This is a genomic window from Sulfolobus sp. E5-1-F, from assembly GCF_009601705.1.
Lineage (GTDB): Archaea > Thermoproteota > Thermoprotei_A > Sulfolobales > Sulfolobaceae > Saccharolobus.
Window position 1 is genome coordinate 1,515,344 of record NZ_CP045687.1, and the last position, 110,554, is coordinate 1,625,897.

At 34.7% G+C, this 110,554-nt stretch carries 142 protein-coding genes, 10 tRNA genes and 4 pseudogenes (1 of these 156 only partly in view); 112 read left to right on the top strand and 44 right to left on the bottom strand.

What is annotated here, in order from left to right:
* Positions 1–723, bottom strand: the 5' portion of a protein-coding gene (locus tag GFS03_RS07485; RefSeq protein ID WP_153423232.1) for a UbiD family decarboxylase. The gene continues 723 nt to the left of window position 1, outside the view; 723 of the gene's 1,446 nt are visible here — the first part of the coding sequence; its start codon is at positions 721–723; the stop codon falls past the left edge of the window.
* A gap of 93 nt (positions 724–816) precedes the next feature.
* Here GFS03_RS07485 and thrC point away from each other — a divergent pair, with 93 nt between their 5' ends.
* The 5 genes from thrC to GFS03_RS07510 are packed head-to-tail and all read left to right on the top strand — an operon-like array spanning position 817 to position 6,227.
* Positions 817–2,007 (top strand): threonine synthase, encoded by a 1,191-nt coding sequence (gene thrC / locus GFS03_RS07490; RefSeq protein ID WP_153423233.1) that lies wholly within the window; start codon positions 817–819, stop codon positions 2,005–2,007.
* A complete protein-coding gene (locus GFS03_RS07495; RefSeq protein WP_153423234.1) occupies positions 1,991–3,331 on the top strand; it encodes an aspartate kinase in 1,341 nt (446 codons plus the stop codon). Before thrC ends, GFS03_RS07495 begins: the two co-directional genes overlap by 17 nt.
* A complete protein-coding gene (gene asd, locus GFS03_RS07500; protein WP_153423235.1) occupies positions 3,324–4,376 on the top strand; it encodes an aspartate-semialdehyde dehydrogenase in 1,053 nt (350 codons plus the stop codon). The genes GFS03_RS07495 and asd overlap by 8 nt, the downstream gene beginning before the upstream one ends.
* Positions 4,376–5,035, top strand: a complete 660-nt coding sequence (locus tag GFS03_RS07505) for a PHP-associated domain-containing protein (RefSeq protein ID WP_153423236.1) — start codon at positions 4,376–4,378, stop codon at positions 5,033–5,035. The genes asd and GFS03_RS07505 overlap by 1 nt, the downstream gene beginning before the upstream one ends.
* Positions 4,998–6,227 carry an Nre family DNA repair protein gene (locus GFS03_RS07510; protein ID WP_153423237.1) on the top strand — a complete coding sequence of 410 codons (1,230 nt, stop codon included), beginning with the start codon at positions 4,998–5,000 and terminating at the stop codon, positions 6,225–6,227. The genes GFS03_RS07505 and GFS03_RS07510 overlap by 38 nt, the downstream gene beginning before the upstream one ends.
* Here GFS03_RS07510 and argF read toward each other — a convergent pair.
* On the bottom strand, positions 6,220–7,143 hold the full coding sequence (argF, locus tag GFS03_RS07515; RefSeq protein WP_153423238.1) for an ornithine carbamoyltransferase: 924 nt from the start codon (positions 7,141–7,143) through the stop codon (positions 6,220–6,222). The genes GFS03_RS07510 and argF overlap by 8 nt on opposite strands.
* A 31-nt stretch (positions 7,144–7,174) precedes the next feature.
* Here argF and GFS03_RS07520 point away from each other — a divergent pair, with 31 nt between their 5' ends.
* The 5 genes from GFS03_RS07520 to GFS03_RS07540 all read left to right on the top strand — a co-directional run bounded on the left by GFS03_RS07520 (position 7,175) and on the right by GFS03_RS07540 (position 11,067).
* Positions 7,175–7,798, top strand: a complete 624-nt coding sequence (locus tag GFS03_RS07520) for a DUF4443 domain-containing protein (RefSeq protein WP_153423239.1) — start codon at positions 7,175–7,177, stop codon at positions 7,796–7,798.
* Positions 7,792–8,862 carry an ATP-NAD kinase family protein gene (locus tag GFS03_RS07525; protein WP_153423240.1) on the top strand — a complete coding sequence of 357 codons (1,071 nt, stop codon included), beginning with the start codon at positions 7,792–7,794 and terminating at the stop codon, positions 8,860–8,862. Before GFS03_RS07520 ends, GFS03_RS07525 begins: the two co-directional genes overlap by 7 nt.
* 84 nt (positions 8,863–8,946) lie before the next feature.
* Entirely contained in the window at positions 8,947–9,687 is a 741-nt protein-coding gene (locus tag GFS03_RS07530) for a replication initiator protein WhiP (protein ID WP_153423241.1), read from the top strand.
* Between the two features lie 189 nt (positions 9,688–9,876).
* Positions 9,877–10,203: a hypothetical protein gene (locus tag GFS03_RS07535; protein ID WP_153423242.1), complete on the top strand. Its 327-nt coding sequence runs from the start codon at positions 9,877–9,879 to the stop codon at positions 10,201–10,203.
* 36 nt (positions 10,204–10,239) lie between these two features.
* Entirely contained in the window at positions 10,240–11,067 is an 828-nt protein-coding gene (locus tag GFS03_RS07540) for a hypothetical protein (protein WP_153423243.1), read from the top strand.
* Here the strand turns inward: GFS03_RS07540 and GFS03_RS07545 are convergent.
* A complete protein-coding gene (locus GFS03_RS07545; RefSeq protein ID WP_153423244.1) occupies positions 11,006–11,743 on the bottom strand; it encodes a hypothetical protein in 738 nt (245 codons plus the stop codon). The two genes, GFS03_RS07540 and GFS03_RS07545, sit on opposite strands and share 62 nt — an antisense overlap.
* 112 nt (positions 11,744–11,855) lie before the next feature.
* Here GFS03_RS07545 and thsA point away from each other — a divergent pair, with 112 nt between their 5' ends.
* A complete protein-coding gene (gene thsA, locus GFS03_RS07550; protein WP_153423245.1) occupies positions 11,856–13,538 on the top strand; it encodes a thermosome subunit alpha in 1,683 nt (560 codons plus the stop codon).
* On the opposite strand, the gene GFS03_RS07555 is transcribed toward thsA, so the two are convergent.
* Entirely contained in the window at positions 13,527–13,898 is a 372-nt protein-coding gene (locus GFS03_RS07555) for a hypothetical protein (protein ID WP_153423246.1), read from the bottom strand. The two genes, thsA and GFS03_RS07555, sit on opposite strands and share 12 nt — an antisense overlap.
* A gap of 253 nt (positions 13,899–14,151) precedes the next feature.
* On the opposite strand from GFS03_RS07555, the gene GFS03_RS07560 reads away from it, so the two are divergent.
* Positions 14,152–14,460, top strand: coding sequence for a hypothetical protein (locus tag GFS03_RS07560; protein WP_153423247.1), 309 nt, complete (start codon positions 14,152–14,154; stop codon positions 14,458–14,460).
* Here GFS03_RS07560 and GFS03_RS07565 read toward each other — a convergent pair.
* Together GFS03_RS07565 and GFS03_RS07570 are read right to left on the bottom strand one after the other, a co-directional pair.
* Positions 14,446–14,838: a hypothetical protein gene (locus GFS03_RS07565; protein ID WP_153423248.1), complete on the bottom strand. Its 393-nt coding sequence runs from the start codon at positions 14,836–14,838 to the stop codon at positions 14,446–14,448. The genes GFS03_RS07560 and GFS03_RS07565 overlap by 15 nt on opposite strands.
* On the bottom strand, positions 14,825–15,028 hold the full coding sequence (locus tag GFS03_RS07570; RefSeq protein ID WP_153423249.1) for a hypothetical protein: 204 nt from the start codon (positions 15,026–15,028) through the stop codon (positions 14,825–14,827). Before GFS03_RS07570 ends, GFS03_RS07565 begins: the two co-directional genes overlap by 14 nt.
* Before the next feature lie 54 nt (positions 15,029–15,082).
* Between GFS03_RS07570 and GFS03_RS07575 the strand changes: the two genes are divergently transcribed.
* Together GFS03_RS07575 and GFS03_RS07580 are read left to right on the top strand one after the other, a co-directional pair.
* Positions 15,083–16,960: an arginine--tRNA ligase gene (locus GFS03_RS07575; RefSeq protein WP_153423250.1), complete on the top strand. Its 1,878-nt coding sequence runs from the start codon at positions 15,083–15,085 to the stop codon at positions 16,958–16,960.
* Positions 16,961–17,137: 177 nt separating this feature from the next.
* Positions 17,138–17,212: transfer RNA gene (locus tag GFS03_RS07580), tRNA-Arg, on the top strand.
* 584 nt (positions 17,213–17,796) lie between these two features.
* Here the strand turns inward: GFS03_RS07580 and GFS03_RS07590 are convergent.
* The 3 genes and pseudogenes from GFS03_RS07590 to GFS03_RS07600 all read right to left on the bottom strand — a co-directional run bounded on the left by GFS03_RS07590 (position 17,797) and on the right by GFS03_RS07600 (position 19,287).
* A pseudogene (locus GFS03_RS07590) lies at positions 17,797–18,498 on the bottom strand (IS6 family transposase).
* Between the two features lie 401 nt (positions 18,499–18,899).
* Positions 18,900–18,984 (bottom strand) — tRNA-Leu (locus GFS03_RS07595).
* A gap of 33 nt (positions 18,985–19,017) precedes the next feature.
* Positions 19,018–19,287, bottom strand: a complete 270-nt coding sequence (locus tag GFS03_RS07600; protein WP_010923074.1) for a UPF0147 family protein — start codon at positions 19,285–19,287, stop codon at positions 19,018–19,020.
* Between the two features lie 50 nt (positions 19,288–19,337).
* On the opposite strand from GFS03_RS07600, the gene GFS03_RS07605 reads away from it, so the two are divergent.
* Entirely contained in the window at positions 19,338–19,694 is a 357-nt protein-coding gene (locus GFS03_RS07605) for an Sjogren's syndrome/scleroderma autoantigen 1 family protein (RefSeq protein WP_153423251.1), read from the top strand.
* Here GFS03_RS07605 and tmk read toward each other — a convergent pair.
* The 3 genes from tmk to GFS03_RS07620 are packed head-to-tail and all read right to left on the bottom strand — an operon-like array spanning position 19,672 to position 21,844.
* Entirely contained in the window at positions 19,672–20,244 is a 573-nt protein-coding gene (gene tmk / locus GFS03_RS07610) for a dTMP kinase (RefSeq protein ID WP_153423252.1), read from the bottom strand. The two genes, GFS03_RS07605 and tmk, sit on opposite strands and share 23 nt — an antisense overlap.
* Positions 20,232–21,314, bottom strand: a complete 1,083-nt coding sequence (locus tag GFS03_RS07615) for a Clp1/GlmU family protein (protein WP_153423253.1) — start codon at positions 21,312–21,314, stop codon at positions 20,232–20,234. The genes tmk and GFS03_RS07615 overlap by 13 nt, the downstream gene beginning before the upstream one ends.
* Positions 21,311–21,844: a hypothetical protein gene (locus GFS03_RS07620; protein ID WP_153423254.1), complete on the bottom strand. Its 534-nt coding sequence runs from the start codon at positions 21,842–21,844 to the stop codon at positions 21,311–21,313. The genes GFS03_RS07615 and GFS03_RS07620 overlap by 4 nt, the downstream gene beginning before the upstream one ends.
* A gap of 32 nt (positions 21,845–21,876) precedes the next feature.
* On the opposite strand from GFS03_RS07620, the gene GFS03_RS07625 reads away from it, so the two are divergent.
* From GFS03_RS07625 to GFS03_RS07640, 4 genes are read left to right on the top strand one after another with little or no spacing between them, the layout of a single operon-like run.
* Positions 21,877–22,404 (top strand): AAA family ATPase, encoded by a 528-nt coding sequence (locus tag GFS03_RS07625; protein ID WP_153423255.1) that lies wholly within the window; start codon positions 21,877–21,879, stop codon positions 22,402–22,404.
* Positions 22,395–22,895, top strand: a complete 501-nt coding sequence (locus tag GFS03_RS07630) for a CDP-2,3-bis-(O-geranylgeranyl)-sn-glycerol synthase (RefSeq protein WP_153423256.1) — start codon at positions 22,395–22,397, stop codon at positions 22,893–22,895. Before GFS03_RS07625 ends, GFS03_RS07630 begins: the two co-directional genes overlap by 10 nt.
* Before the next feature lie 9 nt (positions 22,896–22,904).
* A complete protein-coding gene (locus GFS03_RS07635; RefSeq protein WP_010923067.1) occupies positions 22,905–23,234 on the top strand; it encodes a hypothetical protein in 330 nt (109 codons plus the stop codon).
* An 11-nt stretch (positions 23,235–23,245) separates the two neighbouring features.
* Positions 23,246–23,464, top strand: coding sequence for a hypothetical protein (locus GFS03_RS07640; RefSeq protein WP_153423257.1), 219 nt, complete (start codon positions 23,246–23,248; stop codon positions 23,462–23,464).
* Here GFS03_RS07640 and mcm read toward each other — a convergent pair.
* Positions 23,461–25,518, bottom strand: coding sequence for a minichromosome maintenance protein MCM (gene mcm / locus GFS03_RS07645; RefSeq protein ID WP_153423258.1), 2,058 nt, complete (start codon positions 25,516–25,518; stop codon positions 23,461–23,463). The genes GFS03_RS07640 and mcm overlap by 4 nt on opposite strands.
* Positions 25,505–26,044 carry a hypothetical protein gene (locus GFS03_RS07650; RefSeq protein WP_153423259.1) on the bottom strand — a complete coding sequence of 180 codons (540 nt, stop codon included), beginning with the start codon at positions 26,042–26,044 and terminating at the stop codon, positions 25,505–25,507. Before GFS03_RS07650 ends, mcm begins: the two co-directional genes overlap by 14 nt.
* A gap of 36 nt (positions 26,045–26,080) precedes the next feature.
* Here GFS03_RS07650 and GFS03_RS07655 point away from each other — a divergent pair, with 36 nt between their 5' ends.
* The 4 genes from GFS03_RS07655 to moaC are packed head-to-tail and all read left to right on the top strand — an operon-like array spanning position 26,081 to position 28,560.
* On the top strand, positions 26,081–26,596 hold the full coding sequence (locus GFS03_RS07655; RefSeq protein ID WP_153423260.1) for a THUMP domain-containing protein: 516 nt from the start codon (positions 26,081–26,083) through the stop codon (positions 26,594–26,596).
* A 35-nt stretch (positions 26,597–26,631) separates the two neighbouring features.
* On the top strand, positions 26,632–27,873 hold the full coding sequence (locus GFS03_RS07660) for an ORC1-type DNA replication protein (protein WP_153423261.1): 1,242 nt from the start codon (positions 26,632–26,634) through the stop codon (positions 27,871–27,873).
* 17 nt (positions 27,874–27,890) lie between these two features.
* Entirely contained in the window at positions 27,891–28,127 is a 237-nt protein-coding gene (locus GFS03_RS07665) for a hypothetical protein (RefSeq protein ID WP_153423262.1), read from the top strand.
* On the top strand, positions 28,111–28,560 hold the full coding sequence (moaC, locus tag GFS03_RS07670; protein WP_153423263.1) for a cyclic pyranopterin monophosphate synthase MoaC: 450 nt from the start codon (positions 28,111–28,113) through the stop codon (positions 28,558–28,560). The genes GFS03_RS07665 and moaC overlap by 17 nt, the downstream gene beginning before the upstream one ends.
* Here moaC and GFS03_RS07675 read toward each other — a convergent pair.
* Genes GFS03_RS07675 through GFS03_RS07695 form a run of 5 tightly spaced genes read right to left on the bottom strand, consistent with a single transcriptional unit; the run spans position 28,557 to position 33,156 of the window.
* Positions 28,557–29,774, bottom strand: a complete 1,218-nt coding sequence (locus tag GFS03_RS07675) for a replication factor C large subunit (protein WP_153423264.1) — start codon at positions 29,772–29,774, stop codon at positions 28,557–28,559. The two genes, moaC and GFS03_RS07675, sit on opposite strands and share 4 nt — an antisense overlap.
* Positions 29,771–30,763, bottom strand: a complete 993-nt coding sequence (locus GFS03_RS07680; RefSeq protein ID WP_153423265.1) for a replication factor C small subunit — start codon at positions 30,761–30,763, stop codon at positions 29,771–29,773. Before GFS03_RS07680 ends, GFS03_RS07675 begins: the two co-directional genes overlap by 4 nt.
* A 21-nt stretch (positions 30,764–30,784) precedes the next feature.
* A complete protein-coding gene (locus tag GFS03_RS07685; RefSeq protein WP_153423266.1) occupies positions 30,785–31,234 on the bottom strand; it encodes a YbhB/YbcL family Raf kinase inhibitor-like protein in 450 nt (149 codons plus the stop codon).
* Between the two features lie 37 nt (positions 31,235–31,271).
* The gene (gene psmB, locus GFS03_RS07690) at positions 31,272–31,907 is read right to left on the bottom strand and encodes an archaeal proteasome endopeptidase complex subunit beta (RefSeq protein WP_153423267.1); all 636 of its coding nucleotides are present in this window, start codon (positions 31,905–31,907) and stop codon (positions 31,272–31,274) included.
* A gap of 55 nt (positions 31,908–31,962) precedes the next feature.
* A complete protein-coding gene (locus tag GFS03_RS07695) occupies positions 31,963–33,156 on the bottom strand; it encodes an amidase (RefSeq protein WP_153423268.1) in 1,194 nt (397 codons plus the stop codon).
* 209 nt (positions 33,157–33,365) lie between these two features.
* On the opposite strand from GFS03_RS07695, the gene GFS03_RS07700 reads away from it, so the two are divergent.
* From GFS03_RS07700 to GFS03_RS07715, 4 genes are all read left to right on the top strand, one after another.
* Complete coding sequence (locus GFS03_RS07700) at positions 33,366–34,367, top strand: acryloyl-coenzyme A reductase (protein WP_153423269.1); 1,002 nt, start codon at positions 33,366–33,368, stop codon at positions 34,365–34,367.
* 26 nt (positions 34,368–34,393) lie between these two features.
* Entirely contained in the window at positions 34,394–35,008 is a 615-nt protein-coding gene (locus tag GFS03_RS07705; protein WP_153423270.1) for a hypothetical protein, read from the top strand.
* A gap of 10 nt (positions 35,009–35,018) precedes the next feature.
* A complete protein-coding gene (locus tag GFS03_RS07710) occupies positions 35,019–35,504 on the top strand; it encodes a hypothetical protein (RefSeq protein WP_153423271.1) in 486 nt (161 codons plus the stop codon).
* A gap of 32 nt (positions 35,505–35,536) precedes the next feature.
* Positions 35,537–35,626 (top strand) — tRNA-Glu (locus GFS03_RS07715).
* A gap of 852 nt (positions 35,627–36,478) precedes the next feature.
* Here the strand turns inward: GFS03_RS07715 and GFS03_RS07720 are convergent.
* Both GFS03_RS07720 and GFS03_RS07725 read right to left on the bottom strand, forming a co-directional pair.
* Positions 36,479–36,553, bottom strand: a tRNA-Val gene (locus GFS03_RS07720).
* Between the two features lie 45 nt (positions 36,554–36,598).
* Positions 36,599–38,515 carry a beta-CASP ribonuclease aCPSF1 gene (locus GFS03_RS07725; RefSeq protein WP_153424570.1) on the bottom strand — a complete coding sequence of 639 codons (1,917 nt, stop codon included), beginning with the start codon at positions 38,513–38,515 and terminating at the stop codon, positions 36,599–36,601.
* A 72-nt stretch (positions 38,516–38,587) separates the two neighbouring features.
* Here GFS03_RS07725 and GFS03_RS07730 point away from each other — a divergent pair, with 72 nt between their 5' ends.
* On the top strand, positions 38,588–39,643 hold the full coding sequence (locus GFS03_RS07730; protein ID WP_153423272.1) for an NAD(P)-dependent glycerol-1-phosphate dehydrogenase: 1,056 nt from the start codon (positions 38,588–38,590) through the stop codon (positions 39,641–39,643).
* On the opposite strand, the gene GFS03_RS07735 is transcribed toward GFS03_RS07730, so the two are convergent.
* Positions 39,640–40,347 (bottom strand): FKBP-type peptidyl-prolyl cis-trans isomerase, encoded by a 708-nt coding sequence (locus tag GFS03_RS07735; protein ID WP_153423273.1) that lies wholly within the window; start codon positions 40,345–40,347, stop codon positions 39,640–39,642. The genes GFS03_RS07730 and GFS03_RS07735 overlap by 4 nt on opposite strands.
* A 319-nt stretch (positions 40,348–40,666) precedes the next feature.
* Here GFS03_RS07735 and GFS03_RS07740 point away from each other — a divergent pair.
* From GFS03_RS07740 to GFS03_RS07760, 5 genes are all read left to right on the top strand, one after another.
* Positions 40,667–40,755 (top strand) — tRNA-Tyr (locus tag GFS03_RS07740).
* A 57-nt stretch (positions 40,756–40,812) separates the two neighbouring features.
* Positions 40,813–41,043: an LSM domain-containing protein gene (locus GFS03_RS07745; RefSeq protein ID WP_012711383.1), complete on the top strand. Its 231-nt coding sequence runs from the start codon at positions 40,813–40,815 to the stop codon at positions 41,041–41,043.
* A gap of 16 nt (positions 41,044–41,059) precedes the next feature.
* Entirely contained in the window at positions 41,060–41,245 is a 186-nt protein-coding gene (locus tag GFS03_RS07750; RefSeq protein WP_009991337.1) for a 50S ribosomal protein L37e, read from the top strand.
* Positions 41,245–42,150 carry a polyamine aminopropyltransferase gene (gene speE / locus GFS03_RS07755; RefSeq protein ID WP_153423274.1) on the top strand — a complete coding sequence of 302 codons (906 nt, stop codon included), beginning with the start codon at positions 41,245–41,247 and terminating at the stop codon, positions 42,148–42,150. The genes GFS03_RS07750 and speE overlap by 1 nt, the downstream gene beginning before the upstream one ends.
* A 33-nt stretch (positions 42,151–42,183) precedes the next feature.
* A tRNA-Ser gene (locus tag GFS03_RS07760) sits at positions 42,184–42,292 on the top strand.
* A gap of 207 nt (positions 42,293–42,499) precedes the next feature.
* On the opposite strand, the pseudogene GFS03_RS07765 reads toward GFS03_RS07760, so the two are convergent.
* A pseudogene (locus tag GFS03_RS07765) lies at positions 42,500–42,684 on the bottom strand (IS110 family transposase); the annotation flags it as partial.
* A gap of 817 nt (positions 42,685–43,501) precedes the next feature.
* Between GFS03_RS07765 and GFS03_RS07770 the strand changes: the two are divergent.
* The 5 genes and pseudogenes from GFS03_RS07770 to GFS03_RS13825 all read left to right on the top strand — a co-directional run.
* The gene (locus GFS03_RS07770; protein ID WP_153423275.1) at positions 43,502–43,813 is read left to right on the top strand and encodes a hypothetical protein; all 312 of its coding nucleotides are present in this window, start codon (positions 43,502–43,504) and stop codon (positions 43,811–43,813) included.
* A 12-nt stretch (positions 43,814–43,825) separates the two neighbouring features.
* Positions 43,826–45,286, top strand: coding sequence for a M48 family metalloprotease (locus GFS03_RS07775; RefSeq protein ID WP_153423276.1), 1,461 nt, complete (start codon positions 43,826–43,828; stop codon positions 45,284–45,286).
* 14 nt (positions 45,287–45,300) lie between these two features.
* The gene (locus tag GFS03_RS07780; protein WP_153423277.1) at positions 45,301–45,678 is read left to right on the top strand and encodes a hypothetical protein; all 378 of its coding nucleotides are present in this window, start codon (positions 45,301–45,303) and stop codon (positions 45,676–45,678) included.
* A 198-nt stretch (positions 45,679–45,876) separates the two neighbouring features.
* On the top strand, positions 45,877–46,929 hold the full coding sequence (locus tag GFS03_RS07785) for an ISNCY family transposase (RefSeq protein ID WP_153421985.1): 1,053 nt from the start codon (positions 45,877–45,879) through the stop codon (positions 46,927–46,929).
* 452 nt (positions 46,930–47,381) lie between these two features.
* Positions 47,382–47,450: pseudogene (locus GFS03_RS13825) on the top strand (hypothetical protein); the annotation flags it as partial.
* Positions 47,451–47,491: 41 nt separating this feature from the next.
* Here GFS03_RS13825 and GFS03_RS07795 read toward each other — a convergent pair.
* The 3 genes from GFS03_RS07795 to GFS03_RS07805 form a co-directional block, all read right to left on the bottom strand.
* A tRNA-Ile gene (locus GFS03_RS07795) sits at positions 47,492–47,565 on the bottom strand.
* A 48-nt stretch (positions 47,566–47,613) separates the two neighbouring features.
* Positions 47,614–48,867: an adenosylhomocysteinase gene (ahcY, locus tag GFS03_RS07800; RefSeq protein WP_153423278.1), complete on the bottom strand. Its 1,254-nt coding sequence runs from the start codon at positions 48,865–48,867 to the stop codon at positions 47,614–47,616.
* A 75-nt stretch (positions 48,868–48,942) separates the two neighbouring features.
* Positions 48,943–49,027: transfer RNA gene (locus GFS03_RS07805), tRNA-Leu, on the bottom strand.
* A gap of 872 nt (positions 49,028–49,899) precedes the next feature.
* Between GFS03_RS07805 and GFS03_RS07810 the strand changes: the two genes are divergently transcribed.
* Positions 49,900–50,079 (top strand): hypothetical protein, encoded by a 180-nt coding sequence (locus GFS03_RS07810; protein ID WP_153423279.1) that lies wholly within the window; start codon positions 49,900–49,902, stop codon positions 50,077–50,079.
* Between the two features lie 685 nt (positions 50,080–50,764).
* Here the strand turns inward: GFS03_RS07810 and GFS03_RS07815 are convergent.
* Positions 50,765–50,864: transfer RNA gene (locus tag GFS03_RS07815), tRNA-Leu, on the bottom strand.
* A gap of 89 nt (positions 50,865–50,953) precedes the next feature.
* On the opposite strand from GFS03_RS07815, the gene GFS03_RS07820 reads away from it, so the two are divergent.
* The 8 genes from GFS03_RS07820 to spn are packed head-to-tail and all read left to right on the top strand — an operon-like array spanning position 50,954 to position 56,000.
* Positions 50,954–51,259: a 50S ribosomal protein L21e gene (locus tag GFS03_RS07820; protein ID WP_153423280.1), complete on the top strand. Its 306-nt coding sequence runs from the start codon at positions 50,954–50,956 to the stop codon at positions 51,257–51,259.
* A gap of 7 nt (positions 51,260–51,266) precedes the next feature.
* Positions 51,267–51,608 (top strand): DNA-directed RNA polymerase subunit F, encoded by a 342-nt coding sequence (locus GFS03_RS07825; protein WP_153423281.1) that lies wholly within the window; start codon positions 51,267–51,269, stop codon positions 51,606–51,608.
* A 41-nt stretch (positions 51,609–51,649) separates the two neighbouring features.
* Complete coding sequence (locus tag GFS03_RS07830; RefSeq protein WP_153423282.1) at positions 51,650–52,276, top strand: DUF655 domain-containing protein; 627 nt, start codon at positions 51,650–51,652, stop codon at positions 52,274–52,276.
* Positions 52,277–52,323: 47 nt separating this feature from the next.
* Positions 52,324–52,929: a 16S ribosomal RNA methyltransferase A gene (locus GFS03_RS07835; protein WP_238699232.1), complete on the top strand. Its 606-nt coding sequence runs from the start codon at positions 52,324–52,326 to the stop codon at positions 52,927–52,929.
* The gene (locus GFS03_RS07840) at positions 52,881–53,498 is read left to right on the top strand and encodes a HemK2/MTQ2 family protein methyltransferase (protein ID WP_153423284.1); all 618 of its coding nucleotides are present in this window, start codon (positions 52,881–52,883) and stop codon (positions 53,496–53,498) included. Before GFS03_RS07835 ends, GFS03_RS07840 begins: the two co-directional genes overlap by 49 nt.
* Positions 53,476–54,189 (top strand): tRNA (cytidine-2'-O-)-methyltransferase TrmJ, encoded by a 714-nt coding sequence (trmJ, locus tag GFS03_RS07845; RefSeq protein ID WP_153423285.1) that lies wholly within the window; start codon positions 53,476–53,478, stop codon positions 54,187–54,189. The genes GFS03_RS07840 and trmJ overlap by 23 nt, the downstream gene beginning before the upstream one ends.
* The gene (locus GFS03_RS07850) at positions 54,179–54,805 is read left to right on the top strand and encodes a 30S ribosomal protein S3ae (protein WP_153423286.1); all 627 of its coding nucleotides are present in this window, start codon (positions 54,179–54,181) and stop codon (positions 54,803–54,805) included. The genes trmJ and GFS03_RS07850 overlap by 11 nt, the downstream gene beginning before the upstream one ends.
* Positions 54,777–56,000, top strand: coding sequence for a bifunctional sugar-1-phosphate nucleotidylyltransferase/acetyltransferase (spn, locus tag GFS03_RS07855; protein ID WP_153423287.1), 1,224 nt, complete (start codon positions 54,777–54,779; stop codon positions 55,998–56,000). The genes GFS03_RS07850 and spn overlap by 29 nt, the downstream gene beginning before the upstream one ends.
* Here spn and GFS03_RS07860 read toward each other — a convergent pair.
* Positions 55,977–57,182 (bottom strand): redox-regulated ATPase YchF, encoded by a 1,206-nt coding sequence (locus tag GFS03_RS07860; protein ID WP_153423288.1) that lies wholly within the window; start codon positions 57,180–57,182, stop codon positions 55,977–55,979. The genes spn and GFS03_RS07860 overlap by 24 nt on opposite strands.
* A 61-nt stretch (positions 57,183–57,243) precedes the next feature.
* Between GFS03_RS07860 and GFS03_RS07865 the strand changes: the two genes are divergently transcribed.
* The 15 genes from GFS03_RS07865 to GFS03_RS07940 all read left to right on the top strand — a co-directional run bounded on the left by GFS03_RS07865 (position 57,244) and on the right by GFS03_RS07940 (position 68,176).
* Positions 57,244–57,894: a 50S ribosomal protein L15e gene (locus GFS03_RS07865; RefSeq protein ID WP_153423289.1), complete on the top strand. Its 651-nt coding sequence runs from the start codon at positions 57,244–57,246 to the stop codon at positions 57,892–57,894.
* 2 nt (positions 57,895–57,896) lie between these two features.
* Entirely contained in the window at positions 57,897–58,346 is a 450-nt protein-coding gene (locus GFS03_RS07870; RefSeq protein WP_153423290.1) for an RNA-binding protein, read from the top strand.
* Complete coding sequence (locus GFS03_RS07875) at positions 58,312–58,872, top strand: RNase P subunit p30 (protein WP_153423291.1); 561 nt, start codon at positions 58,312–58,314, stop codon at positions 58,870–58,872. The genes GFS03_RS07870 and GFS03_RS07875 overlap by 35 nt, the downstream gene beginning before the upstream one ends.
* Positions 58,847–59,278, top strand: coding sequence for an Rpp14/Pop5 family protein (locus GFS03_RS07880; RefSeq protein WP_153423292.1), 432 nt, complete (start codon positions 58,847–58,849; stop codon positions 59,276–59,278). The genes GFS03_RS07875 and GFS03_RS07880 overlap by 26 nt, the downstream gene beginning before the upstream one ends.
* A gap of 98 nt (positions 59,279–59,376) precedes the next feature.
* Positions 59,377–60,102, top strand: coding sequence for an archaeal proteasome endopeptidase complex subunit alpha (psmA, locus tag GFS03_RS07885; protein ID WP_153423293.1), 726 nt, complete (start codon positions 59,377–59,379; stop codon positions 60,100–60,102).
* 17 nt (positions 60,103–60,119) lie between these two features.
* Positions 60,120–60,821 (top strand): ribosome assembly factor SBDS, encoded by a 702-nt coding sequence (locus tag GFS03_RS07890; protein ID WP_153423294.1) that lies wholly within the window; start codon positions 60,120–60,122, stop codon positions 60,819–60,821.
* A 2-nt stretch (positions 60,822–60,823) separates the two neighbouring features.
* A complete protein-coding gene (gene rrp4, locus GFS03_RS07895) occupies positions 60,824–61,567 on the top strand; it encodes an exosome complex RNA-binding protein Rrp4 (protein ID WP_153423295.1) in 744 nt (247 codons plus the stop codon).
* Positions 61,533–62,270 (top strand): exosome complex exonuclease Rrp41, encoded by a 738-nt coding sequence (gene rrp41 / locus GFS03_RS07900; protein ID WP_153423296.1) that lies wholly within the window; start codon positions 61,533–61,535, stop codon positions 62,268–62,270. Before rrp4 ends, rrp41 begins: the two co-directional genes overlap by 35 nt.
* Positions 62,271–62,272: 2 nt before the next feature.
* The gene (gene rrp42, locus GFS03_RS07905) at positions 62,273–63,100 is read left to right on the top strand and encodes an exosome complex protein Rrp42 (protein WP_153423297.1); all 828 of its coding nucleotides are present in this window, start codon (positions 62,273–62,275) and stop codon (positions 63,098–63,100) included.
* Positions 63,101–63,115: 15 nt separating this feature from the next.
* On the top strand, positions 63,116–63,328 hold the full coding sequence (locus tag GFS03_RS07910; RefSeq protein WP_153423298.1) for a 50S ribosomal protein L37ae: 213 nt from the start codon (positions 63,116–63,118) through the stop codon (positions 63,326–63,328).
* Positions 63,309–63,821, top strand: a complete 513-nt coding sequence (locus GFS03_RS07915; protein WP_153423299.1) for a Brix domain-containing protein — start codon at positions 63,309–63,311, stop codon at positions 63,819–63,821. The genes GFS03_RS07910 and GFS03_RS07915 overlap by 20 nt, the downstream gene beginning before the upstream one ends.
* A gap of 227 nt (positions 63,822–64,048) precedes the next feature.
* Positions 64,049–64,429: a prefoldin subunit beta gene (locus GFS03_RS07925; RefSeq protein WP_153423300.1), complete on the top strand. Its 381-nt coding sequence runs from the start codon at positions 64,049–64,051 to the stop codon at positions 64,427–64,429.
* Positions 64,430–64,450: 21 nt separating this feature from the next.
* The gene (xpf, locus tag GFS03_RS07930; protein WP_153423301.1) at positions 64,451–65,152 is read left to right on the top strand and encodes a 3'-flap repair endonuclease Xpf; all 702 of its coding nucleotides are present in this window, start codon (positions 64,451–64,453) and stop codon (positions 65,150–65,152) included.
* A gap of 78 nt (positions 65,153–65,230) precedes the next feature.
* Complete coding sequence (locus GFS03_RS07935) at positions 65,231–67,441, top strand: elongation factor EF-2 (RefSeq protein ID WP_153423302.1); 2,211 nt, start codon at positions 65,231–65,233, stop codon at positions 67,439–67,441.
* A 6-nt stretch (positions 67,442–67,447) separates the two neighbouring features.
* Positions 67,448–68,176 (top strand): HAD family hydrolase, encoded by a 729-nt coding sequence (locus GFS03_RS07940; protein WP_153423303.1) that lies wholly within the window; start codon positions 67,448–67,450, stop codon positions 68,174–68,176.
* On the opposite strand, the gene GFS03_RS07945 is transcribed toward GFS03_RS07940, so the two are convergent.
* Positions 68,159–69,628, bottom strand: a complete 1,470-nt coding sequence (locus GFS03_RS07945; protein WP_153423304.1) for a M28 family peptidase — start codon at positions 69,626–69,628, stop codon at positions 68,159–68,161. The two genes, GFS03_RS07940 and GFS03_RS07945, sit on opposite strands and share 18 nt — an antisense overlap.
* A gap of 9 nt (positions 69,629–69,637) precedes the next feature.
* On the opposite strand from GFS03_RS07945, the gene GFS03_RS07950 reads away from it, so the two are divergent.
* From GFS03_RS07950 to GFS03_RS08120, 35 genes are all read left to right on the top strand, one after another.
* Positions 69,638–70,225, top strand: a complete 588-nt coding sequence (locus GFS03_RS07950) for a DUF447 domain-containing protein (protein WP_153423305.1) — start codon at positions 69,638–69,640, stop codon at positions 70,223–70,225.
* 12 nt (positions 70,226–70,237) lie between these two features.
* On the top strand, positions 70,238–71,248 hold the full coding sequence (locus tag GFS03_RS07955; protein WP_153423306.1) for an isocitrate/isopropylmalate family dehydrogenase: 1,011 nt from the start codon (positions 70,238–70,240) through the stop codon (positions 71,246–71,248).
* 93 nt (positions 71,249–71,341) lie between these two features.
* Complete coding sequence (gene ileS / locus GFS03_RS07960; RefSeq protein WP_153423307.1) at positions 71,342–74,491, top strand: isoleucine--tRNA ligase; 3,150 nt, start codon at positions 71,342–71,344, stop codon at positions 74,489–74,491.
* A complete protein-coding gene (locus GFS03_RS07965) occupies positions 74,488–75,237 on the top strand; it encodes a putative RNA uridine N3 methyltransferase (RefSeq protein WP_153423308.1) in 750 nt (249 codons plus the stop codon). The genes ileS and GFS03_RS07965 overlap by 4 nt, the downstream gene beginning before the upstream one ends.
* 50 nt (positions 75,238–75,287) lie before the next feature.
* On the top strand, positions 75,288–76,343 hold the full coding sequence (locus GFS03_RS07970; RefSeq protein WP_153423309.1) for a 50S ribosomal protein L3: 1,056 nt from the start codon (positions 75,288–75,290) through the stop codon (positions 76,341–76,343).
* A 5-nt stretch (positions 76,344–76,348) separates the two neighbouring features.
* Positions 76,349–77,152 carry a 50S ribosomal protein L4 gene (rpl4p, locus tag GFS03_RS07975; RefSeq protein WP_153423310.1) on the top strand — a complete coding sequence of 268 codons (804 nt, stop codon included), beginning with the start codon at positions 76,349–76,351 and terminating at the stop codon, positions 77,150–77,152.
* 1 nt (position 77,153) lies between these two features.
* Positions 77,154–77,399: a 50S ribosomal protein L23 gene (locus tag GFS03_RS07980; protein WP_153423311.1), complete on the top strand. Its 246-nt coding sequence runs from the start codon at positions 77,154–77,156 to the stop codon at positions 77,397–77,399.
* An 11-nt stretch (positions 77,400–77,410) separates the two neighbouring features.
* Positions 77,411–78,127, top strand: coding sequence for a 50S ribosomal protein L2 (locus GFS03_RS07985; RefSeq protein ID WP_153423312.1), 717 nt, complete (start codon positions 77,411–77,413; stop codon positions 78,125–78,127).
* A gap of 35 nt (positions 78,128–78,162) precedes the next feature.
* A complete protein-coding gene (locus tag GFS03_RS07990; protein ID WP_153423313.1) occupies positions 78,163–78,585 on the top strand; it encodes a 30S ribosomal protein S19 in 423 nt (140 codons plus the stop codon).
* A 6-nt stretch (positions 78,586–78,591) separates the two neighbouring features.
* Complete coding sequence (locus tag GFS03_RS07995) at positions 78,592–79,065, top strand: 50S ribosomal protein L22 (RefSeq protein ID WP_153423314.1); 474 nt, start codon at positions 78,592–78,594, stop codon at positions 79,063–79,065.
* A 1-nt stretch (position 79,066) separates the two neighbouring features.
* Positions 79,067–79,756 (top strand): 30S ribosomal protein S3, encoded by a 690-nt coding sequence (locus GFS03_RS08000; RefSeq protein ID WP_153423315.1) that lies wholly within the window; start codon positions 79,067–79,069, stop codon positions 79,754–79,756.
* Positions 79,753–79,980, top strand: coding sequence for a 50S ribosomal protein L29 (gene rpmC / locus GFS03_RS08005; protein ID WP_153423316.1), 228 nt, complete (start codon positions 79,753–79,755; stop codon positions 79,978–79,980). Before GFS03_RS08000 ends, rpmC begins: the two co-directional genes overlap by 4 nt.
* 13 nt (positions 79,981–79,993) lie before the next feature.
* The gene (locus GFS03_RS08010) at positions 79,994–80,233 is read left to right on the top strand and encodes a ribonuclease P protein subunit (protein WP_153423317.1); all 240 of its coding nucleotides are present in this window, start codon (positions 79,994–79,996) and stop codon (positions 80,231–80,233) included.
* A gap of 9 nt (positions 80,234–80,242) precedes the next feature.
* Entirely contained in the window at positions 80,243–80,587 is a 345-nt protein-coding gene (locus GFS03_RS08015) for a 30S ribosomal protein S17 (RefSeq protein WP_153423318.1), read from the top strand.
* A gap of 1 nt (position 80,588) precedes the next feature.
* A complete protein-coding gene (locus GFS03_RS08020; RefSeq protein WP_153423319.1) occupies positions 80,589–81,005 on the top strand; it encodes a 50S ribosomal protein L14 in 417 nt (138 codons plus the stop codon).
* A gap of 4 nt (positions 81,006–81,009) precedes the next feature.
* Complete coding sequence (gene rplX, locus GFS03_RS08025; RefSeq protein ID WP_153423320.1) at positions 81,010–81,369, top strand: 50S ribosomal protein L24; 360 nt, start codon at positions 81,010–81,012, stop codon at positions 81,367–81,369.
* 6 nt (positions 81,370–81,375) lie between these two features.
* Positions 81,376–82,095: a 30S ribosomal protein S4e gene (locus GFS03_RS08030; RefSeq protein WP_153423321.1), complete on the top strand. Its 720-nt coding sequence runs from the start codon at positions 81,376–81,378 to the stop codon at positions 82,093–82,095.
* 1 nt (position 82,096) lies between these two features.
* The gene (locus tag GFS03_RS08035; protein ID WP_153423322.1) at positions 82,097–82,636 is read left to right on the top strand and encodes a 50S ribosomal protein L5; all 540 of its coding nucleotides are present in this window, start codon (positions 82,097–82,099) and stop codon (positions 82,634–82,636) included.
* A 5-nt stretch (positions 82,637–82,641) separates the two neighbouring features.
* On the top strand, positions 82,642–82,806 hold the full coding sequence (locus GFS03_RS08040) for a 30S ribosomal protein S14 (RefSeq protein ID WP_012711432.1): 165 nt from the start codon (positions 82,642–82,644) through the stop codon (positions 82,804–82,806).
* A 6-nt stretch (positions 82,807–82,812) separates the two neighbouring features.
* Complete coding sequence (locus GFS03_RS08045; RefSeq protein ID WP_012711433.1) at positions 82,813–83,214, top strand: 30S ribosomal protein S8; 402 nt, start codon at positions 82,813–82,815, stop codon at positions 83,212–83,214.
* Positions 83,215–83,225: 11 nt separating this feature from the next.
* Positions 83,226–83,771, top strand: a complete 546-nt coding sequence (locus tag GFS03_RS08050) for a 50S ribosomal protein L6 (protein ID WP_153423323.1) — start codon at positions 83,226–83,228, stop codon at positions 83,769–83,771.
* On the top strand, positions 83,768–84,184 hold the full coding sequence (locus tag GFS03_RS08055) for a 50S ribosomal protein L32e (RefSeq protein ID WP_153423324.1): 417 nt from the start codon (positions 83,768–83,770) through the stop codon (positions 84,182–84,184). Before GFS03_RS08050 ends, GFS03_RS08055 begins: the two co-directional genes overlap by 4 nt.
* Complete coding sequence (locus GFS03_RS08060) at positions 84,181–84,639, top strand: 50S ribosomal protein L19e (RefSeq protein WP_153423325.1); 459 nt, start codon at positions 84,181–84,183, stop codon at positions 84,637–84,639. The genes GFS03_RS08055 and GFS03_RS08060 overlap by 4 nt, the downstream gene beginning before the upstream one ends.
* Position 84,640: 1 nt before the next feature.
* Positions 84,641–85,231, top strand: a complete 591-nt coding sequence (locus GFS03_RS08065; protein WP_153423326.1) for a 50S ribosomal protein L18 — start codon at positions 84,641–84,643, stop codon at positions 85,229–85,231.
* A 1-nt stretch (position 85,232) separates the two neighbouring features.
* Complete coding sequence (locus GFS03_RS08070) at positions 85,233–85,877, top strand: 30S ribosomal protein S5 (RefSeq protein ID WP_167738484.1); 645 nt, start codon at positions 85,233–85,235, stop codon at positions 85,875–85,877.
* A 6-nt stretch (positions 85,878–85,883) separates the two neighbouring features.
* Positions 85,884–86,360, top strand: coding sequence for a 50S ribosomal protein L30 (gene rpmD / locus GFS03_RS08075; RefSeq protein WP_153423328.1), 477 nt, complete (start codon positions 85,884–85,886; stop codon positions 86,358–86,360).
* A gap of 1 nt (position 86,361) precedes the next feature.
* Positions 86,362–86,796: an uL15 family ribosomal protein gene (locus GFS03_RS08080; protein ID WP_153423329.1), complete on the top strand. Its 435-nt coding sequence runs from the start codon at positions 86,362–86,364 to the stop codon at positions 86,794–86,796.
* A 16-nt stretch (positions 86,797–86,812) separates the two neighbouring features.
* Positions 86,813–88,222 (top strand): preprotein translocase subunit SecY, encoded by a 1,410-nt coding sequence (gene secY, locus GFS03_RS08085; protein WP_153423330.1) that lies wholly within the window; start codon positions 86,813–86,815, stop codon positions 88,220–88,222.
* 2 nt (positions 88,223–88,224) lie between these two features.
* Entirely contained in the window at positions 88,225–88,812 is a 588-nt protein-coding gene (locus tag GFS03_RS08090) for an adenylate kinase (RefSeq protein ID WP_153423331.1), read from the top strand.
* 4 nt (positions 88,813–88,816) lie between these two features.
* On the top strand, positions 88,817–89,266 hold the full coding sequence (locus GFS03_RS13585; protein ID WP_153423332.1) for a hypothetical protein: 450 nt from the start codon (positions 88,817–88,819) through the stop codon (positions 89,264–89,266).
* 13 nt (positions 89,267–89,279) lie between these two features.
* Positions 89,280–89,546, top strand: a complete 267-nt coding sequence (locus GFS03_RS08100) for a 50S ribosomal protein L34e (RefSeq protein ID WP_153423333.1) — start codon at positions 89,280–89,282, stop codon at positions 89,544–89,546.
* 42 nt (positions 89,547–89,588) lie between these two features.
* Entirely contained in the window at positions 89,589–90,158 is a 570-nt protein-coding gene (gene cmk, locus GFS03_RS08105; protein WP_153423334.1) for a (d)CMP kinase, read from the top strand.
* Positions 90,158–90,400 (top strand): DNA import protein CedA1, encoded by a 243-nt coding sequence (cedA1, locus tag GFS03_RS08110; RefSeq protein ID WP_153423335.1) that lies wholly within the window; start codon positions 90,158–90,160, stop codon positions 90,398–90,400. Before cmk ends, cedA1 begins: the two co-directional genes overlap by 1 nt.
* Complete coding sequence (gene cedA / locus GFS03_RS08115) at positions 90,397–91,200, top strand: DNA import protein CedA (protein WP_181443742.1); 804 nt, start codon at positions 90,397–90,399, stop codon at positions 91,198–91,200. Before cedA1 ends, cedA begins: the two co-directional genes overlap by 4 nt.
* A gap of 286 nt (positions 91,201–91,486) precedes the next feature.
* Positions 91,487–91,906 (top strand): archease, encoded by a 420-nt coding sequence (locus GFS03_RS08120; protein ID WP_153423337.1) that lies wholly within the window; start codon positions 91,487–91,489, stop codon positions 91,904–91,906.
* Here GFS03_RS08120 and GFS03_RS08125 read toward each other — a convergent pair.
* Entirely contained in the window at positions 91,884–92,426 is a 543-nt protein-coding gene (locus GFS03_RS08125; protein WP_153423338.1) for an archaemetzincin family Zn-dependent metalloprotease, read from the bottom strand. The two genes, GFS03_RS08120 and GFS03_RS08125, sit on opposite strands and share 23 nt — an antisense overlap.
* Positions 92,427–92,568: 142 nt before the next feature.
* Here GFS03_RS08125 and GFS03_RS08130 point away from each other — a divergent pair.
* Together GFS03_RS08130 and GFS03_RS08135 are read left to right on the top strand one after the other, a co-directional pair.
* Positions 92,569–92,642, top strand: a tRNA-Phe gene (locus tag GFS03_RS08130).
* A gap of 132 nt (positions 92,643–92,774) precedes the next feature.
* A complete protein-coding gene (locus tag GFS03_RS08135; RefSeq protein WP_153423339.1) occupies positions 92,775–94,016 on the top strand; it encodes a tyrosine-type recombinase/integrase in 1,242 nt (413 codons plus the stop codon).
* Here GFS03_RS08135 and GFS03_RS08140 read toward each other — a convergent pair.
* The 6 genes from GFS03_RS08140 to GFS03_RS08165 form a co-directional block, all read right to left on the bottom strand.
* Positions 94,005–94,301 carry a hypothetical protein gene (locus tag GFS03_RS08140; RefSeq protein WP_238699082.1) on the bottom strand — a complete coding sequence of 99 codons (297 nt, stop codon included), beginning with the start codon at positions 94,299–94,301 and terminating at the stop codon, positions 94,005–94,007. The genes GFS03_RS08135 and GFS03_RS08140 overlap by 12 nt on opposite strands.
* A gap of 6 nt (positions 94,302–94,307) precedes the next feature.
* Positions 94,308–94,583, bottom strand: a complete 276-nt coding sequence (locus GFS03_RS08145) for a hypothetical protein (RefSeq protein ID WP_153423340.1) — start codon at positions 94,581–94,583, stop codon at positions 94,308–94,310.
* Positions 94,573–94,728, bottom strand: coding sequence for a ribbon-helix-helix protein, CopG family (locus tag GFS03_RS08150; RefSeq protein ID WP_153423341.1), 156 nt, complete (start codon positions 94,726–94,728; stop codon positions 94,573–94,575). Before GFS03_RS08150 ends, GFS03_RS08145 begins: the two co-directional genes overlap by 11 nt.
* Positions 94,729–95,001: a hypothetical protein gene (locus tag GFS03_RS08155; protein WP_153423342.1), complete on the bottom strand. Its 273-nt coding sequence runs from the start codon at positions 94,999–95,001 to the stop codon at positions 94,729–94,731. It abuts the gene before it with no gap.
* A 66-nt stretch (positions 95,002–95,067) separates the two neighbouring features.
* Positions 95,068–95,256, bottom strand: a complete 189-nt coding sequence (locus GFS03_RS08160) for a hypothetical protein (protein ID WP_238699083.1) — start codon at positions 95,254–95,256, stop codon at positions 95,068–95,070.
* A 2-nt stretch (positions 95,257–95,258) separates the two neighbouring features.
* Entirely contained in the window at positions 95,259–95,597 is a 339-nt protein-coding gene (locus tag GFS03_RS08165; RefSeq protein ID WP_238699084.1) for a hypothetical protein, read from the bottom strand.
* Positions 95,598–95,686: 89 nt separating this feature from the next.
* Here GFS03_RS08165 and GFS03_RS08170 point away from each other — a divergent pair, with 89 nt between their 5' ends.
* The 3 genes from GFS03_RS08170 (at position 95,687) to GFS03_RS13340 (ending at position 96,508) form a co-directional block, all read left to right on the top strand.
* The gene (locus GFS03_RS08170) at positions 95,687–95,884 is read left to right on the top strand and encodes a DUF5678 domain-containing protein (protein WP_153423344.1); all 198 of its coding nucleotides are present in this window, start codon (positions 95,687–95,689) and stop codon (positions 95,882–95,884) included.
* A gap of 61 nt (positions 95,885–95,945) precedes the next feature.
* The gene (locus GFS03_RS08175) at positions 95,946–96,284 is read left to right on the top strand and encodes a hypothetical protein (RefSeq protein WP_238699085.1); all 339 of its coding nucleotides are present in this window, start codon (positions 95,946–95,948) and stop codon (positions 96,282–96,284) included.
* Positions 96,285–96,337: 53 nt separating this feature from the next.
* Positions 96,338–96,508: a hypothetical protein gene (locus GFS03_RS13340; RefSeq protein ID WP_167738485.1), complete on the top strand. Its 171-nt coding sequence runs from the start codon at positions 96,338–96,340 to the stop codon at positions 96,506–96,508.
* Here GFS03_RS13340 and GFS03_RS08180 read toward each other — a convergent pair.
* Positions 96,505–96,807 carry a MarR family winged helix-turn-helix transcriptional regulator gene (locus tag GFS03_RS08180; protein ID WP_153423346.1) on the bottom strand — a complete coding sequence of 101 codons (303 nt, stop codon included), beginning with the start codon at positions 96,805–96,807 and terminating at the stop codon, positions 96,505–96,507. The two genes, GFS03_RS13340 and GFS03_RS08180, sit on opposite strands and share 4 nt — an antisense overlap.
* A gap of 96 nt (positions 96,808–96,903) precedes the next feature.
* Here GFS03_RS08180 and GFS03_RS08185 point away from each other — a divergent pair, with 96 nt between their 5' ends.
* The 5 genes from GFS03_RS08185 to GFS03_RS08205 all read left to right on the top strand — a co-directional run bounded on the left by GFS03_RS08185 (position 96,904) and on the right by GFS03_RS08205 (position 100,927).
* A complete protein-coding gene (locus GFS03_RS08185; protein WP_153423347.1) occupies positions 96,904–97,179 on the top strand; it encodes a winged helix DNA-binding protein in 276 nt (91 codons plus the stop codon).
* Between the two features lie 141 nt (positions 97,180–97,320).
* The gene (locus GFS03_RS08190) at positions 97,321–97,920 is read left to right on the top strand and encodes a hypothetical protein (protein WP_153423348.1); all 600 of its coding nucleotides are present in this window, start codon (positions 97,321–97,323) and stop codon (positions 97,918–97,920) included.
* 1 nt (position 97,921) lies between these two features.
* Positions 97,922–98,251 carry a winged helix-turn-helix domain-containing protein gene (locus GFS03_RS08195; protein WP_162000408.1) on the top strand — a complete coding sequence of 110 codons (330 nt, stop codon included), beginning with the start codon at positions 97,922–97,924 and terminating at the stop codon, positions 98,249–98,251.
* Complete coding sequence (locus tag GFS03_RS08200; RefSeq protein ID WP_153423352.1) at positions 98,239–98,790, top strand: hypothetical protein; 552 nt, start codon at positions 98,239–98,241, stop codon at positions 98,788–98,790. The genes GFS03_RS08195 and GFS03_RS08200 overlap by 13 nt, the downstream gene beginning before the upstream one ends.
* 1,714 nt (positions 98,791–100,504) lie before the next feature.
* Complete coding sequence (locus GFS03_RS08205) at positions 100,505–100,927, top strand: hypothetical protein (RefSeq protein ID WP_153423354.1); 423 nt, start codon at positions 100,505–100,507, stop codon at positions 100,925–100,927.
* Here GFS03_RS08205 and GFS03_RS08210 read toward each other — a convergent pair.
* From GFS03_RS08210 to GFS03_RS08225, 4 genes are all read right to left on the bottom strand, one after another.
* Positions 100,905–104,081, bottom strand: a complete 3,177-nt coding sequence (locus GFS03_RS08210; RefSeq protein WP_153423355.1) for an ATP-binding protein — start codon at positions 104,079–104,081, stop codon at positions 100,905–100,907. The two genes, GFS03_RS08205 and GFS03_RS08210, sit on opposite strands and share 23 nt — an antisense overlap.
* A complete protein-coding gene (locus GFS03_RS08215) occupies positions 104,078–104,308 on the bottom strand; it encodes a hypothetical protein (protein WP_238699087.1) in 231 nt (76 codons plus the stop codon). Before GFS03_RS08215 ends, GFS03_RS08210 begins: the two co-directional genes overlap by 4 nt.
* A gap of 226 nt (positions 104,309–104,534) precedes the next feature.
* Positions 104,535–104,714, bottom strand: a complete 180-nt coding sequence (locus tag GFS03_RS08220) for a hypothetical protein (protein ID WP_153423359.1) — start codon at positions 104,712–104,714, stop codon at positions 104,535–104,537.
* A 3-nt stretch (positions 104,715–104,717) separates the two neighbouring features.
* A complete protein-coding gene (locus GFS03_RS08225) occupies positions 104,718–105,038 on the bottom strand; it encodes a hypothetical protein (RefSeq protein WP_153423361.1) in 321 nt (106 codons plus the stop codon).
* A 126-nt stretch (positions 105,039–105,164) separates the two neighbouring features.
* On the opposite strand from GFS03_RS08225, the gene GFS03_RS08230 reads away from it, so the two are divergent.
* Together GFS03_RS08230 and GFS03_RS08235 are read left to right on the top strand one after the other, a co-directional pair.
* On the top strand, positions 105,165–105,755 hold the full coding sequence (locus GFS03_RS08230; RefSeq protein ID WP_153423363.1) for a hypothetical protein: 591 nt from the start codon (positions 105,165–105,167) through the stop codon (positions 105,753–105,755).
* Between the two features lie 6 nt (positions 105,756–105,761).
* On the top strand, positions 105,762–106,724 hold the full coding sequence (locus GFS03_RS08235; protein ID WP_153423365.1) for an SDH family Clp fold serine proteinase: 963 nt from the start codon (positions 105,762–105,764) through the stop codon (positions 106,722–106,724).
* 26 nt (positions 106,725–106,750) lie between these two features.
* On the opposite strand, the gene GFS03_RS08240 is transcribed toward GFS03_RS08235, so the two are convergent.
* On the bottom strand, positions 106,751–107,017 hold the full coding sequence (locus GFS03_RS08240) for a MarR family winged helix-turn-helix transcriptional regulator (protein ID WP_153423367.1): 267 nt from the start codon (positions 107,015–107,017) through the stop codon (positions 106,751–106,753).
* 108 nt (positions 107,018–107,125) lie between these two features.
* Between GFS03_RS08240 and GFS03_RS08245 the strand changes: the two genes are divergently transcribed.
* The 3 genes and pseudogenes from GFS03_RS08245 (at position 107,126) to GFS03_RS08255 (ending at position 108,334) form a co-directional block, all read left to right on the top strand.
* Positions 107,126–107,377: a winged helix-turn-helix domain-containing protein gene (locus tag GFS03_RS08245; RefSeq protein WP_153423368.1), complete on the top strand. Its 252-nt coding sequence runs from the start codon at positions 107,126–107,128 to the stop codon at positions 107,375–107,377.
* Positions 107,370–107,573, top strand: a pseudogene (locus tag GFS03_RS08250) (chromosome partitioning protein ParB); the annotation flags it as partial. The gene GFS03_RS08245 and the pseudogene GFS03_RS08250, both read left to right, overlap by 8 nt.
* 317 nt (positions 107,574–107,890) lie before the next feature.
* Positions 107,891–108,334: a hypothetical protein gene (locus GFS03_RS08255; RefSeq protein ID WP_153423369.1), complete on the top strand. Its 444-nt coding sequence runs from the start codon at positions 107,891–107,893 to the stop codon at positions 108,332–108,334.
* A gap of 26 nt (positions 108,335–108,360) precedes the next feature.
* On the opposite strand, the gene GFS03_RS08260 is transcribed toward GFS03_RS08255, so the two are convergent.
* Complete coding sequence (locus tag GFS03_RS08260; protein ID WP_153423371.1) at positions 108,361–110,268, bottom strand: hypothetical protein; 1,908 nt, start codon at positions 110,266–110,268, stop codon at positions 108,361–108,363.
* 35 nt (positions 110,269–110,303) lie between these two features.
* Positions 110,304–110,459, bottom strand: a complete 156-nt coding sequence (locus GFS03_RS13345; RefSeq protein ID WP_167738486.1) for a hypothetical protein — start codon at positions 110,457–110,459, stop codon at positions 110,304–110,306.
* Positions 110,460–110,554 lie beyond the last annotated feature (95 nt).

Below are 110,554 nucleotides of genomic sequence, written 5' to 3' on the forward strand. Positions count from 1 at the left end.
AACTCCCTCACCTCTCAAGATTCCCGCAAACGTATACTTATCTATTCCATAAGGGACTGGAGAAGCTGCTGTAAATGCTATAGCAGGATCTACTCCGGTTACTATTGCAATAGGTATTTTGCTAATGCCTTTTTCTAAATATTTTTTAGCGGTAAGTGCACCTCTTTTGAAGGCTTGCCAATGAATTATTGCTTCTTTCTCGTTTAAAATTTGAATTCTATAAACACTAAGATTATGAACATCTGTCTCTGGGTCCTTTGTTATTGTTATGGAAAAAGTAAGGTATCTTCCGGCATCTTTAGGCCAAGTTTTTATTGCAGGAATCTTAGTCAGATCTAAATTATTTACCTCTTTAAAACTAGGTGACTTAGCTTTAGGCATTACTTTTCCTAGTCCTAAAATTTCTCTAAGTGATTTAATTTTATCAAAAAATGTAATAGGCATATTTGACAAATTTGATAAAAATCCTTCCGATATCGATTCTAGTTTATTTGTTCCAAAAATCTCATACAAGCTCTCAATTGAATAAAAAACATTAGAGATTATTTTCCAGTTCTCATAATTTTTAATTCTATTGAATAAAAGAGGGGGTAAATGAGCGTAAGTTGCTTTTCTCGTGATTTCAGCTATTTCCAAATCTACGCTTACTTCCTCATTAATTTCAATTAATTTGTTCTTTTTTCTCATAAATTCTATATAGTCTCTGAGATCTTTAAAAGCCATGTGATTATTATACTTCAACAAAGCTTATATTTTGCAGAACAAACCACTTTAAACAGCTGGTGAATTGTTGTTGGAAACACACTAAGCGGAATAATGAAGTGCTTAAGTTGTGGATATGAAACGGAAATAGATCAGAATCAGATATTATGTCCAAGATGCGGAGGGCTATTGGAAATTATAGTAGAACCCCCAAAGGATTTCTCCTTCAGCAAATTAAGAGGAAGAGGAGTTTGGAGATACAAAGAATTGATAGCAGGTAAATATAAAAATATTGTAAGTATAAATGAGGGAAACACCCCACTAATAAGGTCCTCAAATATAAATAACAATCTTTATTTTAAATTTGAAGGACTTAATCCTACTGGAAGTTTTAAAGATAGAGGGATGACAGTAGCAGTTAGCTCTGCAGTAAGCTTAAATTATAAAACCGTAATAGCTGCATCTACTGGAAACACTGCAGCTTCAGCAGCTGCTTACGCTGCAAGAGCTGGAATAAAGAGTTTTATCGTCTTACCTAAAGGTAAGGTAGCATTAGGTAAATTGGCCCAGTCAATACTTTATGGCTCAGTCATTTTAGAGGTTGATGGAAGTTTTGATGTTGCTATGGATGCAGTAATGAGGTTATATAAAGATTTAAAAGTAGTATATCCATTAAATTCCTTTAACCCATGGAGATTAGAAGGACAAAAGACAATCGCATTTGAGATAGCTGAAGACCTAGGAGTTCCAGATAATGTGATAGTTCCAGTAGGCAATGCAGGGAACATCTATGCGATATGGAAGGGATTTAATGAGCTAGTTAAAACTGGGGTGATCAATACTATTCCCAGAATGATTGGAATCCAAGCTGAGGGGGCATCACCAATAGCCACTGCGATAATCAAAGGAAAAGATTATCCAGACTTCGTGGAAAATCCAGATACTGTAGCTACTGCAATAAGGATAGGAAAACCAGTAAACTGGCAAAAAGCGATGAAAGCAATAAGAGAATCCAATGGAACCGCAATAGTGGTATCTGATTCTGAAATATTAGATGCGCAGAAGACCCTAGCTAGAAAAGAGGGTATAGGAGCTGAGCCTGCTTCAGCAGCTGCCTTAGCCGGTTACATTAAGGCAATAAATGAAAAGATAGTAGATAAAGATGAAAAAACAGTTTTAATCTTAACAGGACATTCATTAAAAGACCCGGATAGTATGACCAAAGCAGAAGCTAAGAGAATATTAGTTAATCCTCTACATATGGAAAAAATTATCTTAGGTGAGATAAATGGCTCTAATAGTTAAAATAGGTGGGTCCATACAAAAAGACGAAAAAGATTACGAACTTATCGTGAAAAAAATACAAGATTTTTCAAAGAAATCCGATAAAATCATAGTTGTAACATCGGCTATTAAAAACGTTACTAATGAGTTAATAAGTGCAACTTTGAATACTGATAACTCTCCAAATATTGTAACTGAAATCTACGAAAGACACATAAAACTATTATCAAAATTAGCAGATGGCAAGGAGTTCGAGAACTCATTTAAGGAGATCTCTAGGCTGAGTGATGAACTGTTTAGAGTAGCTTGGTCTATAAGAGTACTAGATGAGGTAACACCGAGAGTTAGAGACTACATACTTTCATTTGGAGAGAGAATGGCTACCTTACTTCTTTCAGCAATATTAAGAAGTAACGGAATTGAAGCAGAAGGTGTGACTACTCCTCCATTTATAACTGATGAAAATTACGGTGAGGCTAACGTAATTGAGGATCTGTCTAAAAAGGAAATCATGAGTACACTAGAGAATGTGAAAGCTAAAGTAGTGGTCCTTCCAGGTTTTATAGGGAGAACCAAAGAGGGGAGATATACTACTTTAGGAAGAGGTGGTAGTGACTATACTGCAACCTTATTGGGTAAACTAATTGGAGTGAGAGAAGTTAGACTAGTTACCGAGGTCCCCGGGATAATGACTGGCGATCCTAAAAAATTCGAAAATGCCAAAACGATAATTAGACTCTCTCTGGAGGAAGCTATAGAGCTCTCACAGCTAGGAGCTAAAAGGTTACATCCTAGAACTTTTGATCCAGTCTTTGGAAGTGATATGAAGGTAATTGTTGAATCCTTATATGAAGACGGATTTACAACGATTAATGGAGAATGTGAAAATAATGATGGACTTAAAGGAATATCACTCTTAGATAATACAAAATTGATAACAGTTGAAAGTACTAAGATTGTTGGGAAAATAGGATCTGCAGCAAGAATAACAAATGAAGCAAAGGAAGCTGGAGTTAACATAATATCGATTTCTCAACCGGCTAGTGAGACTACAATACAACTCGTTGTTGACTCCCTTTCTGCAAATAGGCTGTTATCGAAATTAGAAGAGTTAAAGGGAACTTTAGTTAAAGATATCGAGGTAAATGATATTAATATCGTAGGTATAGTAGGATGTGGAATAAAGAAGAAGGAAATCTCTACTAAGGTTCTTTCAATAGCATCAAGTTATGATCCGTTAGCTATATCTAGAGGAATATCTAACGTAAGCATGACCTTTATAGTTAATAAGGAAGAAGGAGAAAAATTAGCAAAAGAGTTGCATAAGGTGATCGTAAGTGGCTGATAAGATAAAAGTTTCGTTGCTAGGCTCTACCGGAATGGTAGGGCAAAAAATGGTAAGGATGCTTTCAAAACATCCATATATAGAATTAGTGAAAGTTAGTGCATCACCCCAAAAGATTGGTAAAAAATACAAAGAAGCTGTAAAATGGATTGAACCCGGAGATATTCCAGATAACGTAGCTGAGTTACCGATAGTCTCCACTGAGTACGAAGATCATAAAGATGTTGATGTTGTTCTTTCAGCACTACCTAATGAACTAGCAGAAGATGTTGAACTAAAGTTAGTAAAACAAGGAAAAATAGTTGTATCTAATGCGTCACCATTTAGAATGGATCCTGACATACCATTGATTAATCCAGAGGTAAATTGGGAGCATTTGGAACTATTAAAATATCAAAAAAGTAATAAAAACTGGAATGGACTATTGGTCAAAAACCCTAACTGTACTGCGGCAATACTTTCTATGCCAATTAAACCATTAGAAAAATTAATCAAAATTAACGCTATGTATATAGTAACTTTGCAAGCAGTAAGTGGAGCTGGCTATAGTGGTTTACCATTTATGGCAATAGATGGCAATGTTATACCTTGGATTAAAGGGGAAGAAGAGAAAATTCCCAGGGAAATAAATAAAATGTTAGGAAAACTTGAAGCTGGAAAACTAAAATCTTCTAATTTAGAAATTCATCCAACAACTACCAGAGTTCCTGTAAAAGTTGGGCATATGGGTGTAATTAATATTGTAACTAACGACAATGTAGATGAAAAAGAAGTTCAAAAAGTGCTAAGTAATTTTGAATCATTGCCTCAACATAAGAACTTGCCTACTGCACCTAAGAAGCCAATTATTTTATTCAAAGATGAGGATAGACCTCAACCAGCTAGAGACTTACAATATTATGACGGAATGTCAGTGACAGTAGGCAGAGTAAAGTTCGAAGGAAATGTGTTACGATTAGTTGTTCTTGGAGATAATCTAGTGAGGGGAGCTGCTGGAATAACAATTTTAACATTAGAAGTTATGAAAGAATTAGGTTACTTCTAATGTTTTTTGATCTCCATGTACATTCGAGATATAGTGATGGAAAATATTTTCCTAAGGATATAATAACATATGCTAGAGCTAAAAATATATACGTGGCGATCACAGATCACGATACTTCTTTAGGTTTAAATAGTGTAAAGGAAGAAAAAGTGATCCCAGGACAAGAAGTCACTACTGAATATGGCCACGTTGTAATATTATGCAATTTTCCACCATCTCCACCAAACAGAATAGCTGAATTAGTAGACTACGCTAAAGAGAATTCTTGCATAATATTTCCCTCACATCCTTTCGATATTTTTAGACAAGGGATTGGCGATAAGGTATTTGAATATAAATTTGATTTAATTGAAATTTATAATTCCAAGGCTCCTAAAATAGCTAATAATAAAGCTAAAGAAGCTTCTATAAAGCTGAATTTAGCTGGAGTTTCAAATAGTGATGCTCACGTAATTCAAGCAATAGGTTCCGCATATAATGATTTATATGAGGTAATTGAGTTTAATTTGGACGATATCCTAGATAACTTAAGGAGAGGGAAAATAAGAAATATCATCAATGGATTATCATTTAGAGCTAAATTTTCCATTTTACAATGGTATATTGAGAGGAAAATAAGAAATGCACAAAATTCCAGCAGAACTATGCATCAAGTGTAAGGGACATAGGAATCTTTGTGGGTTATCATACTGTCCAATAATGGAGAGATTTAGAGGCATGGTTAATAGTCTTCAGAAAATTAAAATAGATACCTCATTTAAATTGGTCGAAGGCTCTACTCCTCCTAGTGGAATTGTTGGAGAAAAAGGATATCCTAAAGTTTCACTAATTGTAAATATTCCACCCTCAGTATATGGGGAAGATGCTAGAAAATATGAGAATGTTAAGGAGTGGTGGGGAAAGGTAAATTTAGGGGATATAATAAAGTTAAGATCGTCTTTAATCTCAAGTATAACTAGAGTTAGAGCCGAGAAAGCCACTGAATATTACAATACAGAAATACCATTAGCAATAATTTCAGATAACCCAGTAACATCTGAGGCAAAATTGAAAACATTGGAAGCAAAATTAAAGTTTGATGGAGTGATTTTACCAAGAGGACCAGGAGGAATCGCAGAGGAAATAAAAGTTATTGATAATCCTAAAATCCCAACTAAATTAGATAAACTAATCTTTGATGATCATATAAAATCTGCTGAAGCAATCTTAGAGCTGTATAGGTATAATGTAGATTATTATAAGATAATACATGCATTATCCTTTGGGCTTCTAGGCAAGAAAAAGAGTAGAAGATTCGTACCAACTAGATGGGCAATAACTGCAGTTGATAGCATAGTTGGTAAATTTCTATATAATAAAATAATAAACTATAACGAAGTAAATGAGATAGAAGTATATCACAGCTCATATTTAGGCAACTACTTCTACGTTGTGCTCTATCCATCGAAGTTCAATTCAATATGGATAGAAATATGGCATCCACTAAGTTTATGGTCTCAAGACCTTACCATTTCTGAACTAAAGGAAAATTTCTGGGGAGAGTATGAATATTTAGATGGAGGATACATGGCTGCAAGACTAGCAGTGCTAGAATATTTAGAGGAAATAAAGAGACAAGCAGGAATTATAATCATTAGAGAAATAACCGAAGAATACTTTGCACCAGTTGGAAATTGGCACATTAGAGAAACTGTAAGAAATGCTATGAAAAATAGATTAGGAAAATATGACACTCTAGATCATGCCATATCCGAAGTAAACAAAAAATTAAAAGCTAAAATAAACTTATTTGAATTACGCACAATAAAGAGTCTATTCAAACAAAAATCTATTTATGATTTCTTTAAATAAATAACGAAAATACTGCCATTGCTGTATATAATCTATTCTCAGCCTGATCCCAGACTGCACTCTTAGGTCCGTCTATTACCTCTGGCTCTACTTCCTCTCCCCTATTAGCAGGCAAACAATGCATAAATATAGCATCCTTAACTGCATACTTCATTAAGTCTGCAGTAACCCTATAGTTTTGCAATAATTTCTTCTTATGTTCAGCAATATTCTCTTGTCCCATACTAACCCAAACATCCGTATAGACTACATGAACTCCTCTAACAGCCTCATAGGGATCCTCATGAAACTCTATAACACTACCAGTATCATCCGCGATCTCACTTATTATCTTATATAAATCTTCTCTAGGTCTAAGTTCCTTAGGAGTTGCAACATGTAACTCTAACCCTAATTTAGCCACAATTACCATTAGGCTTAGCAATACATTATCAGTCCCATCACCAACAAAACCTATCTTAACTAGAGTATTTCCAAACCTTTCCCTAATGGTCATTAAATCAGCTAATGCTTGCAAGGGATGAGAAAGATCGCTTAATAAATTAAATACCGGAACGCCTGATGATTCCTTTAGTTTAACTAGGGTTAAATGATTTAGTACTCTGGCCCCTATCCCATTAACGACTCTGCCCAAAACCCTTCCAGTGTCTTCAATGGGTTCGCCTCTAGACCATTGCAAATCTTGCTTATTAAGAACAATTGGAATTCCGCCTAATAATGATACAGCTAATTCAGTACTAACCCTAGTCCTAGTACTTGGCTTCTCAAAAAGTAATGCAACCCTCTTACCACTTAATGAACTTGGAACGTTATTATGATAAACGTAATTTTTCATCATAAACGACACATCTAACATTTTCTCTATTTCATGAGTTTCAAAATCAAGCAGACATAACAAACTTCTTCCTCTAAACATAATTTTAATCTATCTTATCACATATTTAAATATGGATATCCAGATTGTACTTACCAAAGCTGTGGAAACCAGACAGGGTAATAAGCCTAAATTTGATGAAGGACATGTCATAATGAGCTTAATATACATAAGCCAATTGCAACCAGTAGGAAGGATACTATTAATGAAAAAAACAGGATTATCGGAAGCATCTATAAAAACATTACTAAAAAGACTAAGAGAAATGAAGTTAATTCAAACAGATCCAGTAGGAGGAAACACTCTTACAGAAGAAGGAAATAAAATAGTTTCATGCATTAAAAACACATCAAATATAAAAAAAGATGCTACTCTGAAATCACTAGGTTGGAACTCATCAATGCTTATAATAAGGAGAGGCGCAGAGTTATTAAAAGAAATTCCAGTTTTAAATCTAAGGGATGAAATAATAAGATTAGGTGCGGAAAAAGTATTAGTGTGTATTAGTACAGAAGAAGGAAAAATAGAAATTCCGCCTAAGACAGAGGAGATGTCACTTAAAGGGCTATTAGAAGAGATTAAGGAAAAATGCGAAACTTGTGGTCCTAACGATCTTATTATATTTGTAGTTCCTAATGAAGAACATCTAGGATATCTGACCTTAGCTTTCATACTTAAGGTGTTAAAGAAATGTTAAAAAAAGTTGGATTTCTTGTAAATCCGTATGCTGGTGCAGGTGGAAGAATAGGGAGAAAAGGTAGTGATGAGTTGTACCTCGAGAACCCTGAAATATCAAGTAGAGTTAGTAGATTTTTGGTCAGAGCCCCGGAAGATGCTATCTATGTAACACCAAAGCTAAAAATGGGAGAAATATATTTTATTCAAACAAAATTGAAATATGAAACTATATCCATAGGTGAAAGGGAAAAAACTACTAGATATGATACAATCAATTCTGTAAAAGAGTTTGTAAGAAGAGGGGTAGATATTATTGTATTTGTTGGTGGAGATGGGACAGCAAGGGATGTATTTGAAGGACTTCAAGGGGCGCAAATACCAATTTTAGGAGTTCCTAGTGGCGTAAAAATGCATAGTGGTGTTTTCGCTAATACACCAGAGGCCGCTGCAATATTATTAACAAAATTTTTACATAATGAAGCAAAAATTGTAACAGAAGAAATTCTAGATATTGATGAAGAAGCCTATAGAAAAGGAACATATTCTGTTAAATTATATTATATAGCCCTTACGATTAGCAGTAATAATTTACTAACTCCAAGTAAGGAGGAAATACAATATAGTGAAGATGAACTAGAAGAAATCGCAGATTATGTAATGGATAACATGGATGATAATATAACCTATATCATGGGTCCTGGGAGTACTATAAAATATATAGAAAGAAAACTAATGATCAATACTCCATTTTTAGGGATTGATATAGTTAGAGGAAAGAAATTAATAAAGGGAAATGTTAATTATTTCGATTTAATCAATTTAACTGGGGAGTTAAAGATATTGCTCACCCCAATAGGCAAGCAAGGATTTCTAATAGGGAGGGGAAATCTAGAACTAGGACCGGCGTTCTTAAGAAGAGTAAAAAAGGATGATCTTATCGTAGTCTCTACTCTTTCTAAGCTTTACACTATTAACTGTTTTAGAATTGATACGGGGGATGAGAATTTAGATAAGCTCTTTTCAGGTGTCTACAATGTCATAGTAGGTTACAACAAATTTTACGCTATTAAAACTTGTCAATGAGTACTACTTAAATGAAAAATTAACTGAATAATTCCAATCGGAATTTTAGCTTGTATTTTAAGTTATAATGCCTAATATAATAAGATGAGTGAGGACTATCAAAGAGATGATATAGAGGCCATAGCACAGCAGATAAGTGAGGAGGAGAAGCCAGGTAAGGAGTCACCTAGATCCAAATTGGTTGAAGCAATACTACTCCTCCTTTACGCAAGACCATTAAGAACAGCTGAAATTGCAACTAATTTAGGTTACGAAACTAAATATATAAGTAGCTATCTCAGTTATTGGAAGAAGAAAGGTTTGGTTTATCAAGAAGGGGGAAGATGGCACTTAAGTAGGAGAGGAGAGAATATAGCTAGAGATATCATCGAATCACAAAACAATTCTAAATTCAAAGAATATTTATTACTTGCTAAGCAAGTACTAGAAAGTGAAAAAGTTTACCAGACAAAAAACAACAAAGCAGGGAAAAGAGATGACAAAAAAGCACAAGAAGTTTTGTGGTTTATTGAAGAAAAAACCAGTAAGGAGAACAAAAAACAACAAAAGTCTAATCCAACGGATTGTATAAAGGAGATTTTGGATAAGCTTGATGATGATGAAAAAGAAATACTAAGCTATCTATTAAACAAATATAAAGAGTGGGGAACAACTTACATCTATCTCGATCAGCTTCAAGAAGAAATGAAAGCTGATACTAGTTGGTTATTTAGAGTGCTCAAAAACTTACAAATTAAAAGGCTCCTATACGTATATCAAGATCCTAAAATGGGAGTCAGAATAGGACTTTCGAAAACTCTAAAAGAAAAGCTATCTTCTTGCTAACTTTCTCTTTCCCTTTTGTTATTATTTACTACTACTATATACATAGATTATATTATGGGGTATTGATTTGTATGTAAAAATTATACAAACTGTTTGCTTTAACATATAATATGATAAAGTCACATTAGTAGTAGTAGTAATCTATTTAATCTTTGTACTAGAAGTTATAGCAAGTAGGAGGGATAATTTATGTCAACTAATAAATCAGTGAAAATGTCTGAAGATGAGATAAACAAAGCATTGGCAAAAGCCGAAAAAGAGGCGGAAAAAAAGGATCATAAGAGACAATGGATAGAACGTATGATAAAAAGCGCTAAAACTTACTACAAGTTATGTCCTTATTATGATAAGAAGAATAATAAGTGTTTTCTTACATTGGGCGATAAATGTCAGCGCGATGGTAAATATGAGACTTGTCCAATATTTATTTCATTCTTAGATAATAAGTATCAAGAAATTGTTAATAAGAAGAAAATGTTACCAATGGATTTTCAAGATTTAGCGTTAATGACTTAAGTTTTATATAAAATGGCTTTCTAAATTATAAGTAGAGTGCCAAGACGTAAGAAAAATGAGGAAGAAAAAGCTTCTAGTGAAAAGAATAATAAAGAGGAGATGAGGAAGAAAAAATCTTCTAGTAGTAAAAAAACTGAGAAGTATGTAGATCCAGATAAGGTTTTGGACGAATACTTGGATGAAGTAGTAAATGCGTTAGGAATTTCCTATTTAAACCTTTCAAGAGAGGTTCTAAAGGAGGTGTTAAGAGAGCCCTTTGCCATGGCCGTTGGGGAAGTAAAAACTAAGCCTAAAGTATCTACGATAATTAATAGGCTTAGAGCGATGGGAGATAGATTAATGGAAATAATATCGTATAAACTCTTACGTTTATATGATGTGGAGAAACTCAGTGATGACCAACTAGAGTTTATAGTAACTTATGGTAAAGGAGGTTTAATTCCAATAATGGATAAGTTATATAAAGAATGCTTGAAGAGAAATAGAAATGATTTAGTAGATCTATTGAGAGCTACTTGGTCGATGTTCGCAAATATCTTAAGATCTCCTATTAAATGTCCTAAATGTGAATTTGATTCTGTAATGCCAGATTTGAGTTGTAGGATCTGTGGCTATACGTTAAGTATGAAGGAATTAAAGAATATTATACAAGTAATTGATATATTACAAGATTTTTTGAAGATAGATAGGGATGGATTTAACGAGATCTTAAAGTCTGGTTTTTTCTATTATACTTCCGAGGGACCTATTCCGCCATCCAAATTTAGACCTAGTCAAGGGCAAATGTATTTTGAAGTAATTCTCAATAAGGAGGAGAAGAGAAAATTAGAGAGCATCTCGCGCAGTATTTTACCGGGGAGTTAATTAATCCTCCACAACCCTCACATCTATAATCTTTTCCTCTTGTTTCAAGTAGTTTTTTAGAATTATGAAAAGCGTGGAATAGCTCATAATTTTCTTTTAGCGTTTCTCTTTCCCATACTAGAATTTCATTAAAAATTTCATCCTTTGTTACTATCACATTAGATTTGTTAGATATGAAACTTTGCAATTCGTGTAAAGAGGTATTATAGAATGGTATTATAAACGAAATATTATTAATTTTGTATTCTAATCCTATCATTTGGATATAAGTATAATCTTGGTTTGTTATCGAGTATATTAAGTAGGCCATCAAGAAATCCGCCGTTAAAGGTAAAAAGATTTTATTTATTCCGTTTTTTTCCGAAAACTGTTTACTCTTTATGATTAAGTTCCATATATCATCAAGGATAGAATTTTGTGGTTCTAATGAGATTTCATAATATTGTAAATTAAATCTGGTGTAGATTTTATTTATTATATTTCTTAGAATTTCTTGAATAAAGCTTAGATAAGAAGGATAAGCAAATAAGATTTTGTCACTATTTACTATTATTTTTCTTGGGTAAAGTTCTCTCTTAATTCTCTTGACTATCTCGTCTTTGTTACATATGTTACATAATCTTCTTCCTCCTACTACGCTTATAGCATCTCTTTTGTTACATCTTTCGCACATCATATTAGAGAAGAATGAATTTTTTATCAATTTAAAAAATTGCTTCACGGTTTGCTTGGGAGAAAAATTTTTATATAAGCGATACTAATGTTCACACGGAACGGTGTTGTGAGGTATGGCAGCTCCAGTCTTATTACTTAAAGAGGGAACAAGTAGAACTACTGGTAGAGATGCGTTAAGGAACAATATACTTGCTGCAAAGACACTAGCTGAGATGTTAAGGAGCAGTTTAGGTCCAAAAGGTCTTGATAAAATGTTAATTGATAGTTTTGGTGACGTAACCATAACTAATGATGGTGCTACAATAGTAAAGGATATGGAGATTCAGCATCCAGCAGCGAAGTTATTAGTAGAAGCAGCTAAAGCGCAAGATGCTGAAGTAGGCGATGGTACTACAAGCGCTGTAGTGTTAGCTGGTGCTCTATTAGAGAAGGCTGAAAGTTTATTGGATCAAAATATACATCCAACAATAATTATTGAGGGGTATAAGAAGGCATATAACAAGGCCTTAGAGTTACTTCCACAGCTAGGAACTAGAATTGATATAAAAGATTTGAATTCTTCAGTTGCTAGGGACACTCTAAGAAAGATAGCATTTACTACGCTAGCAAGTAAGTTTATTGCAGAAGGTGCTGAATTAAATAAAATAATTGATATGGTAATAGATGCAATAGTTAATGTTGCAGAACCTCTACCTAATGGCGGATACAATGTGAGTTTAGACTTAATAAAGATAGATAAGAAGAAAGGTGGAAATATAGAGGATAGTGTATTAGTTAAAGGACTAGTACTAGATAAGGAGGTTGTACACCCTGGAATGCCTAGAAGAGTCACTAAAGCCAAGATAGCCGTTTTAGATGCAGCGTTAGAAGTAGAGAAGCCTGAAATTTCAGCTAAGATAAGTATAACATCACCAGAGCAAATTAAGGCTTTCTTAGATGAGGAATCCAAGTATCTTAAGGACATGGTTGATAAATTAGCGTCAATAGGTGCCAACGTTGTAATATGCCAGAAGGGTATTGATGATATTGCACAGCACTTCCTAGCTAAGAAAGGTATATTAGCTGTAAGAAGAGTTAAGAGGAGTGATATAGAGAAATTAGAGAAGGCATTAGGTGCGAGGATAATAAGCAGCATTAAAGATGCTACTCCCGATGATTTAGGATACGCAGAATTAGTTGAGGAAAGAAGAGTTGGAAATGATAAAATGGTATTTATAGAAGGAGCTAAGAACTTAAAGGCCGTGAACATCTTATTAAGAGGTTCAAATGATATGGCATTAGATGAGGCTGAGAGGAGTATAAATGATGCATTACATGCTTTGAGGAACATATTATTGGAGCCAGTAATATTACCGGGTGGCGGTGCTATCGAGTTAGAATTAGCGATGAAATTAAGAGAGTATGCTAGAAGTGTAGGAGGTAAGGAGCAATTAGCTATAGAAGCATTTGCGGACGCATTAGAGGAAATACCTATGATTCTAGCTGAAACTGCAGGACTGGAGGCTATATCTGCGTTGATGGACTTAAGAGCTAGGCATGCGAAAGGATTAACTAATACTGGTGTAGATGCCATAGGTGGCAAGATCGTAGATGACGTATATGTGTTAAACATTATTGAGCCAATAAGAGTAAAGGCTCAAGTGTTAAAGAGTGCAACAGAGGCAGCTACGGCAATATTAAAGATTGATGATCTAATAGCTGCTGCCCCATTAAAGAGCGAGAAGAAAGGAGGAGAAGGAAGTAAAGAAGAAAGTGGTGGAGAAGGAGGACCAAGTACTCCATCTTTAGGAGACTAAATATTTTTTGTTAACTGAGACTTTAACGTTAGACTCTTCAGTATTTTCTGTATATCCGTTTATTTCCTCCAATATTTTATCTGCTACTTTTTTTATGTCTTCATCTGTATAATTATCTTTAATAGCTTCTAATAGTTTCTTTGTTACGTCTGGGCCTAAAATTAAGCTGAGTTCTGTGAAGTCTGGGCTTAGTAGGAAATCTATTAGTTTTTTCGGATTTCCTCCGTAAGAGGAGAAGTTGTATTTAACTTCTGCCTCTCCTAAAATTCTTCTTGCTTCGTCTAGCCTTTTCGAGTCTATTGATAGTGGCGATAGGATCTTACTAGCTACATGTCTAAGGAAGTCCGGTTGATTCAACATTGTCGCCTAATAATGTTAATCTAAACACAATAATATAAGTATACATTCATGATCTAGCTTCCTTTCTATCTTAAAAGCTTCGGTCTCATTCTTTATAAGATCTGGTTATGAAGAGATATTAATTATTTAATATTAGAAATATTTATTGACCTATGCTATAAGACGTTGGTATAATGAAGAATGAAATTGATTTTAAAAATTCGCATAATGTTTAAAAGTAAGAAATGAGAAATGAACGTGAGTGTGTATTAGTATGAGTAATGAGACTAAGAAGAGAGGTAAGAAGTCGGCTTCCAATTCTGGTAGTAACGTGGAAAACAAACTAAAGGTAGTCTATTCTGATAAAGACGTTATAGTAATGACTGCACCGAATGAGGACGAATTAAAACAAATACTACTTGACTTATTAAATGAAAAGCCAATGAATTTAAAGGAATTACATAGTATGTTATCTGGAATTGCAAGCGAGGATAAGATAAGAAGAGCATTGGCGGATCTAGTTGAAAAAGGTAAAATCAACTTATCAGAAGACGGTAGATATGTTAAGTTAGGTACCGAGTAAAGTTCTATATGGACATCTTTGAAATTCTTTATTACATAATATGGCTTGACTTGTTACCAAAACTCTTTTAATTGCATTACAATATGCTATGATTCCTTTTTCACTCTTTATGAGCTGATAATGTTCACAACCACTGTCTACAATGCTCTCTAAAGCGTTTATTTTTGGGTAAAATCTAATCTCTTGCTCAATGGTTTTATCTTGATTAAATTTCTCTAATCCCGTTTTGCTATCGCTCCCATCATCTAAGAAGTATCTACAAGTTTTGAATTGACCAAAGCACCTATTAGTAGAAGTTACAACATCAGAAGGTTTATCTAATGCAGGTGATGTGCAATAACCATTCTTGTAATAGGGACATACATTATGTTTCTGCAATTTCTCTCACAATTACATGTACTCCAACTAGATCACTTTCATCTTTATTTTCTGTCCACTGTGGCAAATGTAACCTAGTTATTACAAGGTCTTCCCCTATGTGACTTAATGATTTTTTAAGTCCTTGTTCATTAATTTTGGGATTTCCACTATAATCCTCTACTATTAGGATTTCAACCCTTTTCTTCATGATTATATGATTCTGGTGAGTAAATATTAAAAGTTATAAGGCATAAAACGTGATGTGGATATAATAGGAAGAGCCAAGAAAGAATTGGCGGAATATGTAGCTACGCAATTGGGCATAAACGAGGAGGAAGTCTTTAAAAATATTACATATCCTCCTAGGGAGGAGCTTGGTGATTTATCGTTAGCGTTACCATCATTAATGAAGGGAAATATAAATGAGAAAGTGAAATCATTACAAGAATATAAAGGTGAGTTAATAGATAAGATAGAAATAGCTGGAATATATCTTAATGCGAGGTTTAATATAAGAAATCTTTTTGTGAGAATCTTTAGTGTACTAGACGATAGTTATGGACTAGAAAAAATCGAAAAACCAAAAAGAATTGTAGTTGAACACACGAGTGCTAATCCGATACATCCGTTACATATAGGTCATTTGAGAAATACGATACTTGGAGATGCACTTGCTAGAGCGTTAAAAGCTAGAGGTCATTCAGTTAATGTTAGATTTTACGTTAACGATACCGGGAGGCAAGTTGCAGTTTTAATTTACGGCTTGAAACTTTTGGGTTTCCCTGATCCAGAGCCAAATGTAAAGAAGGATCTATGGTTAGGTACAATATACGCTATGACTAATGTAATTTTAGAAATTAGAAAGTTAAGAGAAGAATTAAAGAAACTTACAGAGTCAGAGTATAGGGAGAAAGTAAGGGAATTAGATGATCTAATAGGAATAGCCAATGATCTAAGGAATAGGAATGAGGTACTTTTCGATAAGTTAGCAGATGCTGTAAATGCTTCTGAAGATCCGGAAAGGGAGATAGGAGAAATCATAAAGAAATATGAAGAGGGTAATAATGAACTAAAGGGAATTATCAGAAAGTACATTAGTTATGCATTAGAAGGCTTCAGTGAGACTTTATCTAAACTTAATATAAAATTTGATAATTTTGATTATGAGAGTGACTTGTTATGGGGCAATATGGTTGATGATGTATTAAAGGCATTATTGTCTTCTCCAGCCAAAATACCATATAAGGGAGTAGTAGCATTGGATTTAGATAGTTTCTTAGGTAATGAAGCTAGATCTAAGTTAAGAATTCCAAGAGGGCTTAAGATACCTCCTTTAGTGTTGATGAGATCTGATGGAACTACCTTATATACCGTGAGGGATATTGCGTATACAATTTTCAAATTTAATCAGTTTAATGCGGATTTGGTTATAAATGTGATTGCAGAGGAGCAATACATTCCGCAAATACAATTAAGAGGTGCTTTAGAGTTGCTAGGATATTCGAGATTTGCAGAAAATTTATTGCATTATTCATACGGGATGGTTAACATCCAAGGGCTAAGAATGAGTGGAAGACTAGGAAAGATAATAACTATTGACGAGATATACGAAAAACTAGACAGTATAGTTAAAAATAAGCTGAAAGAAAAGGGCGGTAATATGGAAAATATTAATGATATAGCAAATGCAGCGCTTAGATATGCAATTTTGTCAGTTTCTGCAAATAAGCCTTTATCATTTGATTTAAACAGAATAACAAGTTTTGAGCAGAATAGTGGGCCTTATTTACAATATACTTATGCTAGAGCCGTTAACATATTAGCTAAGTCTACTGAAAGCCTAACTATGGATAAGGTAGACTTTAACGATTTAGTTGGAGACAAGAGGAAAATATTAATCTTGATAGCAAAATTCCCTGAGGCATTCAAAAACGCTGTAGACAACTTAAGATTAGAAGATTTAGTAGCATTTCTGAGAGAGTTATCTGACGTATTTAATAGTTGGTATGATAAGGAGAGAGTACTACAAGAGCAAGATCTAGGAAAGAGAATGTTAAGATTATATATAGTGAAAGGAGTGTCAGTTGTATTAAAGAATGGGCTAAGTGTCTTAGGTATAAGGAGCTTAGAAAGGATGTAATTGAGATATAGAGAAAATATTCCGTTGATTAGTAAAGATATTAATCATTAAGTGGAAGTCATTATAATTCTTGTTAAAGATAATATTTTGAAACAGATAAAAGTATATATTTTGTAATGAAAAGCAGATATTTAGCTCTAATCTTAATAATTAAAGTGGGGTAAGGATATTATAAGAGGACCCGTAGCTCAGCCAGGACGGAGCGCCGGCCTTCGGAGCCGGCGGTCCCGGGTTCAAATCCCGGCGGGTCCGCTGTGGGGAAATCCCCACACCTCCAATCCTAATGTGGCTTTCCAAGACGTCAACTAAAGGACCAACGTAAGTTTCCTTTGACTAACCGTTTATCATTTCTAGGTTATAGACATAATACTTTCCTTTCTTATGTATAACGCTCACATCTAGTGATGCATCCTCAATGAACCTTATCGTCATAATATAGATTTCACGGTTTGTTTGAAACTGATAATAACGTAGGTGATCGAAGCTTAGTGCGTATTTTTAGAAAAAGGAAAAATGTTTCCCTTGCAATGTTGTCTCTATTTCAGCATATTGAAACTCAAAAACTAAAACTCTAGCAATTATAGTAGTTTCCTGAAAATGACGCATAGTAGATAATGTTTAGTTTTTTCAATGTAGAATTTAAGGTGTATTTATACTGTATATGCTTAGACTATTTACGATTACTTAAATCTTCTTGAAGAGAATCTATGTTAATATTTAAGGTTTAAGGAATTTGAGGTAAATTTACGTAAAGTACTACAATTACTAGATTGCCAGGCCATCATAGAGTGTGGTCAACAATTTCATGCATTTGAGATATTTGCATTTATTATCACTCACCTATCCACTAAATACACTTGAGTATAAAGAATGTTGTAGATTAGGAAGAAGGTAGAGAGCTGACTCGTTAACCTATTAGAACTCCAAGGGAAATGAAAGTCCATAGAGGAGAGCCTATGCTTCAATGTCCTTGCTCAGCGTAATCCCTCCTACCAAACCCTCCTATGCCCAACATTAAACCAGTCAAAGGCATTATAAGCTGGTAAACCATCATGCAAGTAAATCACTCGATCAATCCTCTTAAAGTACTCACTCGCAATTTCCTCAATCCCCTCATGTTAACTAGGACAATCAATACGTGAAGGCCACTCCTCAAGCCATGAAGAAGGGAATAGCCTTTGTCACAACATCCCTAACGATCCAAACGTAATAGTAATTACCCCTAACGCAAACAACCTTAGTCTCGTCAATAGCGTAAAGACCACTCAAGGACACTACATACTTAACCCTACCAAGCCTCTTATAATAGTACAACAAGGTGGAGTGTGGTAACCTACAAGAGGATAAGCCAGCTAGATAACTCGCTAAGCCTAACGCGATCTCCTCCCTAACGTGAAATCTTGGCTTAAGATTAATATTATACTCCATTTAGGATTAAAATAACTTGGGCTAGACGGGGATATTCCATCTGTTCATCATGTACTCACCAATAAAAATCCCGTGCTCACCCAAAAAGGTATTACGCTAAATAAAAACAATTTACTTTTGTAATAAAAGCAACTTGTACGATTAATTTCAAATTAATTAAATTGTTGACCACACTCGCTAACTTTGTAGTCTGCGATAAGTATGTTTGGCAAGCAACTATGTATATGTTATTTGGCGGGTTGTTAATTAAGCCTGTAAGTTTGTCCATTCTCTCGATAGCAAGACGTCACGGGCCTCCATTTGTCCTTATGCTTTCATTCCATTTATTTTATGTCTATTTATGGTTAGGTGTTGGGACTTAGCACTTAACCACCTTGTTAATGAGTCTATGGGACTCCTTCGAGCCCAACGGCATGGTACTCACATGATCATTAGCCTTACCACCTAATCAATTCAATAAATTCCTATATGTATCGTCTTATAGATAAAATTTAATATATATTAAAAACAGTGCGGGGGACGGGATTTGAACCCGTGCAGGCCTTCGCCAGCAGGGCCTAAGCCTGCCCCCTTTGACCTAGCTCGGGCACCCCCGCGCATTATAAAATAAAAATTGAGATTTAAAAAAGCTAGTCCTTTACTGTCTCCAGAATAGAAACAACGTTCCAAATGGAGATTCTAGCATGTGTGGGCATATTAGGATCTTGGCTTATATCTTCCAAAATTCCTATCGCATTTGCAGCCCTTACTGCAGGACTTAAACCAAGGTCTTGAAGATTTCTTATTGCATCAGTTGCTGCTCTTCTAATGTTTCTGGGAACGCTCGTATCATTAACTATCTTTTGTAATAAAATTACTGCTTGTTTTATCTTAGCTTCATTGTCATAAGGCATTGACATGTCAAAACACCTCTATTACTTTTTAATATTAGGGAGTTTAAGAATTATTTATGACTAACGAAAGTGAGGTAGGTGTTAAGAAGGCCGCTGAACTTTTACGTCAAGGCGCTGCAATGTTAGAAGAAGCTTGTCCTATATGCAAAATGCCATTGTTTAAATTGAAAAATGGTGATGTTATTTGTCCAGTTCATGGGAAAGTGTATATAGTGAAGAGTGAAGATGAAGAGAAGATTGTAAAGCGAAATTTGCAGTTAGATGAGATAGAAAGTATATTAATAGATGGTCTATATTTAAGCGCTAAGAAGATAAAGGATGATCCACTAGATTCTGAAAGAATAATTCAGATTATAAGGTATTTGGACGCATTAGAACGAATAAGGAAGATTAAAGTAAATTCTTCTGAATAATTTTTATTGCTTGCTCTAATACTTCATTCTTATCCTTGCTAGCATCTATTATGTAGAAATTGTATTCTTTTGCGAGTTTTAGGTATTTTTCTCTAACTTTCGCTAGACTTCTAATCTTTTCTTCGAAGTTGAATTTATCATTTTTTATTCTACTGATTGCAACCTCAATTGGTAAGTCTAATAATATTACCATATCAGGTTTAGGGAAATAAGAATTTACCATCTTTATCCACTGTTCATCTACTCCTAGAGCTCCTTGATAAGCTATGCTGGAGAAGTAATATCTATCAAGTATTATTAGATTAGTATCATCTTGTATTTTAGATAACCAATTAATGTGTAGCGCTCGGTCTGCTGCAAAGAGTAGTACTAATAGGATTGGATCGTTCCAGCCGATTTTTTCTATTAACTTTATTATATCTTCAGAAAACGGTTCTCTCGTAACAATCACGTTCAGTTTCATTTTAGATTCTAGATACTCCTTTAATAGATTAGCAAGTGTTGTCTTTCCTGACCCGTCTATTCCTTCAATTGCAACTAGTTTTCGCATTTTCTAAATCTAATTCTTCTTTCCTCAAATTTATCATTTAAGCTAATATACCCTAAAACTAGTCCCGTAAACCGTTTCACCCTGCTTAGTATTGTTATTTGGTTTTCTTTTAGGTCAACTAATAGGGCGGCTCCTACGACTCTCTTATTTTCTATTATGCCTAGTAGTGCTCCTTTTAGCAGATTGGGTGATATATAATAACCTACACATGGTTTTTCGTCAGATAATTGTATATATTCTCCCCATGCATAATATAGAATATCTGATATTTGCTTTCCTAGCAAATTTTCAGATAGGGTTTTTATGGTATTTGCTTCATTAAAATATCTCTCATATTTTGCTATTCTATTTGCTTTTCTTTCAGATCTAGACTTATGCAGATTTACGCTTTTTAAAAGAATCGTTCTATTTCTATAATTTTCGGGTAACGAATCTTTTATTTTCTGATCAAATACTATTATATAATCAGGGTCAATTGTGTATATCAGTTCGAATTTGTGTAACATGGATTTTAGTCCGGAAGTCCACCCATCAGTGTCTATTACTGTTAGTTTTTCCTTTGGAGTTGTTTCATAGAGTCTTAATATTTTTTGAACGTGCAGTCTCGGATTCGTTGAAGGTGTTATATCTCCAAAGAATTCTAGATTATTATATCCAAGTTCCTCAAGATTAAGGGTTTTTCTCATTGGTTTCAATTCTGCTATGAAGGTTGGTAGAAATAAAGTAGATTGTCCAACATCTGCATCTATAATCTTTAAGTAAGGAGTTGCTAGATTTGCGAATAGATTAGTCAAGTAAGTTTTTCCGGAATCGACATTTCCTAGAAGTAATACTACTCCTCCTGTGTTTGTGATCTCCTCTGCTATTTCATCCCATCTCAAATTTAGATCATCAGATATTTTTTTACAATCCATTTCTAATCTCGTATTCTCATCATAAACAAGAGTATATGTTTTATCTGATGGTATGGTTAGCAAATCGTTTTTCTGTATCTCTATTCCGAGTATTCTAGCTTCGCCCTCTAGAGCTTTTATTGTACAAGGTCCTTGTATTATTTGTTCCTTTTTCATGAAGATGCCCTTAAGGCTATACTATACGCAGCTCTTATGTCTTTATCCTTTATCTGATTAAAGGGTGATTTCGCATTTGTATATTTCTCGTCTATGCCTTTTACATTTTCATAAATCATTGAGATAATTCTATATATTTCTTCTCCGTATTTATTTCCAATACCTACTCCTATTATTTTCCTTTTTGCTGGATATGTAATTAGGATTTCATTAATTGCGTTAATTAAAGGCTGAAGTCCATAAGATCTTCTATATTCTATCAATTCTCCATCTATGAGTGCAACAACAGTTAGATAAGGTGAATTGGTATCTATGCCTATTAATAGTTCGTTGAACTCTTGTTTTCCTCTTGAGATAGCTATTATACGGCCTACATATCTAAGAATATCATTTCTTTCCTTTACTGAATCTATTACTATTTTCACTTCACTATTCTCAGAAATCTGTATATTTCTTCTCTTTAGCTCATCTAATATGTTCTTATATACCTTAGGAGAATCAGTGATAATTGCTACATTTTTTATTTTCACATGTAAGATGTTTATTTAGTGAGTTATAAGCTTTGAATTTGTCAACATTTGTATTTGAAAGGGGAAATTTGGTGTCAATATACGGCGAGTCTGGAGTAGGAAAGACAAGCCTTTCGTTAGAATTAGCGTTGCAAATAAGGACTTCAGTTTTCATTTCAACTGAAGGTTCTCTTTTTGAGGCTAGGTTAGAAAAGATTAAGGTTGGTCAAGGAGTTTATTTTGCATCTGTCAAAAGCAATATTGAACTATTTAATGCAGTAATCAACTCTTTGGAATATAAGCCTAGTCTTATAGTAGTTGATATGATTAATACGTTTTATAGATATGAACGGAATGTCCAGAGTTTTTCAAAGCTACTAATTATTTTAAGGTCTATTGCTGAGTCTAACGTAAAAATCCTATTAGTTTGGGAAGTATCAGCCAACAATAAGGTGGCTGGAGAAAAATTTATGCGAAAGTTCTCCGATGATGTTTTGAGGATTACGAAATCTTATATTATAGGTAACTTTAGGAGATGTAAATTTAAGATAACCGAAAGGGGTGTAATTGGTTGTCTATAGCATACGGTCTTTTATTATCAATTCTCATATACCTACCCGCATTTGTGGCGAATGGAAGTGGCCCATTCATTAAAAGGGGGACTCCAATAGATTTCGGTAAGAATTTCGTAGATGGGAGGAGAATATTTGGAGATGGAAAGACCTTTGAGGGACTGATTGTTGCATTGACTTTCGGTACTACAGTAGGTGTTATTATATCTAAATTTTTTACAAGTGAATGGATCCTTATATCGTTTTTAGAGTCCTTGTTTGCAATGATAGGGGATATGATTGGTGCTTTTATAAAGAGGAGGCTTGGTATACCAAGAGGTGGAAGGGTTTTGGGTTTAGACCAATTAGATTTTGTCTTAGGAGCTTCTCTGATACTTGTGTTGTTGCGTGTAAATATAACGTGGTATCAGTTTTTGTTCATATGTGGGTTAGCTTTCTTTTTACATCAAGGTACAAACTACGTTGCTTATTTGCTAAAAATTAAAAATGTCCCATGGTGAAGTAATATCATGCCAAAAAAGTATAACAGACTTTACAACGAGGTTATAAATAGCTATGTAATTTTGATTCTAATATTTATTCTAATTATTGGTATATTGGGAGTCATTGCCTTTCCCTATTACATTTCACCGTTAAATAATGGACAAGCATTAAACAGTGCTGGTTACCTTGCTCTAGGAGTTATAATAATAATATTTTTGCTCCTGGGAGTTTACTTTATGGAGAGAAATGAGCATAGTTTAGGCGCAATGTCAATTCTAATTTCACTTATAATTTTGGTTTTAGCCATATGGTCTATATACGGAATTAATGCCGTAAAATCTATATTTGGGATATGAGAGGATAACCCATGGAAATGTTAAAGATAAAGCTGGCAAGTGGTAGAGAAGTAGAGATTAACGACGATGTAATAGCTGTTCTTAACGAATACGTAAGGACACAGATGACACTGGAAGAGCTATCAAAAAGGTTAGGTCTCTCCGGTTGGGAAGAAGCTTACGAATTAATAAAGCAAGTACCAGCATGGGTAATGTGGTCTCCTTTACCAATATATAAGAAATTAACTTAGACTTTTTTGTAACATTCTGGTTTTGCTTCGTATATTATACCACTTTTTCTCATATCTGTAAGTAATTTTTCTACGTTATTTTTTTCAATGCCAACTTGTTGTGCTTCTTTTAGTATATCCTTAACCTTTGCACACTCTGAACTTACAGCCAAACTATCTATTATTTCTAGTATTTTCATCATTTTCTCTCTAGCGCTTTTAGGTTTACCAGTCATTATTGTATCTATATCTATTTTTCCACTTTCCATGTCAACTCCTACGCTTTCTAGGAATAGCCTCATTATATTTATAGCTCTTTCTGCATCCTCTCTGGTGACTTCTGATTTTAGAGCCATTTTAGCATAAGCTTCTGAAATTCTTATTAAAGCCTCTAGTTGTCTTGGAGTTATCAATATTGGGCTATCTGGAGTTTCCGAACTTTTCTTTCTCATCTCCACGAAGAAATCTGTAATTAGATTCTTAGCTTCATTCGTAATTTTTGGTGTAATATATTTTCTTGCATATGCTATATATTTTCTTAATGTATCTATATCTATAATGTTTTTTGTAGATTTCCCCGAATGCACATCTAATATATAGTTTGCAAGCTCTCTGTCTTGTTCACCGGGTTGATCTTTTAATATAAATATTAGGTCAAATCTTGATAAGATTGTTGGGGGTAGGTTAATATTATCAGATACTGGCCTTTCACTTATGTATCTACCGAACTTTGGATTCCCAGCGGCAATAACTGCAGCTCTAGCGTTTAATTTAGCTACTATCCCGGCTTTTGCTATGGAAACTGTCTGTTGTTCCATTGCCTCATGAATAGCTACTCTATCTTCATCTCTCATCTTATCTATCTCATCTATCACGGCTATTCCACCATCGGCTAACACTAACGCACCCGCTTCTAAGTAATATTCTCCAGTTCCCTTTTCTCTAACCACGGCAGCTGTTAAACCTGCTGCTGTGGATCCTTTACCAGTCGTGTAAACTGCCCTTGGGGCTACTCTTGAGATAAACTGTAACATTTGTGATTTGGCAGTACCAGGATCGCCTATTATTAGAATGTGAATGTCTCCTCTTATTCTTGTATCTTCTAGAACCTTAGGAACTCCCCCGAATAATGCTAATGCTAGAGCTTCTTTTATTTCCCAATGACCATAAATAGATGGGGCTATTGATGCTATAATTCTATCACGTATCCAAGGATCTTTGGCTAATTCCTTGATCTTCTTCTCATCTTCTTCAGAGATTATTACCTCATCTAATACTTTTTGTGAAACTTCTATACTACTAACTTTCATATAAATGTCAAATACCGCTCTACTTCCTCTTTTAATTGGAGATTCTTGTTTTATCTCTAGAATTCCAGTTACTTTTACTCTATCTCCTGGCCTTGCAGAATCAACTAAATCGTCTTCAAGGATTATTTCCAACTGTCTAGGTAACTGTCCAGAAGGTACTTCTTCTGGTCTCTCTTGGATTACTGCTTTTTGCCAGTCAAGTAACTTCGTTTTCTCTGGGATTAACCTGAATTGTCCTGGCTTACCGCATTTTGGACAGATAGTTGGCATCTCTAATATTTCTGGCATCTCTTCATCTTCTGGCCACTCAAACTCTTGCATGCAGTCTGGGTGAATATGTTTATAAGTTGCCTTGTAAATTCTCTCTTTTACCGGAGTAACTTTAACTAATATTCCATCAATAGTTATTAGTTTATCTATATCAGTACTTCTTATTTTTCTAAGTTCTATAACTCTAGGTATTCCTACAATTCTAACATGTACCTTTTCTATATCTCGCTGATATGTAGGATCCAATTGTAAGATATGATCATATAATGCACCTTCTAGAATTGGCAGAACAATTTTAGTGTTATTTATTATATCATAAGCTAGATTTTCGTCGAATGCGAGTATATCAGAAAACTCTACTATAAGACTTTTTTTCCTATACGCTATTAGTTCATTTATTCTCTCAATATATTTGTTCTGATTATTATTCTTGAAGGTCGTCAGAAATTCTATAAAAAGATCTCTATAATCAATCTGTTTGCTATGAATTTCCAATTATATCACCGTATAATTCCTTAATAAGTTGTTTTATTGTTTTATAGATTAAAAGCTCTTCTTCCATCATTCCGTTAATTAGGTTTTGATCATCGATATTGAGAAACGCGAGCTGAATCAGTTTTCTTAGTCTTATTTTAATGATTTCATTTAGTATGCTTATTGATTTTCTAAGTTTTTCTAAACTCTCAACATTATTATCTCTCCTTAAGGTTTCCAGATAAAGTTGTACTCTACTTGAGAAATCCTTACCTAAGGGAACTAAAGATGCTGGTGTATTCACATTTTGTCTTTCTTGGAAAAGAATTCTTCCTAAATCTTCAATTGAAATTTTATCTTCTATTTTTGCTACGTTTTTTCCTTCTAAGACAATAGCTAACCATTGTGGCAACTGATTTTCACTTCCTTTTATTAACTCAACGTTACCCGCTGTTATTGAGCTTCCATTCCAGTCCTCTATTATCATAACTCGGCGAATATAAGTATTGGATAATCTTTTAATAGCTCTAAGTTTTACTTCAATCACAATCTATTTTTTCTTAATACAAAACCTTTATATCTAATGGGGCAGAACCCAAAGGCTCTTGTAACTACAAAACCTGGTAAAGGCCAAAAATGTATAAATGAAATTTTGAATAGGATACTTATAAAAGATATTGATGCGAGAGTTATAGAATATATACAAAATGTAATTCTTATTTACTCAGATTTAGATCCATTAGTGATTTATGGTTTACTTTTCGCTTCTCCTCCATCTTGTGCAGAAAAAGTGTATCCATTTCAATGGATTATAAATTCCACTAACGAAAAGGAGATTATTGTTAATGTAATAAATTTTATGAAAAATAGAGTAAAAGATCTCAAAACTTTTTATGTTAGATGTTATAATAGGGGAATTAATGTTGATTGTAGAGAAATTGAAATTGGAATAGGAATAGGGCTAAAGGACTTAATTAACGTTGACTTTAAAGATCCTGATGTTATACTCCACGTTAATGTATTAAAGGAATTCACTGGGATATCGCTTTTGAGGAAGAATCAAGAAAAGTTTCGGACTACTCCCTTAGATAAAATATAAGGTAATACCACTTAATTTAGATTGGGGTAAAAGTTTTGGTTTCAGCTAAAGATATACTTTCAGATAGTTTGAGATCATCAGCATTAATAATCAAACATAAAGATAAGCTTTCGCTAGATTATGTGCCGGAAAATTTGCCACATAGAGAAGAAAAGATTAAGGAATTAGGTTTCATATTTAAAGATTTATTAGCTGGAGATGCTAAAGATTCAGAAAGAGTTGTAATAATAGGTAGGACAGGCACTGGGAAAACAGCAACGGTTAAATTATTTGGTAAAAATTTTGAATATATTGCGGAGAGAGAATATGGAGTTAAAATAAAGTATGTTCATGTAAATTGTTATCGGCATAGAACATTGTATTTGATAAGCCAAGAAATAGCCAACGCGTTAAAACTACCTATACCTTCGAGGGGATTATCAGCACAAGAAGTGTTTAAGATGATCCATGAATATTTAGATAGGAGAAATATACATCTAATAGTTGCATTAGATGAATTTGGACATTTCCTAAATACGGCAAATAATGAGGAAATATATTTCTTAGTAAGATTGTATGACGAAATATCAGCAATAATAAAGAGAATTAGTTATATATTTATAGTTAATGAAAGCCATTCCATTTATAAATTGGATAGAAGTATAAGGGATCATGTAGCCAGAAGATTAATTGAATTTCCTCCTTACAAGTCTATTGAACTTTACGATATTTTAAAGTATAGGGTAGAAGAGGCTTTTAATGATAATGCTGTAGACGATGAGGTATTACAATTCATATCTAATACTTATGGCTATGATAAAGGGGGCAATGGTAATGCCAGAATTGCAATAGAGACTCTAAGTTTAGCAGGAGAAATAGCAGAGAAGGAGGGGTCGCCAGTGGTATTGTTAGATCACGCTAAGAAAGCTAATTCTACAATAAATCCAGAGATTCAGGAGATTGTGGATAGTTTATCGTATCTTGATTTGCATCAACTTATACTCTTGAAAGCGCTAATAAGGGTTTTAAATAAGAATAAAGTTGATGAGGTTACGATGGGAACCTTAGAAGAGGAATATATATCATTAGCCAGAGAGTTTAATGAGGAACCTAGAAAACATACACAAGTTTATGAGTATCTGAGGAAACTTAAAGTAATAGGGATAATTAATACCAGACAGAGTGGGAAGGGAATGAGAGGAAGAACTACTCTAGTTTCCCTTTCTCTACCATTAGATAAAAGATTAGATGATTATGTTATGCAACAAATATTGGTGAGGTTAAAATCGAGAGCTTAATCTATAATTCATCTAAAATCAAGATATTATCTATATTAATAAAGTATGGTGATATGAATATCACTAAATTATATAGATTATCTAAGATTCATTATGATAAACTAAAAAGGGAATTGCAAGATTTACAGAAGATGAATCTAATTGAAATAATAGGTAGTGATAAAAAAATAGTTAGACTAAATTACTCTAACCCTAAAGTAGTAATCTTAATTAACCTATTGGAAGAGTTAGATAAAAATGAGTTCCGAAGCTAAGATGGTAGATATATCCCCAAAGGAGACTGTATTAAGAGAAGCAGAAGCTGAGGGATTCATTAAACTAAAAGACGATACTATAAAGAGAATTGTGGAAAACGAAATAGAAAAGGGGAACGTAATTGCTGTAGCAAAGACCGCTGGAATAATGGCTGCAAAGAAAACGTCAGAACTTTTACCTCTATGCCATTTAATACCTTTAGAAAGTGTCGACATTGATATAAAAATTGAGAATAACGGTATAAGAGTTAGATCTAAGGTGAAGGCTCATTATAAAACTGGAGTAGAAATGGAAGCACTAGTTGCCACGTCTATTTCCTTGTTAACTATTTGGGATATGGTTAAAAAATATGAAAAAGATGAGAACGGAAAATACCCATACACTGTTATTAAGGATATAAAAGTTATAGATAAGATAAAGGAGAAAGATTAGGATTTAGACGTGGAATTAAGATACTCTTTTTCTTTAGTATTTAAACTTAATTGTTTATCGTATTTCTTATAGAATATTAGGAAAAATGGGTAAGTATCATTTAGTGTTTTATCAAAGGATGAATGTATTGCGAGTTTCTTAATGATCTCATCCCTCGTATCTCTTATATCTTTACTCTTAGATAGTAGTTGTATATACGATGGAAACTGATACTTTTTCCATTTTGGTTTCCAGTTCGGCTTTTTCTTTTCAATTTCTGCAAAGGCTACTCCAGCGCTCATTAGATCATATGCGTAAGATAATAAGTCCCAATCTCCACCTTTTGCTCTCTTTAGAAATATTGAAGCTCTAGAGAGAGCATCAAAGGCTCTCCAAACATCTTCAATATTATCGTATTGTATAGGTATGTTCTCTGATATCCATCTAATTAGCATATCATAATCTATTTGAGCACTTGTAGCTGCATTTTTAGCTTGCCATACATATCTTGCCCAGAATATATCTCTTAGTGTTTCAAATGGATCCAATTCACGTTCTTTTCTTCTAGCCATAGCTTCAACTAATTCAAGAGTAACCTTACCATAACCTTCTCCGATTCCTTGTAACATATTAATTGCATATCTAGCATCTCCTTCACTAGTATCAATTATATAGTTTAACGCTTCATCATCACAAATAATCTTTTCTGCTTGACAAATCTTTTTTAAAAGCCTTCTTAAAGGGTACTTTCCTAATCTACTTAATCCAATCATTTTGACTTTATTTCTTAACTCTCTTAATGCAGGATTCCAAGGATCATTAGCTGTCATTATTATGGGATATTTTGTTTTTTCAATAAGATCTAAAATACCTTGTATAGCTCCAGTATCTTCACGGAGATTTATTCCATCGACTTCATCTAAAAGTATTAATTTACCCCTAGATCCGAATATACTACCATAAACAGATGCCTTTTCCGCTATACTCTTTATATCTTGCAATTTTCTTGAATCGCTAGCGTTCATCTCTAAGAGTTCGAGATTATAATCATGAGCTAAAGCTTCAGCTAAGGTAGTTTTTCCAACACCTGGAGGGCCATGCAATAATACTGCTTTAGCGTTTGGTTTTCCATTAAGCCAAGACTCTATCCACTCTTGTAATTCTTTTTTAGCGTCATCTTGATTTTCCACATCTTTTAGAGAATGTGGTCTATATTTTAAAAACCATTGTATCATTTATTCTCACTGCCTATATATTTATTCCCATAAATGACCATTTTAGCTAATAATGCAGATAACTGTATTTCGTCATCAGCACCTTCTATTATTCTAAACTCAGTTTCTCCTATATAATCTAGTAATAGAACTCTTAATTCCTCACTAATTTGAATCTCTGAAGAAGTTATTTCTCTATGCATTTGCTTTATTACATCCTCTCCAGATAAGCCATATGTAATAAGCAAAGTTCTTAGCTTCTCTCTTGCTTGTGTAAATTTTCCTTGTAATGCTAGGTTTATCATTTCTCTAACTTCCTTAGGTTGCGCTAATCCTAGAACCTTAAATACGGCCTCTACACTAATCTTGCCATAAGCTGAGGCAGCCTGTAAAATATTTATACTCTTTCTCATATCCCCCATTGTTATATCGTAGATAGTTTCCAAAGCTTTTTGATCGTACTCAGCTTTCTCATTTTTAGCGATATATGCTAATCTATTAACGACATCTTCCTTCTTTAACGGGTAAAATCTAAATAACGCAGTTCTGGATTGTATTGGCTCAATGATTTTACTTAAGTAGTTACAAGCTAGAATAAATCTAGTGTTTTCTGTATATAGTTCCATAGTTCTCCTTAAAGCTTGCTGGGCATCAGCGGTCATGTTATCTGCCTCATCTAGAAGAACTACCTTAAAAGGAACATTTCCTGGAACTACTGTACGCGCAAACTCCTTTACCTTATTCCTAATTACATCTATTCCCCTTTCATCACTGGCGTTTAGTTCAAGGAAGTACTCTACATAATTGTCTCCATATAGATCATGAACAAGAGCTAAAGCAGCGGTAGTCTTTCCGGTACCTGGTGGTCCCGCAAAGAGTAAATGAGGCATATTCTTTTCCTTGACGAACCTTTTTAACCTATCTATGATCTCTCTTTGATTTACTATATCATCTAAAGTTTTAGGTCTATACTTTTCAGCCCAAAGTATTTCTTCTACCTTCGCACTCATTATCTCACTCCATGAATGAAATTACTTTCTCTTATATTTACCCATTATGAATCCTTTATCTATCTCATGTCCCTTTATTAACGATTTCAATTTGTCAGCATCAATATTCTTAATTTCGTTTAATAATGTATCTACTGCATAAACATAAAAATAATATCTATGAGGTGGATGTGTTTTAGGGGGACACGGGCCATTATATCCCACATTCCCAAAATCGTTTACACCTTGTATTCCATATTGTGATTTATACGCTTTTGGTACTCCTTCCGGTAATCTATTAGCAGTTATGTTATATATTACCCAGTGTATAAAAGTTCCTCCAGGAGCGTCTGGGTCTTCTACAATAATTGCATAACTTTTAGCATTAGTAATAGGCTCCCATTCTAATTCTGGAGACAGATCTTGCCCATCACAAGTATATTTAATGGGTATAATATCCTCGTTCTTAAAGGCTGAAGATACTACCATCATCAAATATATACTTTCACTATTCAAAATTAAAAACGCTTTACATCTTCTTATTTAAGTAGAACTCTAATTCCTCATGTCCTTTACTGTGAATTTTTGCTACTATAACCCCAGTACCCGTAAAGGAATCTCGCTTTATTGCTGAGAACACAGCTCTCTTAGCTAGGTCAGCCGCCTCATCTAAAGTCATTTTGGGATTATATTCATCTTCTAGCACTCCCATAGCTACTGGTGAACCAGAGCCAGTTGCAACGTAATTTTCTTCAGTTATATCTCCTAAATAATCTAAATTAAACAATCTTGGCTGGTCATCGTAACCACCTATTAGGATTTGAACAATATAAGGAAAATATTTTGTTGCGGATAGTATGTTCGCTAGTCTAGTTGCAATTCCCTTTATAGAGATTGGCCCATATTTAGTAATACTATTATAATGATATATATTTTTCAATACATCATATATAAACTGTAAATCGGCTACACTACCTGCAGTAGTTATTCCGATTTTATCCGTAATATATAATACTTTTCTAACCATTTTATTGGCTACGAAAAATCCTGCACTAGCTCTCCTATCTGCTGCAAGAATTACTCCATCATTTACCTTAATTCCTACAGTTGTAGTTCCTTTAAGTATCTTATTTTCTAATTGCAACTCATTCCCCATAATTACCATTAAAAGCAAGAATAAAAAGGTGACAGTCAATATATCATGTATTCTTAGTAGATCATTAGTGTTTTCCTACAACGTTTAAAATATATTCAGTGACTTCAAGTAAATCTCCATCTTTATATAGCTCTCCGCTTATCATTAAACCAACTGGTAGGCCATTAAGGGTAGAAAATGGTATACTTATTGATGGCGCTCCAACTACATTAAATAGCTCAGTATTAGCTATTAGATATTCTCTAAATTGAAGAGGATTAGAGAGTACGTCAGAAATTTTAGGTGCAACAATTTTTGTTGTAGGGGACAAAATAAAATCAATATTTTTAAATGTTTTTATATATTCTTCTATTAATAATCTCCTATATCTAAGAGCATCTATATAGTCTGTGGCAGAAATTTTCATACCATCAAGGAGTAACGTATAAGTATCTTTAAAGTATTTATCACTATTTTCACTTATCCAATCTTTATGGAAGGAAGAAGCTTCAGCTAACGATATAGTTCTTCTAGTTTTAGATCCATATTGCCTTAGTAAAGGAAGATCTACCTCGACTATATCAAAGTATGAAGATAATTTTGCATATATTTCTTTCAGCAATATCCTTGAAACTTCCATATCATCGAATAAGAATAAACCTATACGCGGTCTTGTTCTTAATTTAGCTATTTCAACCTTCCTTTTTTCATTTGGCAAAATCGCATCAAAAACTCTTCGTAACAGTCTAATGTTATCTTTCACGATTATCCCCACAGTATCCAACGACCAACTAAAGGGTATTACACCATCAGTAGGTATTAATCCAGTAGTTGGTTTAAATCCTATTACTCCACATAAAGACGAAGGAATCCTTACAGACCCTCCAGTATCAGTACCAATTCCCACATCTACCATGTCTAATTTTACTGCAACTGCAGAACCACCACTAGAACCGCCACTTATTCTTTCTGGATCAACTGGATTTTTTGCAGGTCCTCCTATACTCGATGTATTAGTTGCACCTAACGCGAATTCATGAGTATTAGTTTTTCCTATTATCTTTCCTCCTTCTCTAAGTATAGCGTCTACAACATAAGCATTTTCTTGTGGAACATAGTTTTCTAAAATTCTCGAACCAGCGGTAGTCCTTACGCCTTTAGTTAAAATAACATCCTTTATTCCAAATGTAACATTCTTTAACTTACCCTTATTGTTTCCTTCGATATTATAGAGAGTGATAAATGCATTATATTTTGAATTTAATTCTTCTGATATCATCTTCCCTCACACAGAATAATGGTTCAAGTAACTTTTTAAGTATTGGATCTTTATCGTTTTCCTTCATTGTTATAATACTTATTAATTTGGTAATAAAAGCTTACAAACAATCCCTTATGGGAACACTTCACATATTATTTTTTTTAAAAACATATGGAGCCTACTATGATAGATAATATTTTTTATACAGTTTAAACACAATCTAACCGATGAAAGCCGTAGTGGTTCCGGGTAAGCAAAAAGGATATAAGATAGAAGAAGTCCCAGATCCAATCCCAGGGAAAGATGAAGTTGTAATTAGAGTAAATAGAGCGGCATTATGTTATAGAGATCTATTACAACTACAAGGTTTTTATCCAAGAATGAAATATCCAGTAATCTTAGGACATGAGGTAGTTGGTACAATAGAACAAATTGGAGAGAACGTTAAAGGCTTTAAAGAAGGTGATAAGGTAATTTCACTTCTTTATGCACCTGATGGAACTTGCCATTATTGTCAAATTGGCGAGGAAGCGTATTGCCACTCAAGATTAGGTTATTCAGAGGAATTAGACGGCTTCTTTGCTGAAAAAGCAAAGATAAAAGTTACGAGTCTAGTAAAAGTTGGCACTAACGTTCTAGACGAGGGAGCAGTTTTAGTACCTTGCATAACTGGAATGGTTTATAGAAGCTTGAGAAGGGCAAAGTTGCAAAAGGGGGAAACAGTTCTAGTCACAGGAGCTAGTGGTGGTGTTGGTATTCATGCTATACAAGTAGCGAAAGCACTTGGTGCTAAAGTGATAGGAGTAACTACATCAGAGGAAAAAGCCGCTTTCATAAGGAAATTGGCTGACCATGTAATAGTAGGTAGTAAATTCTCAGAAGAGGCAAAGAAGATAAGTGATGTAAATGTAGTTATTGACACAGTAGGAACGCCAACAATAGATGAAAGTCTGAAAAGTTTATGGATGGGGGGTAGACTGATACAAATAGGTAACGTCGATCCAACTCAGATATATCAACTAAGGCTAGGATACATTATACTGAAAGATATAGAAGTAATAGGCCATGCGTCTGCAACTAAGAGGGATGCAGAAGAGACTCTCAAGTTAACTGGAGAAGGAAAAATAAATCCCGTGGTCGCTGCAGTAGTAGAGCTGAATGAGATAGATAAGGGATATGAAATACTAAAGGATAAGCATAAGATTGGGAAGGTACTAGTAAAGCCTTAAATTTTTAAATCTTTTTATAGGTTAGTGTGAGGCTTAAAATTTCATGGATAGAGCTTAGTCAAGATTTATTACCGCATTCAGATTTAGATTCAAAAGAAGATCTTAAATTTATAAGCAATGAAATTCTTGAAGCATTTGAAATAGGAGGATATTCTGATGAAATAGAACTAGATGACAAAATATTAGAGATAACTTCTATTTTCTCGTCAAAGTTAGTAAATGATATTCTAAGATCAATACAAATTTACGAAAAAGGGAGATGGGGTAAATTATTATCGGGTGATATAGTTACTGTTATCGGAGAAACAATAACATATGCTCTTCTAAATCAGTTATTCGATGTAAGTATTAATGATATATTACCATTTAGAGGCGTAAAGTTCTTAGGCATAATATCGGATTTAGTTATAAATATAGAAAAATATGATAAATTAAGAAAATTTTTAGATGCAGAGAACGGCTTATTATTCGTGGAAGCCAAGGCCACAATGACCTATAGAAGATCACAAGTAGTTAATACAATATTAAAAAGCTTAGTTACAATTGAAAATCTTAGATATCCAGACAACTATGGACTAATTTCTTATATTATAAGATACAATAACCAACTATACGATTTAATGATATTGATAAAACCGTAAGGTGGGAAAAGTGAATTGCCTTGAGAGTCTTCATAAAGCATACATCTTGACTTGGATAGGAGATTATAAAACAGCTAGTGAGTTAGCTACTCAATGTATTCAGCTTCTTTCAGATTCAGTAGAGATAAGGAGAAAGATAAAGGAAATATTGAAGGAAGTCGATATGCAATATAAAATACCTAAAAAATTAAGGGAAGAAAATATAACTAGTCTCGATCTAATTCAAGTTGCACTTTATTATTTGGCAAAAAGGCTATCTATCAAAAAAGATAACTACAGGGAAATAATTGAAAATGGTAATATAAAACTGTCTGTAATTGGTTCGTTAATTAAAGAGGTTAGAGGATATTGTGAGGGATGTAAGGGATATAAATATTTTATGCTAACTAAGGCTAAGGGATATGCGATACTTTATGACCAGATAATATACGCTGAATTTTTTGAAGGGAAGACAGAGGATGTAATAGATGAGATAATACACAACACTAAACTTTAAATTACATCCTTTTACTATTTTATAGCAACTACGCCGCGGTGGTTTAGCCCGGTCAAGCGCAGGCACCGAAAGAATGCGGGCCTCTCGAGCCCGTGACCCGGGTTCAAATCCCGGCCGCGGCACTCTCATTAATTATTATTTTACTTGATTATAGTTAATAAAAATATATATGAATTCCCAACAAATTCTATTTAATGGCGAATTTATTGCTAATGAAGGTAACATAATCGTGAATTAACGCGCAGCAGGAGTTGCAACGGTTATGAGGACTAAGTTTTTTAAAAAGTATAGTAGTTTCCTGAAAATGACGTATAATATATATCACGTTTAATTTTTCCAATGTAACATTTAAGGCGAATTTATATTAAACACGCTTGAAGTACTTATGATTATTTAAATCTCCTTGAGGAGAATCAATGTTAGTATTTAAGGAATTTGAGGTAAATTTATGCAAAGTACTAATAGCAGTTTGTGAGATTGCTTATATACCCTATGGGGACGATACCCTAAGGGTTAGTAAGATTGATGGTGATGCGAGCCCCGTATCGTTGGGCTCGAAGAGTCCTATGTCTCGTCACCAATGCTAAGACCCTACACTTAACCATGAAATGGAATGAAAGTGTAGTGACAAACGGGATAAAAGGTCTAACAAGTTCTGATTTAATACTAGTTATTCCAGCGAACAAGGGAGTTGGTCAGCAGTATCTTTTGTCCAATTTCTAATAACGAGAATGAAGTTATAAAAAGTAGATTATTGAGATTGGATAAGGATAAGTAAAATCAGAAATTATAGTGCACCAGAGTTTGTTTGTAAATATCTTGTTGAATACTAAGATGTTTATAGTAATTTTGAAGAGCAATTTAATCAGGTTGTTGAGTGTATAATAAACGAGAGTTATCATTATCGTTCTTAATTTTTTATTGAATAGCACCTAATATTAATTTAACTTATTATTATTATTTAGAAAATTTTATGGGCCCGCTGGGATTTGAACCCAGGACCTCCGCCTCGTAAGGGCGGCGTCCTAACCAGGCTAGACGACGGGCCCACTAGTTATTTGATTACTAAGATATTTTACTTTAAAAGTTTTCCTTTAGGCTACTCTTAGGCTATCCAGTATTGCTGGAGTGTATATAAAAGGCTTATACCCCAATCTATCATCTCTTATATAGTTAGCAAATGCCCTTATTGCTGATGCTTCTCCGTGATTTAATATTATATTTTTAGGCTTTGGTTCAATGTTTCTGAGGAAGTTAAACAATTGCCTTCTATCAGAGTGTCCAGAAAATCCTTCAACTGCTTCTACTTCCATATTAATTTGTATTGACTCTACTCTTCCATCCCTATCTAGAATTTGTACTTCTTTTGCACCATCTCTCACTTTTCTACCTAATGTGCCCTCTGCTTGATAGCTTACAAATATTATTGCATTTTTAGGATCTGGCGCCATGGTCTTGAAGAACTCAACAGCTGGGCCTCCGTTTAACATTCCGGAAGTCGCTAAAATTATGGAAGGTTCCCCTTTTGCTATGTCCTCTTTATATCCTTCAATTCTCTTAAAGTATTCTGAGGTAAACGGATTTTCATCCTTGTATAGTATTTCCTCTCTTACTTCTCTTCCTAACCATTCTGGATATGCATTATGAATAGCTGTAACTTCATCAACTAATCCCGTCACATAAACTGGCACTTCTGGAATTAGCTTCTTTTTCATGAAATCGTTTATTATAAGCATAATTTCTTGTCCTCTTCCTACAGCTAGTACTGGAATTAATACTTTTCCTCCTCTATTAAGCGTTTTATTTATAATCTCTAACAACTCTAATTCTGATTCTTCTCTATTTGGTTGATCTTGTGCTCCATAAGTGGTTTCCATAATTAATGTGTCAACTCTCGGAAATTCCGTGTTTGCTTTATCAAGCAATTTGGTTTTCGCATATTTGAAATCGCCAGTATAGACTATATTATGTTTTCCATCACCAATATGTAAATGAGCCATTGCAGATCCCAATATATGACCAGCATTATAGAATGTTAATCTTATGTCTGGAGCAATATCAGTAACCTCTCCATAATCTAACGTTATTGTATGTAATAACTCCTTTCTTACTTCTTTAGCGGAGTAAGGTATGGGTTTACCTTCTTTTTCTGCGACATCAAGAGAATCTAATTGCATTAGTGCCATTATATCCCTTGTTGGTACAGTAGTATATACTGGTCCCTCATATCCATATTTAAAGAGAAATGGAACCATTCCGCAATGATCTAAATGGGCATGTGTAATAACTACAGCATCTAATTCCTCTATTTTTAATTGGTCAATATCAAGTCTAGGAAATAATTTCTCTCCAAACATATTTGCACTGGGATTAAGTCCTACATCTAATAATACTTTACTTTCCGGAGTTTCCACTAGTACTGCAGATCGCCCAACTTCTAGAAAGCCTCCTAATGCCGTAATTCTCACGTACTTATCTTGAAATACTGTCTCTCTATGTATCCTTTCTCCAAAAACCTTTAGTATTTTAGCCCTATATTCAGTCTCATTGTAGATGTGCTCTAAAATACTATCGTACGTCCTAGACTTTATTGGTGGTTCTCTGACTATTTCCGCTTTCCAAAAGGTTTCTGCAAATATTCTTTGTTGTAATGAACCACCTTTTCCTATTACTAATCCTGGTTTCTTAGCTTTTATTAATACTTCACCTAAGTCATCATCGAATTTTATATCCACAATTTCAGCTTCCGTAGGTACAATGTTCTTTATTATTTCGACAGCTTCATTCTTATCTTTCCTAACTGAAGGGTCAGCCTTTATTATTATTCTCTTTTTAATATCCTTAGCGATCTTCTTTATTACTTCTCCCTTTTCTGTTACCATTGTCGGCTTTTTTACATATACAGCTATTGTAGGTCCTTCATATTCAATTCTGGTTATTCCCAAATCTTTTAGTTCAGAGTATATTAACGATATTGTATTAATCCTACTTTGAGATGCCAATTTATTCACCAACTTTAAGAAATAGCTACAACTGAACTTATCTATGCTAATTTTTAATATTTAAATCTTCTCCTTTTATATGTGAATGTAAAAGAACACGTGATCAGTTTACCTAGAAGGGTTTTCGTAGGGCATAATATAATATATGACATTTCCGTCTACTTCTCACAACTAGGCATAGCTCCTCCATTTCTAGTGGTTACTGGAACAAAATATACTAAGAAAATAGCCGATAAAGTTATAGAAAATCTTCCAAAAGATGCTAAATACGAGGTAATTGAAATAGATACTGCTACTTTAGACGATGTATATAAGGTAGAGGAGGTTATTAAGAAAGTTAATCCTAACGTATTGTTAGGAATAGGTGGAGGGAAAGTCATAGACGTTACAAAATATGCAGCATTTAGAAATAACCTAGAATTCGTCAGTATACCTACCTCTCCTTCACACGATGGAATCACGTCGCCATTTGCTTCAATAAAAGGATTGCAAAAACCAGTTTCGGTAAAGGCAAAAGAACCATTAGCCATTATTGCAGACATAGAAATACTAAGCCTATCCCCAAGAAGATTAATCAATGCAGGAATAGGGGATACGATTGGGAAAATAATAGCAGTGAGAGATTGGAAGTTAGCTGCTAAGCTAAGAGGAGAATATTACGGTGATTATACAGCGTCTTTAGCGTTAATGTCAGCAAAACACGCATTTCAATGTACTAAGATAATAAATAAGGACATAAAGTACGGTGTAAGAATGTTAATGGAAGCATTAATAAGTAGCGGAGTAGCAATGGGAATGGCAGGAAGCACCAGACCGGCAAGTGGCTCTGAACATCTCTTTGCTCATGCAGTTGAGTTATTACATCCTGAGGGGATTTTGCATGGCGAACTAGTTGGTTTAGGGACAATTATTATGGCCTACTTACATGGTATAAATTGGAAAATAATAAGAAAGAGGCTTAAAAAAATAGGATTCCCAGTAAAAGCTAAAGATTTAGGTCTTTCTGATGAGGAAGTAATAAAAGCCTTAACCATAGCTCATACTATAAGACCAGAGAGGTATACAATCTTAGGGGATAGGGGTTTAACCTGGAGTTCTGCAGAAAAAATAGCAAGAATAACAAAAATTATAGATTAAGAGGAAGAGAAAGTACTTTTATTATATTGTTGTAAAATCTCCACAGTATAATCTGATAAAACATAGTTTATTATCTCATAAGCTAAAGAGTAAACATTAATCTGTAAATCCTCTACTAAGTAAAGATCCTTTGGTATAGTAATTTTAACACTCTTCTTTCCATCATCTAACTCAACGTTAAAACCATTTGCATATTTTGAGGAAAATCTACGCTCTATCAAAGCCATAATCTTATCCTTAGCGTTATCAAGAACCTTAACGACCTTAACATTGTAAACTAAAGTTCTTCCAGCCAACGGATGATTTAGATCTAAGACCACCCTACCTCCACTTACACTCCTTATTACTGCAAGGCTACCATCACTTAACCTTAACACTCTGTTTGGAACTGCTGTTATACCTTGCCTTCTTAGTTCTCCCAGAGGTACAATCTTAATTTTACTGTTATCTCTCTCTCCATATGCCTTTTCCGGCGGGATTTCTATTGTTTTCTCTTCGTTTAAATTAAAATTATATAAAGCCTCTTCTAATCCCTTAATTAATCTATTTTCACCTAAAATTACAAGTCTAGGACCATAGTTTCTAGTCTCGTCGTAAATATTAGCCTTTTTTGCCTCCTCTTCATTAGTTGTATCAACAATTTCTCCAGTATCCTTGATTTTTGCAGTATATTCTATATAAATAAAGTCGTTATTCTTAAACATTATCCAGCCCTAAAAATACATTCTGAGTTAGTTTTTAAAACTACTGAAAAACAACCAGCAAAATGTCTCTACAAGGCAGAGGCCCTTAAGATAAGTAAATAGTGTTAGAAGATCATTTAAACTCTTAAACATCCTTAGAAAAGTTAAAGAATTCCTTTCATGATGTTATAGAATAATACATTCATAGAGTTAGAAAATATAACATATTTTAAAAAGTAGCCGACAATATCTTAGAGTTACTGTCAAGACATATTAACGTTTTCCATGTACAAGACGACAATAAAACTTATAATTGATAACTTAAATAAGTCTAATTAGACCCGCCGTAGCTCAGCCCGGTTTAGAGCGCCCGGCTGTAGATAGGGGACAGTAACCGGGTGGCCCGGGGTTCAAGTCCCCGCGGCGGGACTTCTTTACCCAATAATTTTTAAATCCAGATCAAGATGATTTTGATAGGTGAATTTTTTGGCAGAAACAGCGCATAAGGTGTTGGCAGAGTCATTAAATAACTTAGTATTAGTTAAACTAAAGGGAAATAAGGAAGTAAGAGGTACACTAAGGAGCTACGATCAACATATGAATTTAGTCCTATCAGATTCAGAAGAGATACAAAGTGATGGTAGCGGTAAAAAGTTAGGAACCATAGTAATAAGAGGAGATAACGTAATTCTAATTTCTCCTCTACAAACTTCTTAACATTAGGTGAGCTAAAGTGAAAGGTACACCATCATTTGGAAAAATGAATAAATCTCATACTCATATAAGGTGTAGGAGATGCGGTAGGAATGCTTATAACGTAAGTAAGCATTACTGTGCAGCGTGTGGATTTGGAAGAACGAAGAAGATAAGAAGATACAGTTGGCAAAATAAAAAGGTCAATGGGGTCAGAATAAGATAATGTTTGGTTGGCATTGGCTTATAGAATGGCAAACGCCATATGAGTTTCACGGTCACTTAATAGAAAAAGTATTTGCTGAAGAGAAGACTCCATATCAGCATGTTACATTAGTCGAATTCACTAGGTTTGGAAAAGGACTTATAATAGATGGAAAAGTGCAATCAACTCTTTACGATGAATACATTTATCATGAATTGTTGGTTCATCCCTTATTACTATCATTACCAAAACCTCCTAAGAACGTGTTAATATTAGGCGGTGGAGAGGGTGCAACGCTTAGGGAAGTTCTTAAGCATAAGTCTGTAGAAAAAGCAGTGATGGTTGATATAGACGAGAAGGTTATAGAGTTTGCTAAAAAGTATTTATATGAATGGCATCAGGGAGCTTTTGAGGATAAGAGGACTAGTCTAGTAATTGCTGATGGTTTAAAGTTTATAAAAGAAACAAAAGAGAAATATGACGCAATAATTCTAGACCTAACAGATCCAATCAAGGATTCCACATCATATATGCTTTACACTAAGGAGTTCTACGAGAAATTGAAAGGTATATTAAATCAAGGAGGTGGTATAGTGACACAAGCTACATCTCCATCATTTTCCATAGAAGTATATATAACAATTTACAATACTATAAAGGAGGTATTTAAGGAAGCGTCAGCTTCATACACCTATATGGCATCCTTTGATGGATTATGGGGATTCGTTTATGGGGGAGTAAGGCCAGACTTACTTTCAGAGGATGAAGTAAATTCGAAAATAAAGGAACGTATTAATGGACAGCTAAGGTTCTATGATGGCTATTCTCATAAGATTTCATTTAGTTTACCTAAGAATATAAAAAGTGAATTCCAGAAGATAACCAAAGTATCCACCGAGAAAGATCCGATTTACGTTCCTGCGTAATTTTTTAATTTTTAACTATACTTATATTTAATTGCCGGGGTGCCCGAGCGGTCAAGGGGGTAGGCTCGAGACCTTTTCCAGCGTTACTGCGAGGGACCTACTGCCTCTCTGAGGCACACGGGTTCGAATCCCGTCCCCGGCGTATATCAACTCCTATAGAGTTTTCTATGCATAACATTAAGGGTACCAGTACATCATCTACCTCATTTTCGCAATCCTATTTTCATTTAAAGGGATCTCATTATATTTAGTACTTCCTAGAAATATTAAAGACATTAAACATAAGGTTAAACTATGAAAAAGATTACGAATCAAGGTTTGTAAATCTCATTAACTCTTCTCGGGTTTAAAATAGGGTTATGGCTAGGATTTGAATCTCCAATACCGTTTCAGTATATTCCAATTGATAAAGCTTTACGTCTAAGAAGTCACCCTTTGAGAACTTCTCCAACCTCTCCTCACTTATATTCTCATCGTCTGTAACGAGGAAGAGTGCCTCTTCAATCTGTTCTCTTGTTTTAGGGTGTTGTCACGCTTTAACCCGAAGATTTTCCTTCATTTCTCGGTGCGACCATTTTCCCCAGATGAGGGGAGTATTACTCTCCCCAGCTAATTAACCTATATGGCGATTTAGCTCCTAGTGAGGAACAAGATTTCGGAGTACTAGACTATCTTCTTAGCTAAGACGTATAGGAAGAGATGAAAAATAGGGACCACGTTCCCTTAAGAGCTTTAGGACAAGGACCATAACTTGTAACGTGGGAAGAGTTAGTTCTCACCCTCATCTCCTACTTCATAGTCAACTCTTGGTCATTCTCTTATCTCTTCGGAGGATCAAATTGTATGGAGTTCATAGACGAAATGACCAGCTTTTCTCGAATAAGACGAGGGAAGATACAATTTCCCCAACACTTTCCAATCTCACTTGAACTCCCCTAGCTCACTTACTTACTTCATTGGCTCATTCTTGCTTTCCCTTCATCTTTTTGTGTAATAAATTCTATATTTTTCCTCCCGTTTGACTAGGGAAAGCATTATTTTTCTCTTATTCTTGGAAAATATAATGTCTTCTGATTTAAATAAAATCAACTAGCTTTATTTTAGTATTTTCTAGTTTATCTCGATATACAAGAAATTCCTATGCTGATGTCTTATAATGTAGTTCTTGAGAGGTATATAAGTAATTTTTTAGAAAAGAACAAGTAAGACTCAACTTTGGTTAATAACGTTTAATAAATGTTTGTAGAAAAGAAAAGAAGGAGTTACATTTATTAAAATTCACCTTAATTTAAATGGTTTTAGGAGTTTAAAAAAAAACAAAAGTATGAAGAAAAAAGAATAGTGAGAAAAGATGAGAACCAATAAAGTAGAAGAAAAATCTTACAAAGATGTATTACTATCAATTGTTGCCTTAGTATTATTAGCTATAACTCCATTAGCAATGCAAGGATGGGCGGTTTTAGTAGCATTTGGGATAAGTTGGGCAGTTGCAGGCGGTGCATCTGCTGCCACACTTTTTTCGGCAGCTGGAGTATTTGGTGGGTTAGCGGGAGCAGTATTTGATGGTAGTATTACACCGCATAACGATGATTTAAACATTTTATCTTTGGTGTTGAGTGGTGTAGGAGTAGCACTTTTAGCTATTTGCATACGATTTTGTTGAGGAGATAGGAGTATGAAGGGAAGTAAGAGGCATATAAGTTATGTAATTTTTTTGGTTTTATCTTATCTTTTGTTTTTAATATCCTATTTACCTCATATAGTATGGAAACAATATTCCTATATATCGATAATTTTCGTTTACGCAGGTACTGTAGCATTAGGATTAGCAATTGGATTATTTCTCTACTCGATAATCGCAATCTTTAGGGAAAAGAATACTGAAGCTAGATTACAAATATCAAAAAATCCCCTTAACTCCTCACAGTCTAACACTAAATCTCTACTTCCTTTAATGAGACTACTTATGTTAGAATCCTTTTCTATCTCTACGACAGTTCCTATTATCGCACTGCTAGTTTTCTTATACTTTATAAAAGTACTGCACGTAACCACGATTACCCTCATGGATATGGCTATTTTAATTACGCTTACTTTCTTTTTTGAAACCTTAATAGCAACTATACTGTTTCCTAGAATTGGATTGTATAAGGGTATGAGAGCAGGGGAGATTAAAATTATAGAATTACCAAATGTTGCTGGTGGTATTACGAGTGAAGTCCTTACATTGTCTCGTAACTCATTCTTCAAAACTATTATCTTCGTTGGTGAAGGAAACCCAAATTCCTCTATCGAGACTGTAAAGACCCATGAATTAGGTCATGCTAGAGAGCATCATGGTATCTTTCTTGAGTTAATATTATTGTTCCTTTTTTCTATGATATACGATTTGATTTGGTTTATAGTGTATAATGTATTCTTTTTTCAAAATATTATTCACATTAGTCTAGCTCTTATCATTAAGATGGTGCTTATTACAATTAGCATATCCATTATAGTTCTTCTCTTACATCGAGTTTTGGAATCTAGGGCTGATGCTTTTACTTTCAGAAATATAGGTGAAAGAGCATATAATGATCTGATCAATACGCTCCAAGCAATGTATGGAGTAACGTCTACTGAAGATGCACCATTATGGAGTAGGCTTACTCATACTTCGTCTAGGAGTGCTCTGAAGACAGGAGATGCTCTCTCTTCATTAAACATTTGGGAGTTTCCCGTGGTTTTGTCCTTAATTGAATCTACCATATTAATGATTCCGTTTACTTCTTCTAAGGTAATAGGATTTTTGTTCCCGTTATCCTACGTAGGCTTTCTAGTTATAACATTCTTGTTAGGGACTATCTTCTTCCCAATATTGAAAGGATACTATGGGAAAACGACAAAAGGGGGAAGGAACTTCTCGTTTCTCTTGGCTGGAATTTATGTATTCATGAGTGAATGTGAATTATTAAGTTTTCCTAACATGTACCTAGTAATCCTTCAGTTCGTCCTTTGGGCAATATTTGCATTCTTAGTCATCAAAGTCTTCATAAAAAGTAAGCCTATTAAGGTGTTCTTGATCACGTTGTTTACATACTTAGGTATTAACGCTTTGGTTGGTACTATTTGGATCGTTCTCCATCACGGTGTTTAAGATGGTAGATAAAGTTGGCTGGAGGAAGATTCTGGGCATATATTTCGTCTTCTGGCTCGGACTTTTTGGTGGCGCCATATGGGATTATTTCTCAAGTTTTTAAAGCCGGAGTCCCGCGTGAACTCCCCATACCCAACTACTGGCTTTTCTTGAAGATAATAGTGGTTAACTTCACGTTTTCCATTATTATCTTCTTACTAGGTCATGATGTGATAATTCAGAGAATAGTGATTATTTTAGTTATATCTTTTGTTGTAGGTAGAATAGAATTTGCTACTGGTTTGCTTATAGGGTTAATTGGTACTCTTCCCCATGAAATCCTTGAACTCTTAGCATTTAGTTTCATGCTTATGCTGGACAAAATTATAGATCTACCAACAGCTCTTGCTTAAAGTTATTGATAGTTGGACTATTAATGATCGTATATACAGCTTTCATAGAATCGTCGCTTACAATTTATATTCTTCAACATTTCTATGGAGTTCTAAGTTCCTGGTCATGAATCAGTTTCCATTTAGTAGTTTCCTGAAAATGACGTCAATTTGAAATACCTTAAAAACTTTTTAGGATGATAATACCAAGACTAAACAATGAAAATAACGAGTCTCTTCAACAGGGGATTTGCAAAGGTAAGGAAGTACCTAGAGAAAGTGAAGAAGACGCTAGGCAGTAAATCCCTAGTGAAGTTACTGGGTGCATCTCTGATCGAGGATGGATCAATGAGGGCCAAGTGCACCACGGCTGGAATTGACTACGAATACGCCTTGAGGAAGTTAGAGGAGGTCGCTAAGGTCGATCTAATCGAAGTAGTGAAGGAATTAGTAGGGGAACACAAGGTCCAGCTCTCAATAGACGACACACTAAACGAGAAATACTACGCTGAAGCCGCGTGGGTCTCAGCTCACATGACCCAATTCTTCTACTCCAGGAAGGATAAAACCTACATCCCAGCACACCAAATCCTTGTAGCCACAATAAGGGACTTGGAAACCAACGAGGTCTACTTGATCCACCTCGAGATCTACCTACCACAAAAAGTCGTGAATATCTTGAAACAAGAAGGGAAGCCAGTCCAGTTCAGAACGAAGATCGAAATCGCAATTGAGCTGATAGAGAAAGTGAGGAGGAGGCTTAACGTTAGTTCAATAGCGTTCGATTCGTGGTACGTGAACAGGAGAACTCTTCTGCCCGGTGTTGTTTCGGAACTTAAGGCGAGCGCGCGGGTTACCGAGGGAGGTAGATCCGTGCCGGTCGCCGAGTTCCCCGAGGGAGAGTTCTCCGTCACGTACCTCGGCGTTCCTATTAAATTAATTGTAGTTAATAATTATAAAGGTTGCGGGAGGAGGTACTTCTTCACGACCGACCTAACCATGACCTCTGAGGAGGTAATAACGACTTGGGAGAATAGGTGGGATGTTGAAACTGTGATAAGGGATTTGAAGGTCCTAGGCCTTAGGAGCAGTTCGTTCAAGAGCGTAGTCAAGATCCTCGGATACATGAAGCTTGTTGGACTAGTCGTGAACTTCCTCCACATCTTGAAGTATGAGCTCGGTTCCCACCTTGGTGTAAAGGCTCTCTCAAGGTACTTGAAAAACGTTTATGGATACTTCCTTGACTATAAGAAACTATTCAGACTACGATAAAATCTATAAAGTACTATCCATTCATTAAATCTACTAAATTTTCCTTCTAGTAAAATACAAGTTCACCGTATTTTTCGTGCTATCACAGAATTTTTGCCGTCTTCTTTCAATTTAATGCTCTTTAACGACAAAATTAACATCTGTCAACTACCTTTAAATCTGTTTTCGTAATCATAATACTATGCGTAAAAATAGCTAAAGATGAGATTTGTTATAAACATCACTATAGTAGTTTCCTGAAAATGACGTATAATATATATCACGTTTAATTTTTCCAATGTAACATTTAAGGCGAATTTACACTATATACACTTGATGTATTTACGATTATTTAAATCTTCTTGAAGAGAATCTATGTTAGTATTTAAGGTTTAAGGGATTTGATGTAAATTTACGTAAAGTACTATCACTACATAATTTCACGATAGATTTAAGGTTGATATTACGTCCATAAATTAGAAACGGTGAACAATGCAATAAAGAAAACTTACCTCGGATCTTTAACTAAAGTTGTAGAATAGAAGTTTACACAAAATTGAAAGAAAGTGGGATTATGTCATTATGGGCCCGAGGGGATTTGAACCCCTGACCACTCGGTTATGAGCCGAGCGCTCTACCGAGCTAAGCTACGGGCCCACATATACAATAACTGAAAAACTGTTTTTAAGACTTGCGTTTAAACCTTTAGGTACCTGATTTCCACTGCTCTAAGTACTCTTTTTGCTCCTCTGATAACTCGTCAATTTGAATACCCATGGATCTCAACTTTATTCTAGCTACTTCATAATCTAACTCGATTGGCATATTGTACACTTTCTTCTCTAATTTCCCTCTATTCTTAACTAGGTGTTCTACAGCTAAAGCTTGATTAGCAAAGCTCATATCCATTACCTCGCTAGGATGACCCTCTGCAGCAGCTAAATTTACTAACCTACCGTCTGCTAGCAAGTAAACTCTCTTACCGTTAGGTAAAGTATATTCGTCAACATAAGGCCTTATATTTCTCACCTTAACTGCAGTCTCCTTTAATCCTTTTACATCCACCTCTACGTTAAAGTGCCCTGCATTAGATAATATTGCGCCATCTTTCATGTTGAGTATATGTTCTACTCTAATAACTCTTGTATTTCCGGTAGCTGTTACAAATATATCTCCAATCTTTGAGGCCTCTGCTATGGGCAAAACATCAAAGCCATCCATTACTGCTTCAAGTGCCCTTATTGGGTCAACCTCAGTGACTATTACTCTAGCACCCAGACCTCTTAGCCTATTGGCTATTCCCCTACCTACCCATCCGTATCCAGCTACAACCGCGATTTTGCCAGCAATTAAGACGTTCGTAGCCCTGAGTATTCCATCTATCGCACTTTGCCCAGTTCCATATCTGTTATCGAAGAGGTACTTGGTATATGCGTTATTTACTGCGATGACAGGATACCTAAGGATACCGTCTTTCTCCATTGCCTTAAGTCTGATGACGCCAGTTGTTGTTTCTTCAGTTCCGCCATAAATATCAAGTTTAGAACTTACCTTTTCATGAATGTAAGCGTGCAAATCAGCACCATCATCCATTATAATATGCGGTTCGTGAATCTTTACAATACTTTCAATATTAGAATAGTAGTCAGCTTCATTTTCCCCTTTCCACGCAAATACGGAAATTCCTTCTTCTACTAAAGCTGCCGCTACATCATCTTGCGTCGAAAGAGGATTACTGCCGGCTAAAGCAACGTTTGCCCCACCTACTTTAAGAGTCTTAACTAATACAGCTGTTTCCTTAGTGACGTGGAGTACTGCAGATATATTAACGTCTTTTAGTGGTTTTTGCGACTCAAATCTCTTCCTTATTTCTATTAATGTTGGCATGTGTCTTTCTGCCCATTCTATTTGCTTTTTCCCCTCACTTGCGAGAGAAAGGTCTTTTATTCTGTAGCTCATCGTAAGTTTTTTATCGAAAGAACATAAAAAGCTTAGGATTTTTCTTTGTTTACCTAAGTATACAAATTATATCACTGCGGGGGGCGGGATTTGAACCCGCGAAGGCCTTCGCCAGTAGGGCCTGAGCCTACCCCCTTTGACCTAGCTCGGGCACCCCCGCATGTTAAATAAAGTGGAAGTTTTTGCTAATAAATTATTACCATTATTCCGCAAAAAGATTTAGTGAAAACAAAGGATATGCCTTTGCTTGGAAACTTATTTTAGGGATCTCAGTTATTAGTACGAGTATATATCAATTGTCAATTATTATGAGAAAGTATTTAAACATCAATTTATTAAATTCCATATAGTAATAGGAACTGTGGCTGGAATATCTCTAAGTTCAATCTTGGGTGTAATCGGTGAAATTATTGGGTCAATAAGTGCTTCATTTGATGTAGCACAGTAACAATGTGAGGTGATATTACTAAAAAACTACTATATGTATCATACAAGTAATAATAAAGTAATGATGAGATTTATCCAGCTATAGGTGTCGCCGAAAGAATCTCATCTACTGAGTATCAGGTAGTTCAAGAGCATATGAGTTGAAAACTGAGATTTTTAGACAAACATTTTGATTAGAACTGAGGGCATTGGATAGTTCTACTACGTTGGCGGAATTTTACCAACATGGATAGGTGACAGTAATGTAGCAGTATATTAAGGTGATGCATTATTTAGGGGTTTAGTGAAATTATACTCAAAGGCTTGGGATACCTTTCTAAGCAATGGAGGAATTGGAATTATATGATTACGAAGAATATCAACGCTTACTGAGTGGTATAATCCAGCAAGGTTTAAGTCATGCCATGGAGTATTAGGTACAATTTTGGATTACATAACTAAAATTAGGAGGTTCTTCATTAATTGTAATTTCAAGTCTAGCACAAGAAATAACGCTTTCTCTTCCTAGTAGTCTACAGCAGTTAGTCTATCTTGGTAGTGGTGGCAATTAGTATGTGACAAAGAATATTATAGGAAGTTCATTAGGTGGAGAAAAATTTGACTTACTTCGTAATATTTTCGATTCGATATTCTTTCATTTATCTAGCTTTATTAGAGCAAGTAGTAAACGCGTTAGGTTTATCCGATTATCCAGCAACTACAGTTAATGGCCCAATAGATTTATTTTTAGATAATTGTAATCAGAATTCCAAACGACTATTGTGACCTGATTGCATTAGGAACCGAGTTTCGACCATTTATACGTGATTTTCAATTTAACGATATTGATGCTCCAATATTTGGTAGATTATTCTACGCTTCTTATTGCTTAGAATTTGGATTAGTGGGAGTCAAGTCTTTCTTTACAGAACTGTTAATATTAATAATCTTCAAGTTCAATTGATTGTCTTGGATGTTGTTAAGCCTCCTATTTTACTGAAGTTAGTCCTATCAATTAAGCTAAGGAGTTGAATATAAGTGAGGGGTTTAATATACTATTAGATGCCTTTAAGATGGTGAAAAAGGCTATTACTGAGCTTTCTACGATTTTTCCCATTGGCTACTGCAGAGTTAGGTGATTGGTCTGAAGTATCTTACGAAGAAGGATACAAGTAAGCTGAGCGAAGGGCTAAGGAAATACAAAACATGTATAATGAGGTGATATCTACAATATATAATGTATCGAGATTTATCCGGGTTTAACTAGGAATTGGAAGGCAATGTATGAGCAAATGGTAAGTAACTATCTAAATAACATTTTACAAATTGCGAATCAGGATTGGAGTCTCAACGACCTAAAAGGGTTATTTGTTAAAGGGAGCTGCAAATTATTTATCATATAATTATGGGGTTTCATGTTAAATTTTTGTACAGCTTCTTTTTCAGAAGATATAAGCAAAAGGAATTATTATGCGGGGGACGGGATTCGAACCCGTGCAGGCCTTCGCCAGCGGATCTCTTACTTGGGGGTCTTAAGTCCGCCCCCTTTGACCAGGCTCGGGCACCCCCGCAATCTATTATACTGAGTTCACTTTTACCTTATATGTTTTTCCAACAAAAATCTTAATTATGTGGCATGTAATGAGTAAGAGGGAATATTATGGTTAAACATTCGAGAGGTTATCGAACTAGATCAAGGAGTTTATTAAAAAAGAGTCCTAGAGAGAGGGGTGCAGTTCCATCTCTAAGTAGACTAATGGTTGAATATAAGGAAGGCGATAAGGTCGTAGTAAAGATAAACCCATCAATACATTCTGCTATGCCTCATAGGCGTTACCAGGGTAAAGTAGGGAAAATTATTGGAAAACGAGGTAGGGCATATTTAGTTTCAGTCACATTAGGTGATAAGGAAAAGGTAATTATTGTTAGGCCAGAACATTTGATCCCTTTTAGTACTGGTGGGTGATTAGTATTTGTCATCTGTCTACATTGTTGAAGAGCACTATATTCCTTACTCAGTTGCGAAGAAGTTATTAAGCGATGTAATTAAATCTGGAGGTTCATCTAATTTATTACAAAGGACTTATGATTATTTAAATAGCGTAGAGAAATGTGATGCTGAATCTGCGCAGAAGGTTGTTGAAGAGTTAAGCAGCATCATAAGTAGAGAAGATGTTAGGGCGATTTTAGCTAGTATCTGCCCTATTACACCCGATGAGGTAAGGAGTATTTTAGTAATGGATAGTAATAGGACATATACTTCTGAGGACATTCAAAAAATAATTGATATAATTAGGAAATACATTAAGAGTTGAGTTTTTACTTTTAGAATCTATTACTACTTAGGGAAGTAGAATTGCAAAGAAAAAGGGTAGTAAAGGAGCGAGTAGTGTATGTTTTAGATTATATGAGGGAAGGTAATCCATTAGATAAACATAAGTTTCATAGGGATAAGCCTCTTATTCAAGCTGTAGGTGAGGATTACTTCTTATTGCTTGAACTCACTCCTCTATCTTATAATTTGGATTTCTTTCCAGAGGATAAGATCGAATTGGATTCAAATTCCAGTGTTAAGGTTGATGCTCATATTTCTTATGAAGATCTTACATCGGTATCTAAGGATAATTTGCCTAAGATTTTGCATAAAATAGTTTCGGAGAAAGAAAAAGTCTTCGTGGAGATTTTTAACAAGGCTGAACCATTGACGTTGAAGCTTCATGCGTTGGAGTTATTGCCGAATATTGGTAAAAAGACTTTAAGACTAATTCTGGAGGAAAGAAGAAAGAAACCCTTTGAGAGTTTTAAAGACATAGAGTCGCGTATAGGAGTTAAGGATGTGGCTTCTATACTAGTAGAGAGGATAATAAAAGAGATGCAAGGTGGAGAAAAATACTATCTGTTTGTATATCCTCTTATATCAGATGAAAATAAAAGATTAGAGCAACAATTCATTTACGTGGGTTATATTGAAAAGCTAAAGTAAGGCTATCTCAAGTTTTTCTTATTGATAAGAGTTTTGTAGAAAAGTTTATTTCATATGTGGATAATAGAATTAGACCTATTTTAGAGATTGGATGCGGAAAAGGAAATATTACTAAGCTTTTGGAACCAGATATTTGTATTGAATTAGACGAGAAAATGATAGATTATTTGAAAAATTATAATCTTGTAATAGCAGATGCTAGATATTTGCCAGCATTAAGGGGTCAATTGGTTTCTTCTCTACCTTACCAGATAACTTCAGACTTTTTTAAAGAGGTAGTTAAACTTGACAATTTACGTAAGCTTACACTGATCTTGCAAAAGGACTTTGTGGATAAGATTCTTAATGACCCTACATATATCTCTTTTTTGCTTAATTATGTTTTTGATATACAGACTAAGGACGTAATTCCGCCAAGATGTTTTAGTCCTCGCCCAAAAGTCTACTCGATTATTACAGTTTTTAATAGGGTGAGAGAATATAATAAAGACGTTGATAACATAATTTCATGTATCAGTAGATATAGGAATAAAACTTTAAAAAAGGCTTCTAAGTTGTGTGGGTTTAGTTCGGAGAATAACTTAAAGGTGAGGGAATTTAAACCTTGGCAAGTGTTAGAATTATTGAATTCCGTGGGATTAAGTTATGTTTAAGTGATCAGACATATGAACCTTCTGACGATACCGATATTCTACTTGATCTAGTAAAGATAAGTAAAGGTGATAAGGTCTTAGATATGGGATCTGGTTCTGGAATTTTAGGAATATGGTCTCTAATAATGGGAGGAAAAGTTACGTTTATAGATATAAATCCATATGCGACTATATCTACGTTATGTTCCTTAAAAGTTAATAATTTATATAACAGTCCAAACTATTTTGGTGTTCTAAATTGCGATTTACTATCTTGTCTTAGAAAATATGATTTTGATGTAGCTATTTTTAACCCTCCCTATTTACCAGTTGAGGAGTATGATGAATGGATAGGGTATAGTTGGTCTGGTGGGAAGGATGGAAGTAAGATTCTTGTTGATTTTTTAAAAACTGTAAAAGCTAATAGAATTTATACTCTATATTCTTCTTTAAGTGATGAAGATAAGATATTATATGCTATTAATAATGGAAGATTCAAAATTTCACAGAAGTATGAGAAGGTTATTGGGTATGAGAGATTAATAGGATTAGAGTTGGTGAGGGAGAATGATAAGAGTAGTGTTAGTTGAACCTGAAGGTGAATATAATATTGGTTTTGTGGCTAGATTATGCAGAAACTTTTTGGTTGATGAACTATACATAGTTAATCCAAGGGCTAACATTTCTGAGGCTTTCAGGTTTTCCGCTGGTGGGAAAGATACTTTAGAGAAGGCTAAAGTTGTGAAAAACTTTGATGAGGCTATAAATGACGTTGATATTAAGATAGCTACTTCGAGTATAGCAGATAATAATGGAGATATTTTAAGGAAATCTATAAGACCGTGGGAACTATTGCCTTTAATTCAAGGTAAGAAAGTTGCATTAATTTTCGGCAGAGAAAGCGTTGGTCTAACTAGAGAAGAAATATTTAAATGTGATTTTCTTCTTTATATTCCTGCAAATCCCAGTTATCCTGTTCTTAATCTTTCCCATGCTGTTGGCATAGTATTATATGAAATTTGGAAAAATAGAGAATTACTGAATAATCCTCAGACTCCTACAATTTCTGATCAGTCAATAAAATTAATAGACAAATATACTGAAATTCTCTATAAATTGCTTAAAAGATCTGATGATGATTATAAGATGTATATAGCACTAAAACGTGCAATAATAAAGGGAGTAAAGGATGAGGAAGAGGCTAGGGTCATCATACACTTTTTGAGAAAACTTTATACCAGAATACTCCACAATGAAAAGGAGATGAATAATGTCAGCTAAAGGAGGGACAATCAAGGATAAGTGGAAAATGAAGAAATGGTATAGTATAATTACACCTAAAGTTTTTGGAGAGGTTTCCTTGGGTTCTACACCAGCTTACGATGTAACTCAAACCATAGGGAGAATAGTTGAGACAACTTTATATGATCTAACCGGCGATTTCAGCCAAGTTTACGTTCACTTATATTTTAAGATTGTAAGTAACGAAGGAGATAGATTGATTACGAGATTTGTTGGACATGAACTCTCAAGAGATTACTTAAGATCATTAATTAGGAGAAAGAGCTCTAAAATAAACAGTATATTTGATGTTACTACTAAGGATGGTTATGTAGTAAGGGTTAAGGGGTTAGTTCTAACTACATATAAATGTCATCAATCTCAAAAAACGGCGATTAGAAAAATAATTAATGAGACAGTATCTAAAAAAGCTAGTGAACTTACTTTTGATGATTTTACACAGGAGGTAATATTTGGAAGATTAGCTAATGAAATATTTGAAGCAACAAAGAAGATATACCCATTAAGGAAGGCTGAAATAGAAAAAACTAAAGTTCTAAAAGTACCAGAGAATTTAGGTAAACAAGTTGAAAGCAGTAGTGTTAGCAGCAGGTAAAGGAGAGAGATTAGAACCAATAACCCATACAAGACCTAAACCTTTTGTTCCTATTCTTGATACTCCTTTAATTTTAAGAAATATTCGAACAGTCAAGAAATATGTTAGTGATATTATAATTGTAATAAATTCTAGCCATAAAGAATACTTTAAAATGATAGAAGGTGTTAGTCTAGTTGAACAGACTGAAGGAAAAGGCACTGCAGCAGCCTTACGAGCAGCAGAGAAATATCTTGAGAGGAATGATGAATTTTTAGTTATTTATGGGGACCTTCTTTTTGAAGAAGAAGCAGTGAAGAAAATAGTGGACACTCAAGGAGAAGTGATTCTAGCTACAGAATCTAACGATCCTAAAAAATATGGCGTTATAGTTAAAGATTCAGAAAATAGACTAGTGAAAATAGTTGAAAAGCCTGAGAATCCTCCTTCAAAATTGATTAATGCAGGTATCTATAAGCTTACCTATGATATTTTCTCATATATGGATAAAATAAGTTTATCAAGTAGAGGTGAACTTGAGCTTACAGATGCTGTAAATCTCATCGGAAATAAGATGAAGGTGGTTACATATGATGGAATATGGTTAGATATAGGAAGGCCCTGGGATTTGATAGAGGCTAATAAGGTCCTTTTAGACAAAGAGAAGGATAAAAATCTAGGTGTGATCGAGGATAATGTTAGAATCAAAGGCAAGGTAATTATTGAAGATGGTGTTTTAATAAAATCTGGTACCTATATAGAGGGTCCAGTTTATATAGGTAAAAATTCTGTTATTGGACCTAATGCTTATATAAGGCCATATAGTGTGATAGGGAGTAACGTTAAGATCGGTGCGTTCAATGAGATAAAGGAAAGTGTAATAATGGAAAATACAAAGATACCGCATTTAAGTTATGTCGGCGATAGTGTAATCTGTGAGGATGTGAATTTTGGGGCAGGAACGATAACCGCTAATCTGCGATTTGATGAAAAGGAAGTTAAAGTGAATATAAAAAATGAAAGAGTAAGCAGTGGAAGAAAGAAATTAGGTGCAATAGTAGGCGCTCATGTAAGAACCGGGATTAACGTGTCCATATTGCCTGGAGTGAAGATTGGTGCATATGCTTGGATTTATCCAAGTGCTGTGGTAGATAGGGATGTTGAGAAAGGTGAGAAATTCATCCCATACTACTTAAGAAGGTCTAGCGGTAGTTGATACAATCTTTATTACATCATTATTCTGTAGTTGATAATTCTCTCCAACTCTCATTTTTCTCTTTACATCAATAGCATATAAGAAACCTTTTGCTAATTCGGTATGTATAGCATTAGCTAAATCTTTTGGAGTAGAACCTTTCTTTAAGAGTATTGCGTCCGGTAAAACGTTTCCATTTCTGTCAGTCAGTTTTTTCTCATCTTCTACTGGATACGTTACAATCATGTTTAATGCATCAAAGGTCGCAGTATTTATCGCTTCTTGTACCCCAGTACTTCCATATACTTGTAACACATTATTTCTAATATATTCTAGAGCGTTTTTTTGGTTCTCGTTTAATGGTTTAAGTATGGTAAAATTATTATCACCTGGAATGTAAGCTATTATACCAGCCTTTGCTGCTTTTCTTAGAGCCATTTCTGATGCTGCGCTAGTTGGAATAACCCACTTATATTTCTCTTTTAATCTTTTAATATTATTTCTAGCTTGTGGTAGATCGCTCTTGTTTGCAGCAATTATCATTGGTTTACTTATTGCTCGTAAAGTTTTAGCAAATGCTCTTAAATCTTGTTCTGTCCACTGCATTAGTTTTAGGTTTTCCAATTTTGTAATTTTTAGGGTTTCAATAATATGGGATCTATTTACAGATATTCCGGATAATTTACTTAGTAATGCATCTACTAGATCTTTTCCAGACAAATCTGTTGTTCTTGCGAATTTAGCCCAATCTTTACTAACAATGGAATAAAACCATTCATCAAGCTCATTTTCTATAAACTTTATATCCTCTTCTGGATCTCTAGATCCAGGTTCTACTGGGACACCTTCTTCATTTGTGGATCCGCTCGCGTCAATCACATGTATTAGTGCATCAGCTTGACGTAAATCATCCAAGAATTTATTTCCTAATCCTCTTCCTTCATGAGCGCCAGGTATTAATCCAGCTACATCTACTAGTTTTATTGGTATGAATCTGTAATCTTCAATACATATAGAATTTTTTGGATTACACTTCACATTGAATTCAGTATGAGCGCATTTTATTTTTACATATCCTATGCCTTCATTTGGATTTATAGTTACAAATGGTCTATTAGCTATTTCCACATCTTTTAGCGTTGCTGCTGCAAAAAACGTACTTTTACCCACATTGGTCTTTCCTATAATTCCAATGGTAATCATATGTTCTGATTTAGTGGACACATTTATTAATTAGATGCTTAGCATAGTATTTTGAGAATAGATGGCATTGTCAATGTATCACTACATAGAGAATACATGGAATTCAGAAGAGTGGAAAAAAAGCGTATTAAGGCAGAGACTTATTGAATGGAGAAAGGAGCCTTCGATAGTTAGGTTAGCTAAACCAACCAGGCTAAATAGGGCTAGAAGTTTAGGCTATAAGGCTAAGCAAGGATTTGTTATAGTGAGAGTGAGAGTTAGAAGGGGAGGTCTTAATAAGCCTAGACCAAATAAGGGAAGAAGACCAAAAAGGATGGGTGTTTATGGTTATGGTCCAGCTAAAGGATACAGATGGATAGCTGAGGAGAGGGCTGCAAGAAAATATCCCAATTTAGAGGTGCTTGGCAGTTATTATGTTGGAGAAGATGGTCTTTATAAGTATTATGAGATTGTCATGGTAGATCCTTCTCATGCAGTGATAAAGAGTGATCCTAAGTATAAGTGGCTTCAGGATCCTAGCAATAGGAATAGAGTGTTTAGAGGTTTAACGTCTGCTGGTAAGAAGGCTAGAGGATTAAGGAAATCTAGAGGGCTTAAAGGTACTGTGAAACATAAGTGGAGTAGGAAACAGAAAGAGAGAGAAGAGAAGAAGAGACATGAAGCAAGCAAGTATTATAGATTACAAGAATATGATAAAATACCAGGAAAGTGAGCATGAAAGTAAACCAAGCAATACTTTCAGTTTTTATTCATGAGACTGAGGATTACAATAAAATAGTAAATGTTATAGAGAGTTTTTTCTATCCTCTTATCTCTAACCCAAAGAAAAATATCACAACTGTTCAAGGTCATTATGGTAATAAAATAATCATATTGGAGTATAGATTTGAAAAAAAGAATGGAGAACAATTTTTTAAAATGGTACTAGATAAACTTGAAACTACAGAATTAATGCTCATCCTTACAACTATAGATTCCCATATGAATGGGAGTAAACTATATTTAAGATTCGATAAACAGTATTTGATTGCTGAGCGTAGGCTCGTTCTTAAGGATGGTGATGATGTGGTTAAATGTATGATTTCGTTTAATACTTCTTTGGAGAATATAAAGGAGGAGATAAAGAAACTTGTTAGTAGTAGAATCATGCATTCTAGACTCTAGGTTGTTTCCTTATGTCAAACGGTTAGGATATAACATGGTCTTTAGTGAAGACGGTGTAGTTGGTGTAAAAAGGGTCACTATAAAAGTTGAAAATGGAAATCAGTTGAAAAAGATGCTTAAGAAGCCATTCATTGATAGAGATGTGTTAGTCTTTGTAAAACCTCTTTCAATAGATGCCTTAAAGTATTCTATTATCAATAAGAGGGTTAACGCTGTGATATTAGCTGATGATAATATAAGGATATTTAAGAAAAGTATGCTAAACCTATTAAGATTTTATAACAAATTCGTTGAGGTCTCACTTAAATCTTCTAGCGGGTTATTATATAATGCTATAGTATTTGCCTATAAATGGATACCTAATATTATTTTCTCCTCATATGCGGGTGATTTTAATGAGATCTGGAGTCCAATCTCTAAAATAAGTTATTTGACCATATTGGGAGCTGATGAAGAGGAAGCTTATAAGTTTGTTATATTAAATCCCATGAAGTTGTTGAATGAACTCAATTCAGCTAATAATTGACATCATATTAATATTATGGCTCCTCATATTAACTGTATTTTATCTCAGAAAAAAGAGTTTAAACATTAATATTGTAAAAAATAAGAAAATAGTGAGAGCAAAAAGATATATAGTATTTTACGTTATTGCAGAATCTAAAGTAAAAGGTGATGAGTTAGAGAGAATTGTTCGTAACTCTTTGAAGGACCTATTAGGTAATGTATGGCTTAATATAGCAAATCCTAAAGTTGTTATATATAGAGAGGATACTCAAGAAGGTATTATATCTACTAATAGGATAGGCTATAAGGCAGTTTTAGCTAGTTTACCTTTTGCTAAGGAAATTAATGGTAACAAAATACTTATAGTTCCTAGGAGAACAACCGGAAGCTTAAAAAAGGCTAAAAAACTAATCGGATTAAAGTGATGAAGCCGCTCCAGACTGTATCGATGATGTTCTCTGCGACGAGCTGAACGATATTTTTAAAATTAGGGACTACTCACTATTTCATGAGTGAATAGTATATGGCGTTCGGACCAGCAGCTATGGGATATGATAGGGCAATAACCATATTCTCGCCCGACGGATCACTATATCAGGTAGACTATGCGTTTGAAGCTGTAAAAAAAGGATGGACAGCAATCGGTATTAAATCGAAATCAGGTGTAGTTATCGCTAGCGAGAAAAGAAAAGCTCAATCATTATTAGATGTAGATAGTATAGAGAAAGTATTTTTAATTGATGATCATGTAGGGTGCAGTTTTGCTGGGTTAGCCTCTGATGGTAGGGTTTTAATAGACTATGCGAGAAATATAGCACTACAACATAGGTTAATATATGATGAACCAGTTAGTATTGATTATCTAACAAAATCAGTTGCCGATGTTAAGCAAATGTACACGCAACATGGAGGAGTTAGACCATTTGGCGTTGCATTAGTAATTGCAGGGATAGATAAATCAGTTCCTAAGTTATATATGACTGAACCTAGTGGGCAATATATGCCGTATCAAGCCGTTGCAATAGGACAAGGTTATTATACAGCTACTGAGTTTTTAGAGAAGAATTATAAGGAGGATCTGAATATAGAAGATACTATACTTTTAGCTTTAAAGGCCTTATCGGCCACTCTTAAGCCTAATGAAAAGTTAACTCCAAATACTGTGGAAATAGGATATGCCTCAACCCAAACTGGACTATTTCTAAAAATGACCAATGAAGATAAGAATATGTACTTACAGAAGTTATAATAAGGTGGATTTTTTTTATGACGAAGGAGCGTGATTATGTAGTAGTTAAATATGAATCACATGGAGAGAGATTTGAGATATTAGCTAAGCCAAAAGAAGCATTAGCTTTTAGAAGTGGGAAGAGCGTAAGTCTTTCTGATGTAGTGGTTTCTGATACTATTTATAAGGACGTAAAGAAAGGTTTAAAAGCGTCTCCAGCGTCACTTAAAAAAGTTTTTGGCACTACAGATTTCGAGACGATTGTAAAAGAAATTTTACTTAAAGGTGAATTACCAGTAACTGCAGAACAAAGGAAAGAGATGCTAGAAACTAAGAGAAAGCAAATAATTGATTTTATTCATAGAAACGCAGTTGATCCCAAAACTAATTTGCCAATTCCGCCAACTAGAATAGAGATGGCAATGGAACAAGCTAGGATACAAATCGATTTAAATAAAGACGTGGAAGCGCAAGCTATGCAAATAGTAAAGGAGATTTCTAAAATAATTCCAATCAAAATTGCAAGAGCTTTACTTAGCATTAAAGTGCCATCAGAATATAGCTCTAAGGTTAGATCGCAATTACATAACTTAGGGGAGGTAAAAAAAGCTAATTGGTTAGAAGATGGTACGTTACTGGCTGAATTGGAAATACCAGCGGGCGCACAGCAAGAGGTTATAGATAAATTAAATAATCTGACAAAAGGAGAAGTTGAAGTTAAAGTATTGCAAGTGAGATAAGCATGAGTCAGTCTCAGAAAATTATTTTACAGCCAAGGTCAATAGTAGTACCTGGCGAGCTATTAGCTGAAGGCGAATTTCAGATTCCTTGGTCTCCCTATATATTAAAGATCAATAGTAAATATTACTCCACAGTTGTTGGACTTTTTGATGTAAAAGATACTCAGTTTGAAGTGATTCCTTTAGAAGGTTCGTTCTACTATCCTAAGGTCAACGATGTGGTAATAGGTTTGATAGAGGACGTTGAGATCTATGGTTGGGTGGTTGACATAAAAGCTCCTTATAAGGCATATTTACCAGCCTCAAATCTTTTAGGAAGGTCCGTTAATGTTGGAGAGGATTTAAGGAGATATTTAGACGTGGGCGACTATGTTATAGCTAGAATTGAAAATTTTGATAGGTCAATAGATCCCGTTTTATCAGTTAAAGGTAAGGACCTAGGTCGTGTCAATAATGGGATAGTAATTGATATAATGCCAGTTAAGGTTCCGCGTGTTATAGGAAAGAATAAAAGTATGTATGAGACCTTGACCTCAAAAAGTGGATGCAGCATGTTTGTTGCTAACAATGGTAGGATATGGGCTACTTGTCCTTCCCGCTTTTCTGAAGAAATTTTAATTGAGGCAATTAGGAAGATTGAAAATGAGTCACATATAAAAGGATTGACAGATAGAATAAAACAATTCATTGAGGAAAAATTAGGTGAGAGAAATGCTTCAAGTGGAGAGACCAAAACTAATCCTTGAAGGTGGAAAACGAACAGATGGTAGAAAGCCCGATGAATTAAGGAGTATAAAGATAGAATTAGGGGTGCTTAAAAACGCTGATGGTTCAGCAATTTTTGAGATGGGAAACACAAAGGCTATAGCAGCAGTTTACGGTCCGAAGGAAATGCATCCGAGGCACTTATCTCTTCCAGATAGAGCAGTATTAAGAGTTAGATACCATATGACACCATTTTCTACAGACGAGCGAAAGAATCCAGCACCTAGTAGAAGAGAAATTGAGCTTTCTAAGGTTATAAGAGAAGCTTTAGAATCAGCCGTTTTAGTGGAACTGTTTCCAAGAACTGCAATAGACGTTTTTACTGAAGTATTACAAGCAGACGCCGGATCCAGATTAGTTTCATTAATGGCTGCATCTTTAGCGTTAGCCGACGCTGGAATTCCCATGAGAGATCTAATAGCTGGGGTAGCAGTAGGGAAGGCTGATGGAGTAATAGTTCTAGATTTGAATGAACTCGAGGATATGTGGGGAGAAGCTGATATGCCGGTTGCAATGATGCCGTCTTTAAACCAAGTGAATCTATTCCAGTTAAATGGTAGTATGACACCGGAGGAATTTAGGCAAGCTTTTGATTTAGCTGTTAAGGGTATAAATATAATATATAATTTAGAGAGGGAGGCCCTAAAAAGCAAGTATGTAGAGTTTAAAGAAGAGGGTGTATAGAATTGTCTTCTACTCCATCAAATCAAAATATTATACCTATAATTAAGAAGGAAAGTATAGTAAGTCTTTTTGAGAAAGGTATTAGGCAAGATGGAAGAAAATTAACGGATTATAGACCTCTTTCAATAACCTTGGATTACGCAAAGAAGGCTGATGGTTCTGCGTTAGTAAAGTTAGGCACAACAATGGTATTGGCTGGGACAAAACTTGAAATAGATAAGCCTTATGAAGACACTCCTAATCAAGGAAACCTCATTGTCAATGTTGAACTCTTACCTTTAGCGTATGAAACCTTTGAACCTGGACCTCCGGATGAGAATGCTATTGAATTAGCTAGAGTAGTAGATAGAAGTTTAAGGGATTCTAAAGCATTAGATCTAACTAGGCTTGTAATAGAACCTGGTAAAAGTGTATGGACAGTATGGCTTGATGTTTACGTATTAGACTATGGCGGGAATGTATTGGACGCATGTACGTTGGCCTCAGTTGCAGCATTATATAATACTAAAGTGTATAGGGTGGAGCAAGATTCTAACGGATTTAGAGTCAATAAAAATGAAATTACTGGTAAATTACCATTGAATTATCCAGTAGTTACAGTATCTATAGCAAAAGTTGATAAATATTTAATAGTTGATCCAGATTTGGATGAAGAGTCAATAATGGACGCTAAGATTTCATTTTCTTACACTCCAGATCTAAGAATAGTGGGGATTCAAAAGAGTGGAAAGGGCAGTATGTCATTACAAGATATTGATCAAGCTGAGAATACAGCAAGATTAGCGGCTGTTAAGCTTTTAGAAGAACTTAAAAAGCAGTTAGGAATTTAATTATAGGCGACAATTATGGGGAAAGTCACTGGAATTGCAGGAAGATTCGGGGCTAGATATGGCTCTACTCTAAGGAAGAAGTGGAAAGAAATAATGGAAAAGAGGTATGAGGATCATCAATGCCCTTATTGTAAGACTACTGGTAAAGTTGTCAGATTAGCTTCCGGAATATGGTACTGTAAGAAATGTAGTTCTAAGTGGGCAGGTCTTGCATACACACCGTACTAGAATAGTTATAACTTCATCTAGAGACCCTAGTATTAGGACAAGAAATTTTTTAAATATTTTGGCTTTTCTATTACCTGATTCAGTTAAAATTACACGTGGTAAAAAAAGTAAGATAGAGATATTTAAAAGGGCTATTAATTTAGGAGCAATATATTTGTTATTCGTATTAGCTAAGAATGGGAATCCATTAAGAATAGTTGTTTATGATTTAGAGAGTTTTTCTATAAAATATCTTTTTAAATTAAGAGGTTTATCATTACCATCTGATTATAATATACCATTGCGTCAGATAAAAGGGCATAATACTATATGTATAGAATTAAACGGGTGTAATTTTCTGAGAGATTTTCTAGTCGATATGAATATCTACAATTTGTCGGATAATTGTGAAGTTGTTGTGAACTCAAAGCTAATCTCTAATAATATTTGTGAGCTTTTGTTCACGTTATCTACGAAAAACATTAAGTTTTTAAAGATGATATTAGAAGTGTGAAGATAGAGATTTCAATTTATGAAGAAAATTATAATAACAATAAATTGGAAGATATAATATATGAGTCAATAATAATTGAAAAGATAGATACTAAATATGTAAAAATTGAGAAATCACCTTTACAGATTAAGATAGATGCGCCATCAATTACAAGAGCTAGAGCTATAATGAACTCTTATATACTTTGGATCTATACAATTCTAAAGTCACTGGAAGAGGTGAAAAAAGTGGCCGAGAAATTACCTCCAGAAGTTCAAGCTCAACTAGCTAAATTTCAGCAGTTAAAAGATCAACTTGATAGATTACTATTGGAAAAGTCTACTATAGAAAATGAATTAAGGGAGATAAACAAAGTACTGGAAGAATTATCAGTTCTAAATGCGGATGCTATTATTTATAAAATTGTGGGGAATCTGTTGATTAAATCAGATAAGACATCAGTGGAAAAGGAGCTTAATGATAGGAAAGAATTATTGGAACTCCGATCAAGGACTTATCAGAAGCAAGAAAGTATTTTAAGAAAGCAGTTAGAAGACTTACAAGCTAAAATAAACGAGATGTTATCGAAGTATTATCCGCAAGGTGGCCAAACAGGTATAAAAGCTTAAGCGAGATAACTTATTAGTGTTATGGTAATTAGAATTTACGCCGATGATAGGGAAAAGGCTAGTGGTATACCAGAGTTATTAAAGGAGTTAGGAGTTACGGTAATATTTTCTCAACTTAGTGTTGCTGATTATGTAATAGGTGAAGAGGCTGCAGTAGAGAGGAAGTCGGTAAATGATTTGGTAAATTCGGTTTTTGACAAAAGGTTTTTTGATCAAATCAGTAGGCTTTCAGAGGTTTATAATTTTCCAATGTTAATTGTTGAAGGTGATATTAATGAAATTAGGAAAATAACCGAAAAGTGGAGAGCGATAGATAATGCTTTAATTTCAGCTACGATTGATTATGACGTTAAAGTATTTTATTCTAGAGATAAAAAAGATACTGCAGAAGTTTTGAAAAAAATAGCAGAGAAGTATCAATTAGGAGAAAATGGAGGTAGGAGAATTAATTTACATAATAAAGCTAAACTAGAAAGTGTTTCTGATATACAGCTTTATATTGTAGAGTCTTTTCCTAATATCGGTTCTGTACTTGCTGAAAGGCTGCTACTTAAGTTTGGAACGATACAGAATATTTGTAATGCACCAATATCAGAATTGGAAAAAGCATTAGGTAGTAGGAAAAAAGCTGAGGATATTTATAAAATTTTAAGGGTACACTATTCTAAAACTAATGCTGATAATGATAGTAAGAAAAGTGCCTCTTTATTTGATTTCCTTTAAATTTTTTAGTCTCTTTTTTAGCATTACCTTTTAATATGGGTCTAGAGAAGTTTAAGTGCGAGAAGTTGGTGATTTCATTTGCCTAGATATAAGACAGTAGAGCAAGTTCTAAGCTTAATGAAAGATAGAACGAGAGTTAGAAATATAGGTATAATTGCTCATGTGGATCATGGAAAAACTACAACTAGTGATACGTTACTAGCTGCATCAGGTATAATATCTCCTAAAGTAGCAGGTGAAGCTCTAGCCTTAGATTACTTAAATGTCGAGCAACAAAGAGGTATAACAGTAAAGGCTGCTAATATTAGCTTATATCACGAAGTAGAAGGTAAAGGTTATGTAATTAATCTAATTGATACTCCTGGGCACGTTGATTTTAGCGGAAGAGTTACAAGAAGTCTAAGAGTTTTAGATGGTTCAATTGTAGTTGTAGACGCAGTGGAAGGAATTATGACACAGACTGAAACAGTATTAAGACAAAGTCTGGAAGAGAGAGTTAGACCAATCCTATTTATAAACAAAGTAGATAGATTAGTAAAGGAATTAAAGTTAAGTTCACAAGAAATGTTAAATAGATTATTAGATATAATCAGGCAATTTAATAACTTAATCGATATGTATGGAGAACCAGAATTTAAAGAAAAATGGATGATTAACCCGCAAGCTGGAAATGTGATATTTGGATCTGCTAAAGATAAATGGGGATTTAGTTTGCCTATGGCACAGAAAAAAGGAATTAATATGAAGAATGTTATTGACGCGTATACTTCTTCTGATAAGTCTAAACTTGAAGAATTAGCTTCACAAGTTCCTATTAATGAAGCTCTACTAGATGCTGCTATAAAATTCGTTCCAAATCCTATTGAAGCGCAAAAATATAGAATTCCAAAAATCTGGAAAGGAGATCTAGATAACGAGCTAGCTAAGGCGATGTTAAATGCTGATCCAAATGGTCCCATAGTATTTATGATAACCGATATGAAAGTTGATCCTCATGCAGGATTAGTCGCAACAGGAAGGGTGTTCTCAGGTACCCTTAGAGCTGGTGAGGAGTTGTGGTTAGTTAACGCTAAGACCTCACAAAGGATACTTCAGGTAAGCTTATACATGGGCCCAACTAGAGAGCTTGCAGAAGAGATTCCAGCAGGTAATATTGCAGCCGTATTAGGTTTAGATAGGGCAAGATCCGGAGAGACAGCTATTTCTGTTAGTTTTAGTAATGTGCAAGGGAGTTTTGAAAGATTACACTACATATCTGAACCAGTAGTTACTATAGCCGTAGAGCCTAAGAATCCTAAAGATTTGACTAAAATGATTGATGCATTAAGGAAGCTTAGTATTGAAGATCCAAACTTAGTGGTTAAAATAAATGAAGAAACTGGAGAATACTTGCTATCGGGAATGGGTTTCTTACATTTGGAGGTGTCATTACAGTTATTACGTGAGAATTATGGTATTGATGTAGTTACTACTCCGCCAATTGTTGTTTATAGAGAAAGTATAAGAGCCAAGAGTCAAGTATTTGAAGGAAAGTCTCCAAATAAGCATAACAAGTTCTACTTAAGTGTAGAGCCTTTAAATGATAAGACTATAGAGCTAATAAGTAATGGCACGATAAGGGAGGATATGGATAGTAAAGAGATGGCTAAGATATTAAGAGATGAAGCCGGTTGGGACTACGATGAAGCTAAGAGAATTATTGCGATAGATGAGAACGTTAACGTATTTGTAGATTTAACTAGTGGTGTCCAGCATTTGAGGGAAGTTATGGATACAGTGCTTCAAGGATTTAGGTTAGCTATGAAAGAAGGTCCTTTGGCACATGAACCGATTAGAGGTGTTAAAGTTATCTTACATGATGCTGTAATACATGAAGATCCTGCCCACAGAGGACCAGCACAGATATATCCTGCAGTTAGAAACTCTATATTTGCTGGATTCTTAACTTCAAGGCCGACTTTACTAGAGCCAATACAGAAACTGGATATAAGAGTACCTGCAGATCTTATAGGCAACGTCACTGCAGTGATAACTAGAAAAAGAGGTAAAATCCTTGATGTTTCTCAAATAGCTAACATGTCTAGGATAACTGCTGAGATCCCCGTTTCAGAGTCATATGATATGGCAAGTGAACTGAGAGGTTCCACTGGAGGTAGAGCATTCTGGGGTACTGAGTTTAGCAGATGGGCTCCAGTTCCAGATAGTATCTTACTGGATGTAGTTACTAAGATTAGAGAGAGGAAAGGGTTACCTAAAGAACTACCAAAAGTGGAAGATTTCTTGTCGTGAGTTGAATTGTCGACTAATTATAAAATATTCAATAATGTGAAGGCGGTGCTTTTTGATTTTGATGATACATTAGTTGACTTTAGTACGAAGGCTAAAGAAGCTTTGGATGCAGTAAGTAAGGATATATATACATACATAAAAGAGAATTATCAACAAGAGATTGATATAAATATAATTAGGAAATTAGTGGAGGAGGAAAGTAAAAAGTTAGATAGCAAGGGAGAGTATAATAGAAATAAATGGTGGGAGAGTATTCTAAAATCATTAAATATTGTTAATATAGATAAGTCTCAGCTTTATGATTGGACTAGTTTGTATTGGTCGATTGCTAGTCAAACTGAACCATACGAAGATGCAAAGGAAATTATAGAATATCTAGATAGTAAAGGATATAAACTTGGTATAATTACAAATAGTGATGGAGAAGGTGGAAATAAAAGTAGTAGATTGAGGACTTTCCCCTTAATAGATAAATTCGATTTGATACTAATAGCTGGAGAGGGAGGTATTAGACCAAAGCCTAATTTAGAGCCGTTTATAATATCATGCGAAAGGTTTTCAGTAGAGCCCAGTTCGTGTGTTTTTGTAGGAGATGAACCAGTAAAAGATTGTTTAGCAGCTAAGAAGGCTAACATGATTAGTGTGTTAATAGACAGAGAAGGTAAAGTGAAAGACGCCGAACTTTATGCAGACTTTGTAATATCTAATCTTAAACAATTAGAAGAATTTCTTTAAGATGAAGTAAATTTTGTTAATATATTCATTAGCTATTGATTCCTTTAATTCATTAATATAATACGAATAAAACCTATAAAACATTTCATCTTTTCTCAGTCTTTTTATACATCCTAGATCCTCGATACAAACATCATTTTTTCTTGCAAGGTTTAGTCCCTTAATCTTATGAAATAATTCTACTGTAGAATAGGGTTGATTAAGTTCTAGCACACCACCATATAATTTTATCATCTCTCTATACGGTTCCATATAATTTTTATCAAGTAAATCCTCAACATTTACTAAGTAAGATTTTAGTTCTGCCGGTAATTCTACCATGTCTTTTTTAAGTTCCTCTTTCATTTCACTTGTTTTATACACTATATTTTCATTAATTATTCTATTAATTATATCTAATACTGTACTTGCGTTTGAAAATGCATTGGATCTATCATTATCTATGATGTCGTATTCCCCATGATAATGAATATTTCCTAAACTCTCTATTGTAATACTTGGAATTCCAACCTTTATGTATGAGTATCCATCACTATAGATCTCAGGGGTCCCAACGACATTTTTAAAATATTTTCTAGAGAGTTCAAGAAGTCCGGGGACGGATTTTAAAGCTAAACTTTCCTCACTTATATTATCTATGTTAATGTTAAGTAAGATATTGTCAACGTTTTTGTAATTTTTCAAAAACTCTCTAGATCCATGTGACCATGAGAATGTTGAGAAATTGAAAGAGCCTGATTCTTCCGCAGTAAATGAGATTAGATGTGTTTCGTAAATACTAGACCTAAATTCTCTTAATAAAGATACTGCTAAGAGATTGTCTCTCTCTCCTTTAAACCAATGATCATGATGTGCAGTAATATGTATTATCTTATTTTCGTTTTTCGAATTTCTTATGGCTTCGATAATATAACCTGTTGCAAAAGGATTTAAATCGGTTCTTAGCGATATTCTGCACTTACCCTTTATATGAGGAAAATCGTTCTCCTTAACATAAAACGCTGGTATCGGTGGTGGGTAACTAGGTCGATGACTTAGAAGGTCTCCATACTTTATCACGAATTTTCTTTTCTCGCTATCTAGAGAAAAGATAATTCCTAAACAATCTTTTTCTACTGCCTCTATATATAATTTATTGATTTCATATAAATTCTGTATCTTAATTTTCATTAAATTTCTATCATTACATTCTTTAAAATTTTCTACTACACTTCCTTCAATTTCAGTTGATAAAGAGTAAGGAAGCGAAATTATATCTGTTATTGTTTTTGATTCGCATTCAAAAATTAGTTCTTTCTGTTCCCAATTGAGTACTCTAATCGGGATTAGTCTAATTTCATCACTATTGTCTTCCAGCATTTTTTTGATTTCTCTCACTAATTTTATTTCATTACTGGATCCAGTTATTATTTCGCCATAATTAGATAAGGTTTTTAGATGTTGCAATAACACAAGTGAGTTATGAAGAAGTTTTTAAAAATGTTCTTTCCTCATGATGGGATATATGAGGTGTTAGTAGGTACTTCAGGGATAAAACCTATAATAAAACCACTTGGTATAGTTGTAGAGGCAAGTGAACTTAAGTTTAAAATATATAAGAGTACATTAACATATTCTAATCTAGAGAAAAACAACAAATGTTCAATACATGTAAGCTTAAATACAGATTTTTTTATTCTTTCAATGCTAGATAAGCTAACTTTTGATATGGATAGTGAATATAACGTTCCAATACTCAATAATCTGAATATTATTTACGCTGAGTGCAGTAAGGTTTCTGATAATGATCCATCAATATTTTCAGTGAAACCGCTAGATTTGGAAATAAATTCTATTCCAACCAGAGCATATAATAGAGGTGATTATATTTCGGTTGACTTTCTAGTGAATTACACTAGATTAGACATATATAAGGGTGAAGAATTGGAAAAGCTTATTAGGATTTTAGGTTACGAATTAGGCGTAATAAAGCGTACATCCCCTCATACTTATAGTCTCTTGGAAGAAATAGTGAATAAGATAAGATTAAAAGGTTTTAAGCTAGACTAGTTTTCTTTACATATGACTTTTCAAGTAGCTGTAATTCCTGGTGATGGTATAGGACCAGAGTTATACGAAGGAAGTAAAAGAATTATATCTAAGTTAATAGAGAAATACAATCTTGATATTAACTTAATTGAAGTTGAGGCTGGTGATACTGCATTAAATAAATATGGAGAAGCCTTACCTAAACAAACCTTAAGTGTTATAGAAAAGGCGGATATGATTCTAAAAGGTCCAGTTGGAGAGACCGCAATGGATGTTGTAGTTAAATTAAGGCAAATGTATGACATGTACGCAAATATTAGACCAGCTAAGTCACTACCTAATGTTCAGACAAAATATCCAAATGTTGACTTACTAATTGTAAGGGAAAATACGGAAGATTTGTACAAAGGGTTTGAGTTCGTTCCGTTTAATGGGGTCGCAATAGCTATTAAAGTAACCACTGAGTTCGCCTCCAAAAGAATAGTTAATATAGCATTAAATTATGCTTTAATGAGGCGTCGTAAAGTTACGTGTGTTCATAAATCTAATGTTATGAGAGTTACGGATGGACTTTTCGCAAGTGTTTGTAGGGAAGTTTTGAAAGGCAAGGTGAATTTTGAGGAGATGTATGTTGATGCAGCTGCTGCCAATTTAGTACGAGATCCAACTCGGTTTGATGTAATAGTGACTAGTAACGTTTATGGTGATATTTTAAGTGATGAGGCTAGTCAGATAGCGGGGAGTTTAGGTTTAGCTCCATCTGCGAATATTGGAGATAGAAAATCCATGTTTGAACCAGTACATGGTGCGGCTTTTGATATTGCAGGAAAAGGAATTGCTAATCCTACCGCATTTCTGTTATCTGTATCAATGATGCTTAGTAGAATGTATGAATTATCTAAGGAGGATAGATATCTATTAGCATCTAAGTCGTTAGAGAATGCAATAATAGAGACCTACAAAAGTGGGAAGAAGCTAACGGAAGATGTTGGTGGTAATGCTAAGTTAAAGGACATGGTAGACGAAATATATAAGTATATATAATGTGTGCAATGTAAAGTTTGATTAGTTACGAAGTTTAATTTTTATAAACTTGTCAAGTTTAATAGGGTATGGTGAGTTGAATTATCCACTGTAATCAAGCCTCTTACTGGTAATTATGACCCCAAAAAGATTGAAGAGGAAATAATTTCATTTTGGGAAGAAAGTAAAATTTTCAACAAATTAAAAGATATTGTAAGCAAAAGAAAGGAAAAGTTCCTATTTATAGATGGTCCCCCATACCCTTCAAGCCCTACTCCTCATATAGGGACTATTTGGAACAAGGTAATAAAGGATTGTATATTGCGTTACGAACGATTACTAGGTAAAAAGGTCCATGACCAGCCAGGGTATGATACACATGGATTGCCTATAGAAGTTGCAACTGAAAGGCTACTTGGAATATCGAATAAGCAAGAAATTATAGATAAAATTGGAGTAGAGAATTTCATTAATAAATGCAAAGAGTTTGCATTATCTAATGCTGCTAAAATGACACAAAACTTTAAGGATGTTGGAGTCTTTATGGATTGGGAGAATCCTTACTATACGTTAGACCCTTCTTATATAAGCTCTTCATGGAGCGTAATTAAGAAAGCTTATGAGAAAGGGATGTTAGATAAGGGTACTGCAGTATTACATTGGTGTCCTAGATGTGAAACAACTCTGTCAGATTATGAAGTGTCTGAATATAAGGATTTAGAGGATCCTTCTATCTATGTTAAGTTTAAGATTAAAGGTGAAAAAAACAGATATCTATTAATATGGACTACTACACCATGGACTATACCATCTAATGTTTTTGTAATGATAAATAAGGACTATGATTATGCTGATGTAGAGGTTAATGGTGAGGTATTAATACTTGCAAAGGATCGTATAGAGGCTGTTATGAATGAGGCAGGTATAACTAACTACAAGATACTCAGAGTCTATAAGGGTAGTGAGTTAATAGGAATAAAGTACGAGCATCCTCTAAGAGATTTTGTTAGTGCTCAAACTAGATTAGATGATTTTCATCAAGTTGTAGATGCTGGTAATGTAGTTACATTAACTGATGGTACTGGTCTCGTGCACGGTGCTACTGGACATGGTGAAGAAGATTTCATGGTAGGTCAGAAATATGGTTTTCCAGTAGTAATGTTTGTTAATGATAGGGGGGAATTTACTGAAGAAGGTGGAAAATATAAAGGCCTGAAAGTTAGAGAAGCGTCTAAGGTGATAATTAACGATTTGAAATTGAAAAACGCTTTATTCTTTGAAGGGAAGATAACCCATCGTTATCCCGTATGTTGGAGATGTAAGACTCCATTAATACTTAGAGCTATTGATCAATGGTTCATAAGAGTTACGAAAATAAAAGATAAAATGCTTAATGAAATAGAGAATGTAAACTGGATTCCAGATTGGGGTAAATCCAGAATATCTAACATGGTTAAGGAGCTCAGAGATTGGGTTATAAGTAGGCAAAGATTCTGGGGAACTCCTCTTCCTATATGGATTTGTGAGAAGTGTAATAATGTTATAGTAGTTGGGAGTAAAGAAGAACTAGAGAGTATAGCAATAGATTCTGTTCCTAACGATTTACATAGACCGTGGATAGATAATGTAAGGGTAAAATGTAATAAGTGTGGTGGAGTTGCTAAGAGAATTTCTGATGTGGCGGATGTTTGGTTTGATAGTGGTGTGGCTTTCTTTGCTAGTCTGGGTAAAGATTGGCAAGAGAAATGGAAGGAATTAGGTCCAGTAGATCTGGTTCTAGAAGGCCATGATCAGTTAAGGGGTTGGTTCTTCAGTTTGCTTAGATCTGGATTAATACTACTAGATAAAGCTCCCTATTCTTCTGTATTAGTTCATGGATTTATGCTGGATGAACAAGGTAGAGAAATGCATAAGAGTTTAGGTAATTATGTTGAACCTGCTATAGTAATTCAAAGGTATGGTAGGGATATATTACGTTTATGGCTACTCAGAAATACTACATGGGAGGACGCTAAATTTTCATGGAGAGCATTAGAGCTAGCTAAAAGGGATTTACAAATAATTTGGAACACATACGTGTTTGCATCAATGTATATGAACTTAGATAACTTTGACCCGCTCAAGTATAGTCTTGATAGCGTTATAAAATACGCTAAGATAGAAGATTTATGGATATTATCTAGATTTAATTCGATGTTAAAGAAGGTAACTGAGTCAATGAAGAATTATAAGGTACATGAAATGGCTAATTACCTGATAAACTTTCTAGTAGAGGATGTCAGTAGGTTTTATATAAGGTTAATAAGAAAGAGGGCCTGGATAGAAGCTACCACTCAAGATAAGATAGCAATGTACTATATTCTCTATTTTGTATTGAAGCAATGGATTATATTAGCATCTACTATAATTCCATTTATTTCAGAGAAAATCTATAAATCCTTTGTAGTTAATGCTAAGGAATCAGTCTCAATGGAGTCTAGTATTAGTTATGATGAGAGATTTATCGATAATGAGTTAGAAAAGGCTTTTGAAGTTGCTAGGGAAATAAATGAGGCTTCATTAAACGCTAGAGCTAAAGCTGGAATAAAACTAAGATGGCCATTAGCTAAGGTTTATATTTTTATAGAAGATGAAGATACTTTGGCTAAGGTTAATAGAATAAAAGATGTTTTGTTATCTCTCCTAAACGCTAAAGATATAGAAATAGGTAAAATAGAAGGGTTCAAAAGCTTCAGTAAATATAAGGTAGAGCCTAATAGGTCGGTCATAGGGAAAGAGTACAAAAGTATGTCGCCTAAGATATTGGATTATATTGTAAAAAATAGTGATATAATAGCTATAGATATACTTAATAAAAAACAGCACGTAGCTAAAATAGATAATGTTGATATAATACTTAATACTTCCCATGTTAATATCTCAGAAGAAACAATTGAAGGTTATGTTTCATCTAAATTTACCCAAGGGATAGTAGTCATAAGTAAGGAAATTTCAGAGAGTGAGGAAGAAGAGGGATTAGTTAGAGATATCATAAGGAGGATACAGTTTATGAGAAAGCAACTAAAGCTAAATGTTGTAGATTACATTGAGATTAGTATAAAAGCGCCAGAAGAAAGAGTAAAAACCATTCAAAAGTGGGAGGAATTTATTAAGAATGAGACTAGGGGTAATAAGATAATTTTGGGTGAGGCTAAAGGAGATATCGTTATGGATTGGGATATAGAAGGAGAATCTTATATAATAGGGATAAAGAAGTCTACATGATGTTTCCTTTTCCACGATATAAGCCCTTAAATGTTGCTCTTTTTTTATCTATATTTGATGTTGAAAATTCTCTTCTTGAAATTACGTTAAAACTTTCATTTATACTCAGAGTTACAAATACATTTAGGGTCAATAAAATTTACTGGATAACAGACTCCGTCAATTCTAATACCTTGGAAAAAATAATTAAAGATATTACGAAATACGCTATTTTACCTCCTTATCTTAAAAAATATGTTCCTATAAGTCGTAATTTAAAGAAAGTTGGTTTAATGAGTCCCTTGACAATACCATATCACCTCATTTTTAAACAAGTTGCTGAAGGTGAAATAAGATTAGGATATAAGGGTGATTTCGGTTTAAATAAGAGAATAACTTCATCATCAAAGTCAATTCTGATTACTGACTCCCTAAAACTCGGTTATATTGATTATAATGTTTTCTATTATAGCGGAGTTAAAAATGAGTTTATAGATTTTAAAAAGATACTCGATTTTGATAATCTTATAATTGCTAGTAGGAATGGCAAAAATCCCTTAAAGGCAAAGGAAGAGTTGACTAACTTATACAATAAATATGGCCTTACCTTGCTTATTGGACCACCTGCTGGAAATCTATTACAAAGGTTAGGTAAGCAATACTTGGATAAGTCATATAACTTCGTAATTAAACAAGGAGTTTTAGATATAAGGGCGGAAGAGGCATTGGCTTATTCTCTTTCTATTCTAAACCTTCTGTTAAGTTAGATTTATAATGCTTGAGTGATAGGTGAAATAGCAATTAGCGGGGATTAAGAATGGGTCACCGAAAGTTAGCCTCACCTAGACGTGGATCAGCTGGTCTTAGACCTAGAAAAAGATCATCTGAATTATTACCAACACCTAGAACATGGCCCCAAATAAATTCACAGAATCCAAAATTGTTAGGCTTTGTAGGATATAAGGTTGGTATGACACATGTTTTTATGATTGATGATTGGCCTAATTCTCCTACTAATGGTAAAGAAATATATATGCCAGTTACAGTGTTAGAAGTACCTCCAATTATACCGTTGGCATTGAGAGCCTACGCAGTGGATGGTAAAGGTGAACCAAACGTGATAACAGAATATTGGTCTCCCTCCTCTTTACAGTTCTTGGATATCACGAGAAGAATTCATTCTCTTTCATTCTTTTTGAAAAATGATGAAAATAAAAAGAAGTTTGAGGAAAAGTTTAGTAGTAAATTGGATCTTATCAAATCTAACCTAGATAGAATAGTCTACTTTAGGCTCTTAGTCGCTACTCAACCTAGGAAGATTCCATCATTAGGTAAAAAAGTACCAGATCTGGTAGAGATCCAAATAGGTGGAGGAGAAAAGAAAGCACAACTAGATTACGCATTAAACGTTTTAGGAAAGGAAATTTCAATTAGAGACGTTTTCAAGGAGGGTCAACTAATAGACGTTATAGGAGTTACTAAAGGTAAAGGTTTCGCTGGTGTGATAAAAAGGTATAGTGTAGTGGAATTACCTAGGTGGCATAAACATAGAAAAGGAAGTAGGAAAATAGGTACTAGAGGCCCATCTTTAGGAACACCTAGCTATACACCTCAGCCAGGTCAGTTAGGTTTTCACAGAAGAACCGAATATAATAAGAGAATTATAAAAATTGGGGATGATTCTAAGGAGATAAATCCTGCAGGTGGTTTTGTTAGGTACGGAATAGTTAGGAACACGTATATTTTGTTAGAAGGCTCTATATTAGGTTCAAAGAAGAGGCCAATATTCTTAAGAGATCCGATTAGACCTTCTTATGTTTTCGAAAGTGCTCCTAAGATAACTTATATTAACATTTTAAGTCAGCAAGGGTGAGTTAAATGTATTTAGAGCTAATTAAGAAAAACTCTGTAATTTTAGATAAAGATGGAAATAAGGTAAAAGATATTGAGTTACCTTTAATTTTTTCATTTCCAGTTAGAAAAGATATAATAAGAAGAGTATTTTTAGCGGAGTTTACACATTCTCTACAACCGAAAGGCAGAGACCCTATGGCAGGCAAAAGAACATCAGCTGAGAGTTTTGGAATAAATTTAGGTATGGCAAGAGTTCCTAGAGTAAAAAATTCTGGAGAAGCTGCCTTAGCACCTAATACCGTAGGTGGTAGATTAGCGTTTCCACCTTTGATAGATAAAAAACTTGTAGAAGAGGTAAACGATAAGGAAAAACAATTAGCAGTAATTAGTGCGTTGAGCGCTACAGCGGATAAAGCCTTTATTATAGCTAGGGGACATGTATTTAAAGATACAGTAAGTTTTCCTATAATAGTAGCTGATGATATTGTTAATCTAAAAACTGCAAGCGAAGTGGAAGAATTTTTAGAGAAAATAGGTGTTTATGATGATGTAAAGAGAGTTAAAGAGAGGATTAAGATAAGAGCTGGAAAGGGTAAAATGAGAGGAAGAAAATATAAAGAACCGGTAGGTCCATTGATTATAGCACATGACACTAATTCTCCAATAATAAAGGCAGCACGAAACATAGCTGGAGTTGACGTAGTTAACGCTAAAGATGTGAGTGTTATTCATCTGGCTCCAGGTGCACATCCGGGCAGGCTTACTATTTACACTGAAAGTAGCATAAATATTTTAGATAAGCGATTGAGTAGGAGATTGGTGAGTTAAAATGATTCAAATGGCTTTAGCTACGGAGAAAGCATTAAAACTTATTGAGGCTTATAATACGCTCACATTAATAGTAGATAAGACTGATACAAAGAGTGACATTAAGAAATCTGTTGAGAGATTATTTGGTGTTAAGGTGGTAAAAGTTAACGTGGTTATAACGCCTCAAGGTTACAAGAAGGCATATGTAAAATTGGCACCAGAATATAAAGCAAGTGATATAGCCCATAGATTGGGCATCTTGTGAGGTGATATAGAATGGGTAAGAAGTTATTACAGCAGAGAGCAGGAAAGGGTTCTCCAACTTTTAGGAGTCCAGGTTGGCTACGAATAGGCAAGGTAAGATATCCTAACATATTTGGACATCTTGTAGGTAAGGTAATAGACATTGTGCATAATCCAGGTATGAATGCACCAGTTGCTATCATAAAATTAGAGAACGGAACTAAGTTTTTGACCCAAGCAGTTCAAGGTTTGGTTGTTAACCAGAAGATCGAATTTGGTAAAGGATCCCCAATAGCTAATGGTAATATTATAGAGATAGGTGACGCGCCAGAAGGTACAATAGTATGTAATGTTGAAGAAAATTTTGGAGATGGGGGCAAATACGCTAGAAGTGCTGGTTCATATGCAGTAGTAGTAGGCAAGAGCGGTGATAAAGTACTAATTAAATTGCCTTCAGATAAAATAAAAGCAGTTTCGAATAAAGCTAGAGCTACTGTGGGTGTAGTGGCTGGAGGTGGAGTTATAGAAAAACCACTATTGAAGGCTGGGGCTAATTATTGGAAGTACAAAGTAAAGGCCAAGAAATGGCCTATTGTGAGAGGAGTTGCAATGAACGTAGTCGATCATCCTCACGGTGGTGGGCTACATCAGAGCGTAAGTAGACCTTCTACGGTATCTAGAAATGCTCCTCCAGGTAGAAAAGTTGGTCATATTGCAGCAAGGAGAACAGGGAGGAAGGAGGGTAAGTGAATTTTATAAATGAAAAAGGGAATAGGTGAAATTAGATGTCATTAGAAATACCACCTGAATGGAAGAACTTTAAATACAGAGGTAAGAGTATAGATGAGTTACTAAATATGCCAATGGATGAGTTTATTAAGTTACTACCTTCAAGGCAAAGGAGATCATTAAAACGCGGATTTACTGATGCGCAAAGGCACTTGCTGGAAAAAGTAAGGAAATATAGAAGGGAAGGAAAGGTTAATAAGACTATAAAGACGCATGTTAGAAACTTAGTTATATTACCAGAGCTAATTGGCCTTAAAATGGCTGTGTATAATGGAAAGGAATTTGTTGAATTTACAGTTACACCAGAAATGATAGGCCATTATCTGGGAGAATATTCAGTAACAACCAAGAAGGTTGAGCATGGAGAGCCAGGGTTAAAGGCTACAAGATCAAGTTTATTCTTAGCAATGAAAGGATGATTAGCTATGGCAAGTTGGAATTATCCTCAATTAAATCTCGATGAGTTGAAAATTGCAAAGGCTGTAATTAGAGATGTTCCTGCGTCCATAAGGGATCTTTACAACGTCTGCAAAGCTATTAGGGGAATGTATCTTAATGATGCGAAAGATTTTCTAAATAGAGTTTTAGAAGAAAAGGAAGCATTACCATTCTGGAGATATAATAAGGGTGCATCACATAAGGCTAATATATCTGCAAAGTGGAAAATAAAGGCAGGTAGATATCCAAAGAAAGCTATAAGGTATGTATTAAAGCTATTAGAAAACGCTGAGGCTAATGCAACTAATAAAGGGCTAGATGTTGATAAATTAATTATAAGGCATATAGCTGCCCATAAGGGTATAACATTAAAAAGATATATGCCCAGAGCATTTGGGAGAGCTACTGCAAAGTATAGAAGGTCATCTAACGTAGAGGTAATCTTAGAGGAGGTGGAGTAAGATACCGAATATCAAGAGATATTTCCTTGAGAAGTCTATAGTAAAAGTCAAGATTGATGAGTATCTAGCTAAGCAATACTATAATGCTGAGTATGCAGGAGTAGAGGTGTTGAAAACTCCAATTGGAACCAGAGTTATAATATATGCAGGGAGACCTTCAATGATAATAGGAAGGGGTGGAAGAAATATAAAACAGCTTGCCCAAATTTTTGAAAAAGTTTTTGGTTTAGAGAACCCACAGATTACAATAACCAATGTGGAGAACCCAGAGCTTAATGCTAGAGTAATGGCATTTAGGTTAGCGATAGCTTTAGAAAAAGGATATCACTTTAGGAGAGCAGCCTTCATATCAATGAGAAGAATTATGAATGCCGGTGCATTAGGTGCGGAAATAATAATAAGTGGTAAGCTCACTACAGAAAGGGCAAGATATGAGAAGTTAAAAGAGGGTATTGTCTATAAGAGCGGACAACAATTAGAGAAAATGATAGATAGGGCGGTTGCAATAGCGATGTTGAAACCCGGAATATTTGGTGTTGAGGTAGTTATAACTAAACCATTAAAGATTGAAGATAAAATCAGTTTGAAAGAATCTCCTTCCGTTCCTCAAGAGGTATCAGTAACTAATGTAACTTTTATTGACGAATCCTCACAAAAGAGTGAGGAGAAAGGCGAGGGTGAGAAAGAATGACAGTAGATCTTGAAGAGTTAAGGAAAATGGAAAAAGGAGAGCTGTTAAAAAAGGTGAATGAGCTAAGGTTGGAACTAATCAAACTTAGAGTGCAAGCTAGAATGGGAACTTTAAAGAATACTGCTAGCATTAGAAATACGAGAAAAGACATAGCAAGAATATTAACAGTTTTAAGTGAGAAGAAGAGAGAAGGTAAAGCAAAAACAAAAGTTGAGAATAAATAATTTTAAATGTTTCATGATCTTAGATTATATCAATTCTAATATCAAGATTTTATGGTATATCGATCCCTCTCTAATTTCTAGAAAAGGGCTTATTTTACTAGAGACAGAAAAAACGTTTTTGGTTAGATTAGAAGGTGAAAACAAGGTTATAAGGATATTTAAAGCTCATGGTATATTTGAGATAACTTTTAAAGGTAAGTCTTTTATAATAGGTGGCTATAAGCTGGTAAGAAAACCTTGGAAAAGGATTTAGGTGAGTTAGATGGGATCTAAGGGGAAGTTAGTAAAGGACCCGGGAATACCTAACGTTACTATTCCTGAGAAAGCATGTGAGGATGAAGATTGCCCTTATCACGGATCATTGAGGGTTAGGGGTATTACACTGGAAGGAGTAATTGTAAAATATAGAGGTACTAAAGCTGCAGTTATAGAAAGGCAATACTTATACTATGATTCGAAATATAAGAGGTATGAAAGGAGAAGAAGTAGGATACACGCTCATGTGCCACCATGTGTTAATGTTAAAGAAGGAGATAAAGTTATAATTGGTGAATGCAGACCTCTTTCTAAATCTATAAGTTTTGTAGTATTAAGCAAGGTGAGTTAAAGTGTCAGAGAAGATTCAAGTTTTAGGATCTAGAAAAGGTTTAACGCCAGGTCTCCAGCATAATTCAATAGTTAACGTTGCTGATAATAGTGGAGCAAAAGAAGCAATGATAATTGGAGTTTATGGCTATAGAGGTGTTCTGAGAAGGGTCCCATTCGCCAATATTGCGGACATGGTTATGGTGTCAGTCAAGAGAGGAACACCAGAGGTTAGAAAACAGAAGTTTAGGGCAGTAATCGTAAGACAAAGAATGCCATATAGAAGATCTGATGGTACGTGGATCTCTTTTGAAGATAACGCAGTAGTTATAATAAATCCAGACGGAACACCAAAAGGTACTGAAGTTAGGGGTCCAATAGCAAGAGAAGCAGCTGAAAGATGGCCAAAAATAGCAAGTCTTGCTACATTGGTGGTGTAAAAACATGGTATCTCTTAAACCTTCTAAACAGAGGAAATTCTTATACAGTTTACCATTACATCAAAGGAAGAAGTTGTTAATTGCTAGAGTCTCTGATGAGATTGCTTCTCAATATGGTATAAAACGCATTAGAGTGAGAAAAGGTGATACTGTCAGAGTTATGCGTGGAAGTCATAGTGGAAAGGAAGGGAAGGTAACTCAAGTTGATACTAAAACTGGAAGATTAGCAATAGAAGGGATAACAACGAAAAAAGCTGATGGAACACCAGTATACGTGTGGATTCATGCATCTAAAGTAATAGTAACTAGGCTAGATTTGAGTGATCCAAGAAGGCGAGAAAAGTTAGAAAAATCTAAGAAGTGATGGAAAATGGCTCATATAACAAGATTTGAAGCACCTTGGTTTTTGGTAATAAGCAAAAAACTATATAAGTGGACAGTTAGGTCTAATCCTGGACCTCATCCTATAGAGAAAAGTATACCTTTGGCTATTGTAATTAGAGATTATCTTAAATTTGCGGGAACAATAAGAGAGGCTAAGCGTATAATATTTGACGGCAAAGTTCTAATAGATGGTAAGGTAAGGAAAGACTATAAATATCCTGTTGGACTTATGGACATTGTTTCAATTCCATCTGCTGATTTGTATTTTAGAGTACTTCCTGATAACGTAAGGTTTATGAGATTATCCAAGATATCAGCAGACGAGGCTCGTTATAAATATGTTAGAATCATGAATAAAACCACAATAAAAGGAGGACGTATTCAGCTTAATTTAGAAGATGGAAGAAATATATTAGTCGATAAAGAAGCAGCAAAGAATTTCAAAACGCTTATGACGTTAAAGATTGAATTGCCAAGTCAAAATATAGTGGATTCGTTTGCTATTTCTGAAGGCTCATATGCAATTTTTGTAGGGGGTAAGAACGTTGGTATTCACGGTATTGTTAAGAGTGTGAATTTGAGTAAGTTTAAATCTAGAAAATATAGTGTAGTGACACTAGAAAGCAAAGATGGTAATACTTATCAGACTAATCTCATGAATGTAATGGGTATAGGTAGGGAAAAATCTGATATGAGAGTTGATTAAAATGGCAGAGTCTACTTTATCTGTTAATCAAAATCCAATGAGGAAAATTAAGTTAGCCAAGGTCACTGTTAATATAGGACTTGGCGAATCTGGAGATAGGTTGCAAAAAGCTTATCAACTTTTACAAGAGTTAACTGGGGTCAAACCAGTATATACTATTTCCAAGAAAACTATAAGGGAATTTGGAATTAGAAAAGGTCAAGAGATTGGAGTTAAGGTTACCTTAAGGGGTACTAGAGCTGAAGAATTCCTAAGAAAGACCTTAGAAGCTATAGGATATAGATTAAAGAAGAGTAGTTTTGATGAATATGGTAACGTATCTTTTGGTATTGCGGAACATGTGATCTTACCAGGTGCAAGATATGATCCAGAAATTGGTATATTTGGAATGGATATAGCTATAACTCTCGAGAGAGCTGGCTATAGAGTTGCTAGACGAAGAAGAAAAAAGGCTAGAATTCCGAAGAGGCATAGGGTTTCGAAGGAAGAAGCTATGGAATTTTTAAGAAATAATTTTAATGTACAGTTGATAGAAGGGTGAATAAAATGGGAAAATATAAGCCACCAGCCGAGAGAAAATACGGCAAAGGAGTTCAAGCTTGTCAGAGATGTGGAAGTAGAGATTCTGTAATTCAAAAATATGGGATTTATTTATGTAGACAGTGTTTTAGAGAAGTCGCGTATGAGTTAGGGTTTAGGAAGTATTGGTGATAGGTTATGGTATTTGTAAATCCATTGGCAAATGCTTTAACGTCTATCTATAATAACGAGATGAGAAGGAATAAACAAGCTATTATAATGCCCGCATCTAAATTAGTAATAAACGTTTTAAGAGTTATGCAGAAGGAGGGTTATGTAGGGGAGTTTGAGTATATTGACGATGGTAGATGGGGTAAGATCACAGTACAATTATTAGGAAGGGTTAACAAATGTGGGCCAATAACTCCACGATATCCTCTTAGTTATAGACAGATGATTGCATTACCAGATTATATTAGGCGTTACTTACCATCAAAAGAGATTGGTATAATTATCGTTTCAACATCTAAAGGAGTAATGTCTCACAAGGAAGCAGCGAGAATGCGATTAGGAGGAGTAGCATTAGGATATGTATATTGAGGTGATTTTTAATGCAAGTGGTATTTTTAAGGGAAGAAATTGAAATTCCAAATAACGTAAATGTTGAATTGAAAGGCTCAGTAATTAAGATGAAAGGATCTAAAGGTGAGGTAGTGAAGGATTTCAGTTTCGCTAAGGGTATACAAATTAGTTTAGATGGAAATAAAATAGTATTGGAAACTACATTTGCTGACAGACGGAAAAAGGCGGTTTTCTATAGTATAGTTAGTCATATCAAAAATATGATAACTGGGGTAACTAAGGGTTATAGATATTATCTTAAAATCATATATACGCATTTCCCAACATCTGTAAAGGTAGTAGGAAATGAAGTTCAAATAACTAATCTAATAGGTGAAAAGAATATAAGGAGAGCACCAATATTGCAAGGCGTTAAGGTTACTGTGAAAGGTGAAGATATAGTTGTGGAGGGACCAAATTTAGAGGCTGTTGCCCAAACTGCAGCAAATATTGAGGCAGCTTCAAAGATAACTGGTTTTGATAGACGTATCTTCTCAGATGGGATTTTCATCTATAAAAAAGAGGTGATTGAATGACTGAAGAAAAAATGCGATTATATAGGAAAAAGATTTATACAATAAGGCAAAAGCTTAAGGCAAGGAAGCCAAAGTTCTTACGTTATGATTCCGATAAGTTCTTCAGATTAGGAAGGCAAGAGAAATGGAGAAGACCATACGGAAGAGATAATAAGACTAGACTAAAAGTTAGGGGATTCCCTGCTATAGTGAGTGTTGGTTACAGATTGCCTAAAGAAGTTAGGGGATTTCACCCAAGTGGATTAAGACAAGTTATAGTTCATAATGTTAATGAATTAGTTAAAGTGCAAAACCAAAAGGATAATGTTATTGTAACAATAGCTTCTTCAGTTGGTTTTAAAAAGAGGCTTGAAATTCTAAATAAAGCTAGGGAATTGGGTTTGAAGGTAAGTAATGGGGGTATTAATGCATGACTAACTTAAAAGCTCAAAAAAGGCTAGCTGCATCGGTTGCTGGTGTAGGGATAAGCAGAGTTAAGATAGTGGAGGACTACATTGAAGATGTTCAAAGCTCATTGACCAGAGAAGAAATTAGGAATTTAATAAAAGATGGTAAGATTATAATCCTCAAAAAGGTTGGAATAAGCGGTGGTAGGTTAAAGGAAAAGAGAAAAAAGAGAACCCTTAAGAGCGAAGGAAAGAAGGCAGGAAGCAGAAAAGGTAAGAAGGGAGCAAGGGCAAATAGCAAGCAAATGTGGGTTAAAAGAATAAGAAAAATAAGGGCTTATCTTAAGTGGTTAAGAGATCATAAGGTAATCGATAGACATACTTATAGGGAATTATACTTGAAAGCCAAAGGTGGCAACTATAAAGGAGTTTCTGATGTTAGGAATGTCTTAATACAGATGGGGAAATTAAAAGGTGAGTAAATTGGCTAAGGGTCCTAATTATAAGATAAAACCGAGGAGAAGAAGAGAAGGAAAAACTAACTACTATAAGAGATATGTTTATGTCATGAGTAAACAAATAAGATTTATTGTGAGAATAACAAACAAATATGTTATAGTGCAAATCGCAAAAGTCGATCCTAAGGGTGATATTATGATTACTAGCGCTCATTCTGCAGAACTTGCTAAGAAGTTTGGATGGAAAGGAGATGAAAACAATACTCCAGCTGCGTACCTTACCGGATATCTAGCAGCCTTAAGAGCTATGAAGAAAGGTATAACAGAGTGTGTCGCAGATATAGGACTTCACGTGCCATCCAAGGGTAATAGGGTGTTCTATGCAATAAAAGGTGCTATAGATGCTGGATTGAAAATTCCAATAGGTGATATAGGTATAGAAAACGATAGAATAAAGGGAGAGCATATAGCTAAATATGCAGAGAAGTTGAAATCTGAAAATTCAGATTTATATAACAAATTGTTTTCCCGATATTTGGAAAGGGGACTAAACCCTGAGAATTTACCTTCTCATTTTGAGGAAATATTAAATAAGATTAAATCTTCTGGTGGTTGAAGTGGCAGAGGAAGTACCAAGTATAAATATAGAAGAATGGAAGCCAAGAACTTCTATAGGTAATCTCGTAAAGAATGGTAAGATATCATCTATAAAGGAACTTTTTGATAGAAATCTTCCAATTACTGAACCAGAAATTGTAGATGTTCTGTTGCCTAAACTAAAATATGAAGTTGTGGATATTAAAGTAGTGCAAAAGCAAACTGATGCAGGGGAGATATCTAGATATAAAGTTCTTATTATAATGGGTAACATGGATGGCTATGTCAGTATAGGAACTGGAAAAGCCAAACAGTTAAGGGTCGCAATTCAGAAGGCAATTAGAGATGCTAAGATGAATATAATACCGGTAAGAAGAGGTTGTGGTAGTTGGCAGTGTACATGTGGTGAACCGCACAGTTTACCCTTTAGGGTAGTTGGTAAAGCGGGTAGTGTAGAGGTTGATCTATTGCCTGCACCAAAAGGTACTGGATTAGTAGTTGGTAGTGTATTAAAGATCTTGTTAACTTATGCTGGTATTAGGGATGCTTGGTCTATCACAAAAGGTGAAACTAGGACAACAGAAAATTTTGTCAGAGCTGGATATAGTGCGCTTTATAACACTTATAACTTCGTAACTTTACAAGATTGGGCTAGGAAGAGGTAATCAGATATGGTGGAGTTATTAGGCATAATCAGAATTAGAGGTTGGGCAAAGGCTCCTTGGTATATTAATGAGACATTAGAGATGTTGAGATTAAAGTATAATTTCAATGCCATGATATATCCAAAAACATCTCAAATACTAGGTATGCTAAATAAAGTTTCTCCATATATTACGTGGGGAGAGATAGAGCCAAACACTTTAAAGCTACTAATTATAAATAAACTTGAAACGACAAAAGGGGATAAGGTTTCAGATAGTTATGTTAAAGAAGCGTTAAAGATTGAGAATATCGATACGATGGTAAAACAGTTATACGAAGGCAAGATTTATCTACATAAACTTGATCAATATTTTAAGTTGCCTATTCGACTACATCCACCAAAAGGTGGGTTTAAAGGTAGTGTTAAAAGGCCCTATAAAAATAAAGGTGAGTTCGGATATAGGGGAGATAAGATAAATGAGTTAATAAGGAGGATGATGTAAAATGGTAGTAAGAAGAGAGAAAAAGAGTAGAAAAATGAGAGGATCCCGAACCATGGGATGGGGAATTAGGGGTCAACATAGGGATAGGGGCTCGCAAGGTGGTAGACAAATTGGTATGCATAAAGAGAAATGGTCATGGTTAGTTAAGTACGGTGAAGGATGGTATGGGAAGCATGGATTCAGAAACCCTACTACAAAATTAATAAGTGCTATTTCGTTGAGAAAACTTAATGAATTATTGATAAATGGTTCTATAAAAATCAAAGAAGCAGATGGAAAAAAGATAGTAGACTTAAATGAGTTAGGGTATAATAAACTACTCGGTGGAGGTATTCTAAGCGTTCCCGTTACTATAAAAGTGGGTAAAGCTACTGAGAGAGCGATACAGAAAGTTAAGCAGATGGGAGGAGAAGTAATATTAAGCCCTACTGAGTAATTTTTTTGAGTAAATTATGTCATTCATCGATTCACTTGCCAGTCTTGGACAGTACTTGCCAGCGGTTACTAAACCTAAAGAGAAACCTTCATTGGGTCAAAAGCTAATTTGGTCTTTAGTAGCAGTAATAATCTATTTGATAATGGCATCAACTCCTTTGTACGGTATAACTTCAGCTTCGTTTTTTAAGAACTTAATTTTAGAACAGATTATTTTTGCTTCTACTACAGGAACATTAGCTCAATTAGGAATAGGTCCTATAATAACTGCAGGTTTGATTATGCAAATATTAGCTGGATCTAAGCTGATAAGTATTGATCTAAACGATCCTGACGATAGGGTTAGATTTACTGAAGCACAAAAAGGATTAGCGTTTATCTTCATTCTAGTGGAATCAGCTTTATTTGGTTACGTGTTAGCTAGAACTTCAGCAACAATAAATGCGTCAATATTATTTACTGCAGGGATAGTGATAGCCCAGCTTATTGTAGCTACATATTTGATTTTACTGTTAGACGAGTTGATACAGAAAGGTTGGGGATTAGGATCTGGAGTTAGTCTGTTTATACTAGCTGGAGTTATGAAGATAATGTTTTGGGATATGTTTGGAATTGCGAGCGTTAGTTCCCAAAATTTACCGATAGGTTTCTTCCCTGCATTATTCACTACGTTGGCATCGCATGGTAACATTCTTAATTTAATAGTTAACACGTCAACTAAAAATCTCTTTCAGCCAGATTTAGTTGGTTTACTAACAACCATATCACTGATTATCATAACAATTTATCTTACTACAATGACTATAGAAATACCTGTAACTTCCCAAAAGTTAAGAGGGATAAGAAGAACAATTCCGTTAAACTTTCTATATGTAAGCAGTATACCAGTAATATTTGTTGCTGTACTAGGTTCTGATATCCAGTTATTTGCCTCATTAGCTTCCTATGTGTCGCCCTCAGCTTCAGATATACTAAATACAATTAGTGGAGTATTCTTTTTCCCTCCTCCAAACTCAGCGATACCGCATAGCATATATGCTGTAGTTTTAGATCCATTAGGCGCACTTGAATATGCTGTAGTTTTCATAGTTCTTAGTATCTTGTTTGGTATATTATGGGTTGACGTAGCTGGTTTAGATCCCGCTACTCAGGCTCAACAGTTAATCGAAGCCGGTATTGAAATACCTGGTGTACGAAGTAATCCAAAGATTATAGAGGGAATATTAGCTAAGTATATATATCCGTTGGCATTCTTTAGTTCTATAATCGTAGGTTTAATTGCGGTATTTGCTACACTCTTAGGTGCATACGGTACTGGTATAGGGATACTGTTGGCTGTAACAATTGCAATACAATACTATAGCTTATTAGCTTATGAGAGATCTTTAGAAATGTATCCATTATTAAAGAGGCTGATAGGTGAGTAGGCATGAAAATAGGTATAGTAACTGGTATACCCGGTGTAGGCAAGACAACTGTCCTTTCCTATGCAGATAAAATATTAACTGAAAAGGGTATACCACACAAAATTGTGAATTATGGGGATTATATGCTAAATACTGCTCTAAAAGAAGGTTACGTAAAAAGTAGGGATGAGATTAGGAAATTACAAATTGAAAAGCAACGAGAATTACAAACTTTAGCCGCTAGGCGAATAATTGAAGATTTGTCTTTATTAGGTGATAATGGAATAGGATTAATAGATACACATGCTGTAATTAGAACACCAGCCGGCTACTTACCTGGCCTTCCTAGACACGTAATAGAAGTCCTTTCTCCCAAGGTTATCTTTCTACTAGAAGCAGATCCAAGAATAATTTTAGAGAGACAAAAGAGGGATAGTAGTAGAGCCAGATCTGACTATAGCGATACTAATGTAATCAACGAGGTTATTCAATTTGCTAGGTATTCAGCTATGGCATCAGCTGTGTTAGTAGGAGCCTCCGTCAAGGTGGTAATAAATCAAGAAGGGGATCCCTCAATAGCTGCAAGTGATATAATAAATTCATTAATGTGAAATTATGGAGCTTAGTACTATATATATTTTTTTAATTTCATTTTTATCAAATTTTGTCGTTTATCTAATTTATAAGTATTATTTTTATGATAAAATAAGTAAGAAGATAAGTCTTGTTGAAAAATACGAGGAGAGGCTAAGGAGTATAGCCTCATCTAAAAGAAGAGAGAAAACTTACAAGAAAATTTCTAAAGAGTTAGAATCCTATATCTCATCTATTAGATACTATATGTTCTTGCGATCAATGATATTAGTAGGAGTTTATATAGTTAATCTTGTAATTATTTTAAATTACCTAACTGTTAATATTTATCTTCCATTCTTTATACCTTATCTTACAGTGAAGAGTAATAGCAGTGGGTATTTGATGCTCAACGGATCTCTATTTGAGTTTATAGCATCTTATGTCCTATTTACCCCTATTTCTTTAAGATCAAATTTAAAAACACGGTAGGATAGATTAAGATATGCCTAAACCAGCTTTACGCTCAAGGTCGCTTAGAAGGATTTATATGAAGTTACCAAGTGGAAAGACTGTAATACATTATGAAAGAAAGAAAAACGATATTGCAAAATGCGCTATATGTAAGAAACCTTTGCATGGTGTAAAAACTAACTTTTTGCATAAGTACAGTAAGTCCGAGAAGAGGCCAGAAAGACCTTTTGGTGGATATTTATGCTCATCTTGCCTTGCTCAACTGCTCAAAGCTACGGTAAGGCAACAAATTCAATAATATAATTTAATTGATTTTTGGTTCCAATGAGGAAGAAAATTGATGATAATTGTAATAAGTGGGCCTCCTGGAAGCGGTAAAACTTCAGTGGCTATTAAACTTGCAAACGAGCTATCGTATAAATTTATTTCAGCTGGAAAAATTTTTAGGGACATCGCTCAAAAAATGGGGATTGATATTATAAATTTGAATAAGTTTGCAGAATCTAATTTTGATATAGACAAGATGGTCGATAAAAAAATTTTTGAATATATATTGAATGAGAAAAACCTTATCGTAGAGTCACATATTGCCGGCTGGTTATTTAGAGAATATACTAATATAGCGATATATTTATGGGCCCCACTTAAAATCAGAGCAAATAGAATAGCTATTAGAGACAATGTATCATTTGATGAAGCGATTTCACAAATAGTTAAAAGGGAATATATGCACTACAAAAGATTTAACAAATTCTATGGAATTGATATAAATGATTTGTCGGTTTTCGATTTAGTTATCAACACATCGAATATAGATGTTAATAATACAGTGAAGTTAATTCTAACATATCTATCATCAGTTTCACAAAACCCTCAGCCATTAAAAGAAAAAAATATCAAAGATAAGTAATGGCTGATATAGTTCAATTTGTACAAAATTTGGATACACAAGTTACTGAAGTTGCTTGGAGCGTGTTTATACTAGCGTGGGCTGTTGGATGGGCATTAAGAGGAGCACCTATACCTATTTTCAGAATAAAAAGAACAGGTCAAGACTTAATTGAAGACGCAATATTGGCAGCATTCTGGATTGCATTAGGAACTACTGTCTTCTCACTAATAACTTATATAGCTTCACAAGTGGGATCATGAGTAGCGGATATTCTCCATTCTATATACTTTACATAGCGATCAATATAGCGACATTGACATACACTATTGGTTCATTATTTTATGGCTTACCAATACCTATTTATGGCTTAAAGAAATGGGGACCAAGGATGATGAGTGATGCAATATATGCAGCTGTTTGGATAAACATTTATGGTGTTATAATTTTTGTCATAGGTCAGATTCAAAGTTTACTTGGAGTAGATTGGAGTAGTTTCTTTTCCTCAATTTTACAGTTACAAGCTAATATGTTTAGTGCGCTCATTCAGGTGAAGAGTGTATACTATATTATCACTACTGAAAAGATATCAATGGCACTCGCTCTTCTTGCAGATCCAGTTCTTCAGTTTTCATCTTTTATTACGGATATAATATTTCTCTTACAGTTTTTTATTGATTTAGGGGAATTTATACAGCAGTCTTATATGGTACTTATAGCAATTGGTATTCTTTTATTATCACTTCCTTTTAGGATGGGAAAGAGTATAGGAGGGACCTTAATATCTTCCGCAATCACCTTTTATATCGGTCTGCCATATTTACCGATTTTCATGCAAGAATTGTCTTTCACTTCATTGTCTCAAATAGGTTCTCAATTATCTACGATTACTGATGTAAACACGTTGGTTGCAACCATAGCGGGCATAGTTCCAGAACTTGTAATCATATTTATAATAATACCAATGCTTTATTTGAGTATTTTAGCTGGTATATCGCTAGGATTAGGAAATGCAATTGGAGGCTCTAGTGGCAGAGTTCCATTTCCATTGGACCTATTTTAGGTGATCGAAGGTGAAAAGCAGCAATCTTATGATAATATTGATAATAATAGACAGTATTCTAGCTTTTGTATATTCAAAAAACGATTACGTTATCATTTATACTACTCTATTCATTTTGGTTCTACTATTGATAAGCAAGTTTATTTTGAAGCGGGTTGAGGATTAGTTTGACCGCCCTTCTTCTCTTTTCTAACCTCTTTTGTCATAAATAATGTCGTCTTCTGTCTCCCTCCCATGGTATATCATCAAATAACTATTAATGTGAAGAAATGTTATAAAGTTATATATGAGACCGTTTGAATTCTTTGAGCATACTGCGGATGTTGGTATTAGGGCGTACGGTAAATCATTAGAAGAAGCATTTTCAAATGCCGCATTAGGAGTTTTTGAGATAATTACAGATACCTCAAAAGTAAAACCTATTGAATACCGCGAAATTTATTTAAATGGATACGATTTAGAAAATCTATTATATAAGTGGATAGAGGAACTTCTTTACCATTATGATTCTGAATTAATGGTCTTCAGTAAATTTGATCTCATGATAGATCAAGATTCTATTATTTTAGAAGGAAAAGCGTGGGGAGAGAAATTTGATGGTAAGATACATGAGCGCAGAACAGTAGTAAAAGCAATGACTTATCATCAACTGTCAATAGAAAAGACGGAAAATGGATACATCATCACTTTTGTCGTAGATATTTAGATAGATTTTCTACTTTATATGTACAATTTTTACAGAATTTAGTTTGTTTTTTATCCACATCTTCCACTGTATTGCTGAAATTCATGACGCAACCTATTGTATTACAATGACCCAGTCCTAATGTATGACCTACTTCGTGAGTTACTTCCTTCACTACTCTTTCCATAAATAGTTCTAGATTCGGTTTTCTGTTATAGAATTCTTCTCTTAATCTATTAAGAAAGACAATAGCAAAGTTATCTATAGTTAATCCAAATATAAAGTTATAACCATTTATGTAACCGTCAGAATCTGCTATGAATATTATGGAGTCATAACTAAAGTCGTATGTAGATTTAAGGAAGCTCAATACTTTTTCCGCGTTGTATTGTAATCTTTCCCAATCAAAAGCAGAAATGGGAAGATATTTCCTACTATCGAGTAGTATATCAACTTCTAGTCCATAACCTGAAAGATTATTAATAATCTCATCTATTATTGATTTTTCAATGTAAGTTAATGTAACTATTAAAATCTTCATTTTTTATCACCTACTGTGGGGATCTCTGGAGACCCTACTTCATCGAACCCCTAAATATTTAGGGTTCTCCAAGGGTGTCGCCAGATCCCCGTAAGAAGTAATGACAATAAAAGTTAAAAAGTCATATCTATATTATTATAATGCCGCCGTAGCTCAGCCCGGGAGAGCGCCCGGCTGAAGACCGGGTTGTCCGGGGTTCAAGTCCCCGCGGCGGCATTCCCCTTATTCTTCTCATGAATTGAAAGAGATTAACGTTCTTATTAAGAGAATTATCGGAAACGCCCGAGGAAGAAAATGGAAACGAATATATCAGTTACGTCTCAGATATTTATATCAGAGTGTTTAGGTATGATAGACGTTTCCAGTTTAACTGAAGAACAGAGGATAAAAATTGTAGAGACGGTCCTACAAAAGGGCATCTCGTATGAAGAACTAGGTATAGACAGAGTAACATGGTGGAGGTATAAAAATAAGAAAAGGAAAATACCAGACGAAGTAGTCCAAAAGGCAACTGGTTATTTAACATCGGACGAATTCCTTCAATTAACTACCGGAGTCGATACGTCAAAAATAGGAATTAATGAGGCTATAGGGGTAATCATAAAAGCTACCAAGGATCCGGAGTTTCGAGAACTGTTTCTATCAATGTTACAAAGGAGCTTAGGGGAGTTCATTAAAGCAGCCTCTTACTCTTATCCGGTAACTTCTGAGGACCTACAAACTTTCAAAAAATTAATAGAAAAGAAGAAGGCCAAACGCACTTCAGAGGATCATTTAAGATATATAAATAGAGTACTTGCGGACAATAACTATGTAATTTCGCCCGATAAGATTAAGGATTACTTATTCGAACAAGAGGAGGAAAGCGAACACAGAGCCAGAAAAATGGCTATTGTACTTAAGCTGTTTATCAAAGAAATAGTAAAGCCTAAAGATCCCATTCTTGCACAAATCCTCTATTATTCCTTTTCAATACCTCAACCTAGAACCAAATATAAGCCAACTATCCTTTCAGTAGACCTCCTTAAACGGATTTTTAGCGAGATTCAAGAAATAGGGAGTAAAACTTACTTTTTATTAGCCTCAGAGACCGGGCTGCGAACCGGAGAATTATTCCGTCTATCAATTGAACAGATTGATTTAAAACATAGGGTGATTAGGCTGATGAAAGAAAACGAAACAAAGAGAGCTTACATAACGTTTTTACACAGAAAAACAGTCGAATGGATAGAAAAGAACTACATTTCTTATAGGGAAGAATACATAAGGAGGTTTTGGGGAGGGCCCATGGCACTGGGACAGGACGTAGAAAAATGGAAGACAAAGTTCTTCCCTATGAATGAAGATAAGATAAGAGCTGAGATAAAGACAGCTATGCAGAGAGCAGGCAAAGTATTCAGGCTATATGACTTAAGGGCCTTTTGGGCTAGCTATATGATTAAACAGGGAGTAAGCCCGATGATAGTGAATATTTTTCAGGGCCGTGCAGCACCAAATCAGTTTAGAATCTTGCAAGAGCATTACTTACCTTTTTCAGAAGAAGAGCTTAGAGAAATATATGAGAAATATGCCCCAAAACTATTGAGTTAAGGGTTCTAAAACCAGGGTAACTTCTCTGTTTTCCTTCATTATTCTTTCCCAAACTATTGATAATTCCTTTGGTAAGATTATAGCATATTTGCCCCCTCCTGCTTTGAAAGGCTTTCTGACTCCCAATTTCAGCGTCTCGTTTTTGTCTATTATTGTAACAAAAGCAGGGATCGGGAGAAGGTCATTGAAGTCCTGTGGAATGTAAATCGTATAATAAGTATAGTTTCCTTTGGTCTTCCTATATACTCGACGTTTTGGGATAACTAATGGCATTGTTAGTGCCATCCCAGTTCACCCGGTAAACTCCCCGGTTTCCTCTTTGAGCTTTTCGATTATCTTTTTCAGATGGAGGTCCTGCTTTTCCTTGCTTGATATCTGCAAAGCTATTTCTATCCCTCTTAATAGTATATCCCTCTGACTCCTTAATTTTTCATTCTCCTTCCTAAGAGCCTCTAACTTCTTCTGTAATACTAACACTCTGTTCTCCAGGGCAGTGATTGTATTGATCGCTCTGCTGTATTGAACTTGCAGCTCCCTGTTTTCCTCTATAATTTCGTTAATTGTCATCTTTCTTCACCAGTGTTTTCTGCTGGAACAGATAGAATTTGATAGCTTCTCTGATAACTTCGCTACGCTCTTTTCTGTTATTTACACAGTATAGATCTAGCTTCGTCAAAAGTTCTTCATCCACTTTGAACGTTACAACCCTCATTTAGCTCACCTCCTCAAATTCTAAATATTCTAAAATTTTGAATTTCATTATTTTTCCGTTTGAAATAATCTCAAACGGGATATTATGCTCAGAGTCGTTTCCCCTTATTGTAAGCTGTACATTGTTATAAAGCATCGCTTCTACGATGATTTTGTTGGGATCAAATTCGAAATTGAGATATTTCGATAGTAATGATGCTGCAGTATTCTTTATCTTTAGTATTAGTATGTCAATATCATCTTTCGTTAATAATAACTCGTCAGTCATAGCCATTTTCTTAACCCCTCCCTTCTCTCTATCTTCTTATTCCTTCCCTCTTTCTCTAATGCTTCTAACAGTTCATCTTTGTATTTCTCTAACCAGAATTTGTATTAGCTCGTCAGTGTACTGGTATGCTATTTTTTCCAAATCTTCGTCACTAAGCTCAACGTCATCAATATCTATTTCAATGTCGTCATAGCATACGATTCCATTTTTAGTACAACTGCAATTATTGTACGCTAGTTCGTCAAACTTCTTCCAGTTCATCTTCATTCCTCCTCACCAAACTGCTGTACTATCTTCAATGCCTTCCTTGCCTTTTCAGCAACTCTCTTCTTCAGCCATTCTAGTGCCTTTTCGTTAGCCTGAACTATCAATAATACTTTTTCATCAGATAATCTTATTTCATGATTTACGAGCTTGTAGTACGCAGTTTTGCTTAACTCTCTTGCCTCTACTAGTTCCCAGATTGTATCTGCGAACTCATCCGCGAATTCCTCTTTATCTTCTACGTCTAATAGAGAGATTAAAAAAAGGATATTTTGGGTTTCCCCGTGAACAGGGGTGTTTTCCTTTGAAACCTGAAGTGTGAACATTTCTGTTATCACTATGATACGTATAACGTATTAGGTATATAAATTTTTTGATACGTAAAGCGTAGAGTATGTTAATATTCCTATAAAGCAATAGTAGTTATATGCCGGAGAGTTTGGTTGTCAAAGATCCTAAATACCTGGGTAAGTTCATAGCCGTGGACGAGGACTTCAATATTATAGGGTATTCGGATTCGAAGGAAGAATTGAAGAGAGAGTTAGCGGAAAAGGGTTATAGTATCACAGATTACGATATAATATATGTCCCTAAATCCCTCCAAAAAGATTCTAAAAGTGATTAAATTTTCTGATTTTTACGGAAATCTTATTCCCTTACTAAAAATAAGGTTTGAATGCCCCAAGGTGGGGAAAGATAAACTAGTGTTAGGACTGATAGATACAGGCAGTAGATACACAGTAGTTAACAAATACACTGTTAACGAATGTTTTACAGAAGATGAGATAAAAGGTAGACATGTAGATAAAGTGATAATCAATAACAAGGAGCACTATAGATATTCGTTTAGGTTAATCTTTCCTCAACTTGACAATATAAGCAATATCTTTAATGCAGCAGTATTAGAATATAGTCCTTTTCCAGAAGAAATAATTCCGGCTATAATTTTAGGTAGAGAAGATTTCTTACGTAATATTATATTGTGTATATATAAATCCGAATGGATGACAATATATATTGATTAATAGTTCCAGTACTCCCACACCGCTATTTATTATTTTGTATTAAATGACCAAACATGGATAAAGATTGTTATCTAAAAGGATTCGAGGATTGCTTAGATTTAGTATTAATAGAATTGAAGAAATCTAAGAATTTAGAGGAAGCAAAAGTACGCATAGAGGTAATCTACACAGAGTTAAAAGAGAATAAATACGAGGTTATAAGAAAAATGCTAAATTTGGATTAAACCTCTACCGAAGGTTTTTGCGGGTGTTTGGAACTTTCATTGACTATGTCAACTATTTCTTTTAACCTCTTAGCTACTTCCTTCCCGTATTCCGTCAAAAATATAAGCCTTCTTCTTGGGAACGTATCTTCCCTCTTATCATAAACAAGACCTAATTCCATTAATTCGTCTATAGCTTTCTTAATCGCGTTAGGATTACTCCCTGTTTTTTCAGATATATCCCTAAATGCAGACCCATCTTTTTCGAGTAAGAATAACAGTACCCTTTGTTGCATTTCAGTAAGCTCTGTACGTTTCACGTAATAGACTTATACAATATTATATAATTAATATATGTAAACTGCTACGTGAAACGTATAGGAATATTTATATATTAGATACGCTATACGTATCATATGAAAATAAGAGATCAGTTGATGTACCCGACAGCTAAGATTTTACTAGTTTTATTGGACGGACCAAAGACGGATAAGGAAATAAGAGAAATTCTTGGAATGAGCTTGACTACGTATCATGAAAACATAACATGGCTGATCGCAAACGGATATATTGAGAAAAAGGAAGAAAGATATACACTTACTGAAAAAGCCAGGCAACAACTAATTAAGACGTTCTTGCCATTTTCGAGATATATAGAGAAATTGAAAGAAACTGCCATTACATTAACTTAAAAAAAGAGGGCTAATGGCTGGAGGGGTGATCAATGAAAGTATTCTCTGCAATTCTTATAAGCATTACGCTGTTACTCATCATCTTCTTCATCATCTTACAACTGGAATTTCTCTCAAAAGAGAGTAAACTGGGGGGTTAACATGCTAATAGCCATGGGACATACGGTCTATGGAGAGAGAATAAGAAGAGATTTTCCTAATATCTTAGTATATCCTGAGTTTTTCGACTCTAAGAGAGAACTAATCCAGGGTGATTTCAAAAATTATGTGAAGAAGCTTTGGAATCTGAGAACTATTATTAAAATCGCAATATATCCCGACTACATCTACTACACGCTTACGGTCCCGAAGAATGTGGAATACATTATTCCGGTCCATTCATTAAATGAAGGAGTAGTAAGGATTTACAAACAGTTAAGCAATTTTACAAAAGTCTGGTTGGGCTTTGCATCAAACGAGAAATACAGAGACTATGAGATTACTGATTTTATTGAATTTGCTAAAAGGCTTAACGCTAAGAGGTGGTACCTCGGCGTATCAACCAAAAGAGAATTAAGAGAAGCAATACGATGGAACTTTGATGGCCTAGACATAACTACGATGCTTCTAGGGAAGTTCGAACAGATAAAGAACTTAGATTATGTGGTGAGAAAGCTCAGGGAACTACTAAACTATACAAAATCTCAGGGATCCCAAAGGCAAACTACTCTTTATGAATTCGTTAACTGGGGGGTTTACTGAGATGAGGAAAAACACTCCTGCAAAAATCATGAAGTTACTAGAATCAGGTCCTAAGTCTGCAGGTGAAATAGCCTCAGTTCTCAATATACAGTCCAAAGAAGTATATCCGTGTGTTAGGAGATTAGTAAAATGGGGATTTGTTGAAGCTGAAGGAACAGCCAATTTAAGGATATACAGACTTACCGATAAGTACTATCAGTTTAAGGAATATGCGGAAAGAGCTAATCTATCCGACGCTATTTCGGAGTTAGAAAAGATACTGAAAAGGAAACTGACAAACGACGAGATATACGCATTAGTCTGGCTCAGGGTGAGACTATGGAGACAATAACACCGCTTTTTAGATCTGAAAAGACGCTAGCTACATTTGAACTACTTGCGGATCTCAGGCCCCACACTGCTGCAGAAATAGCTGCATATATAGGAATAGATGATTCACGCGAGGTCTACCCCAGGCTAAAACGCTGGACCTCTCTGATCGAAATAAGGAAGATAGGGATCAGAAAGAATATTTACAGACTTAAGGACAGGGTAGTAGAGGCGGTAAAGAGAGGACTAAAGATATCAACGAAAACTGAAAAGGTCCTAAAGAAGGCTGAGAGGGTAATGAGAAAGACTATGGGAAGAGAACTGACTGATGAGGAGAAGGTAGTACTTGAGTTCCTTATTAATTATTATAAGGAGACTGGAAAGAAGTGGTATGAAGGGAAAGTAGAACCTGTAGTGCAGACAATTGCCAGGGTAAAAGGGTTGGATCCTAGTGATGTTGTTTCTGCGATACTGTCTCTATATCAAGCAGGGCTGATAGCGTTATGGCCTGACGCTGATAGGCCTAAGAAAGTGGCCGTAACTAAAACACTTCTTGCATGAGAGAATAACAATTAGTTAACACTATCAACCTTTTTTCTCAATTTTGTAAAATAAATTCTAACAAGCGTTAACTCCCCAGTTTAATTTGTAAATTTTTGTCTAAAAGTGTAATTAACTCTTTGAATAAACTCCTCAGTTTATTAAAATAAAATTCAATCTTCTCTAAAAAGAGATATAATATATATAACTACTACCGAAAACATTCCAAACACATTTACTACAAAACTCACTTCACTTTTTACTTTCAATTTTACGTATTTTTACATAAGCTAACATATAGCAATTGTTTAAGCTAATTGAATTTTTTATTTCACTTTTAGAAAAATTTTAGAAGATGAGAGGCCTTACACTGAGGAAACTACCCTGGGCCTACTTTTTCATTCCAAAATTCACTGGGCCTTTCACTTTAGTAGTAGTTAATAATAGTAAACTCCCCAGTTTCTCTAGAAAAAAAATTCAAACTTTACGCGGTCCTTTTCTATATGCGCACTTCACTTTTTTGCATACTTTATGAAACTTACTTTTTCACTTTTTCTTACTATTTTCGCAATTTTCAATCTATTATTTCTTTCATTTTTTGTCTAATTTTCTACTTTGAATTTATTTACTTTTTATCGCAACGCTCCTTCGCCCGCCCCAATTTCACCGGGCCCCCCAGGTCAGACAGTCAGTAGGTCCAGATTAGAAGTAGGTCCAAGGGATCCGATTAGTTAGTAGGCCCTGTAGGTCCATAGTAGGTAGGTCCTTTTAGGAAGTAGGGAGGGGTTAAGGGGCGAAGCCCCTTATACATATGATTAGAGATTAGAAGAGTTAGAGAGTCAAGCTGTTAGAGGTCCTCTGTTAAGAGATTAGATAGAATAGCAGCTTAGAAACTTTGAAGAATAGCAGTTAGTGATGTTTGTAGGATACAGAGCTGTTTAGAAATAATTAGGTTCAGGTTAGGGAGTTAGTTTAGAAGTAAGAATTTAGGTAAGTATAGTCAGAAAGCAGAAGAAGAGATAGATTAGTCAAGAAAAAATAGAGTAAGTAAAGCTGCAGAAAGCAGATTTGTTTTAGAAAAACCTATGTAGATTCTTAAAAAAGAGAATTTGAGAGTTAAGAGAAAGTAGGATAGTTTTGGTTAGTGCGTTAGAAGTAAAGAGAAAAGAGAGGAAGAAGCAGAAGCAAAGAGAAAGTAGTTTTGAAGAGTTAGTCGGATTAGAAAGAGTTGTAAAAAAGCAGAGTTAGTTAGACAGAAGATTTGTAAAGCGATTGGCAGCAAAAACAAAACAGAGACAGATAAAAAGAAAATGAAGTAGTTGAAGAGAAGATGATTTGTAAAGCAAAAGCAAAAACAGAGACAGAAGAGTAGAGATTTGCAAAGCAAAAAGAGAGAGCAAAAGAGAGATTTGTTAGTAAAGATAGAGTAAAGTTAGAAGTGAGTTAGAAAAGAAGCAGAGAAACAAAGTTAGAAAGAGAAAAGAGAGTTTTAGGGGCCGGGCGAATAGCCCGAAATTGAAGTTAGAAATTTTTGATAGAGAGTAAGAGAAAAATAAAAGAGAGGGGGAATATAGATGAAGCGCGGAGCATCCAGTAACATTGAGTAACATATTCGTAGCATTCAGTTATAATAAGTAAAAGTTCAACCGCATTGAATAGTTTATAGTATATAATTGCAACTATCTGTAGCATTTTGTGAGGTATTTAAACTTTTAAATATATTATATAAGAGAGCATGAGTGAAAGTAATTTAAATCAAGCAAATCAAAATTCTGATAATAAACAAGAAATAGAAAAAAAGAAAGAAAAGAAAAAGAAAGCTAAGGAAAATGAAAAAGAAATAGTATTAATACTTCCAGATAAAGCTAAAACATTTAAAGCTAAAGTAGAAAATTGTATAATTCTTATTCTTAAAAGTGTTGATATTATAAATGAGAAAGATCTTATAACTAGACTTATTTTAGAATGCGAAACTGCTAAAGAATATTTTAAGAAAACACAAGATGTCGGTTATCTGAGGATAATCTTATGGAAGATGGCACGAAAGGGAATAATAAAAAGGGCAAGAATCCTGGGTGACGGAAGAAGAAGATACTATTTATTGCCAGAAAAACTGGAACAGCTGAAGGACAGAATTATGCAGGGGCCAGGGGAATAACATAATCTGCGCCGCCCATGTCTATTCTTAAGTTAAGCTCCTTAACGTATACGTTTTTTATCATGTCCTGCCCCCTTGAAAATCTCTGCAGCATTTCTATATATTCGCTATCAATGTAGTATTTATTATCGTTTATTTGTACTAAGTATTTGCTATCCTCTCTGCCAATTATATCTATGATCAAATCCTTCAGCGTTATCCTTGTTAACTGGGGAGTTAACTCTGGGCCTTTTGTACTTTCCTTACTTTTGTCTGGTCCCTCTGTAAACTGGGGAGTTAGTTCCAGTCTTTCATTAACAGTTTTAATCTCAGCTGGTCCCTTTTCGTTTCCATCGTTATTATTAGTAATAATATTTTCACTTTGCTCTCTCTCTTGTTCATTTCCAGTAAACTCCCCAGTTTTTGCAGGATTTTCTAGTTTTTTGTTCTGTTTTTTCGCCGTAAACTCCCCAGTTTCTATCTTCTTCTTTTCCTTCCCTTTCATTCTTACAGAAAATATCTTTACTTTATTCTTATAATCTTGCGGAATACTTTGATCCTGCATGAAGCTATCATAGATCTCTTTCAGTTTTGCAAATTTATCTTCGCTAGTCCAAATGTGAATCTCTTTAAATAAGTTCATAATTGGGATATACTTCTGCATATTTCTTCTGACTTGCTCAGGATGAACTTCTATTTCGTTAGGCGATTCAATTTCTATAGCAATCGCTTCGTTATAGTGGGGTCTGAATGTGCTTTTATCAACTAGAAACGCTACCAGGTCTGGTCTTATATCGCCCTCCTGCTTGCCTCTTACAACCGTGTAGCCTTTTTCTAGATATTTAGTCATCACTCTCATAGCAATCTTTCTACCTTCTTCGTTATCTACAATTCCTTTCAATCTGAACAGCCCGCGATTGTATTGCAGTTTTAGTTTGTTTCCAATTTTTTCAGTTGTTATATACTGATCTTGTTGCAATCTCGCGATAATTTCCCTCAGTTTTTCTCTGTCAATTCCCAAATCTTTTAATAAATCAGCCTGGAACGTCATATGTTCAGGTGATTTCCATATATAATATAGGATATATTGTTCCAAAGGCTTCGGCACTTCGCAATATCTTAGCACAGGGTTCAGCATTGTCTTCGAATCTTTCTTCTCAATTTTAGGTGTAAATTTCTCAGCAGTTTTTTGGGCTAACTGCTTAGCGTTACCTTCAGAGCCAACCTTATCTACCCTGTCTATCAGAACTTTCACTGGCGCAGTCTTTTCGCCCGGCCTTGCTCTCATAAATACTACTGCCTCACCAACCGATAAGTTGGGGACTACTTCGCTAAGTTCTTCGCTAAATGCTCTATCTAATTTTATTGCTAATTCCTGCCCCCTGGGGCTGCTTTGTGCCATAATGAATTTCACGTTAGTATTTGATAGTACATGCTCCAAAACTCCTGCCTCTTCTAATTGCGCCAGGTTCTGATTCGCCATTATAAGATGCATTCCGTACTTTCGTGCCTCAGCTAGGATTTCACTTATATAAGGCAGATGAGCGACATTCTGGAATTCATCTATATAAGTCAGGATTGGCATTCTATCAGAAGTCTTGATGCTCCTCTGTAAAACGTGGTAAAATAATGATGTTATTATAGAAGCCTGAACTAAATAACTAGGAATCTCGCCTAGCTTGTTTTTCCCTGTATCAAACAACACTAATACGTTGTCTTTCAATATTTCGTCCCAATTGATAGTAGAAGGTCCAGTTACCTTCTTCAATATTTCATTCTCTACAAATGGCTTAAGTCTGCTCAGCAAAGATATGAACGATTGGGCGGGCATCTGCTGAAGTGCTTCTACCTCTTTTTCAAACACCTCGTCGTTTATGTCTAAGTCAAGTTCTTCATTACGCAACGCTAAAACCAGTTCGTAAATGTCTGAAAGTATGGGGTTGTCAGTTTTTTCGTAAAGCTTCGTAAGAAGAACTTGGAATATGTACTTTACGTTCACTGCAGTCTCTACTAGGCCTAACATTTTTTCGAGAATAGCAGTAGCAATTGATACACCTAGCGAAATGTTATCTTTTCTGTTCTCGAAAACGTTCGGCAATTGCAGAGGATTAATTGCGAAGTTTGGTATAGAAGCGTCAAAATAATAATCAGCATAAATTGAAAGATCTCTAGCCAAGTCATGGTTTGGGTCTATAACAACTTGAGCTTTCTTCTTGTTAGTCAGTTTTTTCATTTCTACAACAAGCTTCGTAATTGTTGTTGACTTACCAGACCCAGTAGCTCCTACGATATAAAGATGCCGATAGAAATCTTCTAAATCAAGTCTGAAAGGCGTACCATCTTCCAGGTGACCGATCATTATGTCATGTCTTTCAACTGTAGTTAACGGCAACTGAGCAGATCTAGAAAATTCAATTTTTACTACAGAAGGATTAGGTACTATAACTAGTGTCGGTAGCGAAGATCTGTTCATGTTTAACCACAGGGTTTGGTATAGAGATGGAAACGTAGGAAGCTTAGGCGGTATATACAATATATTATATATTGCTTTCTCTCTTCTCTTCCTCAAGAAATAGAAATCTAGCAAGTAATTTCCTAGAATAGCATTTCCGTCAGTCCTTACTGGGAAATTAACATACTGTTTAAACTCATCAGCAAGCAATAAAACCCTGCTTCTATCGGATCCTAAAATTGCAACCCTCAGATAAAACAGATCTTCCCTCATTTTGTTGCGTATAATCTGAGCTTCAGCATCGATATCTTCTGATGGTACATTGTACTTTTGTCTTGATTTTTTTATTGCCAACAATCTGTTCATGTGTTTTGTATGTAGACCCCTTAGACGATTGTCCAACACAGCCCACACTAAAAGCCCATCACCTTTTTCGAAGTCGTTCAAGAAGCTGTGTAAATCATGAACCTCTAAGGGATATGGAAAATCTCTTTCTTTCTTCAGCAAAAATTCAACGTAATATTGGAAACTGGGGAGTTTTTTCGCTTCATTTATTCCGAAATATTGCGCTAAGGATTGTTTAGCAGTTATCGTATTAACGTAAAAATGCAGATATTTCTCACCTTGATAATATAGCACTCCGAATGTTCTTCCTAGAAGATTTATCAGACTAACTTTAGAATAATCAATATCTACCCTGGGATAAAGCTCATACCACCTCATTTCATCACCACCGCAACTAAAATTACTACTGCAAATAATACTATTACAGCCGAAACATATTTTCTAAAAGCAGTAAACATATGAGACGTCAAATACGTCAAAAGAACTGCCAGAAATATAAGAATGATGGGACTCAATTCTTCTGCTTGCATTTGCGTTAGTCCTAAGTATTTTGCTAGAAATGTGGTTATATACTGTAAAATTTCATTGTACGCTTTATATATCATACCCAGTACATTGATAGATATCATCACCTGAATCAAGGAAAATACTTAAATATGAGGACCCGAAATTTTCCTAATACCTTTGAATGATAACGCCATTAAAACCACCTCAACTTATCATCCTCTCAATAACTTTCCTAACCTTATCCTTCACGTCAGAGATCTGAGCAATAACCTCATCGTCAATAACTTTGTTAAGTAGTCGATATTCTTTTGAGTGCTTAATACCTCAGTCATTTCCTCTCACCTGGGATATTAAGTAATCTATTAGGGATTCTTTGGCTTTCGTTAGGTATTCGTATGCCTCATCATCGTAGCTCATTGCAACCTTCATAGCCTCATTAATGTGATAGATTGCTGTGATGATTTCTAGTAGTTCATTACCATTAACTTGTCTCTGTGCCTGCATTCTTCATCCCCAGCTCGCTATGTCCTCTTCTATCTTCATTAGTTCGTTTCTTGTCTTCTCTACTTCCTCCTTAACCTTAGCATCATTTAATAACTGCTTTAGAGTTTCGATGTGCCAGCAGTGTCTTCTAAATGTGTATCCTTCGCAATCACAGGAAGCTTTAACAGTCTTCAGAGTTAGAGGATCTATTACTAACCTCGTATAGTGGGTTAAATTTGGTCTGGACTTACTTTCTATATCTGCACTTACGATTATTCCTTCACCAAAATTGTAAAAAACATCTAACCTTTTGATCGGATTTTTGGGGATTTGTGTGGAAATCATGTTTGTTTCATATTTTTAAACACAAAACAAGTATATAAATGTTTCTAATTTAAAAACATGAAACAATAAAACACGGTATAGGTAGGCAAAGTTATAGCTTTAGAAGTAAATATTTAATTTGAGAGTATGTCGGAGAACATTAAGCTCGTAAGAAAGTATTTGGCAATAGATGAGAATAGGAATATTGTGGCTGAGGGTAATTCGTGGGAGGAGGTTGAGGAGATAATGAAAAAGAAGGGCTATAAAAGAAGTCAATACGATATTTTAATCGTCGTTGAAGGAAATGAGAACAAATACATCACGGGAAAAAGAGCAATTATCCTTACAATTTTAGAATTGGCTAGGGAAAAACAAATTGTATTGTCTAAAACTAAAATACAAAAATTAGTTTTCTTAGTCCAAAAGGAATTGGGAAAGGAATATTTTAAATTCGTACCTTATAAGTACGGCCCATGGAGCTCTGAATTAGCCGAAGAATTAGATAAATTAGTAAATGAAGGAATAGTTAAGAAGTACGAGAAGGATTCATCGAATTTCTACGAGCTTCAAACGCAGGCCGAAAAGGATAAAGAAGTAGAAAGGAAGGCAAATAAGTATATTAGTATGCCTTTAGAATACCTTCTAGCCCTTATTTATGCAAGGTATCCAGAAATGACTGAGCTGAGTGAGATAAAGGAGAAAGTTAAGGAATTTCAGAAAAGATTTAATATATTGTGAAGAAAAATGGAGGACATTCTTCAAAAATTATTAAATGAGATTGAGAAATCAATTTCAGACTATGAAAAAAGTTTTGGTGATAATAAAGTATTTACAATAATTCTTGCCTACCATACGGGTAGTTTCTCTCCTGCCTCAATTTCTAGGCAAGATGTAGAGGTTATCTATACTTTTTTGAAGAATAAAATGAAATTCATAGGGAATAAAAAAGTAGAGGAATTTCATGTAATATTACATTCTAGTGGTGGAGATCCAGATGCCGCATATCAAATAGCCAGAATTATAGATAGGATAGGTAACTCTATAGCTAATTCCGTAGTTTATTGTACCCCAAGGTTTGCTAAAAGTGCTGCAACTCTTATGGCTTTAGGTGGCAATAGGATTATAATGACCGAAATAGCGGAATTAGGTCCTATAGATCCACAGATATATTTTGAAGGGCAGTGGATCTCAGCAAAGACTGTAAGGGATTCTATGAAGTATATGATTGGAACCCTACTAGACCTTTTAAGGGAAAAAGGAGGAGAGATTAATTTTGGCAATGTACCAGGGTTGCAGCAAGTTGTGAATAGTATCGTAGATAGTATAGTTGGAAGATTTGTAGGTATAGGTGAGTACGAATCGTTAATAAGTTATATAAAGCAATTGGCTAAGGAGCTCCTCGCTCTCAGAATGTTCGAAAATCCTTCGGAAATAGATAATATTGTGAATAACCTCATAGAAAGGTATTCTTCACATGGGATGGTAATAGATTATCAAAAAGCTCAGCAACTGGGTTTAAGGATTGAAAAAGTAAACGATAACATGGAAGATAAGTTATTGCAAATATACTCTAATCTCGGCAATCTATTTAAATATATAGACATGTTAGGTTCTGGAATATCAGAACAGATTAATCCCCAATATATACCAACGTATCCCTGGAACATAGAGCATGGTATTATCTTTCTACCTTATCCAAATCAATGAAGATTAATCATAAGGGCGGTTAATTTTTAACTATTAAGAATATCATAGATTTTCTTTAAATATTCGGAGATTTCCTTACCCTTATCTGTTAATCTGATTATCTTCTTACGCGGAAATTCTTGTTGTTGTTCTTCTTTGGCTAATCCTATTTCTACTAAGTAATTTACCGCATCGACTACGGTCTTTGAACCCAATTTAGTCCTCTCTATTATCTCCCTAACACTCATACCCTGGGAATCCGATAAAGCTATTAGTATTTTCTGTTCTGGGTTAAGGAACTCTCTCTGTCGCATTTCGAATTTCAAAAGGAGAAACGTTATTATTAATCTGAGCTTTCTGTTTTGAAATTAAAAAACCGAAACATTTATAGCTATGTTTAACTTTTAAAAACATGAAACAAGATGCCCACTCTAAACGAGTTTGAATACCCTATATATTATTTAGAAATATTGAAAAGACTGAACGAACCTAAAGGCATAAGACAATTAGAAAAAGAGACTGGGCTTAATTATCATAAAATATACAACGCATTAAAAAACCTGGAAATAGACGGAATAGTATCTAGAAGAGATGCTGGAAAGGAAAAGCTGTATTATCTAACTGAAAAGGGATATGAACTTTTAAGAAAACTTAGGGTGATATTAATTGAGTAAGCTGAAGGAGTATAAGATAATTTCTACAGATCTCATTAAGGAAGTTGAGGAGTTTAAGAACTTCGTCCCTGAAAATAACATGTATGATAAGATTAAGGAGGACATATCAAAGAACGGAATAAAGGTACCGCTTATTGTTAACCAAAACTATGAGTTAATTAACGGATATACAAGGCTAAAGATAGCCAGGGAACTTTTCTAACGTTTTATATTCTCTAACTCTAGCTAATGCTTCTTTAGGATCATTAACACCCTTTAACATTTCAGCTAAACCCTAGCTCACTGCTTTCTATATCTGATATACAAAATGAAAAAATACACAACCGCGGTTTCGTATATTTAAAGCAGAAATTGTAAAAAGTGAATAGCAAAGTCCCTTCAATTTTTCTCTTAGAAACTCCCCAGTTTTTCCAGTTCTTTCTCAGCTGTACTACGTAAAAATTCAGATTTTTTAAAAAACTGGGGAGTAAAAGCGTCGTAATCTTTATATTTTTCGGAATTCAAAATAGAATTATGGAGCAAATAGTAGATTTCCCAGACCCAGCAGATTATAACTACCCAGAAGAGGTTAGACTACCAGATGGAACTTTATTGATGGGAAGAACACCTGGCGAAAGTCCACTAATCATGAATAGGAAAATCTGGCGATTATATCCATCATTTAAAGCAATTAGATATAAGCAATACGATGATGGGACATATGATATAATACTACAGTCGACGCAGAACGGAATAACATACAGAATGCCGCAAGATCCTATAACAGTAAGCATCGTTGATACTATTTTACATAATCCTGGAATCAAACCTGAAGAAGTCATGGGTACTGCTTTAGCATTACAACAACAGGCTGGTGTAGATCTTTCTAATGAAGATAGAATGTTTGCTTGGGCGTTTTATGTTTATGATGCAATATCACTTCTAGCAGTTTATGGTTTAATTAGAATAGAAATGTGAAAAAGAAAGAAAAAACTTTTTACTTTTTATGGATTTTGATTTTGTTGAATTCCTATAGTTTTTCTTTCTAATTTGATATCTGGTTGGTAGTTGTTTGCTCTAAGCATTGAAGAACCTATTCCTAGTCTTCTTTGAAGGGACATATCGAAATGTCTAACAAATAGTGCTGTATTCTGTTTCAGCGCGTCAAGGAAAGCATGGAATTTCGTTTCTTGTGCCATTACATTTGCTGTTGCGGATGATTTTCCTCCAGAAATACTATTTCCTCCTATTGTTCCACGTGATACCACAGTACCTATTTTTGAATTTCTAGGAGTCAGTCTCATTCCAGTTCCGTAAACTGTGTTTCCTATTCTGAGATTTTGATTTCCTGGTAGCGGATTGATTGTTCTGTTGGGGTTCGTAATTTGTTGCGCTCTGAAACCAGATGGTAATGCCTGACGTACCCTCCCTATTGGTGCCTGTGTTTGCACTGTTGGCCTGTTCATCACCCTTTGCACCGTGGGTGGGATTATAGCGTTCCTAATCCCTGATAATGGTGAAGATTGCAGCGCGGGGGCTATTGCTACTGCTGTAGTCTGCGCTGGGGCGGGATTATTTAGTGTTGCTGGCTGTGGTGTTGTAATTGGAGTTGGCCTGTTTAGTGGTACATTACTGGGTACCTGGTTTGGTCTATTTCCCTGTAGCTGTGTAGTTCCAGATGATCCCCCACCCTGTATTTGGGATCCGCCTCCTCTAAAACTTCTGCTTATTATCCCTCCTCCTCCAGTACCTGCCCCTATCCCTCCGAAAGCTATTCCAGTAGTCCATGGTAATATCCCCATCGTCAATGGTGCAAAAGCTGCGGCTAATCCTGTCAGTAATCCAGAATCTGCCAGAATGTATATTGCTCCTGCCGCAATTATTCCTCCTACTGCCATTCCTAATACGAAATACGCTATGAATTCCACAACCCTCCTTAACGGAGGCCATAACCATAATGCAGCCAAGATAGGTGCTAGAGCAATTGTAGCAGATATTATTAAATATCTTGCCAGTGCCAAGTCGAAAGCAATTATACTCATTTCTAGTAGTGTTGCCGAAAAATCAGCAAGAAATGGCACAAAATATCCTGAAGCTATCCCTCCTGCGATCCATCCAATCAGAACACCTATAACTGCATTTAAGAATGTCTGTACGCTAGAACTATTCAGAATTGTTGCTATTATACCGTTTATTATTTCAGCAAATCCAGACCATATAGAAAGGGCTCCTGCAATTAGTATAGAAGCAACTACTATGTCCTTAACTATTGTAACTAGGTAACGCATTAGTTCTGTTTCCATATCAAACAGAAACCGCCAGATTGCTAAGATTATTACTCCTATTACCGCTATTGCTCCAGCATACTGATCTACTAGACCCGCTAAACTCTGCATTGCTCCAGTGTTAGGCAATATAGTAGCGAAATTTATTATATCAGCAATGAAATTAAGCGAAATTCCGTGGGCTGCTGCGCTTGCTGTTAATTGATTTAGCTGAACATTTGTAGGTAAAGAAGATGAAGAAAATAAAGAAGATGCTGATGACATTAATATAAACATGACCGCAACTAATCCGATCATTTCAAATCCATGTTCTAGATCCCCCTTAGCAACTAAATAACCGCCATAGATCGCTCCTATACCAAATGCTACTATTGCTAAATCTATTATGTAATTTGCTCCAGGTAAGTTCAACACAGATGATGGAATTACACTATTTACTTGTGGAACTAAATAATTTACTATTGTAAGAATTAATGCACCTCCAGCAGTTGCCATTATTAATTTTCTAAATCCTTCGTGAAGATTATGTTCGGCACTGATTTTCCATGTAGCTATGATTATTTCTATTCCTATCGCTACTAATGCTATCCATTCTGCGTATCCTAAAGCAGTATAAATTGCACTCATTTCATAAGACTAAAAGAAAAACCTAAAATACTCAGTTAGATTTCTTCCTCCTTTATAATTCTCACGTTCAGTTTCTTTATTCCCGCAACGAATTTAGGATTAGAAGTTATCAAGATTACTTTCTCAATATCTTCGCGTAGAAGAAATTTTCTTGCTAGCTTCTTATCTTCAATTTCAATCCTATAATGCATTAATTCTTTTTGTGTATTCCAGGCTAATAAGTACATTCTTATTTTTTAGAGTATTACATGCGATCCAGGGGAAATAATGATATCACAATTATCTG

What these genes read in the sequence shown, in the direction of transcription:
- GFS03_RS08200 (WP_153423352.1), top strand. Translation starts at nt 98,239, where the DNA reads ATGGAGACAATAACACCGCTTTTTAGATCTGAAAAGACGCTAGCTACA.
- GFS03_RS13345 (WP_167738486.1), bottom strand. Translation starts at nt 110,459, where the DNA reads ATGCATTATAGGATTGAAATTGAAGATAAGAAGCTAGCAAGAAAATTT.
- GFS03_RS08260 (WP_153423371.1), bottom strand. Translation starts at nt 110,268, where the DNA reads ATGAGTGCAATTTATACTGCTTTAGGATACGCAGAATGGATAGCATTA.
- GFS03_RS08010 (WP_153423317.1), top strand. Translation starts at nt 79,994, where the DNA reads ATGATCTTAGATTATATCAATTCTAATATCAAGATTTTATGGTATATC.
- GFS03_RS07850 (WP_153423286.1), top strand. Translation starts at nt 54,179, where the DNA reads ATGTCAGCTAAAGGAGGGACAATCAAGGATAAGTGGAAAATGAAGAAA.
- GFS03_RS07970 (WP_153423309.1), top strand. Translation starts at nt 75,288, where the DNA reads ATGGGTCACCGAAAGTTAGCCTCACCTAGACGTGGATCAGCTGGTCTT.
- GFS03_RS08150 (WP_153423341.1), bottom strand. Translation starts at nt 94,728, where the DNA reads ATGAGGGTTGTAACGTTCAAAGTGGATGAAGAACTTTTGACGAAGCTA.
- GFS03_RS08220 (WP_153423359.1), bottom strand. Translation starts at nt 104,714, where the DNA reads ATGCAGGCACAGAGACAAGTTAATGGTAATGAACTACTAGAAATCATC.
- GFS03_RS07860 (WP_153423288.1), bottom strand. Translation starts at nt 57,182, where the DNA reads ATGATTACCATTGGAATTATAGGAAAGACCAATGTGGGTAAAAGTACG.
- GFS03_RS08080 (WP_153423329.1), top strand. Translation starts at nt 86,362, where the DNA reads ATGGTAGTAAGAAGAGAGAAAAAGAGTAGAAAAATGAGAGGATCCCGA.
- GFS03_RS08040 (WP_012711432.1), top strand. Translation starts at nt 82,642, where the DNA reads ATGGGAAAATATAAGCCACCAGCCGAGAGAAAATACGGCAAAGGAGTT.
- GFS03_RS08060 (WP_153423325.1), top strand. Translation starts at nt 84,181, where the DNA reads ATGACTAACTTAAAAGCTCAAAAAAGGCTAGCTGCATCGGTTGCTGGT.
- GFS03_RS07545 (WP_153423244.1), bottom strand. Translation starts at nt 11,743, where the DNA reads ATGATGTGCGAAAGATGTAACAAAAGAGATGCTATAAGCGTAGTAGGA.
- moaC (WP_153423263.1), top strand. Translation starts at nt 28,111, where the DNA reads ATGAGTTCCGAAGCTAAGATGGTAGATATATCCCCAAAGGAGACTGTA.
- rpmD (WP_153423328.1), top strand. Translation starts at nt 85,884, where the DNA reads ATGGTGGAGTTATTAGGCATAATCAGAATTAGAGGTTGGGCAAAGGCT.
- argF (WP_153423238.1), bottom strand. Translation starts at nt 7,143, where the DNA reads ATGTTTAGAGGAAGAAGTTTGTTATGTCTGCTTGATTTTGAAACTCAT.
- GFS03_RS08055 (WP_153423324.1), top strand. Translation starts at nt 83,768, where the DNA reads ATGACTGAAGAAAAAATGCGATTATATAGGAAAAAGATTTATACAATA.
- GFS03_RS07965 (WP_153423308.1), top strand. Translation starts at nt 74,488, where the DNA reads ATGATGTTTCCTTTTCCACGATATAAGCCCTTAAATGTTGCTCTTTTT.
- GFS03_RS07600 (WP_010923074.1), bottom strand. Translation starts at nt 19,287, where the DNA reads ATGTCAATGCCTTATGACAATGAAGCTAAGATAAAACAAGCAGTAATT.
- GFS03_RS07675 (WP_153423264.1), bottom strand. Translation starts at nt 29,774, where the DNA reads ATGATACAATGGTTTTTAAAATATAGACCACATTCTCTAAAAGATGTG.
- GFS03_RS08090 (WP_153423331.1), top strand. Translation starts at nt 88,225, where the DNA reads ATGAAAATAGGTATAGTAACTGGTATACCCGGTGTAGGCAAGACAACT.
- GFS03_RS08245 (WP_153423368.1), top strand. Translation starts at nt 107,126, where the DNA reads ATGCCCACTCTAAACGAGTTTGAATACCCTATATATTATTTAGAAATA.
- tmk (WP_153423252.1), bottom strand. Translation starts at nt 20,244, where the DNA reads ATGCGAAAACTAGTTGCAATTGAAGGAATAGACGGGTCAGGAAAGACA.
- cedA1 (WP_153423335.1), top strand. Translation starts at nt 90,158, where the DNA reads ATGGCTGATATAGTTCAATTTGTACAAAATTTGGATACACAAGTTACT.
- GFS03_RS08235 (WP_153423365.1), top strand. Translation starts at nt 105,762, where the DNA reads ATGGAGGACATTCTTCAAAAATTATTAAATGAGATTGAGAAATCAATT.
- GFS03_RS07985 (WP_153423312.1), top strand. Translation starts at nt 77,411, where the DNA reads ATGGGTAAGAAGTTATTACAGCAGAGAGCAGGAAAGGGTTCTCCAACT.
- speE (WP_153423274.1), top strand. Translation starts at nt 41,245, where the DNA reads ATGTTTGGTTGGCATTGGCTTATAGAATGGCAAACGCCATATGAGTTT.
- rplX (WP_153423320.1), top strand. Translation starts at nt 81,010, where the DNA reads ATGGTATCTCTTAAACCTTCTAAACAGAGGAAATTCTTATACAGTTTA.
- GFS03_RS07890 (WP_153423294.1), top strand. Translation starts at nt 60,120, where the DNA reads ATGACGAAGGAGCGTGATTATGTAGTAGTTAAATATGAATCACATGGA.
- GFS03_RS07640 (WP_153423257.1), top strand. Translation starts at nt 23,246, where the DNA reads ATGGAAATGTTAAAGATAAAGCTGGCAAGTGGTAGAGAAGTAGAGATT.
- GFS03_RS08230 (WP_153423363.1), top strand. Translation starts at nt 105,165, where the DNA reads ATGTCGGAGAACATTAAGCTCGTAAGAAAGTATTTGGCAATAGATGAG.
- GFS03_RS08035 (WP_153423322.1), top strand. Translation starts at nt 82,097, where the DNA reads ATGGCAGAGTCTACTTTATCTGTTAATCAAAATCCAATGAGGAAAATT.
- GFS03_RS08015 (WP_153423318.1), top strand. Translation starts at nt 80,243, where the DNA reads ATGGGATCTAAGGGGAAGTTAGTAAAGGACCCGGGAATACCTAACGTT.
- GFS03_RS08240 (WP_153423367.1), bottom strand. Translation starts at nt 107,017, where the DNA reads ATGCGACAGAGAGAGTTCCTTAACCCAGAACAGAAAATACTAATAGCT.
- rpmC (WP_153423316.1), top strand. Translation starts at nt 79,753, where the DNA reads ATGACAGTAGATCTTGAAGAGTTAAGGAAAATGGAAAAAGGAGAGCTG.
- trmJ (WP_153423285.1), top strand. Translation starts at nt 53,476, where the DNA reads ATGATAAGAGTAGTGTTAGTTGAACCTGAAGGTGAATATAATATTGGT.
- GFS03_RS08145 (WP_153423340.1), bottom strand. Translation starts at nt 94,583, where the DNA reads ATGACAATTAACGAAATTATAGAGGAAAACAGGGAGCTGCAAGTTCAA.
- GFS03_RS07955 (WP_153423306.1), top strand. Translation starts at nt 70,238, where the DNA reads ATGACTTTTCAAGTAGCTGTAATTCCTGGTGATGGTATAGGACCAGAG.
- GFS03_RS07505 (WP_153423236.1), top strand. Translation starts at nt 4,376, where the DNA reads ATGTTTTTTGATCTCCATGTACATTCGAGATATAGTGATGGAAAATAT.
- GFS03_RS07680 (WP_153423265.1), bottom strand. Translation starts at nt 30,763, where the DNA reads ATGAGTGCGAAGGTAGAAGAAATACTTTGGGCTGAAAAGTATAGACCT.
- cmk (WP_153423334.1), top strand. Translation starts at nt 89,589, where the DNA reads ATGATAATTGTAATAAGTGGGCCTCCTGGAAGCGGTAAAACTTCAGTG.
- GFS03_RS08225 (WP_153423361.1), bottom strand. Translation starts at nt 105,038, where the DNA reads ATGATTTCCACACAAATCCCCAAAAATCCGATCAAAAGGTTAGATGTT.
- GFS03_RS08190 (WP_153423348.1), top strand. Translation starts at nt 97,321, where the DNA reads ATGCTAATAGCCATGGGACATACGGTCTATGGAGAGAGAATAAGAAGA.
- GFS03_RS07990 (WP_153423313.1), top strand. Translation starts at nt 78,163, where the DNA reads ATGTCATTAGAAATACCACCTGAATGGAAGAACTTTAAATACAGAGGT.
- psmB (WP_153423267.1), bottom strand. Translation starts at nt 31,907, where the DNA reads ATGGTAATTATGGGGAATGAGTTGCAATTAGAAAATAAGATACTTAAA.
- GFS03_RS07510 (WP_153423237.1), top strand. Translation starts at nt 4,998, where the DNA reads ATGCACAAAATTCCAGCAGAACTATGCATCAAGTGTAAGGGACATAGG.
- GFS03_RS07735 (WP_153423273.1), bottom strand. Translation starts at nt 40,347, where the DNA reads ATGTTTAAGAATAACGACTTTATTTATATAGAATATACTGCAAAAATC.
- GFS03_RS08160 (WP_238699083.1), bottom strand. Translation starts at nt 95,256, where the DNA reads ATGAACTGGAAGAAGTTTGACGAACTAGCGTACAATAATTGCAGTTGT.
- GFS03_RS08205 (WP_153423354.1), top strand. Translation starts at nt 100,505, where the DNA reads ATGAGTGAAAGTAATTTAAATCAAGCAAATCAAAATTCTGATAATAAA.
- GFS03_RS08195 (WP_162000408.1), top strand. Translation starts at nt 97,922, where the DNA reads ATGAGGAAAAACACTCCTGCAAAAATCATGAAGTTACTAGAATCAGGT.
- GFS03_RS07980 (WP_153423311.1), top strand. Translation starts at nt 77,154, where the DNA reads ATGATTCAAATGGCTTTAGCTACGGAGAAAGCATTAAAACTTATTGAG.
- secY (WP_153423330.1), top strand. Translation starts at nt 86,813, where the DNA reads ATGTCATTCATCGATTCACTTGCCAGTCTTGGACAGTACTTGCCAGCG.
- GFS03_RS07555 (WP_153423246.1), bottom strand. Translation starts at nt 13,898, where the DNA reads ATGTTGAATCAACCGGACTTCCTTAGACATGTAGCTAGTAAGATCCTA.
- GFS03_RS07525 (WP_153423240.1), top strand. Translation starts at nt 7,792, where the DNA reads ATGTTAAAAAAAGTTGGATTTCTTGTAAATCCGTATGCTGGTGCAGGT.
- GFS03_RS07615 (WP_153423253.1), bottom strand. Translation starts at nt 21,314, where the DNA reads ATGAAAAAGGAACAAATAATACAAGGACCTTGTACAATAAAAGCTCTA.
- GFS03_RS07570 (WP_153423249.1), bottom strand. Translation starts at nt 15,028, where the DNA reads ATGAAGAAAAGGGTTGAAATCCTAATAGTAGAGGATTATAGTGGAAAT.
- thrC (WP_153423233.1), top strand. Translation starts at nt 817, where the DNA reads ATGAAGTGCTTAAGTTGTGGATATGAAACGGAAATAGATCAGAATCAG.
- GFS03_RS07530 (WP_153423241.1), top strand. Translation starts at nt 8,947, where the DNA reads ATGAGTGAGGACTATCAAAGAGATGATATAGAGGCCATAGCACAGCAG.
- GFS03_RS07695 (WP_153423268.1), bottom strand. Translation starts at nt 33,156, where the DNA reads ATGATATCAGAAGAATTAAATTCAAAATATAATGCATTTATCACTCTC.
- GFS03_RS08030 (WP_153423321.1), top strand. Translation starts at nt 81,376, where the DNA reads ATGGCTCATATAACAAGATTTGAAGCACCTTGGTTTTTGGTAATAAGC.
- GFS03_RS07950 (WP_153423305.1), top strand. Translation starts at nt 69,638, where the DNA reads ATGAAGAAGTTTTTAAAAATGTTCTTTCCTCATGATGGGATATATGAG.
- GFS03_RS08100 (WP_153423333.1), top strand. Translation starts at nt 89,280, where the DNA reads ATGCCTAAACCAGCTTTACGCTCAAGGTCGCTTAGAAGGATTTATATG.
- GFS03_RS07775 (WP_153423276.1), top strand. Translation starts at nt 43,826, where the DNA reads ATGAAGGGAAGTAAGAGGCATATAAGTTATGTAATTTTTTTGGTTTTA.
- thsA (WP_153423245.1), top strand. Translation starts at nt 11,856, where the DNA reads ATGGCAGCTCCAGTCTTATTACTTAAAGAGGGAACAAGTAGAACTACT.
- GFS03_RS07700 (WP_153423269.1), top strand. Translation starts at nt 33,366, where the DNA reads ATGAAAGCCGTAGTGGTTCCGGGTAAGCAAAAAGGATATAAGATAGAA.
- psmA (WP_153423293.1), top strand. Translation starts at nt 59,377, where the DNA reads ATGGCGTTCGGACCAGCAGCTATGGGATATGATAGGGCAATAACCATA.
- GFS03_RS07520 (WP_153423239.1), top strand. Translation starts at nt 7,175, where the DNA reads ATGGATATCCAGATTGTACTTACCAAAGCTGTGGAAACCAGACAGGGT.
- GFS03_RS07870 (WP_153423290.1), top strand. Translation starts at nt 57,897, where the DNA reads ATGAAAGTAAACCAAGCAATACTTTCAGTTTTTATTCATGAGACTGAG.
- GFS03_RS07865 (WP_153423289.1), top strand. Translation starts at nt 57,244, where the DNA reads ATGGCATTGTCAATGTATCACTACATAGAGAATACATGGAATTCAGAA.
- GFS03_RS08215 (WP_238699087.1), bottom strand. Translation starts at nt 104,308, where the DNA reads ATGATATATAAAGCGTACAATGAAATTTTACAGTATATAACCACATTT.
- GFS03_RS07995 (WP_153423314.1), top strand. Translation starts at nt 78,592, where the DNA reads ATGGCAAGTTGGAATTATCCTCAATTAAATCTCGATGAGTTGAAAATT.
- GFS03_RS08045 (WP_012711433.1), top strand. Translation starts at nt 82,813, where the DNA reads ATGGTATTTGTAAATCCATTGGCAAATGCTTTAACGTCTATCTATAAT.
- GFS03_RS13340 (WP_167738485.1), top strand. Translation starts at nt 96,338, where the DNA reads ATGGATAAAGATTGTTATCTAAAAGGATTCGAGGATTGCTTAGATTTA.
- GFS03_RS07535 (WP_153423242.1), top strand. Translation starts at nt 9,877, where the DNA reads ATGTCAACTAATAAATCAGTGAAAATGTCTGAAGATGAGATAAACAAA.
- GFS03_RS07635 (WP_010923067.1), top strand. Translation starts at nt 22,905, where the DNA reads ATGCCAAAAAAGTATAACAGACTTTACAACGAGGTTATAAATAGCTAT.
- rpl4p (WP_153423310.1), top strand. Translation starts at nt 76,349, where the DNA reads ATGTATTTAGAGCTAATTAAGAAAAACTCTGTAATTTTAGATAAAGAT.
- GFS03_RS07495 (WP_153423234.1), top strand. Translation starts at nt 1,991, where the DNA reads ATGGCTCTAATAGTTAAAATAGGTGGGTCCATACAAAAAGACGAAAAA.
- ahcY (WP_153423278.1), bottom strand. Translation starts at nt 48,867, where the DNA reads ATGAGCTACAGAATAAAAGACCTTTCTCTCGCAAGTGAGGGGAAAAAG.
- GFS03_RS07785 (WP_153421985.1), top strand. Translation starts at nt 45,877, where the DNA reads ATGAAAATAACGAGTCTCTTCAACAGGGGATTTGCAAAGGTAAGGAAG.
- GFS03_RS07560 (WP_153423247.1), top strand. Translation starts at nt 14,152, where the DNA reads ATGAGTAATGAGACTAAGAAGAGAGGTAAGAAGTCGGCTTCCAATTCT.
- GFS03_RS08185 (WP_153423347.1), top strand. Translation starts at nt 96,904, where the DNA reads ATGAAAATAAGAGATCAGTTGATGTACCCGACAGCTAAGATTTTACTA.
- GFS03_RS08140 (WP_238699082.1), bottom strand. Translation starts at nt 94,301, where the DNA reads ATGGCACTAACAATGCCATTAGTTATCCCAAAACGTCGAGTATATAGG.
- GFS03_RS07685 (WP_153423266.1), bottom strand. Translation starts at nt 31,234, where the DNA reads ATGATGGTAGTATCTTCAGCCTTTAAGAACGAGGATATTATACCCATT.
- GFS03_RS07910 (WP_153423298.1), top strand. Translation starts at nt 63,116, where the DNA reads ATGGGGAAAGTCACTGGAATTGCAGGAAGATTCGGGGCTAGATATGGC.
- GFS03_RS08255 (WP_153423369.1), top strand. Translation starts at nt 107,891, where the DNA reads ATGGAGCAAATAGTAGATTTCCCAGACCCAGCAGATTATAACTACCCA.
- GFS03_RS08050 (WP_153423323.1), top strand. Translation starts at nt 83,226, where the DNA reads ATGCAAGTGGTATTTTTAAGGGAAGAAATTGAAATTCCAAATAACGTA.
- GFS03_RS08155 (WP_153423342.1), bottom strand. Translation starts at nt 95,001, where the DNA reads ATGGCTATGACTGACGAGTTATTATTAACGAAAGATGATATTGACATA.
- GFS03_RS13585 (WP_153423332.1), top strand. Translation starts at nt 88,817, where the DNA reads ATGGAGCTTAGTACTATATATATTTTTTTAATTTCATTTTTATCAAAT.
- GFS03_RS08120 (WP_153423337.1), top strand. Translation starts at nt 91,487, where the DNA reads ATGAGACCGTTTGAATTCTTTGAGCATACTGCGGATGTTGGTATTAGG.
- GFS03_RS08170 (WP_153423344.1), top strand. Translation starts at nt 95,687, where the DNA reads ATGCCGGAGAGTTTGGTTGTCAAAGATCCTAAATACCTGGGTAAGTTC.
- GFS03_RS07880 (WP_153423292.1), top strand. Translation starts at nt 58,847, where the DNA reads ATGAACTCAATTCAGCTAATAATTGACATCATATTAATATTATGGCTC.
- cedA (WP_181443742.1), top strand. Translation starts at nt 90,397, where the DNA reads ATGAGTAGCGGATATTCTCCATTCTATATACTTTACATAGCGATCAAT.
- GFS03_RS08210 (WP_153423355.1), bottom strand. Translation starts at nt 104,081, where the DNA reads ATGAGGTGGTATGAGCTTTATCCCAGGGTAGATATTGATTATTCTAAA.
- GFS03_RS07820 (WP_153423280.1), top strand. Translation starts at nt 50,954, where the DNA reads ATGGTTAAACATTCGAGAGGTTATCGAACTAGATCAAGGAGTTTATTA.
- xpf (WP_153423301.1), top strand. Translation starts at nt 64,451, where the DNA reads ATGGTAATTAGAATTTACGCCGATGATAGGGAAAAGGCTAGTGGTATA.
- rrp41 (WP_153423296.1), top strand. Translation starts at nt 61,533, where the DNA reads ATGCTTCAAGTGGAGAGACCAAAACTAATCCTTGAAGGTGGAAAACGA.
- rrp4 (WP_153423295.1), top strand. Translation starts at nt 60,824, where the DNA reads ATGAGTCAGTCTCAGAAAATTATTTTACAGCCAAGGTCAATAGTAGTA.
- GFS03_RS07770 (WP_153423275.1), top strand. Translation starts at nt 43,502, where the DNA reads ATGAGAACCAATAAAGTAGAAGAAAAATCTTACAAAGATGTATTACTA.
- GFS03_RS08125 (WP_153423338.1), bottom strand. Translation starts at nt 92,426, where the DNA reads ATGAAGATTTTAATAGTTACATTAACTTACATTGAAAAATCAATAATA.
- GFS03_RS07655 (WP_153423260.1), top strand. Translation starts at nt 26,081, where the DNA reads ATGGGGCAGAACCCAAAGGCTCTTGTAACTACAAAACCTGGTAAAGGC.
- GFS03_RS08135 (WP_153423339.1), top strand. Translation starts at nt 92,775, where the DNA reads ATGATAGACGTTTCCAGTTTAACTGAAGAACAGAGGATAAAAATTGTA.
- GFS03_RS07605 (WP_153423251.1), top strand. Translation starts at nt 19,338, where the DNA reads ATGACTAACGAAAGTGAGGTAGGTGTTAAGAAGGCCGCTGAACTTTTA.